97 protein-coding genes and 5 pseudogenes (2 of these 102 only partly in view) are annotated in these 115,343 nt (G+C 63.3%); 57 read left to right on the forward strand and 45 right to left on the reverse strand.

Going from position 1 to position 115,343, the window contains the following annotated elements; translation table 11 throughout:
- From X773_RS49385 to X773_RS49460, 16 genes are all read left to right on the forward strand, one after another.
- Window positions 1–6, forward strand: the 3' end of a protein-coding gene (locus X773_RS49385; protein WP_023675779.1) for a Gfo/Idh/MocA family oxidoreductase. Its footprint begins 1,083 nt before the window's first position; the window shows 6 of its 1,089 coding nt (coding positions 1,084–1,089); the start codon falls outside the window, past its left edge; its stop codon occupies window positions 4–6.
- Window positions 7–48: 42 nt separating this feature from the next.
- Entirely contained in the window at window positions 49–963 is a 915-nt protein-coding gene (locus X773_RS49390) for a sugar phosphate isomerase/epimerase (RefSeq protein ID WP_023675780.1), read from the forward strand.
- A gap of 37 nt (window positions 964–1,000) precedes the next feature.
- Entirely contained in the window at window positions 1,001–1,942 is a 942-nt protein-coding gene (locus X773_RS49395) for a substrate-binding domain-containing protein (RefSeq protein WP_023675781.1), read from the forward strand.
- 61 nt (window positions 1,943–2,003) lie between these two features.
- On the forward strand, window positions 2,004–3,008 hold the full coding sequence (locus X773_RS49400) for an ABC transporter permease (protein WP_245274659.1): 1,005 nt from the start codon (window positions 2,004–2,006) through the stop codon (window positions 3,006–3,008).
- Window positions 3,005–3,787 (forward strand): ATP-binding cassette domain-containing protein, encoded by a 783-nt coding sequence (locus X773_RS49405; RefSeq protein ID WP_023675783.1) that lies wholly within the window; start codon window positions 3,005–3,007, stop codon window positions 3,785–3,787. The genes X773_RS49400 and X773_RS49405 overlap by 4 nt, the downstream gene beginning before the upstream one ends.
- Before the next feature lie 34 nt (window positions 3,788–3,821).
- Window positions 3,822–5,003: an aldose 1-epimerase family protein gene (locus X773_RS49410; RefSeq protein WP_023675784.1), complete on the forward strand. Its 1,182-nt coding sequence runs from the start codon at window positions 3,822–3,824 to the stop codon at window positions 5,001–5,003.
- Between the two features lie 91 nt (window positions 5,004–5,094).
- Window positions 5,095–6,183, forward strand: a complete 1,089-nt coding sequence (locus X773_RS49415; protein WP_023675785.1) for a fatty acid desaturase family protein — start codon at window positions 5,095–5,097, stop codon at window positions 6,181–6,183.
- Window positions 6,184–6,227: 44 nt separating this feature from the next.
- A complete protein-coding gene (locus X773_RS49420; RefSeq protein WP_023675786.1) occupies window positions 6,228–6,542 on the forward strand; it encodes a MocE family 2Fe-2S type ferredoxin in 315 nt (104 codons plus the stop codon).
- Window positions 6,543–6,579: 37 nt separating this feature from the next.
- Entirely contained in the window at window positions 6,580–7,380 is an 801-nt protein-coding gene (locus tag X773_RS49425) for a 3-methyl-2-oxobutanoate hydroxymethyltransferase (protein ID WP_023675787.1), read from the forward strand.
- Window positions 7,381–7,606: 226 nt separating this feature from the next.
- Window positions 7,607–9,049 (forward strand): DHA2 family efflux MFS transporter permease subunit, encoded by a 1,443-nt coding sequence (locus X773_RS49430; RefSeq protein WP_023675788.1) that lies wholly within the window; start codon window positions 7,607–7,609, stop codon window positions 9,047–9,049.
- 280 nt (window positions 9,050–9,329) lie between these two features.
- Complete coding sequence (locus tag X773_RS49435) at window positions 9,330–10,316, forward strand: ABC transporter permease (RefSeq protein ID WP_023675789.1); 987 nt, start codon at window positions 9,330–9,332, stop codon at window positions 10,314–10,316.
- A gap of 57 nt (window positions 10,317–10,373) precedes the next feature.
- Window positions 10,374–11,399, forward strand: a complete 1,026-nt coding sequence (locus X773_RS49440; RefSeq protein WP_023675790.1) for a sugar ABC transporter substrate-binding protein — start codon at window positions 10,374–10,376, stop codon at window positions 11,397–11,399.
- Window positions 11,400–11,616: 217 nt separating this feature from the next.
- Window positions 11,617–13,740, forward strand: coding sequence for an SMP-30/gluconolactonase/LRE family protein (locus X773_RS49445; RefSeq protein WP_023675791.1), 2,124 nt, complete (start codon window positions 11,617–11,619; stop codon window positions 13,738–13,740).
- Window positions 13,737–14,795, forward strand: a complete 1,059-nt coding sequence (locus X773_RS49450; protein ID WP_023675792.1) for a hypothetical protein — start codon at window positions 13,737–13,739, stop codon at window positions 14,793–14,795. The genes X773_RS49445 and X773_RS49450 overlap by 4 nt, the downstream gene beginning before the upstream one ends.
- Window positions 14,795–16,291: a sugar ABC transporter ATP-binding protein gene (locus X773_RS49455; RefSeq protein ID WP_023675793.1), complete on the forward strand. Its 1,497-nt coding sequence runs from the start codon at window positions 14,795–14,797 to the stop codon at window positions 16,289–16,291. The genes X773_RS49450 and X773_RS49455 overlap by 1 nt, the downstream gene beginning before the upstream one ends.
- A 405-nt stretch (window positions 16,292–16,696) precedes the next feature.
- Window positions 16,697–17,104: a carboxymuconolactone decarboxylase family protein gene (locus X773_RS49460; RefSeq protein ID WP_023675794.1), complete on the forward strand. Its 408-nt coding sequence runs from the start codon at window positions 16,697–16,699 to the stop codon at window positions 17,102–17,104.
- Window positions 17,105–17,322: 218 nt separating this feature from the next.
- Here the strand turns inward: X773_RS49460 and X773_RS49465 are convergent, their stop codons facing one another.
- The 11 genes and pseudogenes from X773_RS49465 to X773_RS49515 form a co-directional block, all read right to left on the reverse strand.
- Complete coding sequence (locus X773_RS49465) at window positions 17,323–18,210, reverse strand: amidohydrolase (RefSeq protein ID WP_023675795.1); 888 nt, start codon at window positions 18,208–18,210, stop codon at window positions 17,323–17,325.
- Window positions 18,210–19,346 (reverse strand): VWA domain-containing protein, encoded by a 1,137-nt coding sequence (locus tag X773_RS49470; RefSeq protein ID WP_023675796.1) that lies wholly within the window; start codon window positions 19,344–19,346, stop codon window positions 18,210–18,212. Before X773_RS49470 ends, X773_RS49465 begins: the two co-directional genes overlap by 1 nt.
- A 286-nt stretch (window positions 19,347–19,632) precedes the next feature.
- Complete coding sequence (locus X773_RS49475) at window positions 19,633–20,529, reverse strand: MoxR family ATPase (protein WP_023675797.1); 897 nt, start codon at window positions 20,527–20,529, stop codon at window positions 19,633–19,635.
- Between the two features lie 9 nt (window positions 20,530–20,538).
- The gene (locus X773_RS78990) at window positions 20,539–21,543 is read right to left on the reverse strand and encodes a molybdopterin cofactor-binding domain-containing protein (protein ID WP_023675798.1); all 1,005 of its coding nucleotides are present in this window, start codon (window positions 21,541–21,543) and stop codon (window positions 20,539–20,541) included.
- A 1-nt stretch (window position 21,544) separates the two neighbouring features.
- Window positions 21,545–22,912, reverse strand: coding sequence for a xanthine dehydrogenase family protein molybdopterin-binding subunit (locus tag X773_RS78995; protein WP_023675799.1), 1,368 nt, complete (start codon window positions 22,910–22,912; stop codon window positions 21,545–21,547).
- A 14-nt stretch (window positions 22,913–22,926) separates the two neighbouring features.
- Window positions 22,927–23,409, reverse strand: coding sequence for a (2Fe-2S)-binding protein (locus X773_RS49490; RefSeq protein ID WP_023675800.1), 483 nt, complete (start codon window positions 23,407–23,409; stop codon window positions 22,927–22,929).
- Between the two features lie 48 nt (window positions 23,410–23,457).
- On the reverse strand, window positions 23,458–24,252 hold the full coding sequence (locus X773_RS49495; RefSeq protein WP_023675801.1) for an FAD binding domain-containing protein: 795 nt from the start codon (window positions 24,250–24,252) through the stop codon (window positions 23,458–23,460).
- Window positions 24,253–24,285: 33 nt separating this feature from the next.
- Entirely contained in the window at window positions 24,286–24,729 is a 444-nt protein-coding gene (locus X773_RS49500) for an SRPBCC family protein (protein WP_023675802.1), read from the reverse strand.
- Between the two features lie 108 nt (window positions 24,730–24,837).
- On the reverse strand, window positions 24,838–25,665 hold the full coding sequence (locus X773_RS49505) for an AraC family transcriptional regulator (protein WP_023675803.1): 828 nt from the start codon (window positions 25,663–25,665) through the stop codon (window positions 24,838–24,840).
- A 278-nt stretch (window positions 25,666–25,943) separates the two neighbouring features.
- Window positions 25,944–27,010: pseudogene (locus X773_RS49510) on the reverse strand (ABC transporter permease).
- 34 nt (window positions 27,011–27,044) lie between these two features.
- Window positions 27,045–27,836, reverse strand: a complete 792-nt coding sequence (locus tag X773_RS49515) for an ATP-binding cassette domain-containing protein (protein WP_245274660.1) — start codon at window positions 27,834–27,836, stop codon at window positions 27,045–27,047.
- Between the two features lie 375 nt (window positions 27,837–28,211).
- Here X773_RS49515 and X773_RS49520 point away from each other — a divergent pair, with 375 nt between their 5' ends.
- Window positions 28,212–29,201 carry a sugar-binding protein gene (locus X773_RS49520; protein ID WP_023675805.1) on the forward strand — a complete coding sequence of 330 codons (990 nt, stop codon included), beginning with the start codon at window positions 28,212–28,214 and terminating at the stop codon, window positions 29,199–29,201.
- Between the two features lie 147 nt (window positions 29,202–29,348).
- A complete protein-coding gene (locus X773_RS49525; RefSeq protein ID WP_023675806.1) occupies window positions 29,349–30,128 on the forward strand; it encodes a FadR/GntR family transcriptional regulator in 780 nt (259 codons plus the stop codon).
- Between the two features lie 747 nt (window positions 30,129–30,875).
- Here the strand turns inward: X773_RS49525 and X773_RS49530 are convergent.
- A complete protein-coding gene (locus X773_RS49530) occupies window positions 30,876–31,814 on the reverse strand; it encodes an NAD(P)-dependent oxidoreductase (protein WP_023675808.1) in 939 nt (312 codons plus the stop codon).
- A gap of 145 nt (window positions 31,815–31,959) precedes the next feature.
- Between X773_RS49530 and X773_RS49535 the strand changes: the two genes are divergently transcribed.
- On the forward strand, window positions 31,960–32,856 hold the full coding sequence (locus tag X773_RS49535; RefSeq protein ID WP_023675809.1) for an NAD(P)-dependent oxidoreductase: 897 nt from the start codon (window positions 31,960–31,962) through the stop codon (window positions 32,854–32,856).
- 94 nt (window positions 32,857–32,950) lie between these two features.
- Here X773_RS49535 and X773_RS49540 read toward each other — a convergent pair whose 3' ends face one another.
- The 3 genes from X773_RS49540 to X773_RS49550 form a co-directional block, all read right to left on the reverse strand.
- Window positions 32,951–33,439 carry a nucleoside deaminase gene (locus X773_RS49540; protein WP_023675810.1) on the reverse strand — a complete coding sequence of 163 codons (489 nt, stop codon included), beginning with the start codon at window positions 33,437–33,439 and terminating at the stop codon, window positions 32,951–32,953.
- A gap of 167 nt (window positions 33,440–33,606) precedes the next feature.
- Entirely contained in the window at window positions 33,607–34,464 is an 858-nt protein-coding gene (locus X773_RS49545; RefSeq protein ID WP_023675811.1) for an EamA family transporter, read from the reverse strand.
- Window positions 34,461–35,075, reverse strand: a complete 615-nt coding sequence (locus tag X773_RS49550) for a nitroreductase family protein (RefSeq protein ID WP_023675812.1) — start codon at window positions 35,073–35,075, stop codon at window positions 34,461–34,463. The genes X773_RS49545 and X773_RS49550 overlap by 4 nt, the downstream gene beginning before the upstream one ends.
- A 110-nt stretch (window positions 35,076–35,185) precedes the next feature.
- On the opposite strand from X773_RS49550, the gene X773_RS49555 reads away from it, so the two are divergent.
- Together X773_RS49555 and X773_RS49560 are read left to right on the forward strand one after the other, a co-directional pair.
- Entirely contained in the window at window positions 35,186–36,187 is a 1,002-nt protein-coding gene (locus tag X773_RS49555) for a LysR family transcriptional regulator (protein ID WP_023675813.1), read from the forward strand.
- A 30-nt stretch (window positions 36,188–36,217) separates the two neighbouring features.
- Window positions 36,218–37,064: pseudogene (locus X773_RS49560) on the forward strand (FadR/GntR family transcriptional regulator).
- Window positions 37,065–37,089: 25 nt separating this feature from the next.
- On the opposite strand, the gene X773_RS49565 reads toward X773_RS49560, so the two are convergent.
- The 5 genes from X773_RS49565 to X773_RS49585 all read right to left on the reverse strand — a co-directional run bounded on the left by X773_RS49565 (window position 37,090) and on the right by X773_RS49585 (window position 42,330).
- Window positions 37,090–38,196 (reverse strand): Gfo/Idh/MocA family oxidoreductase, encoded by a 1,107-nt coding sequence (locus X773_RS49565; protein ID WP_023675814.1) that lies wholly within the window; start codon window positions 38,194–38,196, stop codon window positions 37,090–37,092.
- 32 nt (window positions 38,197–38,228) lie between these two features.
- Entirely contained in the window at window positions 38,229–39,041 is an 813-nt protein-coding gene (locus tag X773_RS49570) for an ATP-binding cassette domain-containing protein (protein ID WP_023675815.1), read from the reverse strand.
- A 14-nt stretch (window positions 39,042–39,055) separates the two neighbouring features.
- On the reverse strand, window positions 39,056–40,171 hold the full coding sequence (locus X773_RS49575) for an ABC transporter permease (RefSeq protein WP_023675816.1): 1,116 nt from the start codon (window positions 40,169–40,171) through the stop codon (window positions 39,056–39,058).
- A gap of 148 nt (window positions 40,172–40,319) precedes the next feature.
- Window positions 40,320–41,288, reverse strand: coding sequence for a sugar ABC transporter substrate-binding protein (locus tag X773_RS49580; protein ID WP_023675817.1), 969 nt, complete (start codon window positions 41,286–41,288; stop codon window positions 40,320–40,322).
- A gap of 67 nt (window positions 41,289–41,355) precedes the next feature.
- Window positions 41,356–42,330, reverse strand: a complete 975-nt coding sequence (locus tag X773_RS49585) for a polysaccharide deacetylase family protein (protein WP_245274661.1) — start codon at window positions 42,328–42,330, stop codon at window positions 41,356–41,358.
- Window positions 42,331–42,676: 346 nt separating this feature from the next.
- Here X773_RS49585 and X773_RS49590 point away from each other — a divergent pair, with 346 nt between their 5' ends.
- Complete coding sequence (locus X773_RS49590; protein ID WP_023675819.1) at window positions 42,677–43,921, forward strand: aminotransferase class I/II-fold pyridoxal phosphate-dependent enzyme; 1,245 nt, start codon at window positions 42,677–42,679, stop codon at window positions 43,919–43,921.
- Between the two features lie 169 nt (window positions 43,922–44,090).
- The gene (locus X773_RS49595; protein ID WP_023675820.1) at window positions 44,091–44,534 is read left to right on the forward strand and encodes an SRPBCC family protein; all 444 of its coding nucleotides are present in this window, start codon (window positions 44,091–44,093) and stop codon (window positions 44,532–44,534) included.
- 31 nt (window positions 44,535–44,565) lie between these two features.
- Here X773_RS49595 and X773_RS49600 read toward each other — a convergent pair whose 3' ends face one another.
- The 5 genes from X773_RS49600 to X773_RS49620 form a co-directional block, all read right to left on the reverse strand.
- The gene (locus tag X773_RS49600) at window positions 44,566–44,931 is read right to left on the reverse strand and encodes a GFA family protein (protein WP_031211544.1); all 366 of its coding nucleotides are present in this window, start codon (window positions 44,929–44,931) and stop codon (window positions 44,566–44,568) included.
- A 191-nt stretch (window positions 44,932–45,122) separates the two neighbouring features.
- Window positions 45,123–46,589, reverse strand: coding sequence for a PLP-dependent aminotransferase family protein (locus X773_RS49605; RefSeq protein ID WP_245274662.1), 1,467 nt, complete (start codon window positions 46,587–46,589; stop codon window positions 45,123–45,125).
- A 4-nt stretch (window positions 46,590–46,593) separates the two neighbouring features.
- Window positions 46,594–46,800, reverse strand: coding sequence for a LacI family DNA-binding transcriptional regulator (locus tag X773_RS77310; RefSeq protein WP_023675823.1), 207 nt, complete (start codon window positions 46,798–46,800; stop codon window positions 46,594–46,596).
- 199 nt (window positions 46,801–46,999) lie between these two features.
- Window positions 47,000–47,911, reverse strand: a complete 912-nt coding sequence (iolE, locus tag X773_RS49615) for a myo-inosose-2 dehydratase (protein ID WP_023675824.1) — start codon at window positions 47,909–47,911, stop codon at window positions 47,000–47,002.
- Between the two features lie 119 nt (window positions 47,912–48,030).
- Complete coding sequence (locus X773_RS49620) at window positions 48,031–48,318, reverse strand: DUF3175 domain-containing protein (protein ID WP_023675825.1); 288 nt, start codon at window positions 48,316–48,318, stop codon at window positions 48,031–48,033.
- Window positions 48,319–48,491: 173 nt separating this feature from the next.
- On the opposite strand from X773_RS49620, the gene X773_RS49625 reads away from it, so the two are divergent.
- The 7 genes from X773_RS49625 to X773_RS49655 all read left to right on the forward strand — a co-directional run bounded on the left by X773_RS49625 (window position 48,492) and on the right by X773_RS49655 (window position 56,478).
- Window positions 48,492–49,724: an MFS transporter gene (locus X773_RS49625; protein WP_023675826.1), complete on the forward strand. Its 1,233-nt coding sequence runs from the start codon at window positions 48,492–48,494 to the stop codon at window positions 49,722–49,724.
- Between the two features lie 173 nt (window positions 49,725–49,897).
- Window positions 49,898–50,926 carry a LacI family DNA-binding transcriptional regulator gene (locus tag X773_RS49630; protein WP_023675827.1) on the forward strand — a complete coding sequence of 343 codons (1,029 nt, stop codon included), beginning with the start codon at window positions 49,898–49,900 and terminating at the stop codon, window positions 50,924–50,926.
- A gap of 295 nt (window positions 50,927–51,221) precedes the next feature.
- Window positions 51,222–52,346: a sugar ABC transporter substrate-binding protein gene (locus tag X773_RS49635; RefSeq protein ID WP_023675828.1), complete on the forward strand. Its 1,125-nt coding sequence runs from the start codon at window positions 51,222–51,224 to the stop codon at window positions 52,344–52,346.
- A gap of 79 nt (window positions 52,347–52,425) precedes the next feature.
- Entirely contained in the window at window positions 52,426–53,967 is a 1,542-nt protein-coding gene (locus X773_RS49640) for a sugar ABC transporter ATP-binding protein (RefSeq protein ID WP_023675829.1), read from the forward strand.
- Entirely contained in the window at window positions 53,964–54,944 is a 981-nt protein-coding gene (locus tag X773_RS49645) for an ABC transporter permease (RefSeq protein ID WP_023675830.1), read from the forward strand. The genes X773_RS49640 and X773_RS49645 overlap by 4 nt, the downstream gene beginning before the upstream one ends.
- On the forward strand, window positions 54,941–55,927 hold the full coding sequence (locus X773_RS49650; protein ID WP_023675831.1) for an ABC transporter permease: 987 nt from the start codon (window positions 54,941–54,943) through the stop codon (window positions 55,925–55,927). The genes X773_RS49645 and X773_RS49650 overlap by 4 nt, the downstream gene beginning before the upstream one ends.
- A gap of 71 nt (window positions 55,928–55,998) precedes the next feature.
- Window positions 55,999–56,478: a gluconokinase gene (locus X773_RS49655; RefSeq protein ID WP_031211547.1), complete on the forward strand. Its 480-nt coding sequence runs from the start codon at window positions 55,999–56,001 to the stop codon at window positions 56,476–56,478.
- On the opposite strand, the gene X773_RS49660 is transcribed toward X773_RS49655, so the two are convergent.
- Both X773_RS49660 and X773_RS49665 read right to left on the reverse strand, forming a co-directional pair.
- Window positions 56,475–56,924, reverse strand: coding sequence for an Rrf2 family transcriptional regulator (locus X773_RS49660; protein ID WP_023675833.1), 450 nt, complete (start codon window positions 56,922–56,924; stop codon window positions 56,475–56,477). The two genes, X773_RS49655 and X773_RS49660, sit on opposite strands and share 4 nt — an antisense overlap.
- Before the next feature lie 247 nt (window positions 56,925–57,171).
- On the reverse strand, window positions 57,172–58,158 hold the full coding sequence (locus X773_RS49665) for a sulfate ABC transporter substrate-binding protein (protein ID WP_023675835.1): 987 nt from the start codon (window positions 58,156–58,158) through the stop codon (window positions 57,172–57,174).
- Window positions 58,159–58,347: 189 nt separating this feature from the next.
- On the opposite strand from X773_RS49665, the pseudogene X773_RS49670 reads away from it, so the two are divergent.
- Window positions 58,348–58,608: pseudogene (locus X773_RS49670) on the forward strand (PIN domain-containing protein); the annotation flags it as partial.
- A gap of 14 nt (window positions 58,609–58,622) precedes the next feature.
- On the opposite strand, the gene X773_RS49675 reads toward X773_RS49670, so the two are convergent.
- From X773_RS49675 to X773_RS49705, 7 genes are all read right to left on the reverse strand, one after another.
- On the reverse strand, window positions 58,623–59,663 hold the full coding sequence (locus X773_RS49675; protein WP_023675837.1) for a sulfate/molybdate ABC transporter ATP-binding protein: 1,041 nt from the start codon (window positions 59,661–59,663) through the stop codon (window positions 58,623–58,625).
- A 131-nt stretch (window positions 59,664–59,794) separates the two neighbouring features.
- Window positions 59,795–60,679: a sulfate ABC transporter permease subunit CysW gene (gene cysW / locus X773_RS49680; protein ID WP_023675838.1), complete on the reverse strand. Its 885-nt coding sequence runs from the start codon at window positions 60,677–60,679 to the stop codon at window positions 59,795–59,797.
- Entirely contained in the window at window positions 60,672–61,523 is an 852-nt protein-coding gene (cysT, locus tag X773_RS49685; protein WP_023675839.1) for a sulfate ABC transporter permease subunit CysT, read from the reverse strand. The genes cysW and cysT overlap by 8 nt, the downstream gene beginning before the upstream one ends.
- Before the next feature lie 18 nt (window positions 61,524–61,541).
- Window positions 61,542–62,570: a sulfate ABC transporter substrate-binding protein gene (locus X773_RS49690; RefSeq protein WP_023675840.1), complete on the reverse strand. Its 1,029-nt coding sequence runs from the start codon at window positions 62,568–62,570 to the stop codon at window positions 61,542–61,544.
- Window positions 62,571–62,788: 218 nt separating this feature from the next.
- Entirely contained in the window at window positions 62,789–63,487 is a 699-nt protein-coding gene (locus X773_RS49695; protein WP_245274663.1) for a M15 family metallopeptidase, read from the reverse strand.
- A gap of 42 nt (window positions 63,488–63,529) precedes the next feature.
- The gene (gene pbpC / locus X773_RS49700) at window positions 63,530–65,620 is read right to left on the reverse strand and encodes a penicillin-binding protein 1C (protein ID WP_023675842.1); all 2,091 of its coding nucleotides are present in this window, start codon (window positions 65,618–65,620) and stop codon (window positions 63,530–63,532) included.
- A 214-nt stretch (window positions 65,621–65,834) separates the two neighbouring features.
- Entirely contained in the window at window positions 65,835–71,315 is a 5,481-nt protein-coding gene (locus X773_RS49705; RefSeq protein ID WP_023675843.1) for an alpha-2-macroglobulin family protein, read from the reverse strand.
- 273 nt (window positions 71,316–71,588) lie between these two features.
- Between X773_RS49705 and X773_RS49710 the strand changes: the two genes are divergently transcribed.
- From X773_RS49710 to X773_RS49735, 6 genes are all read left to right on the forward strand, one after another.
- Entirely contained in the window at window positions 71,589–73,514 is a 1,926-nt protein-coding gene (locus tag X773_RS49710) for an autotransporter assembly complex family protein (RefSeq protein ID WP_023675844.1), read from the forward strand.
- Entirely contained in the window at window positions 73,514–79,564 is a 6,051-nt protein-coding gene (locus tag X773_RS49715; RefSeq protein ID WP_023675845.1) for a translocation/assembly module TamB domain-containing protein, read from the forward strand. The genes X773_RS49710 and X773_RS49715 overlap by 1 nt, the downstream gene beginning before the upstream one ends.
- A 261-nt stretch (window positions 79,565–79,825) precedes the next feature.
- Window positions 79,826–81,478 (forward strand): ABC transporter substrate-binding protein, encoded by a 1,653-nt coding sequence (locus X773_RS49720; protein ID WP_023675846.1) that lies wholly within the window; start codon window positions 79,826–79,828, stop codon window positions 81,476–81,478.
- A gap of 221 nt (window positions 81,479–81,699) precedes the next feature.
- Window positions 81,700–82,734: an ABC transporter permease gene (locus X773_RS49725; protein WP_023675847.1), complete on the forward strand. Its 1,035-nt coding sequence runs from the start codon at window positions 81,700–81,702 to the stop codon at window positions 82,732–82,734.
- A gap of 11 nt (window positions 82,735–82,745) precedes the next feature.
- Entirely contained in the window at window positions 82,746–83,903 is a 1,158-nt protein-coding gene (locus X773_RS49730) for an ABC transporter permease (protein WP_023675848.1), read from the forward strand.
- A 63-nt stretch (window positions 83,904–83,966) separates the two neighbouring features.
- Window positions 83,967–86,387 (forward strand): ABC transporter ATP-binding protein, encoded by a 2,421-nt coding sequence (locus X773_RS49735; protein WP_023675849.1) that lies wholly within the window; start codon window positions 83,967–83,969, stop codon window positions 86,385–86,387.
- Between the two features lie 14 nt (window positions 86,388–86,401).
- Here X773_RS49735 and X773_RS49740 read toward each other — a convergent pair whose 3' ends face one another.
- The gene (locus X773_RS49740) at window positions 86,402–86,992 is read right to left on the reverse strand and encodes a transglycosylase SLT domain-containing protein (protein WP_023675850.1); all 591 of its coding nucleotides are present in this window, start codon (window positions 86,990–86,992) and stop codon (window positions 86,402–86,404) included.
- 218 nt (window positions 86,993–87,210) lie between these two features.
- On the opposite strand from X773_RS49740, the gene X773_RS49745 reads away from it, so the two are divergent.
- Both X773_RS49745 and X773_RS49750 read left to right on the forward strand, forming a co-directional pair.
- Window positions 87,211–88,749: a trimethylamine methyltransferase family protein gene (locus tag X773_RS49745; protein ID WP_023675851.1), complete on the forward strand. Its 1,539-nt coding sequence runs from the start codon at window positions 87,211–87,213 to the stop codon at window positions 88,747–88,749.
- Between the two features lie 79 nt (window positions 88,750–88,828).
- Window positions 88,829–91,270 carry an FAD-dependent oxidoreductase gene (locus tag X773_RS49750; RefSeq protein WP_023675852.1) on the forward strand — a complete coding sequence of 814 codons (2,442 nt, stop codon included), beginning with the start codon at window positions 88,829–88,831 and terminating at the stop codon, window positions 91,268–91,270.
- A 4-nt stretch (window positions 91,271–91,274) separates the two neighbouring features.
- On the opposite strand, the gene X773_RS49755 is transcribed toward X773_RS49750, so the two are convergent.
- The gene (locus tag X773_RS49755) at window positions 91,275–91,667 is read right to left on the reverse strand and encodes a DoxX family protein (RefSeq protein WP_023675853.1); all 393 of its coding nucleotides are present in this window, start codon (window positions 91,665–91,667) and stop codon (window positions 91,275–91,277) included.
- 155 nt (window positions 91,668–91,822) lie between these two features.
- A complete protein-coding gene (locus X773_RS49760) occupies window positions 91,823–92,599 on the reverse strand; it encodes a VOC family protein (protein ID WP_023675854.1) in 777 nt (258 codons plus the stop codon).
- 208 nt (window positions 92,600–92,807) lie between these two features.
- Here X773_RS49760 and X773_RS76295 point away from each other — a divergent pair.
- Window positions 92,808–92,927 (forward strand): annotated as a pseudogene (locus tag X773_RS76295) (gamma-glutamylcyclotransferase); the annotation flags it as partial.
- 103 nt (window positions 92,928–93,030) lie between these two features.
- Here X773_RS76295 and X773_RS49770 read toward each other — a convergent pair.
- Window positions 93,031–93,480, reverse strand: a complete 450-nt coding sequence (locus X773_RS49770) for a hypothetical protein (RefSeq protein ID WP_156937309.1) — start codon at window positions 93,478–93,480, stop codon at window positions 93,031–93,033.
- A 220-nt stretch (window positions 93,481–93,700) separates the two neighbouring features.
- On the opposite strand from X773_RS49770, the gene X773_RS49775 reads away from it, so the two are divergent.
- From X773_RS49775 to X773_RS49795, 5 genes are all read left to right on the forward strand, one after another.
- Window positions 93,701–95,065 (forward strand): NAD(P)-dependent oxidoreductase, encoded by a 1,365-nt coding sequence (locus X773_RS49775; RefSeq protein WP_023675857.1) that lies wholly within the window; start codon window positions 93,701–93,703, stop codon window positions 95,063–95,065.
- 2 nt (window positions 95,066–95,067) lie between these two features.
- Complete coding sequence (gene preA, locus X773_RS49780; RefSeq protein WP_023675858.1) at window positions 95,068–96,381, forward strand: NAD-dependent dihydropyrimidine dehydrogenase subunit PreA; 1,314 nt, start codon at window positions 95,068–95,070, stop codon at window positions 96,379–96,381.
- 101 nt (window positions 96,382–96,482) lie between these two features.
- Window positions 96,483–97,001 (forward strand): Rrf2 family transcriptional regulator, encoded by a 519-nt coding sequence (locus X773_RS49785; protein ID WP_023675859.1) that lies wholly within the window; start codon window positions 96,483–96,485, stop codon window positions 96,999–97,001.
- 11 nt (window positions 97,002–97,012) lie between these two features.
- Complete coding sequence (locus X773_RS49790; RefSeq protein WP_023675860.1) at window positions 97,013–97,471, forward strand: carboxymuconolactone decarboxylase family protein; 459 nt, start codon at window positions 97,013–97,015, stop codon at window positions 97,469–97,471.
- A 54-nt stretch (window positions 97,472–97,525) separates the two neighbouring features.
- Window positions 97,526–97,903, forward strand: coding sequence for a DoxX family protein (locus X773_RS49795; RefSeq protein ID WP_023675861.1), 378 nt, complete (start codon window positions 97,526–97,528; stop codon window positions 97,901–97,903).
- 35 nt (window positions 97,904–97,938) lie between these two features.
- On the opposite strand, the gene X773_RS49800 is transcribed toward X773_RS49795, so the two are convergent.
- On the reverse strand, window positions 97,939–98,661 hold the full coding sequence (locus X773_RS49800) for an SDR family oxidoreductase (RefSeq protein ID WP_023675862.1): 723 nt from the start codon (window positions 98,659–98,661) through the stop codon (window positions 97,939–97,941).
- Window positions 98,658–99,509 carry an SDR family NAD(P)-dependent oxidoreductase gene (locus tag X773_RS49805; protein WP_023675863.1) on the reverse strand — a complete coding sequence of 284 codons (852 nt, stop codon included), beginning with the start codon at window positions 99,507–99,509 and terminating at the stop codon, window positions 98,658–98,660. The genes X773_RS49800 and X773_RS49805 overlap by 4 nt, the downstream gene beginning before the upstream one ends.
- Window positions 99,510–99,614: 105 nt before the next feature.
- On the opposite strand from X773_RS49805, the gene X773_RS49810 reads away from it, so the two are divergent.
- A complete protein-coding gene (locus X773_RS49810) occupies window positions 99,615–100,487 on the forward strand; it encodes a helix-turn-helix transcriptional regulator (RefSeq protein WP_023675864.1) in 873 nt (290 codons plus the stop codon).
- 226 nt (window positions 100,488–100,713) lie between these two features.
- Here the strand turns inward: X773_RS49810 and X773_RS49815 are convergent, their stop codons facing one another.
- Window positions 100,714–101,355 (reverse strand): TetR family transcriptional regulator C-terminal domain-containing protein, encoded by a 642-nt coding sequence (locus X773_RS49815; protein ID WP_023675865.1) that lies wholly within the window; start codon window positions 101,353–101,355, stop codon window positions 100,714–100,716.
- 243 nt (window positions 101,356–101,598) lie between these two features.
- Here X773_RS49815 and X773_RS49820 point away from each other — a divergent pair, with 243 nt between their 5' ends.
- The 5 genes from X773_RS49820 (at window position 101,599) to X773_RS49840 (ending at window position 106,715) form a co-directional block, all read left to right on the forward strand.
- Entirely contained in the window at window positions 101,599–102,927 is a 1,329-nt protein-coding gene (locus X773_RS49820; RefSeq protein ID WP_023675866.1) for an aspartate aminotransferase family protein, read from the forward strand.
- Between the two features lie 109 nt (window positions 102,928–103,036).
- Window positions 103,037–103,483, forward strand: a complete 447-nt coding sequence (locus X773_RS49825) for an endonuclease domain-containing protein (RefSeq protein ID WP_023675867.1) — start codon at window positions 103,037–103,039, stop codon at window positions 103,481–103,483.
- Between the two features lie 100 nt (window positions 103,484–103,583).
- Window positions 103,584–104,834: a Zn-dependent hydrolase gene (locus X773_RS49830; protein ID WP_023675868.1), complete on the forward strand. Its 1,251-nt coding sequence runs from the start codon at window positions 103,584–103,586 to the stop codon at window positions 104,832–104,834.
- 58 nt (window positions 104,835–104,892) lie between these two features.
- A complete protein-coding gene (gene hydA, locus X773_RS49835; protein ID WP_023675869.1) occupies window positions 104,893–106,344 on the forward strand; it encodes a dihydropyrimidinase in 1,452 nt (483 codons plus the stop codon).
- A gap of 29 nt (window positions 106,345–106,373) precedes the next feature.
- Window positions 106,374–106,715: a hypothetical protein gene (locus X773_RS49840; protein WP_031211553.1), complete on the forward strand. Its 342-nt coding sequence runs from the start codon at window positions 106,374–106,376 to the stop codon at window positions 106,713–106,715.
- A gap of 35 nt (window positions 106,716–106,750) precedes the next feature.
- On the opposite strand, the gene X773_RS49845 is transcribed toward X773_RS49840, so the two are convergent.
- Window positions 106,751–107,155: a cupin domain-containing protein gene (locus X773_RS49845; protein WP_023675871.1), complete on the reverse strand. Its 405-nt coding sequence runs from the start codon at window positions 107,153–107,155 to the stop codon at window positions 106,751–106,753.
- Window positions 107,156–107,346: 191 nt separating this feature from the next.
- Between X773_RS49845 and X773_RS49850 the strand changes: the two genes are divergently transcribed.
- From X773_RS49850 to X773_RS49875, 6 genes and pseudogenes are all read left to right on the forward strand, one after another.
- The gene (locus X773_RS49850; RefSeq protein WP_023675872.1) at window positions 107,347–108,138 is read left to right on the forward strand and encodes an ABC transporter ATP-binding protein; all 792 of its coding nucleotides are present in this window, start codon (window positions 107,347–107,349) and stop codon (window positions 108,136–108,138) included.
- Window positions 108,139–108,250: 112 nt separating this feature from the next.
- A pseudogene (locus X773_RS49855) lies at window positions 108,251–108,661 on the forward strand (endonuclease domain-containing protein); the annotation flags it as partial.
- Complete coding sequence (locus X773_RS49860; RefSeq protein ID WP_023675874.1) at window positions 108,662–109,540, forward strand: ABC transporter permease; 879 nt, start codon at window positions 108,662–108,664, stop codon at window positions 109,538–109,540.
- The gene (locus X773_RS49865) at window positions 109,537–110,673 is read left to right on the forward strand and encodes an ABC transporter permease (protein ID WP_031211556.1); all 1,137 of its coding nucleotides are present in this window, start codon (window positions 109,537–109,539) and stop codon (window positions 110,671–110,673) included. Before X773_RS49860 ends, X773_RS49865 begins: the two co-directional genes overlap by 4 nt.
- 40 nt (window positions 110,674–110,713) lie before the next feature.
- Entirely contained in the window at window positions 110,714–111,685 is a 972-nt protein-coding gene (locus X773_RS49870; protein ID WP_023675876.1) for an ABC transporter substrate-binding protein, read from the forward strand.
- 146 nt (window positions 111,686–111,831) lie between these two features.
- On the forward strand, window positions 111,832–112,275 hold the full coding sequence (locus X773_RS49875) for a CHRD domain-containing protein (RefSeq protein ID WP_023675877.1): 444 nt from the start codon (window positions 111,832–111,834) through the stop codon (window positions 112,273–112,275).
- Window positions 112,276–112,315: 40 nt separating this feature from the next.
- Here the strand turns inward: X773_RS49875 and X773_RS49880 are convergent, their stop codons facing one another.
- The 3 genes from X773_RS49880 to X773_RS49890 all read right to left on the reverse strand — a co-directional run.
- The gene (locus X773_RS49880) at window positions 112,316–113,965 is read right to left on the reverse strand and encodes a thiamine pyrophosphate-binding protein (protein ID WP_023675878.1); all 1,650 of its coding nucleotides are present in this window, start codon (window positions 113,963–113,965) and stop codon (window positions 112,316–112,318) included.
- Window positions 113,962–115,137 carry a CaiB/BaiF CoA-transferase family protein gene (locus X773_RS49885; protein ID WP_023675879.1) on the reverse strand — a complete coding sequence of 392 codons (1,176 nt, stop codon included), beginning with the start codon at window positions 115,135–115,137 and terminating at the stop codon, window positions 113,962–113,964. Before X773_RS49885 ends, X773_RS49880 begins: the two co-directional genes overlap by 4 nt.
- Before the next feature lie 78 nt (window positions 115,138–115,215).
- Window positions 115,216–115,343: the final stretch of an alpha/beta hydrolase gene (locus tag X773_RS49890; RefSeq protein ID WP_023675880.1), read on the reverse strand. 808 nt of this gene lie beyond the right edge of the window; the window shows 128 of its 936 coding nt (coding positions 809–936); its start codon lies beyond the right edge, outside the window; its stop codon occupies window positions 115,216–115,218.

Consider the following 115,343-nt stretch of genomic DNA (forward strand, 5'->3'; position numbering starts at 1 on the left):
AACTGAAACACCGGACGACTGAATCACTTACAGGGAGGACTTCACACCATGATGCAGGCAGGTATTTTCACGGGTTATTTCCCGTATGGCCTCAAGGAAACCGCGCAGAAGATCCGTGCGCTCGATTTCAACACCGTGCAGCTCGACCTGCATTTCAGGGATATCGACCTTTCCGCCGGACAGATCACCAAGGACAAGGCCAAGACTGTCCGCGATACGTTCCGCGACCACAATCTGCCGATCTGCTGTGTGTCGGGCTACACCAACATCATCCATCCGGACCTGGGCGAGCGCGAGCGGCGCGTCGGCTATTTGAAGGAGATCATCCGCAACGCACGCCATTTCGGCACCCCTTACGTGATCTCGGAAACCGGTACCTACAACACCGAGTCCGACTGGGTGCATCACCCGAAGAACAAGACCGAGGAAGGTTTTGAGGAATGCCGCAAGGTCATCGCCGACCTTGCCCAGACCGCCTATGACCACGGCGCAGTCTTCCTGCTCGAAACCTATGTCAACAATGTCGTCGGTTCGGTCGAAGAGACGGTGAGGATGTTCGCGCAGATCGACCACCCAGGCCTCGGCCTGCTGATGGACCCGACCAACTATTTCGAAACGCACAACATCGACAGGATGGACCAGATCCTGAACCAGGTGTTCGACACATTGACCGACAAGATCAAGATTGCCCACGCCAAGGACGTCAAGCGTTCCGGCGGCGACAAGTCGGAAAAGCACGCAGACATCGGCGACGAGGACGCGCTGGAGAGCCACACCTTCCGCGGCGTCGGCGAGATCGAGCTGCCGGCGCCCGGCCTCGGTTCGCTGAATTACGACCTCTATCTCAAGCGGCTGGCCGAAAAGCATCCGAACATCCCGGTCATCATCGAGCATCTTTCGGAAGACGACGTGCCCCGTGCCAAGAAATTCCTCGACGGAAAATTCCGCGCCAACGGACTGTGATGGCGCGGTTCGGCTACGAAACAAGGGAGGAAGAGAAATGTTGAAATTCGCGTTGAAAATCGCTGCCGCGGCGACGGTTCTCGCCGGTGTTGCGCTGGGTACGCCGGCGCTGGCGCAGGACGCCCAGAAGACGTTCTACCTGCTGTCGCATGGCGGCCCGTCGGATGCCTTCTGGATCGACTGGAATGCCGGCGCCACCAAGGCCTGCGACCAGCTCAAGGTGACCTGCAAGATCTCGTTCAGCGGCGGCGACATGGCGGCGCAGAAGGAAGCCTTCAACTCGGCACTCGCCGCCAAACCGGACGGCATCGCCACGACCTCGGCGCAGCCCGGCCTGTGGACCGAGGAGGTCAAGGCAGCCAAGGCGGCCGGCATCCCGATCGTGTTCTTCAATACCGACGATCCGGCAACCGGCCGGCAGGCCTATGTCGGCGCCGACCTTAAGGAAGCCGGTGTCATCTGGGCGAAATATCTGGTCGACCACAAGATGGTGAAGCAGGGCGACAAAGTGTTCCTGCCGGTCGAAGTGCCGGGCGCCAGCTACCAGCAGCTCGAGACCGAAGGCATTGCCAGCGTCTTCGATCCGCTCGGCATCAAATATGACGTGGTCGATTGCGGCACCGATCCGGCCGGCATCATCGCCAAGATGACCGACTACATGGTTGCCAACAATCCGCCGGCAATCATCGCGCTCGGCGATTCCGTCGCGGCCAGCGTCAAGCGGGTGTTCGACGGCGCCGGCGTGCCGGCCGGCAAGATTCCGGTCGTCGGCTGGGGCAATTCGAAGGAAACCGCCGAGTCAGTCAAGTCCGGCTTCATCAACGCGGCTGCCTGGCAGTTCCCATCGGCGCAGGGCTTCATGCCGGTGGCGCTGCTCGGTCTCGCCGCCGCGGGCGAACCGATCGGCTACGACATTCACACGTTCAGCCTCTACGACGCCTCGAGCGTCGAACCGATCCTGAAACTCTACAACAAATGATTGAAACTGACGCTCGCCGCGCAGGCGGCGAGCGTCACCCTGGCGTATGGTTCGAACTGTCATGACAATTGCCGCAGAAGAGGAAATGCCGCGTGCCAAACGCAGGTCGAGCCTGATGCGCTCGCCGCAGTTCTCTTCGCTCGTCATCCTGATCGTCCTGCTGGCGGTGTTCGCGATCGCCGACGCGAATTTCCTGTCGCCGCTCAACATCTCCAACATGATGGCGTTCCTGCCCGAGCTCGGCATCATCGCGCTCGGCATGACGCTGCTTCTGACGGCGGGCGAGTTCGACCTTTCGGTCGGTGCCGTGTTCGGGCTGGCGCCGGTCGTCGTCATGCTGCTGGTGCAGAACGGCGGGTTTGATATTGGCGTCGCGCTGTTGGCCGGCCTGCTGCTCTGCATAGCGATCGGTGCGATCAACGGCCTGATCGTCACCAAGATCGGGATCTCGTCCTTCCTGGTGACACTGTCGATGTTGCTCGTCGTGCGTGGGGCAGCGCTTTACATCACCCAAGGCTTTCCGCTGAAATCCTGGAACCAGCCAGGCTTCTTCGTGACGCTGCTGGCCGGCAGCTTCAATATCGGAACGTTCCGTTTCTATACCTCGCTTTGGTGGTTCATCGGCCTGTCGCTACTGGCGATCTATGTGCTGCACTACGCCAAGCTCGGCAACTGGATCAGCGCTATCGGCTCGAACCGTAACGCTGCCGTGGCGCGCGGCGTGCCGGCCGATGCGGTCAAGATCTGGCTGTTCATCCTGACCTCGGTGCTGGCCGGTCTCGCCGGCATGATCAGCGCCTTCCGCATCTCTGCCGCCTCGCCGGTGGCCGGCACCGGCTACGAGCTCGAAGTGATCGCCATGGTGGTGGTCGGCGGCACTGCGCTGACCGGTGGGCGCGGCACCATCCTAGGCACCATCGTCGGCGCGCTGATGCTGCGCAGCATCCGCAACGGCATCGTGCTGATCGGCGTGCCCGGGCTCGCCTATAACATCTTCGTCGGCGTCATCATCCTTGCCATGCTCATCCTGCACGCTTTGCTGCAGAAGAACGCCGCCAGGAGCTGATCATGGAAGTGCTTCGGCTGCAGAATTTGCAAAAATCCTTCGGCAGCGTCCGCGCCCTGAAGAGCGCCTCCTTCACGCTCAACGAGGGCGAAGTGGTGGCCTTGCTCGGCGACAACGGCGCCGGCAAATCGACATTAATCAAGGCGATCTCCGGGGTCTTTCCCGTCGATCGCGGCGACATCTATGTGCGCGGCCAGAAGGTCTCCATCCGCTCGACGCGCGACGCGATGGATCTCGGCATCGAGACCATCCACCAGGACACCTCGCTGGCTCCCGATCTCAGCATCGCGCGCAATCTTTTCCTTGGCCGCGAGCCGGTCAATCTCAAATGGCTTGGCGTGTTCGCGCCGCTCGATCTCGCTCGATTGCGCGATGCTGCGTCGGCTCTATTGAAGCGCGTCGGCATCTCGAAGAAACTCGACGCCGATGCGCTGGTTAGCACGCTGTCAGGCGGCGAGCGTCAGTCGATCGCCATCTCCCGCGCCATGCAGTTCGCCGCCAAGGTCATCATCCTCGACGAGCCGACCAACAATCTCGGCGTCGAGGAAACGCACGGCGTGCTGCGCTTCGTCAAGGAAGTGCGCGACGCCGGCCACTCGGTGCTTTTGATCACCCACAACATCCATCACGTCTTCCAGGTCGCCGACCGCATCATCGTTATGCGCCGCGGCGAGATCGTCGCCGAGCAGACGGTCGCCGGCACCGATCTGCTGACCGTGGAAAGCATCATCACCGGCGCCGACATGTCGGCCCTGCTCAAGGAGACGAGAGCGAAGTGAAGGACGGGAGCAAAGTGAAAGAACTGGCCGTCACATGGTAGAGCTTTACGGCAAGACGCTGTCGCGCCGGCAGGTCTCGGAACGCTCGGGCATGCTGTCGCAGTTCGCCGGCGTGCGGCTGATGACGCTTGGCGACGGCGTCGAGCGCGGCATCCGCATGCTCGAATTCCGCACCGGCTCCGGCCTGCGCTTCACCGCGCTGGTCGACCGGGCGCTCGATATCGCCGATTGCGATTTCAGGGGCCAGGCGATCGGCTGGCACTCGCCGAGCGGTTTTCGCCATCCCGGCCTGCACGAATATGAAGGCGAGGAGGGATTGGCGTGGGCGCGGTCGTTTTCCGGCCTTCTGCTGACCTGCGGCCTCGACCATATATTGTTCATGAACGAAGTACCGGCCGATACCTACAACTACCCGCCGAAGACGATGGTGCGCCATTCGCTGCACGGCCGCATCAGCACCATCCCGGCGCGGCTGACCGGCTATGGCGAGACCTGGGACGGCGACCGCTGCGTGTTGTGGGCCGAAGGCATCGTTCAGCAATCGACTGTATTCGGCGAGGATCTGCACCTGCTGCGGCGGATCGAGGCCGATGTCGGCGGCAACGAGATCCGGCTTTCGGACCGTGTCGTCAATCACGGTTTCAACCGTACGCCGCATATGTATTTCTACCACATCAATATCAGCCATCCGGTGCTCGACGAAGGATCGCGCTACCTGGCGCCGATCCGCGACGTCGTCTGGGCGGGCCATGCCGGCGAGCGCTATGAAGTGCAGAAGGTCGGCTACCGCACGGTGCCGGCGCCGCAACCGGGATTCAAGGAACAGGTCTGGCAGCACGAGCTCGGCGCCGACAGCGCCGGCGAAGTGCCGGTCGCGGTGGTCAACGACAGGCTCGGCCTCGGCTTGCAGGTGGTCACGCGCAAGGACCAGTTGCCTTGCGCCTATCAATGGCAGAATTTCCAGGCCGGGCAGTACGCGCTTGGCATCGAGCCCTCGACGCATCATGTGCTGGGAAATCTGGCCGCGCGCGAACGCGGCGAGATGATCTGGCTGGAGCACGGCGAGAGCCGCTCCTACGATGCCGTGTTCCGGGTTCTCGACGGCGCCGGCGAGATCGCCGATGCGGAGAGCCGGATCGCGGCAATCGCCAGGCAGCCGCGAGAGGACTACCCGCAGCCGTCGGGCCGTTTTCCTGTTCTTGGAGGCAGGTCGTGATAATGGCGAACAAGATACGGGACACCAGTTGGGAGGCTGGCTCCGGCCGGAGCGGGGAGGGCTCGCGGCAGATCGGGAATCGGAGGTCACAATGGCTGGCACGGTAAAGCGCGATTACAGCCTGGTCGGCGAAAGCACGCGCAGGGCGATCGAGACGGGACTGGCCTCGGCGGAGTGGTACCACACGGATGTCCCTCGCAAGGCGATCAAGGAGCTAATGCAGCGCTCAGACGGCCCGGCGATCCGCGACACGATCATCTGGATCGTCGCCATCCTCGGCTCCGCCGCCGGCGCCATCTATTTCTGGGGCACCTGGTGGTGCGTGCCGTTCTTCTTCGTCTACGGCGTGCTCTACGGCTCCTCCAGCGACTCGCGCTGGCACGAATGCGGCCATGGCACTGCCTTCCGCACGCGCTGGATGAACGATGTCGTCTACCAGATCGCCAGCTTCATGCTGATGCGCAACCCGGTGACTTGGCGCTGGAGCCATGCCCGGCACCATACAGACACGATCATCGTCGGCCGCGACGCCGAGATCGCCGTGATGCGCCCGCCGGACCTTTTGCGTGCGGCGCTGGCTTTCACCGGCATCCTTGATTTTCGCTATTCGCTTCCGGCGCTGGTACGCCAGGCGCTCGGCAAGCTGACGCCCGACGAGAAAAGCTACGTTCCCGAGATGGAACAGCACAAGGCCGTCATCGCGGCGCGCTGGCATATTGCCATCTACATCGCCACGATAGCACTCGCCCTCTACATGCAGTCGTGGGTGCCGGTGGTGCTCATCGGCGTGCCGCGCCTCTACGGCACCTGGCACATGGTGATGACCGGCCTGCTGCAACACATCGGTCTGGCCGACAACGTCGTCGACCACCGGCTCAACACCCGTACCGTGTACATGAACCCGATCAGCCGGTTCATCTACTGGAACATGAACTACCACGTCGAGCACCACATGTTTCCGATGGTGCCCTATCACGCGCTGCCCAAGCTGCATGAATTGATCAAGCACGATCTGCCGGAGCCGAACCCGTCGATATGGCATGCCTATCGCGAGGTCTGGCCTGTCCTGCTCAGGCAGCTCAAATACGAGGATCATTTCCTCAAGCGCGAACTGCCGCCAACGGCCAGGCCCTATCGTGGCGAGTTCCACGAAGTGAACATGTCGGCGGCGGCTGAATAGGCACCGCACCGGCGCCATGCAGAAAATTTCAGGAGAGATATAGAATGGCCGATTGGGTCGAAGCGTGCGCCGTGGACGATGTCGAAGAGGAAGATGTCATCCGCTTCGACCATGGCGGCCGCACCTTCGCGATTTACCGTTCGCCGGACGATGAATTCTTCGCCACCGACGGGTTTTGTACGCATGAGAAGGCGCATCTGGCCGACGGGCTTGTCATGGACGACATCATCGAATGCCCCAAGCACAATGGCCGCTTCAATTATAAGACCGGCCAGGCGAAGGGCGCTCCCGTTTGCGTCAATCTCGCGACCTATCCAGTCAAGGTCGAAGCTGGCAAGGTGATGATCCAGATCGCCTGACCGGCCTTCTGTCACGTAGCAAAGGGGACCAAAATCCATGAGCCGGAAAAGACCGACCGTCGCAGACCTGCGGGCCATGAAGGGCAAGCGGCAGTTGACCATGCTGCGCGTGCTGACGATGGACGAGGCCGAGGCCGCCGAACGCGCCGGCGTCGATATCGTCTCGGTGCCGCCGGAGCTGGTGCTCAATCCGCAATACCGCGATGCGGCACCCAGCCTGTTCACCATGCCGGGCGAGAATTTCTTCGAGATCGGCACCGCCGACGATTTCGTCCGCTGGGCGTTCCGGCTCTACAAGGCCAGCGCCGATGCGGTCTACTGCAGCGCCGGGTACGCCACCATCAAGCGGATGGCCGACGATGCCATTCCGGTAATCGGCCATGTCGGCCTCATCCCGTCACGCGCCACCTGGACCGGCGGCTTCAAGGCCGTCGGCAAGACCGCCGACACCGCCATGCAGGTGTTCGAAGCGGTGAAGCAACTGGAGGCCGCCGGCGCGATCGGCGCCGAGATCGAAGTGGTGCCGGTCGAGGTGGCCAAGGCGATTTCGGAACGCACGTCGCTGATCATGCTGTCGATGGGAGCGGGCACCGGCTGTGACGCGCAGTATCTGTTCGCCGACGACATCCTCGGCCAGAACCGCGGCCACATGCCTCGGCATTCCAAGGTCTATCGCAATTTCGCCGCCGAATACGATCGCCTGCAGGCCGAACGCATCGCCGCCTTTTCCGAATATGTCGCCGATGTGAACAGCCTGGCCTATCCCGAAGACAGGCACGTCGTGCACATGGACCCGGACCAGCTCAGCCTGTTCCTGGAGAAGATCGAAGCCGCATAAGACGCCCCGGCAGCGGCACAAAGCGTCATCGCGGATCGTAAAAGGCCGGTTCGGCGCCAGGGCCAGGTCATCGCATGGCCGGCTGCGATGCCACACGAAAGTTTGTTGGACCAGGTCTGGACGGCACCGGCCAGATGCTGTTGAAACCGGTGCGTCATCGGTTTGCCGGACAATTGTGCGGTTGCCGATGGAGCGGGTGAAAATTCCCCTTCGGACAGTTCTGTGCATGACCGCCATTCCCGAAAACAAAGCCTTGCCCGAAACCGCGCCGGCGGCGCGGCAAGCCCGGCGGGTGGCGCTGATCGTCGCCGTCGCCTTCTTCATGCAGCTTCTGGATTCGACCATCATCTCGACCTCGCTGCCGCAGATGGGAGAATCCTTCGGCGTGCCGGCGGTGGCGATGAGCATCGGCATCACCGTCTATATGCTGACCATGGCGGTGTTCGTGCCGCTGTCCGGCTGGCTTGCCGACCGTTTTGGCGCGCGCAACATCTTCCTCGTGGCGATCGCCCTGTTCACGCTGGCCTCGCTCGTTTGCGGCATCTCACAGAACCTGGCCGAGTTCGTCGTCGCACGCGCGGTTCAGGGCCTGGGCAGCGCGCTGATGACGCCGGTCGGCCGCATCCTGGTGCTGCGCAACGCGCCGAAATCCGAGCTTCTCAACGCCACGGCGCTGATCACCTGGCCGGCGCTGTTTGCGCCGGTGGTCGGGCCGGTGCTTGGCGGCTTCATCACCACTTATCTCTCCTGGCACTGGAATTTCTTCATCAACATTCCGCTTGGGGTTGCCGGTTTGGCGCTGGTTGCCCGCTTCATTCCTGGGGACCGCGAAGCTGGGGCCAAGCCGCTCGACTGGCCGGGCTTCCTGCTGACCTCGGTGGGGCTCGCCGCGATGCTCTATGGCCTCGAGCGCATCGCGCATCCGCAGGAGGGTGTGTTGCCGACCGTGGCACTGCTCGGCACGGGCATTTTGGTCGGCTGGCTGGCGGTGCGGCATCTGCGACGCGCCAACCATCCGCTGCTCGATCTCACAGCTTTCAAGGTGCAGACCTTCGCCATCTCGACGCTGTCGGCCGGCACGATCTTCCGGATCGCCATCAACGCCACGCCATTCCTGCTGCCGCTTTTGTTCCAGGTCGGCTTCGGCCTGAGCCCGGTCGATGCGGGCATGATGATCCTGACCTATTTCCTCGGCAATCTCGGCATGAAGGCGGTGACGACGCCGACGCTGAGGCGCTTCGGCTTCCGTTCGGTGCTGATCGTCAACGGGGTGATCGCTTCCTTGTCGATCATGGCCTGCGCGGCGCTTTCGCCGCAGACGCCGCAAGCGTTGGTGGTGGTGCTGATGCTGATCGCCGGCCTTTCGCGCTCGATGCAGTTCACCGCGCTCAACACGCTGGCCTTCGCCGATGTGGCCTCACAGCAGCGCAGCTCGGCGGCGACATTGTCCAGCATGCTGCAGCAGGTGGCGATGCTGTTCGGCGTGGCGGTGGCGGCGGCGCTGCTCAACCTGTCACAGATCGCCAGGGGCGCGGCAGCGCTCGATCTCGTCGACTTCCGCCTTGCCTTCCTGGTGATCGGCGCAATCGGTCTCGTCGCCTCGTTCCGCTTTCTCGCATTGTCGAACGCTGCCGGCGCCGAGGTCTCGGGCCATGTTTCGCGGATTTGACGCGGGAATCCAGCGGCGATCGCGGACATAAATTCTGCCTGCTTCGCTCGTTGTGGAACAAACTTTTGCGAGCGCTCCGATCGGCACGGTTAATTGCAAAAGTGCTTGAGTTCCTGGCATTGCGCCAGCCTCGCCAATCGGCGCGTCCAACCGCAGAATTTCCTCGCAAGCCGGCCTGCAATGCGCGGATTCATTTGACGAATTGGTCTTGAGCCGATTAGCTTTCGTTCCGATGGCCGCAGAGGGAGCAGGGCGTAGCCATCGCGGGTGAAAGCGGGCAATGAACGCGACCGGCTGGCTAAACTGGAGAAGCCTGAACCAGGAGGGCATTGTCTTTGCCATCGCGGTTGTGCTGTTCATTGCCGCCGCCATCGGACTGCCCGGGTTTATCAACTCGAACAATCTCGTTGCCATCGTACGCTCGGTCTCGGTGCTGGGCATATTGGCGCTTGGCATGGCGGTCGTCATTATCGGCAGGGGCATCGACCTGTCGGCGGTGGCGATCATGGCGATGTCGGTCGCGTGGTATCTGCAACTGCTGAATTCGGGAACATCCGACGGGCTGGCCTTCGCCTATGTGCTCGCTGGCGTTCTCGCCATCGGGCTGTTGAACGGAATCCTGGTCGCCTACGCCGAGGTTCCGGCGATCTTCGTGACGCTGGCGACCGCATCCTTCGTCTTCGGCTATGTGCGTTCACAACTGATCACGCAGGACGCCGTGCCGGTGCCGCCCGGCCATTGGGTCGAGCTTCTGGGCGGGCTGCGTTTCCTCGACATCCCGGTCGAGGTGTTTGTCTTCGCCGGGCTGGCTTTCGCCTTCTTCCTGTTCCTGCGCTACACCAAATGGGGCCGCTACGTCTATTTCGCCGGTGACAACCCGGTCGCCGCGCGCAACATCGGCATTCCAGTGCGCCCGATGCTGGTGCTGCGCTACGTGCTGTCGGCCCTAGTCTCGCTGGTGGCCGGCCTGCTCACCGCCGCCAGCCTGCATTCGATCAACACCCGCATCGTCAATTCCACGCTGCTCTACGACATCGTGCTGGTGGCGGTGATCGGCGGCATCGGTCTGTCTGGCGGGCGGGGCGGGGTGCGCAACGTGCTGGTGGGTGCCGCGCTGATTGGCATCCTGCTCAACGCCATGACCATCATCGATATTCCGCTGCTCTATCAGAACCTGATCAAGGCCGCGATCCTGCTGGCGGCGATCATCGTTGATGGGTTCATCAATCCGCGCGATGAGCAGACCGCGCAGCAAGGCGACATTTAGATTGACGCGAACGGTTGGGGCCGGCCGCGAACGACATACCAAACCAGAGGATGTGACATGAAAATCATCAGGACATTTATGGCTGCCGCGGCAGCGCTTGCCGTCTCCGCCTTCCTGGCGCCAGGCTTCGCCGCCGAAGATCCGGGTCCGGCCGCCTATTCGCAAGCACTCAAGGGCAAGCGCGTGATGCTGGTACCGATGGCGATGGGCTTCGACCTGGCACAGGGCTGGGCGCATTACCTGAAGACGGAGGTCGAGGCCTGGGGCGGCGTGTTCGAGACGCGTGACCCGAACTGGGTGGTCGATGCCGGCGCGCAGGCGATAACCGACGCAATCTCGTCGGACGCGAGGCCGGACGTGCTGATCATCCACTCGCCGGACCTCAACTCCTATGCCAAGCTGATGAAGAAGGCGCAGGCGGCCGGCACCTATGTGCTTTTGGTTGACAATCCGGCGAACTTCCCGGCCGATGCCTTTGTCGGCAGCGACTGGGATCGCCTCGGCCAGCTGGAAGCCGAAGCGGCGATCAAGGGTTGTGGGCCGAACTCCTCCAAGAAGATCGGGCTGGTGCAGGGCGACCAGGCCAACTCATCGAGCCTCTACCAGTATGCCGGCATCATGAAGGTGCTGGACAAGAACCCCGACTTCAAGGTCGTGGCCAAGCCGGACTCCAACTGGGATGCGACGACCTCGCGCAACGTGACGACGACGATGCTGCAGCAGAACCCCGACATCTGCGCCATCATCGATTTCTGGGATGGTGACGCGACCGGCGCATCTGCTGCGATCCGCGATGCCAAGCTCGAAGGCAAAGTCTTTCTGGTCACCACCGGCGGTGGCGAAAAGACCGCCGACTGCGACAAGCTGCAGGACGGCACCTATGGCGCGGTGGTGATGACCGACCTTGCCCGCCAGTCGGGCGACATGAACGCCGTCATCAAGTTCCTGTTGCAGAGTGGCCAGCCGGCCGGCACCTCGCACACCTACATCTACACGCTGGAGAAGGCGACGACCAAGGCCGACCTCAAGCCGGACAGCTGCTGGGACTTGAAAGCACTGCAAGCCCAAGCTGCGGCCAAGTAGGCCGGCTTTCCTGAGCTTGGCGCTGCCCCTCATCCGCCTGCCGGCACCTTCTCCCCGTATAGTGACGGGGAGAAGGGATACGCTCCAACGCTGGCGACCCCCTCTCCCCGTCTCTATACGGGGAGAGGGTAAGGGTGAGGGGCAGCGCAAACCTGAGGCGATTGTTCTGCGGATAGCCCGGCCTCTTTTTCCCTTTTCTCTCGAATAGCAGCAACCGATGTCCTTTCGCGAACGCCTCCAGTCCTGGCGCTACAATCTCGTGCCCGACCATCTCGTCGGCGAGATATTGAGCAAACGCTGGACCGACAACGCCATTCCGTTCCTGGCGCTGGTGGCGACGCTCGGCGTGTTCGGTTCAATCATTCCCGGCTTCTTCAAGCCGATGTCGCTGCAGGAATCGACCCGCCAGCTCGGCGAGTTCTCGCTGGTCGTCACCGGCATGACGGTGGTCATGCTGGGCGGCGGCATCGACCTTTCGGTCGGCTCGATCTTCGCGCTGTCGTGCTTTTCCGCCGTGTTCGTCTTCTTCATCCTCGAACAGTCGGTGTGGCTGGCGCTGGCCGCCTCGATCGCCACCGGGCTGCTGTTCGGCGCGATCAACGGTTACCTGATCGGCTATTTCCGCCTGCGCGCTTTCCTGACGACGCTGGTCACCTTCATTTTCGGGCGGGCGCTGTTCGACATATTGGTCACCACCTATGCCGCCGACGTGCAGCTTTCCGATGCCACATCGGATGTGCTGGACTTCATCGGCGACGATACCTTTTGGGGCCTCTCGGTTGCGGTGTGGGCGGCGATTATCCTGGCCATCATTACCCACGTCGCGCTGACGCGCTCGCGGCCCGGCTGGCATGTGCAGGCGGTAGGCGGGTCGCGGCGCTCGGCCCACAATGCCGGCATCCGCGTGCGCCGCACCGTATTCATGACCTATGTGTTCTCCGGCTTCTGCGCCTCGCTCGGCGGCTTTCTCATCGCCTGCCGGCTGAGCGGGGCAGGGCCGGGAACCGGCCTCAACCTTGAGGTCATGGCGTTGACGGCGGCGGTCGTCGGCGGCGTCAGCCTGGGCGGCGGCCGCGGTTCGGTGATCAAGGGGCTGATGGGCGCGATCATCGTGCTGACCATGACCAACGGGCTGATCCGGCTGGGCTATGGCACCGGCACCAACCAGATGGTGCTGGGCATCATGCTGGCCGTCGCCGTCACCATCGACATTCGCTGGCTGAAGAACCGCCACAAGGTGCTGGACGAGGTCTATGTCGCACCGGTCTATCTGAAGATGGGGGCAACGCAGTCGGCTGCACCGGGCTCGGGCACGCCTTACGAACTCGACAACCGATTGTCGGAGGCCGACCATATCGGGCTCGGCGAGCTGGAAGGGCCGGAAGACGTCATCCTCGACCGCGACGACCATCTCTATTGCGGCACCAGGCATGGCGAGATCGTCCGCTTCTTCGCGCCGGACTACAAACGCTCGGAGGTCTTTGCCCATATTGGCGGCTTTCCGCTCGGCCTGGCCTTCGACAAGACAGGCGATCTGATCAGCTGCGTTGGCGCGATGGGCCTCTATTCGGTCTCGCCGCAGCGCGAGGTGAAGCGGCTTTCGGCAGAAACGTCGCGCTCCTGGACCTCGATTGTCGACGATGCGCGGCTGCGCGATCCCAATGATTGCGACATCGCGCCGGACGGCCGCATCTATTTCACCGATTCCACCAAGCGCTATGACGCGCACGACTGGGCGCTGGACTCGATCGAGAACCGCGCCACCGGGCGGCTGCTCGTCTATGACCCGAGGGACGGCTCGACGAGAACGCTGCTCGACGGCTACCGTTACACCAACGGCGTGTGCATGGCGCATGACGGCAAGTCGCTGTTCTTCGCCGAAAGCTGGGCCTGCCGCGTGCACCGCTACTGGCTGGAAGGGCCGAAGGCGGGCGTTGCCGAATGCGTCATCCGCGACATGCCGGGCTACCCCGACAACATCAACCGTGCCTCCGACGGCAATTACTGGATGGCCTGGCTCGGAATGCGCACGCCGAGCTTCGACCTGTCGCTGCGCCATCCCGACATGCGCAAGCGCATGACGCGCCGGTTGCCGCAAGACGAATGGCTTTTTCCCAACATCAACACCGGCGGTGTGGTGAAATTCAACGAGAAGGGCGGCATCGTCGAGGCGATGGGCGACCTGTCGGGCGCCGCGCATCCGATGGTGACTTCGATGCGCGAGCACAAGGGTTTTCTGTTCGTGGGCGGCATCCTCAACAACCGGATCGGCCGCTACCGGATTGCCGGCGCCGACCCGAACTGGACCAGCCCCGCTTCTAACTGGGGGGCGAAGGCATGATGCTGGACCCGATCCTCGACATCTTTCGCGGCAAGGCGGTGACCATCCCGCCGCTCGACGGTGCCTTCAGGCCGAACACGCTGCTGGACGATGTTGCGGCCTTTGCTGAACTGCCCGAGCCTGACAATCTGCTGATCGCTGACGGTCAGCTGCTGGCGTCCAGCGGCAATGCCGTCTACGCGCTCGCCGCCGGTGGCGCGCCTGTTCTGGTCGAGACATTTCCGGCCGCGGTCACAGCGCTCGCGCGCTCGCCCGCCGGCGAACTGACGGTCGGGCTCGAAAGCGGCAGGCTGCTGATTGCAGGCAAGGAGGCCGCCCTGCCGGCCGAGATCCGCTGCATCACAGCACTCGCCTATGCGGAAGATGGCACGCTTTGGCTGGCCAATGGCTCGGCCGAACACGGGCCGTCGGAATGGGCCGCCGATCTGATGAAGAAGGGGGCGTCGGGTTCGCTGTGGAAGCGCGATCCGCCAGGCAGCGAATTCCGCAAGCTCGCCGGTGACATCGCCTTTCCCTATGGGCTGCATCCAACCGGCAAGGATGTGTTGGTCAGCGAGAGTTGGCGGCACCAACTCGTCCGCTTCGACAGCGCGACAGGCAGCCGCTCGACGGTGCTGGCGCATCTGCCCGGCTATCCCGCGCGGCTATCGCCCGCCGCCGATGGCGGTGCCTGGCTGGCGCTGTTTGCGCCCCGGAACCGTCTGATCGAATTCGTGCTGCAGGAAACGCACTATCGGAACGACATGCTGGCGCAAGTGTCGCCGCAACACTGGATCGCGCCGGCACTCGCCTCCAACCGCAGCTTCCTCGAGCCGCTGCAATGCGGCGGCATCCGCACCATGGGCATCCACAAGCCATGGTCGCCGAGCCGCTCCTACGGGCTGGTGGTCAGGCTCGATCGGGACATGCGGCCGCAGTACAGCCTGCACAGCCGCGCCAACGGCACGCGCCACGGCATCTGCAGCGTGGCGGAGACAGACGGTCGCCTGTTCATTGCCTCGAAAGGCGGCGATTGCCTGCTGGCCATCGACCTGGCTTCAGGAGGGCATCGCTGATGGAACCGATCGTCCGCCTGGAGAACGTGACCAAGACCTATCGCGGCGTGCCTGCGGTGAAGAATGTCAGCTTCGAGCTGCGCAAGGGCGAGATCCACGCGCTGCTCGGCGAGAACGGTGCGGGAAAATCGACGCTGACCAAGGTCATCGCCGGCGTCGTCGACGCGACATCGGGAAAGATGTTCCACAAGGGGCAGGAGATCGCCTACGCCTCGCCGCATGCGGCACTTGAAGCCGGCATCGCCATGGTGTTCCAGGAGACCAGCCTGGTGCCGTCGATGACGGTGGCGCAGAACCTTTATCTCGGCACGGAAAGCTTTCTCAACCGGCTGCGCGGCACCTACATTTCGGCGCAGCAGTTTCTGCAATCGCTGAACTTTCCCGTCGACCCGAACGCCATGGTGGCGACGCTTGGCGCGGCCAAGCGGCAGATGGTCGAGATCGCGCGCGCCGTCCACCACAATGCCGAGATCATCATCTTCGACGAGCCGACGGCGACGCTGACGCCGGAGGAAAAGCGGCACTTCTTCGCGCTGATCCGCCGGCTCAAGGCAAGGGGCGTGTCGATCGTCTTCATCAGCCATGCGCTCGAAGAGGCGCTTGATATCGCCGACCGCATCACCATCCTGCGCGACGGCGAGCTGGTGATCACCGACGATACCGCCGCTTTCGATCGCGACAGGATCGTCGCGGCGATGGTCGGGCGGACGCTGTCGGGGCAGCTCTACAGCCAGCGCGACGAGACCAAGCTGCGCAAGGCCGGCAAGAAGGTGCTGTCGGTGCAGGACATCTCGATGAGCAATGTCGTGCGCAATAATTCCTTCTCGATCTTCGAGGGCCAGATCACCGGGGTGTTCGGGCTGATCGGCTCGGGCCGCACCGAGACGTTCAAGATCGTCTCCGGCATCTACAAGCGCGACTTCCTGCGCGGCGGCACTATCGAGCTGCACGACCGGCCGGTGCGCTATCTCGTGCCCAGCGAGGCGGTGGCGGACGGCATCGTCTATGTCACCGAAGACCGCAAGAGCGAGGGGATTTTCGAGACGATGGACGTCGCCGAGAACCTGTTCGGCGGCTTCCTGGCGGCAGGGCGAGAAAAGGGCTGGGTGATCAATGCACAGGAGATGCGGACGCTGTCGGCCGAATGGACCAAGACGCTGAACGTCAAGGCGATCAACGACAATGCCCGGGTGGTCGAGCTTTCCGGCGGCAACCAGCAGAAGGTGGTGATCGGCAAGGGGCTGGTGCAGAAGCCGCGCATCGTCATCTTCGACGAACCGACGCGCGGCGTCGATGTCGGCGCCATCGCCGAAATCCACCAGATCATCAACCGGCTGGCCGATGAAGGCCTCGCCGTCGTCGTCATCTCGTCCTACCTGCCGGAGATCATGAACCTGTCCGACCGCATCCTGGTCTGCCGGCAAGGCCGCATCGTCGAGGAGTTCTCGCCTGCGGAGGCCACGGAGGAGAAGATCATGTACGCGGCCGTGCATTAGGTTCCCGGGCGCGGAAGGTTGACATTTGGATGGTTTTTGCGCCGGCGGATCGTACACTTTGGAGATTGGCCGAGGCGGCCGTCGTTTCGTCATCCTGGGGCGAAGCAAGGAGCGAAGCGACGCGGCGCAGACCCCAGGATCCATGCCGCTACATCAGAGCGCTGCCGCGGTGCAGAATTCTGCTCCGCTGCACCCTTCGGCTAAGGTCACGGCATGGATCCCAGGGTCTCCGCGACGGAGCTTCGCTCCTGCTTCGCCCAGGGATGACGAAGGTGAGGGGCCTCGGCCAGCCTTACGGTCTTGCCTCAGCGCGTCAATTGCTGATTCATCCAAGGCGGTTAGCCGCCTTTTCTCCCGACCTGATTCAACGACCTCGCATAACGATCCAAACGAAAGGACCAAGCCATGGCCACGACGAAACTTCTGACCGATGCCGAGGTCCAGGCGATTCCCGCCGTGAAGGCTGTGTTCGACGACATCCGCGCGACGCGCAAATCCGATTTCGTCAACAATTTCTGGCGTGGGCTGGCCAATGATCCCGTCTCGCTGAAGCGGGTGTGGGAGCAGCTCAAGGCGGTGATGGTCGCTGACAGCGCCATCGATCCGCTGACCAAGGAGATGATCTACATCGCCGTCTCGACCGCCAATGGCTGCTCCTATTGCGTCCACTCGCACACCGCCGCAGCGCGGGCCAAGGGCATGACCGATGCACAGCATGGCGAGCTGGTCTCGATCGTCGGGCTGGCCGGGCAAACCAACCAGATGGTGACAGCGCTGCAGATCCCGGTCGATCCGGAGTTCGAGGTGAAGTGAGGCGAGGCGCGGCGCGGCGCCTTCCCTTCTCCCCTTGTGGGAGAAGGTGGCCGAGCGAAGCTCGGTCGGATGAGGGGTGCTGGACGGATCGCTGCCTTGGAGACGTAAGTGCTTCAAATCGCTGGGATTTTCTCCGCCGAGTTCCTTCCGGCACCCCTCATCCGTCTCGGCGCTACGCGCCGATCCACCTTCTCCCACAAGGGGAGAAGGGATGCGCGCTACACCGGCCGATAAACCTTCGCCGCAGTGTTCCAGAAAATATCAGCCTCTGCCGCCGTGCCGTGCTTGCCCACCGCCTCGCGGTGCGCCTTGATCAGCTCGGCATGGCTGGTCCACAGTTTCTCGATCGGGAAGTTCGAGCCGAACATCAGGTGGTCGCTGCCGAGAATGTCGATGGCGTTGTCGACGATATAGCCGATCAGCGCCGGGTCGTTGCGGTGGACGAAGGTGCCGAGGCCGGACAGCTTTGCATAGAGGTTGGGCGCCGCTGACAGCGTGCGCAGGCCGGACTTCCAGGCCTCGGTGGTCTCCGGCTCCATGTCGGTCAGCATGCCGGCGTGGGTGAGAATGAAATTGGTCTCCGGATTGTCGCCGACCAGCGTCAACCCGTCTCTCATCTGGGCGGGGAAAAGCTGCAGGTCGAAGGACAGGCCGTAATCCTTGAGCCGCGCGACATTGGCCCGCACCTTGGGGTCGATGACCTGATCGGCCGAGGCGGCGAAGCGGAAGGCCGGCGTTCCGTGCCAGTGCAGCTGCATGCGCACGCCGCGCAGCAGCGGATATTTTTTCAGCCGGTCGATCTGGTGACGCACGTCGTCCACCGTCATGTCGGCATAGCCCACGATGGCGTGCGGCCAGCCGGTTTCTTCCGCGGTCTTCTGCAGGAACGCCACCTCGTTCTCGAAATCCTCCTTCGCCCAGTTGGTCTGGACATAGACCGCCTTCTCGACGCCCGAACCTTGCTGGTCGGCGAGGAATTCCTCGATCGGATAGTCACGGCGGATCGGCTCGTATGGACCGAAGATGCGCGGCACCATCGGCCCGCGCAGCCAGGGCTGGTCCTCTCGGCGCCAGATGTGGAAATGCGCGTCGATCGCTTTCTGCATCACAAAACCCTTTTCCAGATTGCCGCGGCCGCCGGGGCTGGGCGGGCGAGCGACAGGATGAAATCGGTGAGGCCGGCGATCGAGGAGCCATCGACCAGATCGTCGAGCACCGGCAGGATGGTGCGAAGTGCTGCCGTTGCCGGCCGGAAGCGCGGGTCGCCGGCCAACGGCGTCGCCAGCGAAAGCCGAAAGGCGCGGGCGCTCAGCCGGCGCATCGCCGTCTCCAGCTCGGCATGATCGCCGCGCTCCAGCGCATCGGACAGGATGACGATTGCCGCCCCGCGTGCAAAGGCGGAGAAGCGCGGCACCGACAGGAAGGCGAGCAGCGTCGGTCCCATACGGGTGCCGCCGTCCCAGTCGTCGACCTGGGCAGCGGCGCGGGCCAGCGCCTGATTGCGGTCGCGAATGCGCAGCGCCGAGGTGATACGGGTCAGCCGTGTGCCGAAAGTGAAGACCTCCGCCCGGTCGGCGCCTTGCGCGGCCGCGTGTGCCAGCTTGAGATAGTCCGATGTGTAGAGCTTCATCGAGCCGGACACGTCGATCAGCATGAGAAGCTTGCGCGGCACTGTCTGCCGCCGGCGCAGCAGCGGCGAGGGGATATCGCCGTCGGCGCTGACGATCTCGCGCAGCGAACGGCGCAGATCGAGCTTGCCGCGCGCATGCGTGCGTACGGTGCGGAAGGAGCGGCGCGCGGGCAACGCGGTGGCGAGCTTGCGGCGGAAGGCGGCAAGCCCGTCGCTATCGCGATGGAACTCGCGGACGCTCAACTGTTCGCTGGCCGAAGACAGTTCGCCGCCTTGCTCCTGGCGGACCACCTCGATTTCTTCTTCGCCCGTTGCACCATCGTCCTTGATGCGGGTTTCCTCGTCGGCCTCGCCTTCGACCAGCGCCGCGGTGTCCCCATAGAAATGGCTCCGGAAATGCGCCTCGAATTCGTCGCGGCGGTCGGGCGGCGGCGCCAGCGTGGCAAGCGCCGCCTCGCGGATGTCGGCCATCGAGCGCGGCCCGAGCAGCGTCACCGCCTGCAGGAAGTCTGATACCTGCTCCGGCGCGACAGCAAAGCCATAGCGGCGCAGCAGCCGGCCGAAGCCGAGCATTGGGGTTGCGGCGCGCGGCAAGCTTTCTCCCCGCATCATTCCTTCGCGCCCCCCTCTGTCCTACCCTCTTTGCCACCACTTGGCATCTCCCCCTCAAGGGGGGAGATTGGCAGCTTTGACGCTCCGCTCATTTCTGTAACGTTGGAGATTAGCGAAAGCCGGAATGACAGCCGATCTCCCCCCTTGAGGGGGAGATGTCCGTCAGGACAGAGGGGGGTGCTGTCCGGGGTGCTGTCCCGCCAGCGTTGCGGAATGCGCCCGTGAGGTCGATCGATATTCGGTCGTCCCGCTGTGAACGGGGAGAAGGGATCATTGACGTCCTGCATCACGCCAGCGCCTCCTCGACAATCTTGCCGAGTTCGGGCGCGATGCAGGAAAGGTCCTCCTCGTCCTTGATCAGCACGCCAATGGCCCGGCGAAAGGCTTCCGGCCACGGGCTGCCGCCTTTTTCGAGGATGGTCGCGGCGTTGGCCCATTCGACCGCCTCGGCGATGCCGGGCGGCTTCGCCAGCGGACGCGCGCGGATGTCGCGCACGGCGGAAGCCACGGCGCGCGCCGTGGCCTCGGCAACATCGCCGGCGCGCAGCATGATGATCTCGGCCTCGCGCGNCTCGGCCTCGCGCGCGGCGTCGGGATAGGTGATCCAGTGATAAACGCAGCGTCGCCGCAGCGCTTCGGCCAGTTCGCGGGTGCGGTTCGAGGTCAGGATGACGATCGGCTGCGCCGTCGCGCGAATGGTGCCGCGCTCGGGAATGCTTATCTGGAAATCGGAGAGGAATTCCAGCAGCAACGCTTCGAACTCATGATCCGAACGGTCGATCTCGTCGACCAGCAGCACGCGCTTTTCCGGTGCCTTCAGCACCTGCAGCAGCGGCCGCGCGATGAGAAAGCGGTCGTCGTAGATGTCGACCTCGTGCTCGCCGGCATGGCGGATGGCGAGCAACTGGCGCTGGTAGTTCCACTCGTATAGCGCATGTGCGGCGTCGATGCCTTCATAGCATTGCAGCCGCACCAGATCGCGCTCGAGCAGTTCGGCTATCGCCTTCGCCGCTTCGGTCTTGCCGACGCCGGGCGCGCCTTCGAGCAGCAGCGGCTTACCCAGCCTGATCGCCAGGAAGATTGCGGTGGCCAGGCTTTCATCGGCGAGATAGCGCGAGGCGGCGAGGCGGGACGCCACCGCCTCCGGCGATGTCGCGACTGTCTCGGCACTTCTCTTGGGCATTTCCAGCACTCAGTTCGGGGCTTGCGCCTTCAGCGCCCGCAGGATGCGCTCCGGCGTGATCGGCAGCGTGTCGATGCGCACGCCGACGGCGTCGAAGACGGCATTGGCGACCGCCGGGATCTGCGGGTTGGCGCACATTTCGCCCGGCCCCTTGGCGCCATACGGCCCGTCCGCCGAGGGCCGTTCCAGCACGATGATCTCGGTTTCGGCAAGATCGCCAGGACCCGGCATCAGATATTGGTTGAAGTCGGTGCCGCCATGGTCGCGATTGGGATAATAGGGTTCGGTCGTTTCGTAGAGCGCATGGCTGATGCCCATCCACGAGCCTCCGACGAGCTGCTGCTCGACCATTTTCGGGTTCAGCGCGCGGCCGATCTCAAACACGTTCTTCACCGTCAGCACGGTGACCTCGCCGGTCTCGTCGTCGACCTCGACCTCGGCAACCGTGCAGGCGTGCGCATAGCAGGTCGAGGGCTTCATCGCGCCGGTCTCTTTCTCCGGATAGGAGCGCGGGATCAAAAACATGCCGCGGCCGGAAATCGAGCGGCCGCGCTTGAAATGCGCCGACAGCGCGACATCGAAGATCGAGATCGATTTCTGCGGCGCGCCCTTGACCAGGATGTTGCCCTGGCCGTCGGTCTCGAGATCCGACGCGTTCACTTCCAGCTCCTCGGCTGCCACTTCCAGCATCACCTGGCGGGCTTCCCTGGCCGCCTGGATGACTGCATTGCCGGCGCGGTGCGTGCCGCGCGAGGCGAAGGTGCCCATGCAATGCGGGCCGGTGTCGGTGTCGGCGGTGTCGACGACGACACGGTCGGTCGGCACGCCGATCGTCTCGGCGCAGATCTGCGCCATGATCTGCTTCATGCCCTGGCCGAGGTCGACGCTCGACAGCGTGACCATGAAATTGCCGGTCGGCGTCGAATGCACCAGCGCCTGCGTCGGATCGCCGCCGAGATTCATGCCGGTCGGATAATTGATCGCGGCGACTCCGCGTCCGCGCCTGATCGCCATCTCAAACTCCCTTCGCGTAAGACGACATCGCCATGAATTTTTCTGCCACGGGCCAGTTGGCGGCGCGCGAGGCTTCCTGCATGCACTCGATCAGCGCCGCGCCCTCGGTCGGCTGCCGGTGTGCCTTGATGTCGCCGTCACGATAGGCGTTGATGAAGCGGAATTCGAGCGGGTCCATGCCGATCAGCCGGGCGAGCTTGTCCATCTGTACCTCCAGCGCGAAATCGCCAATCGTCACGCCGAAGCCACGCATCGCAGAGGACGGGGTGCGGTTGGTGTAGACGCAGTAGGTGTCGATCCAGACATTCGGGATCGTATACGGGCCGGGATAATGCCCGGCGCCCTTCTGCGCGCCGTAGGGCGAATGGCGCGAATAGGCGCCGGCGTCGGTGTAGCCGGTCACTTTGCGCGCGACGATGCGGCCGTCGTTCATGACGCCGTCCTTGATGACGACTTTCTCGGCGGCGCGCGGCGAGGAAATCTGCATCTCTTCCTCGCGGCTGTAGATAAAACAGACCGGTCGTCCTGTTGTTTTGGCGCCAAGGATGGCGATCGGCTCGACGATGACGTCGACCTTGCCGCCAAAGCCGCCGCCGACAGTGCCGCCGACGAAATGCAGCTTGTTGCCGGGCATCTGCAGGATGATCGAGGCGTTATCGAGAGTGAAGAACATCGCCTGCGTGTTGGTGTAGCAGGTGAAGCGGCCGTTGCCCTCCGGCGCGACGATGCAGCCGGTCGTTTCGGTCGGCGCATGCTCGATCGGTGAAGACTGGTAGGTCTGTTCGAGCACGTGGTCGGCTCCTGTAAAGCCTGCCTCGACATCGCCGAAGCGCACCTTGCGGCATTCGCCGCTGTCGTAGAGGTAATAATTCCGGCCGTGATATTCGTTGACGATCGGCGCGCCGGGCTTCAGCGCTTCGTCCATGTCGAAGACGGCCGGCAGCACCTCGTAATCGACCTTGACCCTGGCGGCGGCTTCCTGCGCGGCGCGCTCGGTCTCGGCCAGCACCGCCACCACGGCCTCGCCCTTCCAGCGCACCTTGCCGTCGGCCAGCACCGTCTCGTCCTCCGGCCCGATCTGGATCAGGATCAGGATGGTGTAGACATTGTGCGGCACATCCTTGGCGGTCAGCACCTTGACGACGCCGGGGTGCTTTTCCGCCTCTGACGTATCGATGCTGCGGATGCGGGCGTGATGATGCGGGCTGCGCACCATCTTCAGGTGCAGCATGCCGGGAAAATTGCGGTCGGCGAAATAGGCGGTCTTGCCGGTGACATGGCCGGGCGAATCCGAACGCGGCCGCGGCTGGCCGATCTCGTGCAGATCGTCCTTGCGCTGGTCGGCGAAATAGCTCTTGCGGAGTTCCATTTTTCTAACTCCCCTCAAGCCGCGTTCTGCGAATTGGAGCGCGCAGCGCTCAGCACTGCCTGGATGATCGGTTCGTAGCCGGTGCAGCGGCAGATATTGCCGGACAGTGCCTCGACCACATCCTCGCGGCTGGGGTTCGGGGTTTGGTCGAGCAGCACCTTGGCGGCCATGATCATGCCCGGCGTGCAGAAACCGCATTGGGTGGCGAAGGCGTCGAGGAAAGCGCATTGCAGCGGATGCAACACGCCGCCTTCCGCCAGCCCCGTGGTCGTGGCAATAGTCGCGCCATTGCAGGTCTCGGCCAGCGTCAGGCAGGAGAGCCTGAGCTCGCCGTCGATGATGACCGAGCACGCGCCGCAAGTGCCCTGGTGGCAGCCGCCCTTCGGCGAGGTATCGCCGATCTTGTCGCGCAGCGCATGAAGCAGCGTTGTGCCGCTGTCGATGAATTCGGCCTTTTCGGCACCATTGAGCGTGAACTGAACCGGGACCTTTGCCATCTTTTTACTCCTTGCGCCGCAGCCAGGCGGACATACGCGCCACGGCTTTCAGGCGAGCAGCAGCCGGCCGAGATGGACCGGCAGGACTTCGTTGCGATACCAGGCACTGGCGATCGGATCGGTTCGCGGCGAAGTGCCGTCGCGGGCAACAGCCAGTGCCGGTGCGATGCCCTCGCTCGTGAGTTCCCGGCCAATCAGGGCCTTCTCCGCCGCCCTGGCACGGATCGGCCGGTCGGCCATGCAGCCGAGCGCGATCCGCGCGGACGACACAGTGCCGTCCGGTGCGTGCTCCAGCACGGTCGCGATGCTCAGCACCGAAATGCCCTTTGGCTTGACCCTCGACACTTTCAGGAAGCGAAAGCCGCCTTCCTTCGGAAGCGTGAAGCCGACCGCAGTGACGATGGCGTGGTTGCTCTCGCGTTTTGCGAGGAATGTCTCAATCGGCAGCTCGCCGTCATCGGTGCTGACAGTTGCATCCAAAGCCAGCAGCGCAACGGTGAAATCGCCGTAAGGCGTTGGCGCGAAGAGATTGCCGCCGACGCTCGCCATGTTGCGGATCGCCGGGCCGCCGACGGCGCGCGCGGCGTGGGCAAGAGTGGCCAGATCCGGGTGACGGGCGACCGCCGCCATGGTCACCGAAGCGCCGATGCGGACCTCGCCGCCGGAAATGCGGATAATTGACAGCGCCGGTTCGGTCGACCGGATGAAACCGGAGATCGACACGTCGCCTTCATTGGCGGCGCGCACGACCAGTGTGCCGCCACCGAGATAGCGGGCGCCGGCGGCTTTCAGCGCCGCGCCGGCGTCCTTCACCGTCGCGAAAGTCTGCAGTGCAAGCGCCATGGAACGCTCCCTTTTTCGGGCTTAGTCCGTCATTCAACTCTGGCCGGCAAAGTGGTTCTTCAGGGCGTTGAACCCGCCCTGGAAAACATTGGCGCCCATGCCTTCGGCCAATTTATCGGCTTCCTCGGGAGCGGCGTCGAAGCTGGCGGTCCATTCGGCATAGGTGCGGTCGCCGTCCGTCACCCGCCGCAACTGCAGCGTCGACTTGTGATTGGTCAGCGGCTGCGGCGTCTCCAGGATGGCGTAGCTGACGAGGAAGTTCTCGTCGGAGAAATCGAGCAGCTTTTCGCGGAGGCGGGCGCCGCTGGCGAGCTGGAAATTGCGCACGCAGCCGATCGTGCCGGCATCCTTGCCGTCTTCGATATGGCTTTCGACCATGCGCGGGTGCCAGGTCGGCAGACCGTTGAAGTCGCGTATGCGCGCCCAGACCTTTTCGACCGGTGCGTCGATGACACTGGAGATGGTGACTTTCGCCATATGATCGTTCCCTTGCAAATCAGCTGCTTGGGAGGGTAGAGCGGCAGGCTCGGCAGCGCTTATCAATGCGTCTTGAACGCCTATCAAATAGTCTGAAAAAACGGGCGCTCAGCTGATCGCCCGCGCCGCCTCGCGGTAAAGCGTCGGCGGGACGCCGACATGGTCGCGGAAGAAGCGCGAGAAATTGCCTTGCGTGGTGAAGCCGAGATTGCAGGCGACCGAGATCAGCGGCTCCTGCGACCACTGTAACTGCCGCACCGCTTCCTCCATGCGCAGCGTGTTCCAATAGACGTTGGGCGTCAGATTGGTCTGTTCCTTGAACAGGGCGAAGAAATGCGGCCGCGACAGGCCGACGCTGCGCGCCACGTCGTCGAAGCAGATGCGCTCGCAGACATTGGCTTTCATCAGCTGGATCGCCTTGCGGACGCGGAAGTCTTGCATGGTGTTGATGCGGGTGCGCACCGTCTGCGGTGCGGAGGCGTCGGCGGCATCGAGCACGCTGTCGATGAAGCGCTCGATCTCGTAATTGGCGATGTCGTCGATGCTCTCATTGTCGCTGAGATGGTCGAGAAGGTTGGCCGCTGCCTTGTGCAGCCAAGGCTCGAGCGTGATTGCCGGGGCGGAGAACAGCGGCGCGGCGGAAGGCAGCTCGCGGCGTTTTCGTGCCCAGTCCGGATCGATGTAAAAGGCGAGGAACAGGCCGGGCGTGCCGTCGCGGGACAGAGCGTGGCTGTGCGGCTGGAAGGAATTGATGCCGGCGGCGGTGCCCGGTCCAAGCCGTACCGTCTCGCGGCCGATGGTCATCTCGCCGGCGGTGCCTTCCAGCCAGATGATGATATGCGCCTCGACATGGGCATGGGTGACGAAGTCGCTGGCGACGTTCAGGACAGAAACATGTCCGAACCGGCCCCAGTAGAGCCTGATCGCTTCCGTCATGGGTATATCCTCCCGCAGGCGACTGGCCTCCCTTCGCCTGCTGCGAGCGATTGTGCGGCGCAGTTTGGGCTTGCGTCAAGACGCATGTGCACGTCCGGGCGCCGGCCATGCGCCGCAGCGGCGGATTTTCAGACCCGGCGATAGGAGGAAGGCGAGCGTTTCAAGGCCGCTATGGGAAGACAGATGCGGTCGGCCGGCGACCAGCGCCGGCGAGGCCTCGAGGCCGGCAATTCAACCGGCGAACGGTCTATGATTCAGCGTCGGGATGCGGCCGAGATTCAGTCGTTGCGCCTGAAATTGCGGATGCGGTCGAACAGCACGGCGAGCAGGATGGCGCCGCCGATGAACACGCCTTGCCAGAAGGCATTGATGCCGAGCAGGCCGAGGCTGTTGCGGATGACCTCGATCAGCGCCGCGCCGACGACCGCGCCGAAGGCTGTGCCCATGCCGCCGGCCAGGTTGGCGCCACCGATGACGGTGGCGGCGATCACCTGAAGCTCCATGCCGTTGCCGAGATTGGTGGTGACCGCGCCCAGCCAGCCGGTCTGGATGATGCCGGCAAGGCCAGCCGCCATTGCCGAGATCATGTAGACGACGACCTTGATCTGGCGCACCGGAACGCCGGTCAGCGTTGCCGCATGCTCGTTGCCGCCGATGGCGAAGATGTGCCGGCCGAATTTCGTCCAGCGCAGCACAAAGCCGGTGATCAACGCCAGCACGATCATGTAAAGCACCGGATTGGCGATGCCGAACACCCAGGCGCCGCCGCCCAGCGCCAGCAGCTTGTCGTGATCCGGCCCGAACTGGAAGACGACGGTGTTGTTGGAGGCGACCATGGCTAGGCTGCGTGCGATCGACAGCATGCCGAGCGTCACCACGAAGGGCGGGAAGCCGAGATAGGCGATCAGAACCCCGTTGAAGGCGCCGATGATCAGCGCTGTGGCGATCGCAGCGGCAATGCCGATCTCGATNTCAGAACCCCGTTGAAGGCGCCGATGATCAGCGCTGTGGCGATCGCAGCGGCAATGCCGATCTCGATGCCGTAGCCGGCATGCATGGTCACGGCCAGCACCATCGAGCACAGGCAAAGCACGGAGCCGACCGACAGGTCGATACCGCCGGTGATGATGACGAAGGTCATGCCGAGCGCGACGATGGCGACGAAGGTGACGTTGCGGGTGATGTTGTAGAGGTTCTTGGTCGTGGCGAAGGAATCCGTTGCCACCGACAGGAACAGGCAGGCGAGGATGACCGCGATCACCACCCAGAAGGTCTGGCTGGCAAACACCTTGCTCAGCAAGGTGTGCTGCTTGTGCGCGATCGTCTGATCAAGGGTGACTGCCATTATCGACCTTTTTTACTCATGGTTGAGGCGTCAATCATACCTGTTCGATGGCGCCGGTGATGAGTCCGGTGACTTCTTCCGGCGAACTCGATGCGATCGTCTTGTCGGCGACCTTGCGGCCGCGCCGCATGACGATGACGCGGTCGGCGACGTCAAAGACGTCGGGCATGCGGTGGCTGATCAGCACGACGGCGATGCCCTGGTCGCGCAAATGGCGGATCAGGTTCAGCACCTCGGCGACCTGGCGCACCGAGATCGCCGCCGTCGGCTCGTCCATCAGCACGATCTTGGCCTGCGAAAGCATGGTACGGGCGATCGCCACCGCCTGCCGCTGGCCGCCCGACATTTGCTTGACCAGGTCGCGCGGGCGGGTTTCGGATTTCAGCTCGGCGAAGATCTGGCCGGCACGCTTGTACATCGCGGCATAGTCGAGGATGCGAAGCGGCCCGAGGCCGCGGCGCAATTCACGGCCGAGATAGACGTTGGCGGCGGCCGTCAGATTGTTGCACAGTGCCAGGTCCTGATGGACGATTTCGATGCCGTGCTGGCGCGCCTCGACCGGCTTGTGCAGGATCAGCTCCTTGCCGTCCATCTGCATCGTGCCATGGCTCGGCGGGAAATTTCCGGCGATCATCTTGACCAGCGTCGACTTGCCGGCGCCGTTGTCGCCCATCAGGCCGACAACCTGTCCGGCCTCGATCGACAACGAAACGTCGTTGACCGCCTGGATGGCGCCAAAATGCTTCGAGATGTTGGTGAGTTCGAGAACCGCCACCAGCCTTCTTGCCTCCCCGTGCTTTGCGGCCTGCGGTTCTGCCGCGGCCATTCGCTCTCCCCAGTTCCTCCCGGAAGCAGCGATTTTGCCCATTTACGCATAAGCCTCCTTGGCGTCAACCACGGCTTCTTTCGAAAAATCAGTTTTGTAGGACAAATAGCATTGACGTCGGTGACAAGGCGATATTAGCTAAGTGTCGGAGGAGCTTGCGCCGAGCCCCCGGGTTGCCGGAAGGAATCGGTGAGGGTTTGTCGGTCAGGGATTTGGTAACCAGCGATATCTGTCGGTGCCGGTCTGAGACTGAATATGAAAATGCTTATCGACCTGGCTTGGCGACACGAGTGCGACGTCCTCTGTCATCTTGCTCCGGGTCGGTCTGTGTGTGGCGGGCACGCCGTGTCCGTTTGTTTCAAAGGGAGGACTGACATGAGGAAATCACTATTGCTCGCTGCCGCCGCCGTCATGGCGCTGGGTGCCGGGCCGGCTATGGCCAAGAAACAGCTCGTCATCGTGGTGAAGGGTCTGGACAATCCATTCTTCGAGGCCATCCACCAGGGTTGCGAGAAGTGGAACAAGGAAAACGCCAGCTCGGAATATGAGTGCTTCTACACCGGACCGGCATCGACCTCGGATGAGGCCGGTGAAGCCCAGATCGTCCAGGACATGCTGAGCAAGCCCGATACGGTGGCAATGGCGATTTCGCCATCGAACGCGCCGCTGATCGCGCAGACGATCAAAAGCGCCAATCCGTCGATCCCGATCATGACCCTCGACGCCGACCTCAGCAAGGAAGATGCGGCGCTGCGCAAGACCTATCTCGGCACCGACAATTACCTGATGGGTCACAAGATCGGCGAATACATCAAGAAGGCCAAGCCGAATGGCGGCAAGATCTGCACCATCGAAGGCAATCCGGCCGCCGACAACATCCTGCGCCGCGCGCAGGGCATGCGTGACGCGCTGTCGGGCAAGGACGGCCTCGCGGCGCTGGCGGGCGAAGGCGGCTGGACCGAAGTTGCCGGCTGCCCGGTGTTCACCAATGACGACGGCGCCAAGGGCGTGCAGGCGATGACCGACATCCTCGCCGCCAATCCCGATCTCGACGCCTTCGGCATCATGGGCGGCTGGCCGCTGTTCGGCGCTCCGCAGCCCTACCGCGACCTGTTCAAGCCGATGGCCGACAAGATCGCCAGCAACGCCTTTGTCATCGGCGCCGCCGACACGATCGGCGACGAGGTGGCGATTGCTCGTGACGGGCTGGTGACCGCACTGGTTGGCCAGCGGCCGTTCGAGATGGGCTACAAGGCGCCCTCGGTGATGATCGACCTGGTCGACGGCAAGCCGGTCGCCGATCCGGTGTTCACCGGCCTCGACGAATGCACCAAGGACACGGTCGACACCTGCATCCAAAAGTAGGTCGGCAATTTCGGGGCGCCCTTCGACGGGCGCCCCGTTCGCACTGTCCATACAAAACGCACGAGGCGACGCTGCTTTGGAGCGTAGGCCGCTGCTTTGCCGTGCCCTGAGTTCAGGCTTTCGACAAGCAGTTGCCGGGGAATACCAATGCCGGACGCGACATCAAAAAAGCGACCCGCCAAATTCAAGGCAGAGCCTGGGCGGCCGGCCGTCGTTCGGCGTGCCGATGCCGCACACTTTCCCGGCTCGAGTGTGCACGCCTCGCTCGCCAACGAAATCGGGCTGAGGATCGTGCGCGGCGACTATCCGCCGGGAACCATCCTGCCCAACGAAGCCAAATGGTCCGAGACCTTCGACGTCAGCCGCTCGGCGGTGCGCGAAGCCATAAAAATGCTGATGGCGAAGAGCCTATTGGCGTCACGCCCGAAAATCGGCAGCTGGGTCGAGCCGAAGGAGCGCTGGAACCTGCTCGATCGCGACGTGCTGGCCTGGTATGCGACCTCGCCGGACCGCGAGGTGTTCCTCAGGACCGTGCAGGAATTCCGCCACATCATCGAGCCGGAGGCCAGCGCCTTTGCCGCGATGCGACGCACCGACGAGCAGATGGCCGAGATCAGCCAGGCCTGCCGCGAGATGGGCGAGGCGACCAATCTGCAGGAGCGCACGCGCGCCGACACGCGGTTTCATCTCGCCATCCTGCGCGCCTCGGGCAACGATCTGCTGGTGCCGCTCGGCGTGCTGATCGAATCGGCGCTCGACCATTTGTTCCAGTTCGTCACCCGCGAGACCAGCGATCAGCGGCGGGCGCAGGCACTGCACGAGGCGATCGAGAAGAACATCCGCCTGCAGCGACCGGCTGCAGCCCGTGCCGCGGTGCACAGGCTTCTTGCCAACACCGACGACGTTATCGGCCGGTCGCGGCGGTGATTTATACCGCAAAGTCCGGCGCCGCCCCTCATCCGGCTGCCGCCACCTTCTCCCCGTATAGTGACGGGGAGAAGGGGCTGGCCGCGATCTTGGCACACTCTTTTGCAATGGAAATAGTTGGCGAAATCATCAGCGAAAGCGTCCTTCTCCCCGTCACTATATGGGGAGAAGTGCCCGGCAGGGCGATGAGGGGCGGCGCTGGCGTTGATTGAAAAATAGCGCGCCGTGCGCATTGCCCATGCGCTTAGATCGTCTGCATTTTTCGCATCCTTGGCCGGCATGACGTCGACACCGTTGAGCTTTGTGCGACCGGGGGGCATATTTTGTTCTTGCTTTGTGCCGGCAGCTATGCTACTAATTTCGGTATGGTGCTAATTGGCTCCAACGACCCGCCCACCGAGGCGGGTTTTTTGTTTCTGGCTTTCTCTTCGATCGGACGTTGCGTGTTGCAATGCACCGACTTTTCGACAACACCGACGACGTCATCTGCCCGGTTGCGCTATTGATTTGTCATATAGGTTGGTGCTGCCCCTCATCCGGCTGCCGCCACCTTCTCCCCGTATAGTGACGGGGAGAAGGGGCTGTTCTTGCAATGCAGGCAGTTGGCTTGCAGCGCAGGCAGTTGGCGAAATCATTGGCGAAGGCGTCCTTCTCCCCGTCACTATACGGGGAGAAGTACCCGGCAGGGTGATGAGGGGCAGCGCCGGCCTCGATTGAAGGCAGTGTACCGGGCGTATCGCACAAGCCTCAGATCGTCTGCTTTTTCCCATCTTTTGTCGGCATGAGGTCAATGCCGTTGACCTTGCCGATATGCGTCGCCAGCATCGGCACGTACTGATCGGCGGGGCCGGTGGCAAAGGCGCCGGCGAAGGCGTTCTTGGTGGCGTTGCCGAGCGGGTTGGCGATGCCGGCAGCACCCGCCATCGACTCGAGATAGGTGAGGTCCTTGAAGGCATTGGCGATGGTGAATTTGTGCGCGTCGCGGTCGCCTTCCAGCGTCCAGCGCATGAAGGTCTGGTAGAAGCCGCAATCCATGCGGCCGTTGCGGATGACGCTGTCGAAGCGCGGCGGGGAGATGCCGACCTTCTGCGCCAGCGCCAGCGCCTCGGAATAGATCGCGGCGTAGCCGAGCGAGATGAAATTGTTGAGCAGCTTCATGCGATGGCCGTCGCCGGTATCGCCGATATGGACGATGCGCCCGGCCCAGGTTTCGAGCACCGGCTTCAGCCGGGCAAAGACCGCATCGGGCGCGCCGACCATGGCGTCTAGCGTGCCTTCCCAAGCCTCCTTCGGCGTGCGGCTGAGCGGGGCATCGACATAATCGACGCCGAGCGCCTTGAGTTCGGCGGCCAGCGCCACCGTCGAAACGGGATCAGAGGTCGAGCAGTCGACGACGACCGATCCCTGCTTCAGGCCTTCCTTGAGGCCACCTGGGCCGCGGATGATGGCTTCGACCTCGCGCGAGCCGGTGACGCAGATGAAGACGATATCGGATGCCGCCGCGACGTCGCGCGAGGTTGCCGCTTCCCTGGCGCCGCGGCCGAGCAGGTCTTCCGCCGGCTTGCGGTTCTTGCGGCCGAGAAACGTCAGCGGATAACCCTTGTCGACGATGTTCTTCGCGATCCCGTGCCCCATCAGGCCAAGCCCGATGAAGCCGATCTTTTCGCTCGCGGCAGTCGTGTTCATGTCGTTTCGTCCTATTTGCAGTGATGGATGACGGCGCTGCACATTGCCGGTGAATTGTTGAAGCGGGTTTTTGCCGCATGCCATGGCAGGCGATTGCAGAGTTCGGTATTGTCTGACAATACACATGAATCTTAGGGAGAGCAAAATGACGAAGCGGATCATGTTCACCGGCGGCAGCGGCAAGGCCGGGCGCCACGTCGTGCAGTATCTGGTCGAGCAGGGCTGCCAGGTGCTCAACATCGACACCAAGCCGCTCGACAATCCCAAGGTGCGCACGCTGATCACCGACATCACCGACAGCGGGCAGGTGTTCAATGCGCTGTCGAGCTATATGGGCCTGCATGAATTCGACCCGTCGCTGCGCACGCAGCCGGTGGATGCCGTGGTGCATTTCGCGGCGATCCCGCGCATCATGATCACGCCCGACAATGAGGTGTTCCGCATCAACGCGCTCGGCACCTACAACGTGATCGAGGCTGCGGTGAAGCTCGGCATCCGCAAGGTGGTGATCGCCTCCAGCGAGACGACCTACGGCCTGGTCTTCGCCAACGAACCGCGCGATCCGACGTATTTCCCGCTCGACGAGGAGTACGACGTCGATCCGATGGACAGCTATGCGCTGTCCAAGGTCGTCAACGAGAAGACCGCGCGGGCGTTTGCACAACGCGATGGCTTCGACATCTACGCCTTGCGCATCGGCAACGTCATCGAGCCGCATGAATATTCGCTGTTTCCGAAATGGTTCGCCGATCCGGGTTTCCGCAAGCGCATCGCCTGGAGCTATATCGACGCGCGCGACCTCGGCCAGATCACGCTGCGCGCCATCGAGAAGGACGGGCTCGGTTACCAGGTGTTCAACGCCGCCAACGACGACACCTCGTCCGACCTGCCGACGGCCGAACTGCTGAAGCGGTTTTACCCCGATGTGCCAGTCAAGGGCGACCTTGGCGAATACGAGACGCTGCTCTCCAACCGCAAGGCACGGGATATGCTCGGCTTTCGGCCGGAGCACAGCTGGCGGAAATACGTCAAGACGACCTGACGGAGGCAGCTGACGCGGAACCGGCACTGGGCCAGCCCCGAATTGCTGGTCACGACTCCAGGCTCACGTGTTTGCCGCGCGCGGCAAACTCGAGCTACTTGTCCTTCCAGAATTCGGCCTGGAGTTGCGCCGCTTCATCGGCAAGCAGCGGGCCGACGACTTCAGTCGGACGCTGCCCGGCTTCGAAGACGATCCTGCAGGGCAGGTCGAGCGTGGGATTCTCGACATGTGCGCCCGTCAGCCGCTTGAGGTCGTGTTCGCTCTGCCCAAAGACGACCCGTCCGATGCCCGCCCAATAGATTGTGCCGGAGCACATCGCGCAAGGTTCGGCCGAAGTGTAGAGGGTGCAAGAGGCCAGCTTTTCGAGACTGACATTCATCGCCGCCCACGAGGCCAGCAGCCTTTCGGCATGAGCGGTGCGGTCGCCCCCGTGGGCTTTGTAAGCGTTGGGCTGCTCGCGCAACACATTGCCGTCTTTGTCAGCGAGCAGCGAACCAAAGGGATGTTCGCCAGCATCGCGGGCCTTGCGCGCGACTTCGAACGCCTGACGGAGCAGGCGCTCATCATAGGGGCGTTGTGGCATCGGCGGATCTCCGGCAGCGCCGCTAGATCATAGTGCGGAACAATCCGCCGACTCAAGTCGGTAAGCGCGTCGCGTTCGACGGGCCTCGTACGACGCGCTTCAGGTGCCTGTTGTATGCATGTCGTTATCGCAAAACCGCTGCACACTTTGCGCGACATGCATTAGGCTCAAGCCTCGTTCCGACTAGGGCGTTGAGCCAGCCAGATGCTGCCGATGACGAAAACGACGCCGGCGATTTGAGGCAAGGTCAGTGTCTGACCCAGGAATACCCATCCAAGCAGCACGGCGGTCACCGGGCTGAGGAAAAGCAGCGATGACACCACTGCGGATTCCAGTCGCGCAATGCCCCGGAACCAGAGGACATAAGTCAGCGCCGCACCGATCAGCCCGAGCCACACCAGTCCAAGCAGGTTGGCCGCGGTCGGGAACGGGATGGGTGGTTCGAAAAGCAGGACCACCGGAACGAGAAGGAGACCGCCGGCGGTCAGTTGCCATGCCGTAAAGGCGAGCAGCGATGCTGGCGGCTGCCACTTGCGGCTCAACACGCTTCCGAAGGCCATTGAGGCCGCCCCGGCGAGGCCGGCGGCAACGCCGACCGCATCGAGCGTCGCGTTCGGGGTCAGCACCAGCAATGCAACACCGGCGATCCCGACAAGGGCGGCGACAATCGCCAACCGGCGGACAGGGCTGGCAAGCAGGGCAGCAGCGAGGAAAATCACAATCAATGGCTGGACCGACAGCACGGTCGCCGCGACCCCGCCCGGAAGCCGGTAGGCGGCGACAAACAACATGCTCAGGAAGATCGAGAAGTTGAGGGCTCCGAGGACGAAACTGCGCAGCCACCAGATGCCCGTTGGCAGTTGCCGAACGATCGCCAGCAGCAGCAATCCGGCGGGCAAGGCACGCAGCATTGCGATCGTCATCGGCGAAAAGTTGGGCAGGAACTGGGTGGTGACGATATAGGTGCTGCCCCATATCGCGGGTGCAATGGCCGTAAGCAACAGATCGGAACGGTGCGTTTTCATAAGATTTCCAGTACTTCGGCAAGAGGGCGGCGCGGCTTTTGCGGCCAGTTGCCGGGCGCGGCGCGGCCGACCGCGATGAGCATCACCGGCACTTCATTGCGCCCAAGGCCAAACTCGCGGGCCACGCCTTCGGCGTCGAAGCCGGCCATCGGACCGGAGCCGAGGCCCAGCGCTTCGGCCGCGAAAATCAGCGTTGCGGCGCCAAGCGTTGCCGAGCGCACCGCTTCGTCGCGGGCCGCTAGAGGATCGGCATATTGTGCGCGGGCGCCTTCCTGCCAGCCCGAAGCCATATCCACCGGCATGAAGCCGGCTTCCACGAAAGGACGCAGCCTTGCATTGAGGGCAGCGTGGTCGGGGAGTACGCCGCAGATGATGAAGGTGACCGCTGCTTCCTGCACCTTGACCTGGCCGTGGGCCAGGCTGCGCAACCGCGCCTTTGCTTCCGGCGTCCGCACGGCGATGAAACGCCAATTCTGAAGGTTGTAGGCGCTTGGCGCGCGCGTTGCGAGGCGTGCCAGTTCCTCGACCGCGGCATCCGTCAATGCATGCGAGGCATCGAACCGATTGGCCGACATGCGTCGCTCGATAAGGGAGATTGCGGGGTTGGTCATCATGTCATTCCGAAATTGAGCAAGCCGTTCGGATAGCAGATAGAGAATTTACCAGTGAGCGATAATATGCGATAATTGAAAGACATTATTTACTAGAAGAGAATGGTGAGATGGATCGCCTGACTGCGCTGCAGGTTTTCCGCCAGGTGGCGGAACTGAACAGTTTTGCCGAAGCCGGACGGCGGCTCGGTCTCTCGCCTCCCGCGATCAGCAAGAATATCGCCGAGCTGGAGGCGGATCTGGGGGTGCGGCTCATCAACCGGACAACGCGGCGCATGGCGCTGACTGAAGAGGGCAGGATCTACCTGGAGCATGTCACGCAGGGGCTCGATGCGCTGGCCAGGGCCGACCAGGTGCTCGGCCCGATCAAGACGGCGCCGAGCGGCACGTTGCGGGTCAGCGCGCCGATGACTGTCACGTTGACGCGGCTTTCGGCTGCCATGCCCGCGTTTCTATCGCGCTATCCCGATTTGAAGCTCGATCTGCACCTTGACGACAGGCGCGTCGATATCGTGCGGGAGGGATTTGACCTTGCCATTCGCGGCAGCGACAATCTCGAGGATTCCAGCCTGGTCGCCCGAAAGCTTGCGATCATGCCGCATGTGATTTGCGCAGCTCCGTCCTATTTCGAGAAGCATGGCCGGCCCAAAACGCCCGCCGATTTGAAGGCGGCCAATTGCATCCGGTTCAGCCTCTCGGGGCATGCGGACATATGGGAGTTCCGCAAGGACGGCCGAGCCGAGCGGATCGCCATCGACGGACGATATTCGGTCTCGTCAAGCCTTGCCGTGCGCGATGCGCTGCGCGCCGGCTTCGGCGTCAGCCTGATCCCTTATCTCTATGTCGAAAGCGACCTGAAAGCAGGCCGGCTGCAATCGGCTCTGGATGACTGGGACAAGGTCGAAACCACGCTCTACGCGGTCTATCCGGCACGCCAGCATCTCGCCCCGAAAATCCGCGTCTTCCTTGATTTCCTGATCGAGGAATTCAGTCGGGACAAGGAGAAGCCGTTCGTGCCTCCCCGGCGTGAAGGCTCGGCAAAGCGCGGTGTCGGCGAGGCGACGGATGCGGAAAATCAAGCTGAGATATTGCCGGCGATTTCATCTCCTTGACACGCCTCCAAATCCGGACTTTGTGGAGCCATGCAGGACGCGAAGCCGAATAAGGGAAAGACAGCGGCCGAGGCGTTCGCCGAACGCACGAGCGGTATCCGCCGGGCCGATGCGGCGCGCATGCCGGGCTCGAGCGTGCATGCGTCGCTCGCCAACGAAATCGGGCTGAGGATCGTGCGCGGCGATTATCCGCCGGGAACCATCCTGCCCAACGAAGCCAAATGGTCCGAGACCTTCGACGTCAGCCGCTCGGCGNGATTATCCGCCGGGAACCATCCTGCCCAACGAAGCCAAATGGTCCGAGACCTTCGACGTCAGCCGCTCGGCGGTGCGCGAAGCCATAAAAATGCTGATGGCGAAGAGCTTGCTGTCGTCACGTCCCAAAATCGGCAGCTGGGTCGAGCCGAAGGAACGCTGGAACCTGCTCGATCGCGACGTGCTGGCCTGGTATGCGACCTCGCCGGACCGCGAGGTGTTCCTCCGGACGGTGCAGGAGTTCCGCCACATCATCGAGCCGGAGGCCAGCGCTTTTGCCGCCATGCGGCGCACCGACGAGCAGATGGCCGAGATCAGCCAGGCCTGCCGCGAGATGGGCGAGGCGACCAACCTGCAGGAGCGCACGCGCGCCGACACGCGTTTTCATCTCGCCATCCTGCGGGCCTCGGGCAACGACCTGCTGGTGCCGCTCGGCGTGCTGATCGAATCAGCATTCGATCATCTATTTGCTTATACCACGCGGGAACTCGACGATTTGCAGCATGCGCAGAGGCTGCATGAGGCAATCGAGAAGAGCATCCGTCTGCAGCGGCCGGACGCGGCGCGCAATGCGGTGCGCAAGCTGCTGGCCAATACCGACAGCGTCATCAAGTCCAGATAGCGCCGTTCGGCTACAGGTGGAGTGCTCAGTCGAAGGGTGCGGTCGCGAGATGCCGCCGGGTCAGCCCGATCAGCAGCGCCTGGTCGCGGGCGGCGTGTTCGGCTGGGTTGACGACCGCATCGCCATTGACGATCGCTGCCCAGAAGCCACGCATCTCTTCGACGAAGGCTTCGGCGTAACCGGCACGCAAATCTTTCTTCGACAGCGTGTGACCGTCCGAGGTCGTCACCGTCAGCCGGGTCGGATGATGGTTGAGCCAGGGCGAGGGGAATTCGAGCTCGAGGCTGGCATCGTCGAAGAACAGCGTGATCCGCTCCTTGTAGTCGGCGAGCTTGGGCACGGTGAGGTGGGTCATGGTCCACAGCGCCTGCCCATCCAGCAGCTTGACGGCGCCCTGGCCGCCGTCGCCATTGGCAAAGATCTGCGCGCCGACGACCTCGCCGTCCGGCACGCCGAGCGCGTCGAGCAGGCCGTGGACGGCATTGACGTCGTGAATCAAGGCCGAGCTGTAAGCACCGGTAAATCCACGGAAAGCGAGGTCGGTCCCGGGAACACCGATGGCGTCTTCGACCTGGCGCTTCTGCTTGGCCGCGACAGCGGCGATCATGTCTTTTGGGATATCGGTACCGCGCCTGTAGGGCTGATGGGCGATGAACGGCCAGGCGTCGGGATCGTTCACTTCCACCGAGACCGCGCGCAGCGTGCTTGATGTTCCAGGCAGCGAAGCGAGCGCCAGCCGGTAGCTCGGATCGAAGCGCTTCATATAGCCGACTTGCATGATTTTCCTGGCGGCATCGCGCGCGGCGACGATCTCGGCGATTTCCGCCAGCGAATAGCAGAGCGGCTTTTCGCAAAAGACATGCAGGCCCCGCGCCAGCGTCGCCAGCACCTGTTCGTGATGTAGCGGGTCCGGCGAGCCGATCACCACCGCGTCGAGGCGTTGGTCGAAGAGCTGGTCGATCGTTTCGAAATTGGCAATGCCATGGGTGTCGGTGACGAACTGCCGCGAAATCCTGGAGGGATCGGCGACGCCGACCAGCTCGAACAATTCACCGAGGCGCAGCAGATTGGGGATATGCTCGACCTGCGAGATCATGCCGGCGCCGACGACCCCGACGCGTATCCTGCTCATTGGATCATTCCCCGCAATGTCCGATTGTCAGCTCAAGGCGCCGCAGGCGGCCGGTTGCCGATCTGGGCGAGCAGGCCGGCAATCTCCGCCTCGACCGCCTTCAGATCCTCGCCGCCCGACATGATCGAGATGACCTCGTCGCGTGAGATCTCGGACTTGGCGTAGGTGCCGCGATTGCGGCCGCGGTTGAGCAGCGTGAAGGTGTCGCCGACCGGATAGGCATGGTGGATGTTGTGGCTGATGAAGATGACGGCCAGGCCCCGCATGCGCGCTTCGATGATGAATTTCAGCACCATCGCCGCCTGGTGGACGCCGAGTGCCGAGGTCGGCTCGTCGAGGATCAGCACGCGCGCGCCAAAATGCACGGCGCGGGCGATCGCCACCGACTGGCGCTCGCCGCCCGACAGCGTGCCGACGGCCTGCGTCGGATCGCGCACGTCGATGCCGATATCGGCCATCGCCTGCCTGGCGATGGTGTTGGCGCGCTCTTTGTCGATGCGCGAGAAGGGCAGGCTGCTTTTGGTCGGCTCGCGGCCGAGGAAGAAGTTACGGGTGATCGACATCAGCGAGATCATGCCGAGGTCCTGGAACACCGTTGCCACGCCGAGCTCCTGCGCGTCGCGCGGGCTGCGGAAGGTGACCGGCTTGCCGTCGACCAGGATTTCGCCCTTGCTCGGCCGATAGACGCCGGACAAAACCTTGATCAGCGTCGACTTGCCGGCGCCGTTATCGCCGAGCAGGCAGTGGACCTCGCCCGGATAGACCTTGATGTCGATGTCCTGGAGGGCGCGCACCGAGCCGAAATTGACGCTGACGCCGCGCAGTTCCATTGCCGGTTCGGTCATTTGGGCCGGTTCGGTCATTTGCCACCTCCGCGGCCGAGCGCCTTCAGCCTGATGTAGTTGTTGACCAGCACGGCCATCAGGATGACGATGCCGAGGAAGACCTTGAACCAGTCGGTGTCGATGCCGGTGTAGAAGATACCCATCTGCACCAGCCCGAAGATCAGCGCGCCGAACAGCACGCCATAGACGGTGCCGTAACCGCCTGTGAGCAGCACGCCGCCGATGACGGCGGCGATGATCGCCTCGAATTCCTTGAGCAGGCCGCGCGTGGTGTCGGCGGAGCCCGCCTCCATCACCTGGATGGTGGCAAGCAGTGTCGCCGCGCAAGCGGTGTAGACGAACAGGCTGATCTTTACGCGATCGACCGGCACGCCGACGTTGCGGGCTGCGATCAGGTCGCCGCCGGTGGCGAAGATCCAGTTGCCGTATTTCGTCTGGGTGAGCACGTAGCCGGCCAGCGCCGTCAGGCCGAGCCACCAGACGATCGACATCGGAATGCCGGCGACGAAGGGAATGCCGTCGCTGCGGGTGGCGATCCAGCCTTGCGCGCCCATCCAGCGGAACAGGCTGGTGAGCAGATGGCCGTTGAAAATGCCGGCCGTCGCCGGGTCCGGTGCGCCTTCGAGTATGTAGGGGATCTGGGTGCGGCCGGTGACGGCGCGGGTGATGCCGATCGACAGTCCGCGCAGGATATAGAGCGTGGCGAGCGTGACGATGAAGGAGGGCAGGCGCGTCTTCACCACGATCAGGCCGTTGAGATAGCCGGTGAGGATGGCAACGGCGAAGGCACAGGCGATGCCACCCCATAGCGGCAGGCCCCAGTACTTCACCGTCAGCCCGATGACGACACCGGCAAAGCCGACCATGGAGCCGACCGAAAGATCGAACTCGCCGGCGATGATGAGGAGTGCTGCCGCGGTGGCGACGATGCCGAGCTCCGCCGACAGCGTCAGGAATGTCATCGATCCCTGCAGCGAATAGAGGTTTGCCGCGCCCGGCAGCAGCGCAAAGATGATGATCGTCGCAAGCAGCCCACCGGCGGCACCGGCTTCCGGCCGGCGCAGCCACTGGGTCAGCTTGCCGGTGCTGGCCAGCCGCTCGTCGGCGCCGGCGGCCCGCTTCGACGTCATGCCGAAGCGGTCGGTCGCCTTCAGTTCGCCCGGAGGTATCGCCTTGTCTTCCACGACCGCCATTAGGCTCTCCAATCGCTCAATTCGCAATCTTCGAACGGATCGGGAGAGCGCTTGGCGCATTCTCCCGTTCCGTCGGAGCGCTTGCCTAGCGGATGCCCTCTTTGGCGAGCGCCAGGATCGCCTTGGCTTTTTCCGGTGAGTCTATGAACAGCGGTCCGGTATAGGCGTTGTTCTGCGGCCAGAAGCCGTGCGTTGCCTGCTCGACCAGATAGATCACCGGCAGATAGCCCATCAGATATTGCTGGGCGTCCATGCCGAAGCCCATTTCGCCGGCGACGACAGAGTCGAGAACCTCCGGGCTGATGTCGAATGTGTAGAGCTTGAGCTTGCCGAACAGTTCCTTGTCGCGGAACATCGGGATCAGCGGGTTGGCGGCGGTGGCGCCGAGCGCAAAGACGGCCTGCGTGTCGGGATGCGCCGACAGATAGGCTTCCGTGCGGCGCTGGATGTCTGCGGGATCGGGCGCCACGGCCAGAACCTCGGTGCCGCCGCCGGAGGGCTTCAGCCCGTCATTGAGGCCCTGGCAGCGCTGGTCGAGGCTGACATTGCCGACCTCGTGGTTGATGCAGACGACCTTGAGCGTGCCTTCCTTGGCCAGCCGCTCGCCGGCCTTCTTGCCGGAATCATATTCGGAAACGGTGCCGACATAGAGCGTAGTGCCGAGCTCGGCGCCTTCCTTTTCGCCGGAATCCAGAACCACCATGGGAATATTGGCGGCAAGCCCGGATTTGACCGATTTGCCGAGCGCATTGGCGTCGGCGATGGAGACGGCGATACCGTCCGGCTTGGTGGCGATGGCGGCGTCGAGAAGCCGGGCCTGCTCGACCACGTCGAAGACCTGCGGCGCGTAATATTCGACCTTGGCGCCGGTAAGGGCGGCCGCGTCATCGACGCCGCGCTTGACCACCGACCAATAGGGATCGGACGCCGACCCATGCACCACGAAGGTGATGCGCACGTCCTTCGGATCCTTGAGCCCCGCGGCATGCGCAATGCCTGTCATCAGGCCCGCCGAGACGAAGGCGCCCAATGCCACTTTCAGAAGAGTTTTCATCTTATTCTCCCATTTGTCGTTGCAGTTCCAATCCCTCTGGCGCCGTTTTCCGGCCGCGACGATCGGCTCACGTCGCGGATCGGGTGGCCGCTTTGCGGGCCTTTGCCGACGCCAATCGCTGTTCGCCCGCGGTGTTGCCGCGGGCTGTCGTTGATAATCGCCCGGCCGAGAGTGCGGCGCGAAGCTCCTCGCGCAACGGCTTCATGCCGATGACGTCGATCGGCTGTGCGGCGAGCCAGTCGCGAAAGCCCTGGTCGCGGAACAGCTCGTACTCTTCGGTGCGGATATAGGCGGAGCGCGGCTCGATCAGCTCGAGTTCACCGGGCGCGTTGCAATGCAGGCAAAAGAAGGTCAGGCCCTCGCGCACACCCTCGATGAGCGCTTTGTAAGCCGGCTCGATCGGCCTGGAACGCGGCCGGCCCCAGGTCGTCTGGATGGCGGCGTCGAAAATGGCAAAGCCGCCGGCACGGGCCAGCGCCACGCCGCGCTGGAACGCCTCCTCGGTGACGCCGACCAGATTGTCGTTGGGGGAATAGGCGGACAGGGTCTTGGTCAACAGCACGGGCAGCTGATATTCGAGCCCGAGCTTGATGTAGATGTCGCAAAATTCCGGCGACAATGCCGCGCCCATATGCGCGTCGAGATGGGTGACGTCGATGCCGGCGCGATAGGCGGTGTCGATCTGGGCGCGAAGCTCGGCCTCGACCGCCTGCGGCACCGCCTTGCGGCGCGTGGTCGCCACGTCGGGCCAGAAGAAGCCGAACTCGTCGGTCAGGCCGGCCGCCCGCGACGGCGCGGTCAACGGCCGCCATTTGTAATGCTGCTTCTCGCTGTTCAGCGTCAGGTGAACGCCAAGGTCAAGGGCAGGTTTGGCGACGGCGCTCTCGGCCATTTCGAGGAACCACGGGCATGGCACCATCACCGCGCCGGAACTGCAGACACCCAGCCCGCTCAATTCGAGGAAGGCGCTGTTGGCGCCGTGGCACATGCCGACATCGTCCTCGTGGAGCACGATCCGTTTGCTGGAGCCGGCGGCGTTCACGACCGGCCGCCTTCCCGCCGGCGCGCCGGTTTCGAGGGTCTTCCAAAGTGTGTCCCGTATTTCATGGAACCAACCGTTTGCCCAACTGGCCGGAATGGAACGCCGAAAGTTGGGTTTCCGACAGGGCCACTTTGGCGAATTCGGATGGGTACGATTTGCCTGCCGGCTGAGACACTTAGCTACCGATTTCCCCAATCACGGTTCAAAACCAGTCATAGGAACCGTCTTCCGGGCGCAGATGGCTTGGTCGAATAGCGGCGGAGTGGTTCTTTCAAACTGTGCCGACAAGCCTACAGCTGTCCACACCATCAAGCGACCACATTATCAAGAGCCTTGGAGGCCTGTCATGTACACCGCCGGCGAAGAGGAAATCGAAGCCATTGCCAGGGTGATCCGCTCGGGCGCGCTGTTTCGTTACGGCAAGGACAGCGAATGCGACCGCTTCGAGGCCCGCTATGCGCAGCATCTTGGCGTCGAGCATTTCGCACTGGCCGCCAGCGGCACCTATGGGCTCGCCGCCGGCCTGATCGGGCTCGGCATCGGCCCGGGGGACGAAGTGCTGGTTCCCGCGCACACCTATATGGCGACAGCGACCGCGGTGCTGTCGGTCGGGGCCATTCCCGTCATCGTCGATATCGACGAGAGCCTGACCATCGATCCCATCGCTTTGCGCGACGCCATCGGGCCGCGCACCAGGGCGATCATCCCGGTGCATATGTGGGGCGCGGCCTGCAACATGAATGCGATCATGGACATTGCTGCCAAGCGCGGCTTGCTGGTGCTGGAGGATGTCTGCCAAGGCATCGGCGGCGGCTATGAGGGCCGCAAGCTCGGCTCGATCGGCCATGCCGGCGCCTATTCCTTCAACTATTTCAAGAACATGACCTCGGGTGAGGGCGGCGGCATCGCCACCAGCGATCCGAAAGTGGCGGAGCGGGCGCGCTGCGCCATCGACCCTTGCCATTTCTATTGGCAGGGCAGAAGCGACAGCATCAAACCCTTCGCCGGCATCGGCGCGCGTGCTTCCGAACTGATGGGGGCGATGCTCAACGTCCAACTCGACCGGCTGGACGGCATCATCGAGGCGATGCGGGCCGAGAAAAAGAAGGTGCTGGCCGGCACCCGCCATCTCGACAATCTTGGGCTGACACCGTCGCCGATGAACAGCGCGGACGACGATTGTGCCGCACAGGTGATGTACCTGCTGCCGAGCGAGCAGGCGGCGCAGACTTTTTCGAAGACCATTCCGAGCGTCGTTGCCGGCAAGACCGGCCGTCACAATTTCACCCAGTGGGACCAGGTGCTGATGCATGAAGGCGCGCATCATCCGGCGCTCAATCCTTACGCACTGCCCGAGAACCAGGGCCTGCGGCTGGATTATCCCGACGACCTCGGCAAGCGCTCGCTCGACATCCTCAACCGTACCGTGATGGTCGCCATGAACCCGGCGCACAGCGATGCCGACATTCAGGACATGATCCACAACATCGACGCGGCGGTGCGGGTGGCGCTGGAGAATGCTTCGCTCGATGATATCGAATTGCGCAAGGCGGCACCGGTTGATCTGCGGAAGTTCGACAGTGTGAACTAGACCAGATCCGGCGCGGTTTGCTACCCTGCGGTCGAGTTCCTTGTCCGGCGGCCGGGCGAGGATTCCGGCCGGCATTACCGGTCGCCAAAAAATCCGCAGGCCCGTGTCGGATAGGCCGGGCTCCGCTCGTCCTAGGGGGCATCGATCACCAACACGGAGGATTAACGATATGCCCGGCACCGTACGGCTGCACCGCGTTCTGACAACAAGCCCGGAGAAAGTCTACCGCGCGTTCCTCGAAGCAGATGCACTTGCGAAATGGCTTCCGCCGAACGGCTTCACCTGCACGGTTCATCACTTCGAGGCGAAAGTCGGCGGTACGTTCAAAATGTCCTTCCGCAACTTCACCACCGGCGACAGCCACTCGTTCGGCGGCGAATATGTCGAGCTCGTCCCCAATGAGCAGCTGCGCTACACCGACCGCTTCGACGACCCCAACCTGGCCGGCGAGATCGAGGTGACCGTGACATTGAAGAAAGTGTCGGTCGGAACCGAAGTGAATATCACGCAGGCAGGTATTCCAGACGCCATCCCGGTTGAGGCCTGCTATCTCGGCTGGCAGGAGTCGCTGCGAAATCTGGCGAAGCTCGTTGAACCCGAGATCAACCAGTAAGATAAAGCGCTGCCCTGGCGGGTTGGCGTCGCTAACCGGAAACCCAGGGATGACGCCGTTCTTCCCACCCAACATGCGCCGGGGCCGGAAAGGCGGGATCGGCGAAGCAGCCGACCGCGACGGCGATCCATTCAGGCTTTCGCTCGGGCTCCCAGAAGACGCTCGAGCCGCAGCCCGGGCAGAAATGGAAAATGACGTGATGGCCGCTCCGAGCCGATCGCCTGTAGGTACTGGCGTCGCCTTCGGCTTCTACCTTGTCGCGCGCAAAGAAGGCGGCGACGCCGTATGTGCTGCCGGTCCGTTTCTGGCAGTCGAGGCAGTGGCACTGTGCGACCAGCTGCGGCTCTCCGTTACAGGAGATCCTCAGTTGCCCACAGGCACAGGATGCGGTTCTCATGGCAATCCTCATGGTTCAGATGAATGCGTGCCCGCCGTACCGGCGGTGGGCATGCTTCTGGTTTTCGGGGTGGTTCGGCCTTGGGAAGCGCGCTTTGCGCGAACGCCGAAAAACAAGGACCGACGCCCCATCTTCCTAATCACTGCGGGCGATTGACTCAACCCCGCGGTGAACGAGATGGAGAGCCGGCTCTAGCTTCTGTCCAATCTTAGAAACGCGGCGCGCAGCGCCAGCACGGCGCGCAGGATCTGGCGTTCGTCCATCGCTGCATAGCCGAGCAACAGGCCGTGCTCGGGTTCTGTGGAATGGTAGTTGATCGAGATGCCCTGGACGTCGAGCCCTTCCTTGACGGCCGCGGCAACCACGTCGCTGTCCTTATAGGGCCTGACGAAGCTCGCCAGCAGCTGCATGCCGGAATCGTTTTCCGTGACGGTCAGCCATTCGGCCAGATGCTCCTGGCATAGCTTGACGAAGTTCGCCTGCCGGCGCGCATAGAGCCGGCGCATGCGTTTGAGATGCGTGGCGAAATAGCCCTGGGTGATGAAGTCGTTGACCGTTGCCTGCAGGATCAGCGGCGCGAACTGACCGGTGATGCTCACCGCCCGGTCGAAGGGCACCGACAATTCGCGCGGCACGATCAGATAACCGATGCGCAGCGCCGGGATCAGCGTCTTGCCGAAGCTGCCGATATAGACGACGCGGTCGGCATGATCGAGCCCGCGCAGCGCCGGCACCGGCCGGCCGCGGAACCGGTATTCGCCGTCATAGTCATCCTCGACGATCCAGGCGCCGTTGCGTTCGGCGATGTCGAGCAACTGCAATCGCTCCTCGATGCGCATGATGGTGCCGAACGGCCACTGGCAGGATGGCGTCACATAGATCAGCCGCGGCGGCGGCAGCTCCGGATCGGCAAGATGCCAGCCGCGCCGGTCGACCTTCAACGGTGCCAGCCTGGCGCCGCTGGCGAGAAAGGCGCTCTTGGCGCCGAGATAGCCGGGCTCCTCCATCCAGACATGGTCGCCTTCGTCCATCAGCACGCGCGAGACGAGATCGAGTGCTGCTTGCGCACCGGTGACGATGATCACCTGGTCGGCGGTGCAGCTGATGCCGCGCGACAGGCCGATGGTCGAGGCAATGGCCTGACGCAGGCCGGGGTGGCCGGCAAAGGAGAGATAACCAAGCAGGCTCTCGTCGCGGCTGCGTGCATTGCGCACCAGAAGGCTTGACCAGATGGTGAACGGAAACGATGCCGTTTCAGGCACGCCCGGATGGAAATTGATGACGCCGGCATTACGCGGCGGTTGCGGGCCGTTGACGATGGTCTGACCGCGCCGCGACAGCTTTTGCGGCGCTGCCAGTCCGGCGCGCAGGGATGCCAAGGGGCGGTTCTGCTGGATCGGCGCCACCCAGGTGCCCGATCCGGCACGCGCCTCGATAAAACCTTCGGCAAGGAGCTGGTCATAGGCGGCGATGACCGTGTTGCGCCCGACCTTCAGATCTTCGGCCAGCGAGCGCGTCGACGGCAGCAGCGTGTTCTGCGGGATCTGGCCGTCAAGGATGAAGCGTCGCAAGGCGCCGTAGATCTGACGATGCATCGGTTCTTCCGAAGCACGGTCGACCGACATGATGTCGAGGGAAAGGCGCATGTGGTCGGCCACGGCACTATCCCCCGACGGACCGGGCGGCGCGGGCGATCTTTTCCTCGTTGAGCCGGCAGACAGTGTCGAGCACCAGTCGCCTGGTTTCGGGGCGGATCTCGCGGCTGTTCTTCAGCGCGCGATGCACGGTGGCGGCGCCAAGTTCCGCCTTCTCGGCAATCTCCCGGATGGTGCAAAGCCGTTCCATGCCAAGCGCAGCTTCGAAAGCCATGTCGCTCCTCCTCGGTTGCATCAAGGCACGGCTTCCGGCCGGCCTCAAGCTTGAAAGTCGGGGTTTTAATCCAGAGCCGGGATTCTGCGATCCGCGCCGCGCAGGGAGCAAGGCGGCGCGGATCGCCGGGCGCTTTCGCGTCGCTAACCCCATCGAGGCGCGCGCCCATTATGTTCCTCCGGCTCGCAATGCGGGCCGGTCAGCCTGCCTTCCGAGTCGCCACTTCGAAGCCGGCCTCGCGGGCGGTGGCGAGCAGCGAGAAATAGCCTTTGCTGGCATAGGTCAGCGGATGCGCCTTGGCCGGATCCTGCTCGGCTTCGACAACGAGCCAGCCTTCATAGCCGCGCGCAGCGAGGGGTTTCAGCAATGACAGGAAATCGACCGAGCCGTCGCCGGGCACGGTAAAAATGCCGTCCATTACCGCCGCCATGAAGCTCATGTCCTCGCGGCGTGCCCGTTCCAGCACCGCCCTGCGAACGTCCTTGCAATGGAAATGCACGATACGGTCGAGATGCCGTTGCAGCAGCGATTGCGGGTCGCCGCCCGAAAACAGGCAGTGGCCGGTATCGAACAAAAGGCCGACGCTTCGGCCCGTCGCCGCCATCAGCCTGTCGACTTCATCGTCCGTCTCGACGATGGTGCCCATGTGGTGGTGGAAGGCCATGCCGACCCCGAATGCAGCCATGCGGTCGGCGAGGGCGGTCAGTTTCTTGCCATAGGACGGCCAGTCCCTGTCGGCGAGGCGCGGACGCTCGGAGATCGGTGCGAAAATGCCGTCATGGCGACCGCGCGAGGTGTCGGCGTAGACGACGATCCTGGCGCCAAGGTCGCGCAACAGCTGAAGATGCGGGGTGATCGCCGCGAATTCCTCGCCGACCGTGCGGTCGAGAATGCGGCCATCATACCAGCCGGAGACGAGTTCCAGGTCATAGGAAGACAGGAGCGGCCCAAGCACTTCAGCCTGGCGCGGAAATTTGCCGCCGAGTTCGGTGCCGCGGTAGCCGGCCAGCGCCGTTTCCGACAGGCAGGTCTCCAAGGACGTATCCCCGCCAAGCGCCGGAACGTCGTCATTGCTCCAGGTGATGGGATTGATGCCGATCTTGACCGTCATGACGCTAGGCTTTTGCGGGCTTGGGAAGACAAGCCGAGCCTGCAAACTGGCGACAAAGAGGCCCTGTCACTAGGTCCAGTTCAGCCGAATTTGGCAGAACCAATTAATGGAGACCGACCCTAATCTTCCTTTGGGCGGCCAAAAAGGGCGCGCAGCTCGTCTTTGGCGTCCTCCAGCACTTTCTTCTGCGCCGCCGGCAGGTTCTTGCCGGCGCGGTTGATGTAGAAATTCAGCATCGACATGGCGGATTGAAACGGCCCTGCCTTGCGTCGGTCGCTGTGCTCGGCCGATCGCTTCAACGAGGCGGCGATCTTCTTGGGATCGTGGGATTCGAAGATGTGTTCCTCGAGGTCCAGCGCGTCACTGTGCTCGGTGACGTCGGCGGACCATTTCCGTTGCGCGGTCATGGCAAACTCCTTCCACTAGGTCGTTGCCGGAAAACGCCTTATGGCGCACCCCTGTTCCACTTCGGCCCGAATCGCTGGAGCCACGGATTTGCCTGTCGTGGCGCTGCTCGGCGATGCGAATGCGCCGATAGTGGTCAGAACCGCCGATTAAGAACCGCGGACAGGAAACGCTCTTGACCCCAATCGTCTCAAGCCAGGCAGGAAGTTCCGGCATCGACAGTGCCTATGCCTGGATACGGCTCGGCGTCTCGATGCTGCTGGCAACGATCGGCGGGGTCGGCATGTGGGCGGTGGTCGTGGTGCTGCCTGCCGTGCAGGCAGAATTCGGCGTCGATCGCGCCGCTGCCTCGATGCCCTACACCGCGACCATGGTCGGCTTTGCCGCCGGCAATGTGCTGTTCGGCCGCGCCATCGACCGCATGGGGTATTGGATCCCGGCGCTGATTGCCGCGATTACACTTGGCGCCGGCTTCATGCTGGCGTCGTTGACCAGTTCGATCCTGCAGTTCACCCTCGTCCAGGGCCTGTTGATCGGCGTCGGCTCGTCGGCGATCTTCGGCCCTTTGATCGCCGATATCTCGCATTGGTTTAACCGTCGCCGCGGCGTCGCGGTGACGGCTGCCGCGTCCGGCAACTATCTCGCCGGAGCGATCTGGCCGACGGCGATGCCCTATGTCATGCAGACCGAAGGCTGGCGCTTCACCTATGCCGCGATCGGCGTCGTCTGCCTGGTCACCATGGTGCCCTTGATCCTGCTGCTCCGGCGCGGCGCACCGCCCCAGGCGGCTCCGGGATCGCCGGGCAGCCGCGTGGTCCAGCCGATCTCCCTGTCGCCGGCGGCCTTGCAGGCGCTGCTCATCGTGGCCGGGCTCGGCTGCTGCGTGGCGATGTCGATGCCGCAAGTCCATATCGTCGCCTATTGCATGGATCTCGGCTACGGCGTGGCGCATGGCGCCGATATGCTGTCGATCATGCTGGCGGCAGGCGTCGTCAGCCGGCTTGGCTCGGGTTTCCTTGCCGATCGCATCGGCGGCGTGAAAACCCTGCTGATCGGCTCGGTGCTGCAATGCCTGTCGCTGTTGTTCTATATCCCGTTCGACGGGCTTGCCTCGCTTTATGTCGTCTCGCTGGTCTTCGGCCTGTCGCAAGGCGGCATCGTGCCCTGTTATGCGATCATCGTGCGCGAATATATGCCAGCCAAGGAGGCTGGCCAGCGCGTCGGCATCGTCATGATGGCGACCATCTTCGGCATGGCGATCGGCGGCTGGATGTCGGGCTGGATCTACGATCTGACCGGCTCCTATGCCGCCGCGTTCCTCAACGGCATTGCCTGGAACCTGCTGAATATTTTGGCCATGGTGCTGCTGCTGTGGAAGGCCCGGCGCAGCGCTGCTGTGGCGGCCTGAGGCACAGCAGTACGGATACAGTCTCTCCGGCCGTCGCTTGACAACAGCCGAAGGCTGCGCGACGCCAGACAAGGTGTGGCAACGGGCCAGTTTGGCATGGCAGCAGTTTCAAAAACGCTGAACATCGTTTCACGGTCGCGTGTGGGCGGTTGCCCGGCGTCCGGACGAGTACGGTGATCAAGCCGCGCTCGCGCCGCGGCGGCGGCCGCCCGACCATCGCCGATGTCGCCCGCAAGGCCGGCGTCGGCGCCATTACCGTATCGCGCGCCCTGCGTGAGCCGGGGCGTGTCTCGGAAGATCTGCGCCGCCAGATCGAGTCGGCCGTGAACGAGCTCGGCTATATGCCCGACCCGAATGCGCGGGCGCTGGCTTCGGCGCGCGCCGAGGTCTTTGGCGTTCTGGTGCCGTCGCTTACCAACAACGTCTTTGCCGAAGTGGTGCGCGGCATCTACGACAGCCTGTCGGACGGCCCTTTCCGGATTCAGCTAGGCAACACCCACTATTCCGGCCTCGAGGAAGAGCGGCTGCTGCAGGTGTTTGGCCCGCAACGCCCGGCGGCGCTGATCGTGGCCGGCATCGACCAGACGCCGGCCTCGCGAAAACTGCTGGAAACGGCAGGCTGTCCGGTGGTGCAGGTGATGGAGACCGGGCCCGATCCGGTCGACATGATGGTCGGCTTCTCGCATTTCGAGGGCGGCAAGGCGGCGGCCGAACATCTGATCGAGGCAGGCTATCGCCGGATCGGCTTCATCGGTGCGCGCATGGATCCGCGTTCTCAGCGGCGGCTTGCCGGCTATCGCGCGGCGATGGAGGCGGCCGGCCTGTTCGATCCGAGGCTCACCACCACGACGCCGGTGCCCTCCAGCGTCACCCTCGGCCGCGAATTGTTCCGCGACGCGCTGGCCAAGGTGCCGAGCCTCGATGGGGTGTTCTGTAACAATGACGATATCGCCCTTGGCGTGCTGTTCGAATGCCACCGCGCTTCGATCGCCGTGCCGAAGACGATCGGCATCGTTGGCTTCAACGATCTCGACATGATGGAGGTGGCCTTTCCGTCGGTCACCAGCGTTCGGACCTACCGTTACGAGATCGGCCGGCGGGCGGTCGCCATGGCGCTTGCGGCGATCGAAGGCAACAGGCCAGAGCAGCGGGTCGTCGACCTAGGCTTCGAACTCAAGCGACGTGAGAGCACGGCGCGCTGAAACGAGCTTCGACGCAATGGCGCTTTACACTACGTCATGGTAGCGCTACCAGTTATCGCCGGGCGGTACTTCGCCCCGACGATGGGAGGCTGTTTATTATACATAAGCGACAGCTCATGCTTGTTTATTATGTATAATATGATAGTTTTTGCGGGACTAGCCGGGCAGCAAAGGAGGGGATCGGGTCGGCATTCGGCCACCTGAACGCGCGACGGATACGGCGGGAGGTGCCGGGCCGGAAACGCGCAAATTCATCGGCGTAACAACAAACAAACTGCAACTGGGAGGAATATCGATGATCAAGTCACTCGTTGGCGGAATCGTTGCCGCCACTGCTTTCGTCATGCTGAGCTCGTCGGCGATCGCCGATCCTGAAATCGTCAAGGGGCCATCGGCCGAGCCTGACTGCTTCGCGCCCTGGTCGGCCGATACGCAGTTCTTCAAGTTCCCCAAGAAAGACGGCCCGTACCGCATCGCTCTGGCCAACGGCTATATCGCCAACACATGGCGCATCCAGATGGTGCAGACGGCAAAGGCCTATGCAGCGCAGCCGGAGGTCGCGGCCAAGCTCAAGGAATTCAAGGTGGTCTCGACCGGCGAGGACGTGCCGGCCCAGATTTCGGCAATCAACAATTTCATCGATTCCGGCTATGACGCGATTGTCGTCAACGCCCAGAACCCGACCGCATTCGGTCCTGTCATCAAGCGGGCCAAGGAAGCCGGCGTGGTGCTGGTCGCCTTCGACAACATCCTCGACACCAAGGATGCCATCAACGTCAATGTCGACCAGAAAGGCCTTGGCGAATTGTGGGCCAACTGGCTGGTCAAGCACGTGCCGAACGGCGGCAAGGTGCTGGAAGTGCGCGGCGTCGCCGGCACGTCCGTCGACACCGATCGCCATAACGGCATCCACGAGGTTCTCGACGCTTCCGGCAAGAAATGGGATGTCACCGAGGTCGTCGGCAAGTGGGATGACGGCGTTGCTCAAAAGGCTACGGCCGATGCCATTGCCACCAACGGCCCCTTCGACGGCATTACCGGACAGGGCGGCGATACCGGCATCGTGCAGGCGATGATCGATGCCAAGCATCCGTTCGTGCCGTTCGGCGGCGAGACGGAGAACGGCTTCCGCAAATTCTGCGCCAAGTTCGCCGCTGACGGCCTGAAATGCTCGTCGGCCGGCACCGGCCCGGCTCAGGTCGCGGTTGCCATCAAGACGGCGATTGCAGCACTTGAAGGCCAGGTCGTGCCGCAAGCGGTCAAGCTGCCGCTGGCGATCGTCGAGGATCCGAACTTCAAGGCAGGCCAGGATTTCTTCCCCGATCAGTCCGACAATTTCTTCGTCGGCAATTCCTTCCCGACCTGCGGCATCAATTTCACGGCGCAGGAAATCATGGGCCAGAGCAAGGAAAACCAGTAAACTCCGACAGCCCGACGCCGCGGGAATCCCGCGGCGTCGGCGCTCGACATCCTGATTGCCAAGCGCCTGGGGAGGGCCGATGGACGGTGCGGTTCCGCTCTTCCGCATGGAAGGCATATCCAAGCGCTATGGCGGCGTGCGGGCGCTGGAGAAGGCCGAACTGTCGGTCACTCCAGGCAGCATCCACGCCATTCTCGGCGAGAACGGCGCCGGCAAATCGACGCTGATCAAGGTCATGGCGGGGGTCGTTGCGCCCGACGAGGGCCGCATGATGCTGGACGGAAGCGAAGTTACCTTCGCTTCGCCGGCCGCTGCCAACCAGGCCGGCATCGTCTGCATCTTCCAGGAACTGTCGCTCGTCCCCGAACTCAGCGTCGCCGACAACATCGTCATTTCCGATCCGCCGAAGCGTTTCGGCATGATCGACCGCAAGGCGCAGCGCCGCATCGCCGAAGAAGCCCTGGCTCGCGCCGGCGCTTCCGATATCCATCCGCTGGCGCTGGTCAAGGATCTTCCTCTTTCAAGAAGGCAGATGGTCGAGATCGCCAAGGCACTGGCGCGCAAGCCGCGCATCCTGATCCTCGACGAGGCGACCTCGGCGCTGACCGCGGCTGACGTCGCCAGGGTTTTTGCCGTGTTGAAGCGGTTGCGTTCGGAAGGGCTGGCGCTGCTCTACATCTCGCACCGCATGAACGAGATCGCCGAGCTGGCCGACCAGTGCACGGTGTTCCGCAATGGCCGCAATGTCGCCAGCTACGCGGCCGGCACCAAGAGCGACAATGAAGTCGTCGAACTGATGATCGGGCGCGAATACAGCCACATCTTTCCGCCCAAGCCCGCGCGGGCGGCTGCCGCAGCAACGCCGGCTCTCGAGGCGCGCAGCCTGTCCTGGACGGATCGGCTGCACGATGTCTCGCTGTCGGTCGGGGCGGGCGAGGTGGTCGGGCTTGGCGGCCTCGACGGCCAGGGCCAGCGCGAATTGCTGCTCGCCTTCTTCGGTGTGCTGCGCGGCCTGTCAGGCCAGATACTGATCGACGGCAGGCCGGTGGCGATCGCCAGTCCGGCCGCGGCGCGCGATGACCGGATCGGCATGGCGTTGATCCCGGAGGACCGCAAGACGGAAGGGTTGATGCTGCCGATGACGGTGCGCGAAAACCTCTCCTTTGCCGCCCTCGACCGGCTGTCCAGGGCCGGCATCATCGATCGCGCCGCCGAGCAGCGGCTGATCGACGATATGGTCGGTCTCCTGGCGATCAAGACCGCCGGCCTCGACATTCCGGTCGGCGCACTGTCCGGCGGCAACCAGCAGAAGGTGGTCATCGCCAAATGGCTGATGCGGCAGCCGCGCATCATCCTGCTCAACGATCCGACGCGCGGCATCGATGTCGGCACCAAGCAGGAGCTTTACCAGTTGATGCGCAAGCTTGCCGACCAGGGCGCGGCGATCCTGTTTTATTCGACCGACTATGACGAGCTGATCGGCTGCTGCGACCGCGTGCTGGTGCTCTATGACGGCGCGGTCAAGCGCGAACTGGTCGGCGCCGAAATCACCGAGCGGGCGCTGATCGCCAGCGCGCTCAACATTCACGAAGAGATGCCAAAGCAAGGAGCGGACGCGTGAAGGATTGGCGCTACTGGCTTGCCGAACAGCGCGGAACGCTGCTGGCGTTCGGCATCTTCGTTGTCATGTTCGTCATCTACACCTCGAACCATCCGGCGGGCTTCACCGCCAACGTCGTACAAACGGCCTCGAACAAGGGCGTGCTGCTCGCCTTCGTCGCCATGGCGCAAACGCTGGTGGTGATCACCGCCGGCATCGACCTTTCGGTCGGTATGATCTTCACGCTGACCAACTGCCTGGCCTCGTGGCTGGTCGTCGGCACCGGCATCGAGACCGCCTTCGGCGTCCTCGCCGTGCTCGGCACCGGGCTGCTGTGCGGGGCAATCAACGGTGCGATCGTCATCTATGGACGCCTGCAGCCGATCGTCGCCACCATCGCCACCGGCGCGGTCTATTTCGGCATCGCGCTGCTGCTTCGGCCGTTTCCCGGCGGCTCGGTCAATGAAGGGCTCGCCGATGCGCTGACCGGGCGCCTGTTTGGTTTTGTGCCGGCGAGTCTGGTGACGCTGCTGGCGGTCGTGCTTGTCGTCTGGGTGCCGTTCAGCCGTTCGGTGCTAGGCCGCGCCGCTTATGCAGCCGGCTCCTCGGAGATGGCGGCCTACATGTCCGGCGTGCCGATCCGGCGTGGAAAGTTCGCCGCCTATGCGCTTGCCGGTCTGCTTGCCGCGATCGGCGGGCTGTTCCTGACGTTCTTCACCTATACCGGTGATGCGGCCTATGCCAGCGGCAACGCCTATACGCTGTTTTCGATTGCCGCGGTCGTGCTTGGCGGCGTGTCGCTGTTCGGGGGCAAGGGCAGCGCCATCGGCGCGATCTTCGGCGCGCTTGCCTTCCGCACCATCGGCGACCTGCTGTTCGTCTTCGATTTCGATCCGCTCTGGCAGCCCCTGTTCCAGGGCGTCATTCTGCTGATCGCGGTCAGCCTCGGCGCGTTCGCTCTGTTTCGGGTCCGCAACCGGCTGGAGTGGTTCCTGTGAGCGAAACGACTGTGAGTGGTCTCGCAGGCCGCATGCCGAAATTCCTCCGCCGCGCCGACCCGGCGGTGCTGACGGCGTTCGCCTGTATCGTGCTGCTGCTGTTCCTCGGCAGCCTCTATTCGCGCAGCTTCCTGTCGCCTGAATACCTTTTGCAGCAGCTCAAGGTGGCGTCGTTTCTCGGCGTCATCGCGACCGGCATGATGCTGGTCATCCTGCTCGGCCAGATCGACCTGTCGGTGCCCTGGTCGGTGGCGGCCGGCGCCATGATGGCCTGCGCCGCGGCCGCATACGGTACCGTCGGCGTGGCGCTTGCCATTCCGTTCGGCATCTTCTGCGGTGTTCTGATCGGCATCGTCAACGGCATCGGCGTCGCCTATCTGCGCATTCCCTCGATGATCATCACGCTTGCCACCAACGCCGTCGCGCAGGGGCTGATGGTGGTCTACACGGGCGGTTTCTCGCCGCAGGATTCGGCGACCGGTGCGATGCGCTATCTGGCGACCGGCTTTGCCGTTCCTGGCGTGCCCAACGCCGTCCTCATCTGGGCGCTGATCGGCGCCGCAATGGTGTTCGTGCTGACCCGCACCGGCTTCGGCCGCACCGTCTACGGCATCGGCAATCGCGAGCGTGCCGCCTATCTTTCCGGCATCGATACAAGGCGCGTGGTGATGATCGCCTTTGCGGTTTCGGGCGGGCTCTCCGCCTTCGGCGGCGTGCTGTTGGCCGGCTATGCCTCCAAGGCGGCACAGTCGATGGGCGATGCCTATCTGCTGCCGTCGATCGCCGCGGTGGTGCTCGGCGGCACCTCGATCCTCGGCGGGCGCGGCTCCTATCTCGGCACCGTCGCCGGGGTAATCCTGATCACCCTCTTGCAGTCCATTCTCTCTGTCATGCAGATGCCGGAGGCGGGACGGCAGATCATCTACGGCGTCGTCATCGTAGCCATGCTGCTGCTCTATGGCCGCGCGCCGGCAAGCCGCTGACCTGCATGACCGGTCAAGACGTGGCATATAAGCCGGCGAGCACTGTTCGGACGACACCCGCCATCGTGGTGATGGGCGTCGCCGGCTGCGGCAAGTCGGTCGTCGGCGAAGCGCTTGCAGCGGCATTGGGCGCCGTCTTTATCGAAGGTGACAGGCTGCATCCGCCCGAAAACGTCGCGCGCATGGCGAGCGGCCAGCCGCTTACCGACGCGCTGCGCGAGGGCTGGCTCGACGCGATCGGCCAGCGGATGGCCGCGTCGGTCGCAAGCGGGCAAGGTGTGGTCGCCGCCTGCTCGGCGCTGAAGCGCAGCTACCGCGATCGCCTGCGCGGCTTTTGCCCGGATATCGTTTTCGTTTACCTGGAGATCGACCCGGCAACAGCAAAACAGCGCGTCGGCAATCGCAAGGGTCATTTCATGCCGGCAAGCCTGGTCGACAGCCAGTTCGCCACGCTCGAGGCGCCAGCGGCGGACGAGGCGGCGATAACCCTGGATGGCACGCGTCCGGCCGCCGACACCGTCGCGACTGCCTTGAGCCTGCTCGCGCGCTAGATTTGCGACGTCAGTTCGACCGGGAAATCGTCATTGTCGGCGTCGCGCATGGCCGCGAGGCTGCGGTTGTCCAGCACCTCGGCGATCGCCTGCCGGACCTCCAGCATCATGTGCCGAACCTGGCAGGTCGCCTCGTCGCAATCCTCGCAGCGCTGGTATTGCGTGCGGCTGGCGCAGGGGATCGGCGCCAGCGGCCCGTCGAGGACACGCACGACATGGCCGATCTTGATGTCGGAAGCCGGCCGGGCAAGGCGGTAACCGCCTTCCTTGCCCTTGCGGCTCTGGACGAAGCCGGCGTTACGCAACTCGCCCAGGATGGCATCCAGGAATTTCTTGGGGATGTTATTGGCGACCGCAATGTCGTTGACGAATGCGAGCTGGCCGACCGGCAGGCCCGACAGATGCACGAGGGCCTTGAGGCCGTATTTGCCTTTTTTGGTAAGCATGCCCCGAGTCAACCCATGAAGCCCCAACCACCCGCGTCTGGCGGCTGTTTGTGTGCAAATCATGACGGTTTGATCACGCGAAGCCGTTCGCGAAAACAAGCCGTCCGTTCTCACGGTAGGCACAAACGCGTTGATTCTTTGTAACGTTTTGGACGGAATGCGCCCGGAAAGTGCCAGAAATCACCTTTCGCGGCGCGAAAGCAAAGAAGCCGGCAAAGCCGGCCTCTGTCAAAGTTGGAAGATCGCCTCAGCGGCTGCCATAAGTCTGGTCGAGCAGGCCGCCCGCTGCAAAGTGGTCGGCCTGGACCTTGGCCCAGCCGCCGAAGACGTCCTCCACCGTCAGCAGGCGGACGTCGGGAAACTCAGCCTTGTATTTGGCGGCGACCGCCGCGTCCCGGGCCCGCAGGCCGTTGCGGGCGGCGATGTCCTGGCCCTCCGGCGTATAGAGGAAGTCGAGATAGGTCTTGGCGAGATCGCGCGTGCCATGCTCGTCTGCAACGGTGTCGACGATCGCCACCGGAAATTCCGCCAACAGGCTGACCGAAGGCGTTACCTGCTCGAACTTGTCCTCGCCATACTCCTTGCGGACGCCGCGCGTTTCCGACTCGAAGGTGATGAGTACGTCGCCGATTTCGCGCTGCACGAAAGTGGTGGTCGCGGCGCGCCCGCCGCTGTCGAACACCGGCACGTTGTTGAACAGCTTGGTGACGAACTCCTTCACCTTGGCGTCGTCGTCCTTGAAGGCTTCCTTGGCGTAGGCGGTGGCCGCGAGATAGGTGTAGCGTGCATTGCCGGAGGTTTTCGGATTGGGGAAGATCACCTGGACGTCGTCGCGGACGAGGTCGTTCCAATCCTTGATGTGCTTCGGATTGCCGGCGCGCACCAAGAAGGAGGGCAGCGAATAGAAAGGCGAGGCGTTGTCGGGAAAGTCCTTCTGCCAGTCGGCGGAGATGAGGCCCTTGTTGACCAGGAAGTCGATGTCGATGACCTGGTTGAAGGTGACGACGTCGGCGCCGAGGCCTTCGGCGATGGCACGCGCCTGCGCCGAAGTTCCGGCATGCGACTGATCGATGGTCACACCGGGGTGCCCGGCGACGAACGCTTTGTTGACCTGCGCAAACAGTTCGCGGCCGACATCGTAAGAGGCGTTCAGCAATCTGTGGGCCGACCAGGCTTGGGAGGATGCGAGGACCAGGCCGGCCAATGTGGCGACGCCAAGCAAAAATCGCTTCATGAAAACAGGCTCCAATGCCATGAGCTTAATGCCGGACCATAGCGGCAAGGCATCGTGCGCGACGAGGCACGCAGAGCGGCCGCTCCACGTTGTCGATAGAAGAAATATTCCCGCTGTGGGCGATTTCTAGTTTTTTCTTTCAAGCAGAGTCTCAGGACAGCTTGGCAGCGGCGCCGATGCCGTCGGCGTTGCGTCAAGAAAAGATCAGCCAAGTTGCACAAGAAGGTCGAGGAATTGCTGGCTGAGATTCCCGTCTTGCCGCTCGATGTGCCGGTGGATGCCGAGTACGGCGCGATTCGCGCAGAACTGGAAGGCAGGGGCCAGACCATCGGCCAAAATGACCTTTTTATTGCTGCCCACGCCCGTGCGCTTGGAACTACCCTGGTGACCGCCGACACCGGGGATTTCAACCGGATCAAAGGCCTGAAGGTCGAGAACTGGCTGGTGTAGCGCCTGATAGAGGATCAAGCAGCCGGAAAAAGCTTCCAGCGCCGCGGCCGAAAAGCCACTCGAGTTTTCTGCGCCGCCGGATGGTCGACCGGCAATTCGATCTCGACCCGTTGACGTTCGCCGCCGATTTCGAGCTCGACCCGCCTGGTGCCGGCGACGCGGCGGCTGGCGGCGACCGTGCCGGCGATGCAGCCGTTGCATTCTTCCACCAGATCGACGTCGTGCGGGCGAAAGAACAGCGTCGCTTCGCCTTGCGGTGCGTGCGGCGCGGAAAGCCCGATCGGCCGGTCCGCGATCCAGACCTGGCCGTCCTCGACCTTGACCGGAAGCGAACTCGATTCGCCGATGAAGCCGTAGACGAAGGGCGAGTTCGGAGTGTCGTAGATTTCGTCGGCGGTGCCGACCTGCTCGATGCGGCCCTGGCTCATCACCACGACGCGGTCGGCAAGCTCCAGCGCCTCTTCCTGGTCATGGGTGACGAAGACCGTGGTGTGGCCGGTGGCGTCGTGGATGTCGCGCAGCCAGCGGCGCAGTTCGCGGCGCACCTGCGCATCGAGCGCGCCGAACGGCTCGTCGAGCAAAAGCACGGCCGGTTCGATCGCCATGGCGCGGGCCAGCGCCACGCGCTGGCGCTGGCCGCCCGAAAGCTGTGCCGGATAGCGTTTTTCCAGACCGGAAAGCTGAACGAGGTTGAGGAGTTCCGAGGCGCGGCGGCGGATTTCCTTCGCCGACGGGCGTGACGGCCCGTGCCGGACCTTGAGTCCGAAGCCGATATTGTCGGCGACCGTCATATGGCGAAACAGCGCGTAGTGCTGGAAGACGAAGCCGACATTGCGCTCCTGAATCGACTTTTGGGACGCATCCTCTTCGCCGAAGAAGATCTTTCCGCGGGTCGGCCGCTCCAAGCCGGCAATCAGCCTGAGCAGCGTCGTCTTGCCGGAACCGGAAGGTCCCAGCAGGGCGATCAGTTCTCCCGACTTGATGTCGAGCGAAACGTCGCGGAGGGCCGGAAACCGCTCAAACTCCTTGCGCACGTTGGCAACGCGAACTTCCATGCAAATCCCTTTTGTAGTTGATGCATGCCGTTATCCCAAAACCGGTTCCCACTTTTGGGCGACATTAAATCTTTGTTTTATGCATGTCGTTGTCCAAAAACCGCTACACACTTTTGGGCGACATGCATTTGTCAGTGTCCGCGCGTCGCGGCGATCTCGGCGCCGTAGCGCATCTCGAGAAGTGTCTTCAAGACCAGCGTGACGAGCGCCAGGCCGGCAAGCAGCGAAGCGACGGCAAAGGCGGCGGCGGCATTGTACTCGTTATAAAGGATTTCGACATGCAGCGGCATGGTGTTGGTCAGCCCGCGTATGTGGCCCGACACGACCGAGACGGCGCCGAACTCACCCATCGCGCGGGCATTGCACAGCAGCACGCCGTAGAGCAATCCCCATTTGACGTTGGGCAACGTCACGTACCAGAACGCCTGCCAGCCATTGGCCCCGAGCGACAGGGCAGCCTCCTCGTCGCCATTGCCCTGTTCCTGCATCAGCGGGATCAATTCGCGGGCGACGAAGGGGAAGGTGACGAAGACGGTGGCCAGCACGATGCCCGGCACGGCAAACAGGATGACGATGCCATGCGCCTTGAGCCAGGCGCCGAGCAGGCCTTGCGCGCCGAACAGAAGTACATAGACCAGGCCGGAAATGACCGGCGAGACCGAAAAGGGCAGGTCGATGAGTGTGGTCAGGAACGCCTTGCCCTTGAACTCGAACTTGGCGATCGCCCATGCGGCGGAGATGCCGAAAGTCACATTGAGCGGCACCGAGATCGCCGCGACCAGAAGCGTCAGGCGGATCGCCGAGCGCGTGTCCGGTTCGCTCAGCGCCTGTGTGTAGGCCTCGATACCTTTGGCGAAAGCTTCCTTGAAGACGATGATCAGCGGCAGGAGCAGGAAAATGCCGAGGAAGGCAAAGGTCACGATCATCAGCACGGTTCTCGCCGTGCGGCTCTCGGTCACCGCCGGCGACTGGCTTTCATGGTGCGGCGCGTAGGATTTGATCTCCGGGTCAGCCATAGCGCTTGCGGCTCCAGGTCTGCACCAGGTTGATGACCAGCAGCATGACGAAGGACAGCGCCAGCATGATCGCCGCTATCGCGGTCGCCGCGGCGTAATTATATTCCTCCAGCCGGATGACGATCAGAAGCGGCGCGATCTCGGATTTGAACGGCAGGTTGCCGGCGATAAAGATGACGGAACCGTACTCGCCGACGCCGCGCGCGAAGGCCAGCGCGAAACCGGTGACGATGGCAGGCGCCAGTCCGGGTAGTAGAACGCGGCTGATGATCTGGAAGCGATTGGCGCCGAGCGTGGCGGCCACTTCTTCTACCTCCTTGTCGATCTCCTCCATGATCGGCTGCACGGTGCGCACGACGAAGGGCAGACCGATGAAGACCAGCGCGATGACGATGCCGAGCGGCGTATACGCGACCTTGATGCCGAGCGGCGTCAGCAGGCTTCCGATCCAGCCATTCGGTGCGTAAAGCGTGGTCAGCGCGATGCCGGCAACCGCCGTCGGCAGCGCGAAGGGCAGGTCGACCATGGCATCGGCGATGCGGCGGCCTGGAAAGCTGTAGCGCACCAGCACCCACGCGACGATCGTGCCGAAGACGACGTTGACGGCGGCGGCAATGAAGGCGGTGCCGAAGCTGATTTCAAGCGCGTTGATGGTGCGGCGGTCGGTGACGATCGCCCAGAAGTCGGTCCAGCCGAGCGCCGCCGAGCGCCAGATCAGCCCGGACAGGGGAATGAGGATGATGAGGGTGAGGTAGGCAAGCGAGAAGCCGAGCGTCAATCCGAAACCCGGAATGACGCTCGGCTGCCTGAATCGCCACCCCGCCTTGGCGGGTGCTGTGGTCATGTCGTCCTGATCTAAATGCTACTGGGCCGGTTTGTAGATCTGGTCGAATATACCACCATCGCCGAAATGATAAGGCTGTGCCTTCTTCCAGCCGCCAAAAAGCGGGTCGTCGATGGTGATCAGCTTGATCTCAGGCAGCTTGGCCAAGTCCTCCGCCGGCACCAACTCGGGCTTCGAAGGGCGATAATGGTTTTTGGCGATGAGCGTCTGGCCTTCCTTGGAATAGAGATAGCTCAGATAAGCTTCGGCAACTTTCCGCGTGCCTTTGGCGTCGACATTAGCGTCGACCACGGCGACCGGCGGCTCGGCCAGGATCGAGGTCGGCGGGTAGACGATGTCGAAATTGTCGGCGCCGAACTCGTCGAGCGCCAGATAGGCCTCGTTTTCCCAGGCGAGCAGCACGTCGCCCAGCCCTTTTTGCGCGAAGGTCACGGTTGCGCCGCGCGCACCGGTGTCGAGAACCGGGACATGCGCATAGAGATTGCCGACGAATTCCTTGGTCTTGGCCTCGTCGCCGCCATCCTTGGCGCTGGCGTAGGCCCAGGCGGCGAGATAGTTCCAGCGCGCACCACCGGAGGTCTTGGGATTCGGCGTGATCACCTGGACGTCGTCCTTGACCAGATCGCCCCAGTCATGGATGCCCTTGGGGTTTCCCTTGCGGACGAGAAAGATGATGGTCGAGGTGTAGGGCGCCGAATTGTTTTCGAATTTCGTCCGCCAGTCGGGATTGATCCTCTTCGCTTTCGAGACAATGGCGTTGATATCGCCTTCGAGCGCCAGCGTCACCACGTCGGCGTCGAGGCCGTCGATCACGGCGCGAGCCTGCGCGCCCGACCCGCCATGCGACTGCTGGACGGTGACCGTCTCGCCTGTCTCGGCCTTCCAGTGGGCGGTGAAGGCCTCGTCGAATTGCTTGTAGAGCTCACGCGTCGGATCATAGGACACGTTGAGAATGGTGGTGTCGGCAAACGCGAAACCGAGCGTGCCGAACTGGACAGACGTGGCGACCAGTGCGCCGAGCAGTTTCCTGAAATGAGGTTTGGTCATTTCCGCCTCCGTTGAACTCGCGCCAAATCTACCGAATTGATAGAATTTAGATGCATTCAATGTTGCCTTTTTTGGCCTATTGAAGCAATTTTTCGCCTAGTTTCGGCGATGCGAGAAACTATTTTCCCGCATGGACCATGATCGCGCTCCCGACGCAATTATCTAGAGACGGCTAGCTCTTCGGCAATGGCTGCGTCGCGCCCGAAGGTTTCGGCCGGCTATTCGGCGGTAACGGGAAAGTTGAAGCGCTCTTTTGGAAACGGCTCGTTCTCCAGCGTGAAGTGCCACCATTCGCGGGCGTAATTCTTGAAGCCGCGGGCACGCATCGCCTCGACAAGCCTTTTGCGGTTAGCCGCCGCTTCACTGGCTATCGGTCGGTGAGCCGTTTCGCTCGCTGGATCGAAACAGTCGAAACCCGTGCCGAAATCGAGCGTGTCGGCATCGGTCGCGCCGCAGGCCGGTTTCGGAGCGCTCTTGCGGTCGGCTCGCGCGATCGCGACATCGACCGTCGATCCGCGCGAATGGGTGGACAGTTCGCCGATATAGCCCTTGGGGATGAGATCCTTGCGCTTGACCTTTGGGTACCATTGCGGGTCCGGTGGTCCACTCGTTTTTGTCCAGTCACCCATGTCGGAGACAGCCCGCGCAGGGCGATAGCAGTCGAACACGACCAGCGTCAGCCCTTCGGCGGCAATCGCTTTCTGCACTGCCGAAAGCGCTTGCGCCGCTTGCCTGGTGAGGACGCATACCGGCGCATCGTAGCCGCTTACCTTGCGATGCAGGAAATTTTCGAGGCCGGCATAGCGGATATCCTGCCGGATATTGGGATCGATGTCGGCTAGCCGAACAAAGCTGGCGGGCAGCGCGTCAGCACACGCCGAGAAAGTACCGGCGGCCGAAAGCAAGACGTAAAACACAATCCCCTGAATCACCTGCCGGAAATTATTCAAGGGAAACTTTCACTCGACGAAAACCTTCACACTGGCCGCGCGTCCCGCCGCGTCGATCACGGTTAGGGTCGAATAGCCGGCGCCGTCCGGCTGCCAGGTCGCGGTGCGCCGCCGGTCGATGCCGACCAGCGGCTTGCCGTTGGCCAGCCAGCGGAATGGTGCGCGGCCGCCTTGCAGCTTGAGCACCAGCGGCGAGGGGTCGGCCGAGGAAGTGCCGAGATCGACGCGAGCGCCGTCGGGCGGAAAGATGATGGTTGGCGCAGGTTCGGTCGGCGTCGCCTGTACCAGCCCATCGGCGCCGGCGCCGAAGCGCGTCAGCGTCACCGGCAGCTCCTCGCGCTTCGGACGCCGGACGCCGGACGGCTGGCTCGGCAGCGGTACGGCGGCCAGGCTGGAACGGACAAAACCTTCGAACAGGATGGGCGCAGCCGAGACATAGCCGGACAGGCCGGGCACAGCGCCGGCGTCGGGGCGGCCGACCCAGACGCCGAGCACGTAGCGGCCGTCGAAGCCGACCGACCAGGCGTCGCGATAGCCGTAGGAGGTGCCGGTCTTGTAGGCGATGCCGCGTTGGGCGGCACCCTGGGGAGGCTTGACGCCTGACAGGATGTCGGTGATCTGCCAGGTCGCCTGCCCGTCGAGGATGGTGGTGGTCGAGCGTTCGGCATTCGCCGGCTCGGTGCCGTCATGCAGCGTGTGTGCCTTGCCGCCATTGGCAAGGCCGGCATAGAGTTGGACCAGGTCGCGCAGGGTCACCCCGACGCCGCCGAGGCCGATCGCCAGGCCGGGCGCTTCGTTGACGGGCAGGATAGGGGTCACATCGGCCTGGCGAAAGCGTGCCATCAGCCGGGCCGGGCCGACCGCGTCGAGCACGCGGATCGCCGGCACGTTGAGCGACAATTGCAGCGCCTGCCTGATGCTGACATCGCCCTGATAGCCCATGTCGAAGTTCTTCGGCCGATACCCGGAGAAATCGGCTGGGCTGTCCTCGATCAGCATCTCCTGCGCCACCAGGCCTTGTTCGAAGGCGAGGCCGTAGATGAACGGCTTCAGCGTCGAGCCAGGCGAGCGAACGACCTTGGTCATGTCGATCCAGCCCGAACGGCTGGCATCGAAGAAATCGGCAGAGCCGACCTCACCAAGAATATCGCCGGTACGGGCATCGGCCAGTACCATGGCCACCGAGAGGCGAGGGCCGAGCCTGGCGGCCGCATCCTTGGCCACCTGCTCCAGCCCTTCCTGGACACTCTTGCGGATGGTCAGTTGCAGCTTCTGGCCGGGAATGGCCTTGGACAGCATCGTATAGGCCGCATGGGCAGCGAGCGCCGGCAAGGTCCGCCGCAGCCCCGACACATCGTCGAGCGCGGCACGCGCGGCCTCACGTTCGCCGAGCAGGCCTGCCGAGACCATGCGGGTCAGCACGCGGTCGCGGGCGGCATGGGCGACGTCGAGGTTGCGGTCAGGGCGCCGCTTTTCCGGCAATTGCGGCAAAGCGACGAGCAGGGCCGCCTCCGAGACCGTCAGCCGTTTCGGCTCCTTGCCGAAATAGGCAAGCGAAGCGGCGCGCACACCTTCGAGATTGCCGCCATAGGGCGCCAGCGTCAGATAGCGTTCGAGGATCTCGCGCTTGGAAAGCCGCCGTTCGATCTGGAGGGCGCGCAGCATCTGCTTGATCTTCGAGCCGAGGCTGCGGCTGTCGCGCGGTTCGATCAGCCGGGCGAGTTGCATCGGCAGCGTCGAACCACCGGAGACGATATGGCCGCTGGTCGCGAACTGGCCGGCGGCACGCGCCAGAGCCAGCACGTCGACGCCTTGATGATCCCAGAAACGCTTGTCCTCATAGGTGACCAGCATGTCGACGAACTGCTTGTCGACCTGGTCCAGGCTGGTAGCGAGCCGCCAGTAGCCATCCGGCGTAGCGAAGGCGCGCAGCAGCTGGCCGTCTCGGTCCTGCACCTCGGTCGAGACCGCCAAAGCAGCCGGCAGCGGCGGCGGAAAAGCGCGGTCGAGCTGCCAGAGGGCGGCGGCGGTGATTGCAGCGAGACCGACCAAGGAAATGCCCGTGATGGCCGCTCGGCGCAGGAATTTTCTGGAGAGCATGGCGCCGCCCCTCATCCGCCTGCCGGCACCTTCTCCCCGTTTAGTGACGGGGAGAAGGGGGCTGTCGCGACCCTTGGCGCCTTTTCTGCGACGTTAAAGTTCGGCGAAAACTTCGGCGCATGGCTCTTTCTCCCCGTCTCTATACGGGGAGAAATGCCCGGCAGGGCAATGAGGGGCAGCGCCATCGCCATATTCCTATCCGCTATTTTTTGCCTTACGGCGCCTTGACCTCCATCATGCCGGTGGCGGTGCGAGCCGAATATTGCGGCCGGTACATGTCCTCGATCGTTGCCGCCGGGTGGGCGTAGGTGCCCGGCGTCACCGCGCGCACGAGGTAGGCGAGTGTGATGTTGCGGTCGCCATCGCCGTCGTTGGGATTGAAAGCCGCGACGAAACGGTCGTCGCGGAATTCGAGATGGGCGGCATCAGTCTGCGCCAGCCAGGAGAAGTTCGTCAATTGGGCGCTGGAGACCAGGCCCGGATTGTCGATCTCGAAGCCGGCCGGCAACAGGTCGGTGATCAGCAGTCGCGAAGGCCAGGTGTTCTGCTCGTAAACCTTGAGCACGACGACATAGCGTTCGTTCTGCTTGACCTCCGTCACGTTGGCCTCTGTGCCGTCTAGCTTGTAGTAGGTACGGCTGATGGTAAAGCCGTTGCCGCCGGCTGGCAGAGGCTGGATCGGCGAGGCCACGGTGGTGACGACCGCCTGCAGCGGATTTCTGCCGGTGTTGACGATGGTCAGCGGACTGTCGGCCAGGTCGCCACCGGCGATCTGGTCCGAATAGCCGCCGGCATGCGGTGCGCCGTTGACGGTCAGCGCGATCGAATCATTGCCGGCCTTCAGCGCGCGGGCGGCCAGCAGCATCCAGGACTCGTCCTGTGTGCTGGTCCACCTGGCGTCGGCGCGTTCCCTGGTCACCAGCTGGATCAGCGCCGGCACGATGGTCGGCACCGGCTTGCTTTCCGCGGCAAGCGCCAGGATCGCCGCGCCGTCGCGCAGTGGCGAGCCATAGTCGGACCGGTAATAGTCATATTCGGGCGTCGACTTGGCCAGTTGCAGCGCGGCCTGGAAGGTTGCCTCCGAGCGCTGGGTGTCACCGTAGAGCGCGAGAGACGCCGCCAGTTGGGCGACGGCCATCGGGCTGGTAAAGGCTTCGAGCTGGGTGTCGGCATAATAACGCAGATCGCCGACCGAGGCCTTTTTGTTGCGGGCAAGCACATAGAGCGCATAGGCGATCTCGCTGCCGCGATCCTGGACGTCCTGATCGTAGCCGATCGCGTTCTGCAGATTGCTCAGCGCCTGGTTCATCGCCAGGGCCGGTACGTCGTATTTCTGCTCGCGCGCCCGGGTGAGGAAATCGGTGACATAGGCGTCGAGCCACAGATCGCCGGAACCCGGACCCCACAGGCCGAAGCTGCCGGCCGATGCCTGGTAGCTCAGCACCTTGTAGATGGCGTCCTGGACGCGGCCATGCAGATCGGGGACGCTGGCCATGCCGATGCCGGAAGCCATCTCGTTGACGTAGAGAAGCGGCATGGCGCGGCTGGTGGTCTGTTCGGCGCAACCATAGGGATAGCGGTCGAGCGTCATCAGCAGCGACGGTACATCGAAGGCAGCCGCCTGCGAAACGCCGACGCTGACCGAAGCGCCATCGAGCAGGCTTGCCGCCAGCAGTTCCTTGTCGACGCGCAGCGCGCCGCCATTGCCCTTGAGGTCGACGACCATGCGGGTGGTCACCGGCAGTTGCGCTGGGCGCACCGGCACATAGAGCGTCTGCTCGACGGCGGTGCCGTCGGCATGCGCAAGCTTGATGGTGATCGAGGCGTTGCCCGCGGTCTGCGCAATCAACGGCACGGTCAGCGTCTGCCGCTTGCCTTTGGCCAGCGTCAGCTTTTCAGGCAAGGCGGCACTGCCGGTAGACAGGTCGCCCGTCGTGTCGATGGTCAGCTTGTAGTCGCCAGCGGGGCCGTCGGTGTCGGCGACGTCGAGCCGCATGACGGCGGAATCGCCGGGCGCCAGGAATCGCGGCAGGCCGGCGGTGATCACCACCGGATCGCGAACGATGACGTCGGACTGGGCATGGCCGACTGCTTCCTTTGTCCAGGCGACGGCCATGACGCGCACGGTGCCGTTGAACTGCGGTATGTCGAAGTCGATCCGCGCCTTGCCGTCGGAGTCGAGCTGGACCGGGCCGGAGAAGAAGGCGACCAGCTTTTCGGTCGGCGGACTGCCTTGCGATTGCATGTTGGCGCCGTCGCCGCCGGTGCGCAGCTTACCGGTTGTGCCCAGCGAGCCGTCGATCAGCCGGCCATAGATGTCGCGAACCTCGAGACCGAGCATACGCTGGCCGAAGAACCAGTTCTCCGGATCCGGAACCTTGTAGTTGGTCAGGTTGAGGATGCCGACGTCGACGGCCGCGACCATGACATAGGCGTTGGTGCCGGGCTGCACGCCGGCTACGGCCACCGGGATCGACAGCTGCTGGCGCGGCATGGTCTTGTCCGGCGGCGCCAAGCTGACGGCAAGCTTCCGCGCGCCGGGATCGAGCTTCAGCCATTTGACGCCGATGGCGCGCGCCGGCATGCGTGTCTCTTGCGCATCGCCCGGCCTGAAGAGCGTTGCCGTGACGTAGGCGCCGGCACCCCAGTCGTCGCCGACCGGGATGTCGACAGTGCTGCCGCCGGCCGGCACGCTGGCGGTGACGGTCTTCAGGAGCTTGTCGGCGCCGATGGTGACGAGCAGCTCGCCGGCAAAGTGCGACGACACTTTGAGCTTGGCCACTTCACCCGCCGCATAGGTATCCTTGTCGAGGGCGATCTCGAGGCCGTCGGGCGTTTCGGTGGTGGTGGAACTGACATACCAGCCGGCGTCGAACTCGTAGCTGGTGGCCGGGCCTTCCGGATCCGCTGTCTCGATCTCGAGCCGGTAGCGGCCCCAGTCGACCGGCAGCGACACCGTAGCCTCGCCATCGGCGCTCAGGTCGACCTGGCCGTTGGCCACCGCCTTGGTGAAGGTGACCGGCTCATAGTTCCAGGAGTTGCTCGAGCGGTACCACTGGTAGCTGCGCTCGACCTTGACCAGCGACCACTGTGCGCCCTTCAGCGCCTCACGCTTGCCGTCTGGGTCGACGGCGATCAGGCTGAACTTGGCCGTGCCGCCTTGCGGCACCTCGTCGTCGTCGAAATCCGGGCGGATGCCGATCATGTGGCCCTGCGGGCGGATGCCGATATTCAGCGAGCGCTCGACGGCACGGCCGCCGGTTTCACGCATCCTGACAGTGACCTTTGCATCGACCAGCTTGGTGGTGGATGGCAATTGATCGACGGAGACCGGGAAGATCGCCTTGCCGTCCTCGCTGACCACCGGCAGGCCGGTGAAGGGCGTCACCGTCGGTTCCGCCGACTGTTCGTCGGCCAGACCGAAGGAATAGCCTTTGAAGCGGTCCCAGTCACGGGCGGTCGACAGCGTCAATTCGCCTTCGAGCGCGAGGCCCGCGGCCGGCGCGCCGTAGAGAAAGCGGCCGTCGACGGTAATGTTGGCGGTCTCGCCCTGCGCGATCTCCTGCTTGTCGGAGGACAGGTCGAACTCGATGCGGTCCGGTACGAAGTCCTCGACCAGGAACATCTGGCTGGCGACCGCCGCCTGCTTGGGATCGGTATGGATCGCCACCGTCCAGGTGCCGCGCATGGCGTTGGGTTCCAGCGGCAGGTCGACCGCGTGACCACCGGCCGATGCGCCATCGCTGACGATGCGGCGGTCCTCGACCCCGTCGGGCCGCGAGAAGATGAAGGTCAGCGGCAGGTTCTCGACCGCCTTGGCGGCACTGTCGCGGGCAAGGGCCGCGACATGGACATCTTCGCCGGCGCGGTAGATGCCGCGCTCGGTCCAGGCATAGACGTCGAGCGCGCCAGGTGCCGGCCGTCCGGCGACGCCACGGTCGGACAGGTCGAAGCCGGCGCGGCCCATATCGAGGAAGACGAAATCGTGGTCGTCCTGTTTGGCCATCAGCACGGCCGGGGCCATGCCGCTGTCGCCGCGCGTCAGGCCGGGATTGAACACCGCCCGCCCTTGCGCGTCGGTGGTCGCGGTGCCGAGGATTTCATTGTTCCTGGCCAGCAGCGTCAGCTCGGCGCCGGCGATCGGCTTGGCGGTTGCGAGCGAACGGGCAAAGACGTTCAGCCCATCCTGTCCGGTATAGGTCGACAGGCCGATATCGGAGACGACGAACCATTGCGTGGCGTGCGAATCATAGTCGTCGCTGCGATCGTTGACGGCTTGTGCGGTCAGCACATAGACGCCGGGCTTGCGCTTCGGCAAAGCCTCGTCGATTGGGAAGGAGGTGGTGACTTCCTTGTTGAGGTCGTTGGCGATGTCGAGCTGGCCTTGCCAGACCGGCTCGCCCATCTGTTCGGAGATGTTCGAAATGTCGTAGCCGTCAAGCTGGCGCAGGAACTGATATCCCGACAGAAGCTGGGCCAGCGAGCGGTCGCCGATGCGGAAGAGCTTCATTTCGGCGGCATTCATGTTGACGGTAACGACCGGTATGCCGCGGCGTGCGCCTGCGGGCAGCACGAAGCTGTCGCCGGTGAAGCGGGCCGAAGGCGCGCGGTCCTGCACGTAGATCGACAGAACCACCGGTGCCGCGGTGACTTCGCCAATGGCGGCCGGCAAGCCGGCGCGGAAGGTCACGTCATAATGTTGGCCGTGCTCGAGTCCTTCGACGCAGATCTGCTTGTCCTTGGCTTCGACGCCCTTGGGAGCGGCGTTGTCGACAGTAACGAACTGCGAGTAGTCGACGCCGGTCTTGACCAGTTCCTCGGAGAACTGCGCGCAGATGCGTGGCGCGCTGGTGTCGGCATCGACGGTATGATCGATGACGCGGAAGCCCTTGCGGGCCTTGAGATCCTGATAGGCGGCCCTGACTGCCGGCGAATTGACGAGAGCGAGGCTCGCCTCGTAGGCCTGCAGGGCCGGCCTGTAGAGATCGCGGCGATCAAGGCCGTCCCCGAGCAGCGCCAGCACGTCGGCGCGCGTCTTGGTGGTGCGCAGCAATTTGTAGGCGTTGAAGGCGGCGGAAGTGGCGTTCGCGGGTAGGGTCGACGGCTCCGAGCTGTTGGCGGTCGGATGGACGGCAAGCGTTTCGCGCGCCAGCTCGAGCCAGAGCTGGCCATCATCAGGCAACACCGAAACCGCCGCTTCGTATTTGTGCATGGCCGAGCGATGATCGCCCGTCAGCGCCGACTGTTCGGCGGCGGCCCTCAGCGCCGTCAGCCCTTCTGTCGGCTTGGTGTAGGTCGGGCCAGTGAGCTTGTTGCGGTATTGCTGGGCCTGGTCGGCCATCCAGTTGGGGAAGAAGGCGAGTTCGGGTGGCGCGCCGATGTCGGGATCGCCATCGATGTTGACGATCTTGCCGGCGACGGCGCCGCCGAAGGGTTTCAACGAATTGTAATCGGATTTAAGGAAGCACCATTTGGCCTTGAGGTTGTAGGTGAAGGCGCGGCAGGCCGGGTCGCCGAGGCAGGTGGTCTTGCACTGGTCGAGGCTGACATTCTGGTCGGATCTGAGATCGAAACCGAAATAGTCGGAATTGTCCGATGTCACCACCCGCCGGGCTTCGGCCGCTTGCGCGACACCGCTCCAGGCAAAAAAGAGAAGGAAAAGAATCGATAGACCACGAGCCGCGCGCATTGCCATAAACCCCTCCAGACAAGTGCTTACGTCCAGAAATCTTCAAGCTTCAGTCGCGCTTGTCAACATCGGGACGCGGCAGGATCCGCCTGCCAACGGTTTGCTTTCCGGCCGGTGACCGGTAGTAGCTCCATAGGACAGGGGATCACGCTTTCTTGCGGCGACGCAGAAGGTGTGAGTTCCAAGCCCTGTCTATTTCAGCAATTGGATTGTGGCCCCTTTACGAGTGCTTCAGAACTTCATTCCAATTTTAGGTTTGCGAGCTAGGCTAGGAGCGTAATGCCGGCGTATGAAAGGCAGATGTCGGGAGGAACCGCGCCACGGCGCGCGCTTTCGCGCGCCCTGCTTTTCGCATTGTTGTGCTCTACGGCACTTGTTGCCGAAACCGGAAGTGCGGCAGCCTTCGAGATTTTCGGCATCAAGCTGTGGGGATCCAAAGACGAAGATGCCGATATCGTCGACCCGCTGCGCTATGCGGTGACGATCGAGGCGCCGGACGCCGACAAGGATCTCGCCGAGAAGCTCGAAAACGCCTCGGCGCTGAAGGCCGACGAGGAACACCCGGTATCCGGTTCTCTCGGCCTGCTGGCCAAGGCGCGCAGTGACCGTGAGCAACTTGTTGCCGCACTCTACACTGACGCCCGCTACGAGGGTGTCGTCACCATCACTATTCAGGGCAAGCCGCTCGACGATCTGCCGCCCGATGCCGAGTTTTCGGGTCCGCAGCCGATACCGGTGGGGATAAGCATAGCAGCCGGGCCGAAATTCACGCTTGGCAACATCAAACTGGAAGGCGATGCGGCGGGGCTGGCAAGTGCCGATTTCGGCCTGATCGCCGGCGGTGACGCCAGTTCGGGCGCCGTGCTCAAGGCCGAGGCGGCGATCGTGCGGGCACTCAAGCAAGAAGGCAGGCCGCTGGCCAAGGTGACGGGCCGCGAGATCGTCGCCGAGCACGCCGGTTCGACGCTCGACGTGACGCTTGCCGTCGCCGCCGGCCCGGTCGCCGGCTATGGCGACACCACTGTCGAGGGCACCGAAAAGGTCGACCGCGACTTCACCGAATATATGACCGGCCTGAAGCGCGGCCGCCAGTATTCGCCCGATGAGATCGACGACGCGCGCGACCGGCTGCTCGGGCTCGAGGTCTTCAACAGCGTGACGGTGAAGGAAGCCGACGCGCTCGACGCCGAGGGCAACATCCCGATCGGTGTCGAGGTCAGCGAGCGCAAGCCGCGCTATTTCGGCATTGGCGGCAGCTTCTCAAACACCGAGGGGCTGGGCCTCGAAGGCTATTGGGGGCATCGCAATCTGTTTGGCCGCGCCGAAAAGCTGCGCATCGACGGCAAGATCAGCGGCATCGGCAGCAACGACTTGACCCAGCTCAATTACAATGCCGGCGTCATGTTCGAAAAGCCGGGCGTGGTCGGGCCGGCGTCGAAATTCATTGCCAGCGTCAATACCGTGCTGGAGCACCCCGACGCCTACGACCATTTCTCGGTCAAGGGCAGCACCGGCCTATCCTACGAACTCGACAAGAAGCAGACGGTTTCCGCGCAAGTCGCGCTGGATTATTCGAGGATCCACGACGCTTTCGGCAAGCACACCTATCTGATCGCCAGCATTCCACTGCAATATGTCTACGACAATCGCGACAGCAAGCTCAATCCGACCCGGGGCTTCAGGGTGCTGGCCTATGGCGAGCCGAGCTACGACATTTTGAGCGGGGCTGCGTTTGTCAAGCTGAAGGGCGAGGGGTCGGCCTACCAGTCACTCGATTCGGCCTCGAAATTCGTTTTCGCCGAACGTGTCGCCATCGGCTCTATCATCGGCGCCAGTCTTCAAGATGTTCCGGCAGATCGACGCTTCTACTCAGGCGGCGGCGGTTCGGTGCGCGGCTATGCCTATCAAGGCATCGGCCCGAAGGACAGCAATGGAGAGCCGATCGGCGGGCTTTCCTTCTTCGAGACCTCGGTCGAGATGCGCATCGCCGTCACCGACAAGATCGGCGTCGTGCCGTTCGTCGATGCCGGCACGGTGTCGACCAGGCAGGTCCCCGATTTTTCGGACATGAAGGTCGGCGCGGGTGTAGGCTTGCGCTATCTGACGGCGTTCGGGCCGCTGCGCGTCGACGCGGCGGTGCCGCTCAACCGCGGCCCCGACGATCCTCATTTCGGCATTTATGCCGGCATCGGCCAGGCATTCTGATGGCAATATTCAGGCGCATCCTCCGTATCCTTTTCTACACGCTGCTCATCGTCGTGGCAGCGGCGGTGGGGGCGCTCGTCGTGCTGACCAAAACCGAGCGCGGCCGCGAAAACCTTGCCGGCATCATCTCGACCATGGCCTCGACCGGTGATCGCAAGGTCACTGTCGTCGGCATCGACGGCATCTGGTCGGGCGCGCTGAGGGTCGATCATGTCGTTCTGGAGGATCGCGAAGGCGCCTGGATGGTGGCGCGCAACGTGGCCGTCGATTGGTCGCCGCTGGCACTCCTGTCGAAGAGCTTCAGCGCCGATCGCATTGGGGCCGAGCGTATCGAGTTGGCAAGGCTGCCGGTGGCCAATACACAGTCGAGCCAAAGCGGAGCGACGACGCTGCCGGTTTCCATCGACGTCAGGCAACTCGACCTTCCCGAAATCGCGCTCGGGCAGGCTCTGGCCGGCAGCGGTGTCGCCGAACTTGCAGCCAAGGGAGCGCTCAAGGCGGACGCCTCACCATTGGCGATCGAGACCAACCTCAACATCGTTCGCCACGACGGCAAGCAAGGCACGGTCGACGCCAAAGCCCATTTCGCGCCGGCCGACAACAAGCTCGACCTCGACCTTAAGGCATCCGAGCCGGCCGGCGGCATCATCGCCAACCTGCTCAACCTGCCGGGCGCGCCGCCGGTCAACATTGTCGTTTCCGGCACCGGACCGCTCGCCAACTGGAATGGCATAGGGACCTTCGTTGTCGACGGCCGGATCGTCACCCAGCTTACCGGTCGCCATCAGCTCACCGACAAGGGTCATTATGTCGAGGCCAACGGCGATGGCGAATTCGAGCGCTTCCTGCCCGAAACCCTGAAACCGCTGTTTGCCGGCAAGACCACCTTCGACCTCGCCGGCACAGCGACCGCGGCCGGCGGCGTCGATGTCGAGCGCGCCAATATCGACAGCGGCGCCGTGCACGCGACCGCCACAGGCATTGTCGATCCGAACGGCGCCAGCGACCTTTCGGTGAAGCTCGCCGCAAAGGGGCCGCCGATCGTGCTCAGCCTCGGCAGCGAGGCGCAGCCGATAACCGTGGCGATCAAGGATGCCACGGCCCGCGCTTTCGGCGGTGGCAAGGCGCCGATGGTCGATATCGGCGCGTCGCTGGTCTCGGTGGTGGCGGGCGGCACGCGGGTGGACGACCTGATCGGGCAAGTGCATTCCGATGGTTTCGACATCCAGAACCGTAGCGGGCCGGTCACCATCAAGCTGACGGCGGCCGACCTGAACACCGACGTCGCGACTTTGGCGCCGCTGATAACGGGCAGGGTCAGCGCCGGTCTCGCCGGCTCCGTCAGCAAGGAACAGATTGTCGTCGACGACGGCACGCTACGCAGCGACGCGCTCAATGCGTCCGTAACAGCCACAGTGGCGCTTGCCGATCTGTCGATGACGCTCAAGATGAATGCCGACGCGGCTTCGACGGCGCTGCCGCCGCAAATCAGCTCGGTTCTCGGCGAGCGCGTGCAGTTTTCCGCAACCGCGACACGCGACCCGGACGGTGCGTTCGCCGCCAACGCATTGCAACTCACCTCCGGCACGCTTAGCGCCAGCGGCACCGCCAGTGCGCAAGGCACCGATATCCGGGCCGACATCAAGGGTACGCTGGGCGACGTATCGGTGCTGTCGCCGCTGGTCGGCGCCAAGGTCGGCGGCGCCGTCGGTTTCGCGCTGACCGCAAGCGGCGCGCGCAGCGCTCCGGATTTCTCGGTTTCGGCCAACAGCGACAGCCTGACGGCGTCCGGTCATATGGTGAAACAGATCAAGCTGAGCGCGAGCGGCAAGGCCGATATCGCCAGTCCAGCCGCCGATGTCTCGCTGACCGGCTCGGTCGACGACCAGCCGCTCGACCTCAAGGCATCGCTGGTCACAACCGACGGCAAGCGCTCCATCAATGGACTTGCCGTCTCGTTAGCCGACAACAAGGTCTCCGGCGACCTCGGGCTCGACGACAACCTGCTGCCGCTCGGCACGTTGACCCTCGATGCCGCCGATATTGCTCCGCTGGCCGCACTCGCGGGCCAGTCGGTAGCCGGCGACGTGCGCGGCACCATCCGCTTTGCGAACGACAACGGAGCGCCGACGGTCGCGATCGATGCGACGAGCGCCGTGATTTCGCGCGGCGAACTGGCGGCGAAGACAATCGCCGTCAACGCGCTGGTCGCCAATTATCTCAAAGCACCGGCAATCGCCGGCAAGATCAAGGCCGACACGATCACCTCCGGAACCACGGTGATCAGCGGCATCGATGTCGACCTGAAGCGCGATGGCGACTGGACCGGCTTTAGCGGCGGCGCCACGGTCGCCGGCATTCCGGCCAGCGCGTCCGGGCGGGTCAGGGTTGCGAACGGCACCACCAGCATCGAGCTTGCCTCGGGCGAGGCGACCATCCGCGGCATCAAGGCAGCTGTCGCGCAGCCATCAGCGCTGACAATCGCCAATGGCAGGGTGAGCATAGAGAAATTGGCGCTCGGTGTCGGCGGTGGTTCGGTTGCCGTGTCGGGTACGGCCGGCCAGACGCTCGATCTCGCTGCCACCTTGTCGGCGGTGCCGGCAGCGCTTGCCAATGATTTTTCACCGGGTCTCGATGCCGTCGGCGCGCTCAGCGGCACCGCGCAGGTCACCGGATCGTCGGCTGCCCCAGATATTCGCTTCACCGCCCGCCTCAGCGGCGCCGAAACCAGCCAGACCCGGCAGGCTGGCCTCGGGCCGCTGGATCTCGACGCGGCAGGCCGTTTCTCGTCGGCCAGCGGCCTGGCCATCGAGCAGGCGACGCTTGCCGGCGAGAAAATCTCCGGCAAGGCAGCCGGCACCATCAATCCGAACGGTGCCAGCGATTTTTCGCTCGACCTGGCCTCTACCGGTCCGAGCCTGCCGTTGTCACTTGGCAGCAAGGAGAGCCCGATCAAGCTCGAGCTACAGGCGATATCGCTAACGGCGGCCGGGCAGGGCGCCCAGCCGAAGCTCGACATTTCCGCGACGCTGCCATCGGCCGCCACCAATCTGGCTAAGATCGAGGGCATCACGCTTGCGCTGCACTCCGATCGCTTTGACGTGAAAGCCCGGAGCGGGCCGATCTCCGGCACCGTGACTGCCGAAAAAATCGGCCTCGACAATCCGACTATCGCGCCGCTGATCGCCGGCAAGGTCACCGCCAAACTCGCCGGCAGCCTTGCCGCCGATGCCATCGTCATCGATAGCGGCACGGTGACCAGCGACGCGTTGAACAGCGGCTTCAACGGGCGGGTCTCGCTGGCCGACGGCCCCATCGCCCTCAATGTCAAGGCGGACGCCGCCTCGGCGGCACTGCCGGGGTCGGTACGTGGCGTGCTCGCCGAGCGAACGCAATTCAGTGCCGCGCTGAAGCGGGACGCCAATGGCAATGTCACCGCCAATACCGTCAGGCTGTCGTCCGGTTCGCTGACGGCAGACGGCCAGGCGAGCCTTGCCGACAACAAGCTCAGCGCCGACGTCAAAGGCGCGCTAGGCGACGTCTCGCTGCTATCCAAGGACGCCAAAGGCGCCATCTCTTTCGCGCTGAATGCGCAAGGCGCCAGCACCGCGCCGGATCTGTCGCTGAGTATCAACAGCGACAGGCTTTCGGTCGCGGCGCGCGAGATCACCGGTCTGAAGCTCACTGCCACCGGCAAGGCTGATGCCGCCAACCCGGCTGCGAATGTGCAACTCACCGGAAATGTCGGCGGCCAACCGCTGCAGGGCAGCGCCGTGCTGGCGACATCGGACGGCAAACGCGCCATCAATGGACTTTTGCTGTCGCTCGGCAAGAACCGTATCTCCGGCGACCTGGCGCTCGACGATGCCTTCCTGCCGGCCGGCACCGTGGCGCTCGACCTGCCCGATATCGGTCCGCTTGCGGCCCTGGCACTGGAAAAGGCCGATGGCGATGTGCGCGGCACGATCGCCTTCTCCAAGGCGGGTACCGTGCCGCAAGTCGCCGTCAAGGCGACGACGGCCTCGATCTCGCGCGGCGATGTCTCGGCCAAGGCCGTGAGCATCGACGCGCTGATCGCCAACTATCTGGCGGCACCGGTGATCTCGGGCAAAATCCGTGCCGACAGCGTAACTTCCGGCGGCACGGCTATTCGGGGCGTCAACGTCGATCTCAAGCGCGACGGCGAATGGACCGGCTTTTCCGGTGGCGCTACCGTCAAGGATATTCCGCTGAGGGCGGCCGGCCGGGTCAAGGCGGTCAAGGGCACGACGACGGTCGAACTTGCCTCCGGCGAGGCGACCATCCGCGGCATCAAGGCGGCCATCGCCCAGGCCTCGACCATCAACATCGCCAATGGAGTGACCAGCCTCGACAGGCTGGTGCTCAACCTCGGCGGCGGCACGGCGACGGTCACGGGCAAGGCTGGGCAGGCGTTCGACCTCAACGCGACGCTGGCCCGCATCCCGATCTCGATAGCCAACAGTTTTTCGCCGGGCCTCGATGCCGCCGGTTCCATCTCAGGCACGGTGAAGGTGACGGGCGCGCCGGCCAATCCGGCCGTTGCCTTCAAGATCGACGCCGCAGGCGTTCAGACGTCGCAGACCCGTGGTGCAGGTTTCGGCGGCATGGGCGTTTCATCCTCAGGTACGTATTCGGGCAACAGACTGACGTTCGACGCCAACATGAGCGATGCCGCCGGCCTCGGCCTCAAGGGCGGCGGCACGATGACGACATCAGGCGGGCCCACCCTTGATCTCAACTTTTCCGGCAAGGTGCCGTTCGCCTTCCTCACCAGGACACTCGCCGCGCAAGGCCTGTCCCTGAGCGGCACGGCCGACGTCGATGTGCAGGTGCGCGGCCCGGCGACGTCGCCGGTGATCTCAGGCACGGTCCGCACGTCAGGCGCCCGCCTGCTCGACGCGCGCTCGGGGCTTGCGATCAACGACATCACTGCCGATGTCGCTATCGGCAATGGCGTGGCCAGGATCAATCGCCTGACCGGCACGCTGTCGACACGCGGCAGCCTTTCGGCCAGCGGCACCGTCGGCATCGATCCGGCTAAGGGTTTTCCAGCCGATCTGTCGATCAAGCTCGTCGACGGCCGCTATACCGACGGCAAGGTGGTCACTGCCAATCTTGGCGGCGACCTGACCGTCAAGGGACCGCTCATCTCCGCGCCGGTGATTTCCGGTACCGTCAACTTGGCCAAGACCGTCATCACCGTACCCGAAAAGCTGCCCGGCTCGCTGGCCGAGCTCAACGTCAAGCACAAGAATGCGCCGGCCGCCGTACGTGCGCAGGACAAGGCGTTGCGCCCGGCCGCTGCAAGCAGCGGTGGCGGCGGCAGCGGCCTCAATCTCGACGTCACAGTCAATGCGCCGAGCCAGATCTTCATCCAGGGCAGGGGTGTCGACGCCGAGCTCGGCGGTTCGCTGCGGCTGACCGGCCCGGCATCGTCACCCCAGGCGGTCGGCACCTTCACCTTGCGGCGCGGGCGGTTGACGATCCTTGCCAAGCGGCTGACCTTCACCGAAGGCACCGTCGGCTTTTCCGGCTCTCTGGTGCCCTACCTCAATCTCACGGCGCAATCGAAGACGACCAGCGCCACCGTGACCATCGTGGTGTCGGGCGAGGCGAACAACCCGAAATTCACCTTCTCCTCGGTACCCGCGTTGCCGGAGGATGAGGTGCTGGCGCAGCTGATCTTCGGCCGTTCGATGTCGAACCTGTCGCCGCTGCAGATCGCGCAGCTTGCCGAGGCTGCCGGACAACTGGCCGGCGTCGGCGGCTCGACCTCCCTGCTGCAGAACCTGCGCAGCGCAATCGGCGTCGACGATCTCGACGTAATCACCGATGAACAGGGTGGCACCGCCGTCTCGGCGGGCAAGTATCTCAACGACCGTACCTATGTGACGATCCAGAAGGGCGACAGGCCGGGCTCGGGTAAGGCAACCGTCGATCTCGACGTTGGGCGCGGCGTCAAGCTGCGTGGCGAGGCAACCGACGCCGGCGAAGCCAAAGGCGGTGTTTTCTACGAACGGGAATATTGAAACCGGCCGTTCGCGCAGAACAACTGGTTGCCTGAAGAACGAGCGGCGCAGCGGCGAATGTCCCAGTTTAATTGCCCGTTGAGATTTCAGACGAAATCCCTGGCGCAGTAGCAAATTTGCGCCAAGACTGTCGTTATCGCGCGAACCGCCCTGCTTTCAAAGTTGCACATTCCTTGGCATGTTCCCAATCCGTGCCGTCTTTGACATCATGGCGCGGATGCGGAATGTTAAAAGGCAGAAAGCCAACAATGGGAGTTAGTCATGACGATCTACAAGAGTAACGGCGACCGCGTTCCCGATCACATCCTGGCCATGGCCGAAGATGCCAAGGCAGGCAAGATGGATCGTCGCGAATTTCTGGCTCTCGCCAGCGTCTTCGGCGCCTCGACGGCGATGGCCTATGGCATGCTTGGCCTTGCAGACCCGACGCCGGCCAAGGCGGAAGAGGTGAAGGGCAAGAAAGGCGGGATACTGAAGGTCGCGCAATGGATTAAGGATCCGAAGGATCCGCGCAAGTCCGACTGGTCGGAAATCGCCAATGCCGAGCGCCAGGCGCTCGAGCCGCTGGTCAAATACACCACCGAATACACGTTCCGCCCCTATCTGCTGGAGAGCTGGGACGTGAATGACGACGCCACCGAATACACGCTGCATGTGCGCAAAGGCGTCACCTGGAACAACGGCGATCCGTTCACCGCAGACGACGTCATCTTCAACCTCAAGCGTTGGGCCGACAAGAAGGCCGAAGGCAATTCCATGCCGGGTCGCCTCGGTTCGCTGGTCAAGGACGACAAGCTGGATGAGAGCGCGGTGACCAAGGTCGATGACCACACGATCAAGCTGACGCTCAGCAAGCCGGATATCGCCCTCATTCCCAACGTGTGCGACTATCCCGGCCTCATCGTCCACAAGACGTTCGACGAAAAAGGCGGCGACTTCAAGTCCTGCCCGATCGGCACTGGGCCGTTCGAGCTGGTCTCCTACGATGTCGGCCAGAAAGTGGTCTACAAGCGCCGCGAAGACAACAAATGGTGGGATGGTGACGTCTTCCTCGACGGCATCGAGTTCATCGACTACGGCACCGATCCGGCGGCGATGGTCAGCGCTTTCGAAGCAGGCGAAGTGCACACCAATTTCGAAACCTCGGCCGACTATGTGTCGATCCTCGACGGCATGGACTTGGCGAAGTCCGAGGTCGTCACCGCCTCGACGATCGTCTGCCGCACCAATGTGGCCAACAAGCCTTACGGCGACCAGAAGGTTCGCAACGCCCTGCAGCTCGCGGTCGACAACGCTGTCGTCCTCCAGCTCGGCTACGGCAATGCCGGCACGGTTGCCGAGAACCACCATGTCGCCCCGATCCATCCGGAATACTACGAATTGCCGAAGGTTGCTCGCGACCCGGCGAAGGCAAAGGCGCTGATGGCGGAAGCCGGCCAGGCCGATTTCGAGCACGAGCTGATCACGGTCGACGAGGACTGGCACAAGAACACAGGCGATGCGATCGCCGCGCAGATGCGCGACGCCGGCATCAAGGTCAAACGTACGGTGCTGCCGGGTTCGACCTTCTGGAACGACTGGACGAAGTATCCGCTGTCGATGACCAACTGGAACATGCGGCCGCTCGGCGTCCAGGTTCTGGCGATCGGGTATCGTACCGGTGAAGCCTGGAATGAGACGGCTTGGTCGAATCCGGAGTGGGATGCCAAGCTCAACGCTGCGCTCGCGGTTGCCGACGCAGCCAAGCGCAAGGAAATGATGAAGGACATCGAGCAGATCCTGCAGGATTCCGGCATTATCATCCAGCCTTATTGGCGCAAGCTCTACAGCCATTCGGTCAAGGCGGTGCAGAACTACAAGATGCACCCGACCTTCGAGCGCGACTACGGCAAGGTCTGGCTCGAGCAGGCCTGACCGGACGATCCGGAAAGGGGCGTCTCGCCCCTTTCCCTCGCTCTTTGCATGGTCCTTGGACCGGAAGTCGGCGCAGCAAAAAGTTGCGGACTCTTCGGCCTGGGTCTGCAATAAAAAGGGTATTGCATCTGGGACTGGTCTGAAGGCTTGTTCTGCCGCTGGCGGCAGCGCACGGCTTGCAAACCGGTTCCACCCCCCAACCCGACCGGCAGGGGACCGCCATGCTTTCTTTCGTTATCAGGCGTCTCGGCACCATGGCATTGACGATGCTGTGCCTGACGATGATCGTCTTCTTCCTGGTCAATCTCGGGCCTAATCTGAAGAAGCTCGCGATCAGCCAGACCGAAATGCACACATCCGCCGAGCAGCTTGAGGCTTGGCTGGTCAACCATGGCTATCGGCAGAATTTCTTTATCCGCTACGGCCAATGGCTGGGCATCATGCCCAAGCAGCCGGTGACCGACCCGGCGACCGGCAAGCCCGCACAGCGTTTCTCCTTCTGCAACGATCCGGTCGTGCCGACATTCTCCGGCATCCTGCAAGGCGATTTCGGTTGCTCGACCAAGTTCAAGACGACGGTCGCTTCGAAACTCTTTCCGGCGCTCAGCGCCACCGGCATCCTGATGCTCTGCGTGCTGGCCGTAATGGTGCCGATCTCGCTTTTGATCGGTATTCTCGCCGGCATGCGCGAGGGTTCACGCACCGACCGCACATTGTCGGTGGCTTCGATCGCCTCGACGGCGACGCCCGAATATGTTTCGGGCGTTATCTTCACCGTGATCTTTGCCTCCTGGCTTGGCGTGCTGAACGGTTCGGCGGCCTCGGCCAGCCAGGGCATCACCTTCTATAATTTCACCTTACCGGTGATGACGCTGGCGATATACGGCATCGGCTACATCGCTCGCATGACCCGCGCCTCGATGGTGGAGGTGATGACACAGCAATATATCCGAACCGCCCGGCTGAAGGGCCTCTCCTTCGGCAGCGTGGTGATAAAGCACGCTCTGCGCAACGCGCTGATCGCGCCATTCACGGTCATCATGCTGCAGTTCCCCTGGCTGCTCACCGGCGTCGTCATCGTCGAGGTGATGTTCCGCTACCAGGGGTTCGGCTACACGCTGGTCGAGGCCGCCGGCAACAACGACATCGATCTTCTGCTCGGCTGCTCGCTGGTCTCGGTGTTTATCGTCCTGATCACACAGCTCATCTCCGATGTCGGCTACGCGTTCCTCAATCCGCGCATCAGAGTTCAATAGGAGACCGGCGGATGCAGGTCGAATATCTCAGCGCCTTCAACGTCGTACTCGGCGTGCTTACCCGCTTCTGGCCGGTCTGGATCGCTCTCGCCCTGGTGATGGGGGCGAGCTTCGGCTACAAGAAGAAGCTAGGCCTTTACGGCCAGCTTTTCGACAGCGGCGTCGGCATCGTCGGCGTCGGCATCTGCCTGTTCTGGCTGTTTACGGCGATCTTCGCGTCGACCATCTCGCCCTTCGATCCGCTCGCCCAAGTGCCGATCATGAAGGACGCGCTGCCGGGCGCAATCGAGCCGGCGTCGAAACTTGTATACTATTTCGGCGGCGACAAGCTCGCCCGCGACGTGTTCTCCCGCATGGTCTATGGCAGCCAGATCGTGCTGATCATCGCGCCGGCGGCGACCGGTTTTGCGCTGATGGTCGGCATTACGCTCGGCCTGCCGGCCGGCTATTATGGCGGCAAGATCGATACGGTGCTGTCCTTCCTCGCCAACCTTGTGCTGGCCTTCCCGGTGATCCTCCTGTTCTACCTGCTGGTGACGCCGGGCATCATGGACACGCCGATCCCCTACGCGATGGCAGGGCTGTTCTTCCTGTTTCCGATCATCTTCTTCAGTGTGCTGTTCTGGACGCGCTACAAGAACCGCCCCGACCGCCTCTATATCCTGCTTGGCCTGACGTTGGTACTTGGCGGCTGGATCTATGCAGGCCTTGTCTTCGATGCCGATCCGTTCAAGATCATCCACATCGATCCCAACCAGCTCAACATCTTCGTGGCGGTGGTGTTCGCCTCCAGCCCCGGCGTGTTCCGCATCGTGCGCGGCCTGGTCATGGATATCAAAACGCGCGACTATGTTGCGGCGGCACAAACGCGCGGTGAATCGCCCTGGTACATCATGCTGTGGGAGATATTGCCCAATGCGCGCGGGCCGCTGATCGTCGACGCCTGCCTGCGCATCGGCTACACCACGATCCTGCTCGGCACGCTCGGCTATTTCGGGCTGGGACTGGCGCCGGAAAGCCCGGACTGGGGCACGGCGATCAAGGATGCCAGCCGGCTGCTGCGCTCCTTCATCCACCCGGCGCTGCCGCCGACGATCGCATTGATGTCGTTCGTGCTCGGCCTCAACCTCCTGGCGGATTCGTTGCGCGAACAGTCTATGAAAGATTGATGCCGGGAAGATCGATGCCGGGTTCGGCCCGACATGCCTGAAGAACAAGGATTGGAGCGACCCATGAATGAGGCAGTTCGAAATCCCGCCAAGCCGACCAATGGGCCGACCAATGGGCCGATCATCGAGATCGAGAACCTGTCGATCTCCTTCTTCACCCGCAAGGGCGAAATCCCGGCGGTCATGGATTTTTCCTGCACGGTCATGCCTGGCGAGGCGATGGGTATTGTCGGCGAATCCGGCTGCGGCAAGTCGACCGTGTCGCTGGGCATCATGCGCGACCTCTCCAACATCGGAAAGATCGTCGGCGGAAAGATCAAATTCCAGGGCAAGGACATGGGAGAACTGTCCGACGAAGAACTGCGAGCTATCCGCGGCAACAAGATCGCGATGATCTACCAGGAGCCGATGGCCAGTCTTAACCCGGCGATGAAGGTCGGCCAGCAGCTGATGGAAGTGCCACTGATCCACGACAAGGTGTCGAAGGACGAAGCTTACAAACGCGCCTTGGAAATGGTGCGCGCGGTGAAGCTGCCGGATCCCGAGCGCATGATGCGTTCCTACCCGCACCAGCTTTCCGGCGGCCAGCAGCAGCGCATCGTCATTGCCATGGCGCTGCTGTCGAAGCCTGCGCTGCTTCTGCTCGACGAGCCGACCACAGCGCTCGACGTGACGGTTGAGGCCGGCATCGTCGACCTGGTCAAGGGGCTGGGCGAGAAGTTCGGCACCTCGATGATCTTCGTGTCGCACAATCTCGGCCTGATCCTGGAGACCTGCGACCGCATCACGGTGATGTATTCGGGCGAAGCGGTGGAGACCGGCAAGATCAAGGACGTCTTCGACCGGATGCGCCATCCCTACACGCAAGGCCTGTTCCGCTCGATCCCGCTGCCGGGCGCCGACAAAAATTCGCGGCCGCTGATCTCCATCCCGGGGCAGTTGCCGCTACCGCACGAGCGGCCGAAGGGCTGCAATTTCGGCCCGCGCTGCCACCATTTCGTCGAGGGCGTCTGCAACGCCGCCGAAATTCCGATGATCGCGGTCGAAGGCCATGACGGGCATTTCTCGCGCTGTGTGCGCTTCAACGAGATCGACTGGGAGGCGCTGCCACCCGGCGCCAAGAAGGTCAACGAGCGGGTGGTGCCCGGTGCGCCGGTGCTCCAGATCGAAGACCTCCGGAAGTACTACAAGGTCGGCGGCAGCGAAGTGTTCGGCTCGAGCGAGGGCCGTGTCGTCAAGGCCAATGAGACGATCTCGTTCATGGCGCGCGAATCCGAGACCGTCGCTATCGTCGGCGAATCCGGCTGCGGAAAATCGACCCTGGCCAAGGTGCTGCTCGGCCTCGAAACGGCAAGCTCCGGCCGCGTCAAGCTCGGCAACAAGGAGATCCAGTCGACCGGGATCGAGAAGCGCAGCGTCGACACGGTGTCATCGATCCAGATGGTGTTCCAAAATCCGTTCGACACGCTCAATCCCAGCCATTCGGTCGGTTCGCAGATCATCCGTACGCTGGAAAAGTTCAATGTCGGCGACTCGGTGGCCGACCGCCGCAAGCGGATGCTGGAATTGCTCGACCTGGTGAAGCTGCCGAGGGCATTCGAGACACGCAAGCCGCGCCAGCTTTCAGGCGGCCAGAAACAGCGCATCGGCGTTGCGCGTGCCTTTGCCGGCGACGCCAAGGTGGTGGTGGCCGACGAGCCGGTCTCGGCACTGGATGTGTCGGTCCAGGCCGCGGTGACCGAGCTCTTGATGGACATCCAGCGCAAGAACAAGACGACGATGCTGTTCATCAGCCACGATCTGTCGGTTGTGCGCTACATCGCCGACCGCGTCGTCGTCATGTATCTCGGCTATATCGTTGAGCAAGGCACGACCGACCAGATATTCGCGCCGCCCTATCACCCCTATACCGAGGCATTGCTGTCGGCGATCCCGATCGCCGACACAAGCGTGGTCAAGAAGCACGTCGTGCTGGAGGGCGACATCCCTTCGGCGATGAACCCGCCGTCCGGCTGTCCGTTCCAGACGCGCTGCGGCTACAAGAAACTGGTGCCGGACAACCTTTGCGAAACCAAGGTGCCGCCAGTCAAAAATCTCGGCGACGGCCATATGAGCTTGTGCTGGCTGTCCGACGACGTGCTGGCGAAAATGGAGCCGGTGATCAAATTCGACAAGGAGCACGCCGCAAATGAGGGCGTGCCGGATGATGCAAACCACGGTGTTGGCCCGGGCTTTGCCGGAGATCCGCCCAAGCGCCCGCATGGCAAGACTGGCAGCGTTGAAGCCGATGCCGAGGGTCAGGCAGTGGAGAATGCCGAAGCGGTCGCCAAAGCCCGCCGTCACGAGGTTCGCGACGAGGTTTCAGAGACCGGCACCTCAAGCTCTGCCGACAGCCAGGTGGCACCAATCATGCCGCCGACTGTCGGCGACGGCCGACAGGCCGAGGACGCCACGCGCAAGCCGCGCAAACCCAAGGGCGGCTGAGAGCCGTTAATAGGCTAGGGCGCGCATTGCCGTAGCTGCGCGGCGTAGTCCTGCGCCATCTGTTCGGTGGCATGCGCATAGCGCTGCACGTCGGCGTCGCCGCGATTGCCGCGCTTATAGGCATTCCAGCCGAGATAGTAGGCGAGATACAGATTGTAGGTGTCGTTGCGGGCGACGCCGAGGGTCTCGGCGGTCTTGGAATGATACCAGCCGACGAAATCGACGGCATCGGCAAACCTGGTGCGGCGCGCCGCCCAGCTGCCGGTCTCGTTCTGGTATTGCGCCCAGGTGCCGTCGAGCGCCTGCGAGAAGCCGGTGGCGCTGGAGATATGTTTCCAGGGAATGAAGCCCAGCAGCTTGGTGCGCGGCGGCCTGGCGTTGCTCTTGAAGCCGGATTCCTTGCGCACCGTCGCCATCAGCACGGGAACCGGCACGCCGTATTTCTGCTCGGTGCGTTGTGCCGCCGCCTGCCAATTGTCGAACCAGCCGTCATTCTGGTCGAAAACGGCGCAGACATCGTTGATGTGGTTCGGCGGCGTCGCGCAGGCCGAAAGCGCCAGCGGCACGGCAATCGCTACAATTTTACTAAAACTCAACCTACGCATTGCAAGAGCATTAGGCCGAAAACATAAAAGGAATCTTGCTGCGTTCCTTAACGGCTCATCGGCCGCTTTGCCTGACGCGGAACAAGTATAACCATTCCGACGTTTGTTGTCGCTTTTACCGATGTGAAATTCCCGGAATGCCGCCTTGGCTAAAATCACGCCCGCAGGTGGCGGATTCTTGACAGCTCGATCCTCGTGCCGGCGCTTTGATGCGCGGCATGAGCGAACCAAGACGCAAGCGCGGCGCCGAGCGAACCAGCAACAGGGGACCGACCGCCATCCCGCAACTGCCGTTGCGCCGCGTCACCAATCCCTATCCGCCAATGGCGATGCTCTCGGCCGACCAGATCGAGGCGATCCACCAGGCGTCGATGCATATCTTGGAGAATTTCGGCATCGAGGTGATGAGCCCGCGGGCGCTGTCGCTGTTCGAGAAGGCCGGGGCCAAGGTCGATCATGCAACGATGAACGTCCGCATCGATCGCGGCATGATCGAGGAAGCGCTGAAGACGACGCAGTCCAGCTATACGCTGACGCCGCGCAATCCCGCCCATGCCGTCCACCTCGGCGGCAATACCATCAACTTCACGCTCGTCGCCGGGCCGCCGAATGTGCACGACATGGAGCGCGGCCGCCGTGCCGGCAATTTGCGCGATTATTCCGATCTCGTCCGGCTGGCGCAGCATTTCAACTGCATCCACATGCTAGGCAACCAGGTCTGCGCGCCGGTAGAATTGCCGGCGAATTCCCGTCATCTCGACACCTATTTCGCCAATCTGACACTGACCGACAAAAGCTTTCACGTCTCGGCCATCGGCCGCGGCAGGGCGCTCGACGGCATCGAAATGATGGCAATCGCGCGCGGACTGACGCTTGACGAGATGCGCGACGATCCCGGCGTCACCACGATCATTTCGGTCAATTCGCCGCGCCGCTTCGACGAGATGATGGCCGAGGGGCTGATGACGATGGCCGAGTTCGGCCAGTCGGTGGCGGTAACGCCATTCACGCTGATGGGGGCGATGAGCCCGGTGACGCTTGCCGGCGCGCTCGCCCAGCAGAATGCCGAGGCGCTGTTCGGCGTGGTGCTGACGCAGCTCGTCCGCCCCGGAGCGCCGGTGATGTATGGCGCCTTCACCTCCAATGTCGATATGAAATCGGGAGCGCCGGCGTTCGGCACGCCTGAAAACACCAAGGCGAATATCGCGTCCGGACAGTTGGCGCGGCGTTACAACCTGCCTTATCGCACAACGCCGGGCTCGGCTTCCAATGCCGCCGACGCGCAAGGCGCCTATGAGACGCTGATGGCGCTGTGGGGCGCGGTGCTCGGCCATGGCAACCTCGTCTACCATGCCGCCGGCTGGCAAGAGGGCGGACTGACAGCGTCGTTCGAAAAGTTCATCATCGACGTCGAGATGATCCAGCACATGATGGAGTTTTTGCGCCCGATCGAGGTCAACGAGGCCGAGCTTGCTGTCGAGGCTCTGGGTGCGGTTCCGACCGGCGGCCATTTCTTCGGCGAGCCGCACACTCTGGAGCGCTACGCCACAGCCTTCTACCAGCCGATGCTGTCCAACTGGCAAAATTTCGAGGCCTGGCAGGAGGCTGGCGGGCTCGATGCCACGGCGCGGGCGACGAGGCTTTGGAAGAAGGCGCTGGAGGACTATGTCGAGCCGGTGATGGAAGTCTCCAGGCGCGAGGCGCTTGAGACGTACGTGGCCAAGCGCAAGGAAGCGATCGGGCAAAGCGAGCCGTGATGATCGAAGGCTCGCGCTCGTGGGGCTCCTCCCCGAATTCATCGTTCCCATCCAACTCGTTGACGTCAGAGAGAATCCCATGAAATCGCATGCAAAGGTCGTGGTTATCGGCGGTGGCGTCGTCGGGTGCTCCGTGCTGTTCCATCTGGCCCGGCACGGCTGGACAGACATCGTGCTTCTGGAGCGCGATGAATTGACCTCCGGCTCGACCTGGCACGCCGCCGGCGGCATGCACACGATCAATGGCGATCCCAATGTCGCCAAGCTGCAGAAATACACAATCTCGCTCTACAAGGAGATCGAGGAACTGTCCGGCCAGGCGACCGGCGTGCATTTGACAGGCGGCGTCTTGCTGGCAGCGACGGAGGCGCGGCTCGACTGGCTGCGCGGCGTCGTCGCCAAGGGCCGCTATCTCGGCATCGAGCTCGAGGAGATATCGCCTGATGAGGCGGCCGAGCTGATGCCGTTGCTCGATCCCAAGCAGTTCGTCGGTGCCGTGCGCAACAAGGAGGACGGTCATCTCGATCCGTCCGGCGTTACCCATGCCTACGCCAAGGCGGCGAGGAAGCTTGGTGCCGAGGTCGAGCGTTTCACCAAGGTCGAGGACATTGTGCGGCGCGCCGACGGGTTGTGGCGTGTCATCACCAACAAGGGTGAGGTGGTGGCCGAGCATGTCGTCAACGCCGGCGGCCTGTGGGCGCGTGAGGTCGGCCGCATGGTCGGGCTGGAGCTGCCGGTGCTGGCGATGGAGCACATGTACCTGATCACCGAGGACATGCCGGAAGTCGCCGCCTGGAACCAGAAGACTGGTTCCGAAATCATCCATGCCGTGGATTTCGATGGCGAGCTGTATTTGCGCCAGGAGCGCGGCGGCATGCTGATGGGCACTTATGAAAAGGCCAACAAGCCTTGGTCCGAGTTCCAGACGCCATGGAATTTCGGCCACGAGCTGCTCGAAGCCGACATCGACCGCATCGCGCCGTCGCTGGAGGTCGGCTTCCGGCATTTCCCGGCCTTCCAGAACACCGGCATCAAGCAGATCATCAACGGGCCCTTCACCTTCGCACCGGACGGCAATCCGCTGGTCGGGCCGGTGCGCGGCCTGCCGGGGTTCTGGGTGGCCTGTGGTGTCATGGCCGGGTTCTCGCAGGGCGGCGGCGTCGGGCTGGCGCTGTCGAACTGGATGATCGAAGGCGATCCCGGCGCCGATATCTGGGCGATGGATGTGTCGCGCTACGGTGACTGGGCGACGATGGCCTACACCAATGCCAAGGTGCGCGAAAACTATTCGCGGCGGTTTTCGATCCGCTTCCCGAACGAGGAACTACCGGCCGGCCGGCCGCTCAAGACGACACCGGTTTACGACCTGTTGTCGGCCAAAGGGGCGCAATGGGGGGGCGCCTATGGGCTGGAGGTGCCGCTGTGGTACGCGCCCGAAGGCGTCAAGGACGAATTCTCCTGGCGGCGCTCGAGCGATTTCGAGCATGTCGCAAATGAGGTCAAGACCGTTCGTGAAGGCGTTGGTCTCTCGGAAATCTCGTCATTCGCCAAATACAGGGTAACCGGCGAGGGCGCCGCAGCCTGGCTCGACCGCCTGCTTGCCTGCAAGTTGCCAAGGCCCGGCCGCATGACGCTGGCGCCGATGCTGAAGGAAGACGGCAGGCTGATTGGCGATTTCACGCTGGCCAATCTCGGCGGTCCAAATTCGGAAAGTGACGATTGGTTCCTGGCCGGCTCTGGCGTCGCCGAGCAGTACCATATGCGCTGGTTCGAGGCGCATCTGCCGCAGGACGGCTCGGTCAGTATCGAAGCGTCGGGAGCAAAACTCACCGGCCTGTCGATCGCTGGCCCCAAGGCGCGCGACGTGTTGGCAAAAGTTACGCGGGCGGACGTATCGAATGCCGCGTTTCCGTTCATGGCCATCAGCAAGATGGATATCGGCATGGCGCCATGCCTGGTCGGGCGCGTCAGCTACACCGGCGATCTCGGCTACGAAATCTGGGTCGCGCCGGAATATCAGCGCGCCGCCTATCAGGCGCTGATGGCCGCGGGGGAGGAATTCGGCATCGGCCTGTTCGGCTCGCGCGCGCTCAACGCATTGCGGCTTGAGAAGAATTACGGCTCATGGGCGCGCGAATACCGGCCGATCTATGGACCGTTGGAAGCCGGGCTCGACCGCTTCGTCGCCTACGGCAAGCAAGCCGATTTCATCGGCAAGCAGGCGGCGTTGGCCGAGCGCAAGCAAGGCGGCAGACTGCGGCTGCGGGCCTTTGTCGTCGATACTGTCGATGCCGACGTCATCGGCGACGAGCCAATCTGGTACGGCGGTGCGGTGCGTGGCTGGGTCACGTCAGGCGGCTACGCACATCATTCCAAAAAATCCGTCGCCATCGGTTATGTGCCGAAAGAGATCGCCGATGAGGCCGATGGTTTCGAGATCGAGCTGCTAGGCAAGCGTCACGCCGCGCGCATGCAGCCGATCCCGCTGTTCGACGCGAATTTCGAGCGGATGCGTGGGTGACGTTTCAGGCACCGCGGCGGTTGTCCAGCGCTAGGGCGCCGGCGCCGGCGAACACCAGATACAGGAAGATGAAACAGAACGATATTGCCGCATCGCCGCCGTTGTTGACCGGGAAGAAGTCACGCGGCATGTGCGCCATGAAATAGGCGATCGCCATCTCGCCGCTGAGAAGGAATGCCACCGGTCTGGTGAAAAGCCCCAATACCAGCAGGATGCCGCCTCCGAATTCCAGGATGGCCGCGGTCAGCGATAGCCCGCTCATGGTGCCGGCATGGTCGCCGACGGGGAAATTGAACAGTTTCTGGGTGCCGTGCTCAATGAACTGCAGCGCCGTCATGATGCGCAAGGCGGCAAGGGCGAACGGTTGATATCCGGCGAGGCCTTCGAAAAGCTTCATCTACGACTCCATTTTCACCTAGCCCGGCCATAGGTCATCGCCAAAGGCCGGACCATTCACATAGTCCGGCCTGCATTCAACTGTCGGTGAGTGAGTCGTGAGGCGTGCCGCAGCCTTGGGGCCGCACGATGGCGGCCCCGCGATCAGCGCGGCCGTTAATGCCCCGGCGCTGTCAGAGCAAAGTGCGCGCCTTGCGGGTCTGTGCACTGTACGATCCAGCTGCCGCCGGGGACCTCCATCGGACCCATCAGGATCTTGCCGCCATTGTCGGTGACGCGCTTGGCTGCCGCGTCGATGCCGGGCACGTTGAAATAGAACTGCCAGACCGGCGCCGGGATCTGCTCGGGCTTGTTCATCAAGCCGCCAACGGGCTCGCCGCCGAAGGCGAAAAGCTGGTAGACGCCCATCGGACCCATATCCATGGCGTCGCCCTTCTCCCAGCCGAACTGGCTGGAATAGAAATCGAACGCCGCCTTCCAGTCTGACGTGTAGAGCTCATGCCAGCCGATGTTGCCGGGGGTCGCCAACGGTAGCGGCGGCTGGTCGGGGCCGCTGGGCTGCAGGAAGTTGAACATCGCGCCTTGCGGGTCTGCAACGACGGCGAAGCGGCCGACGCCAGGAATGTCGTCGGGCTCGCGGTGAACCGCGCCACCAGCCTTCTTGAGGGAGGCCGTTGCGGCATCGACGTCCCTGGTGAGGATATAACCGACCCAGGCCGGCGGCATGCCCATCTTGCGCGCGTCCTCGGGCAGCGTCATCAGCCCGCCGACGCCGCGCTCGCCGACATTCATGACGACATAGCGCGGCATGCCCGGGGCCCCTTCGAAAGGCTGCCCCCTCCACCCCACCACGGAGGTGTAAAACGCCTCGGCGGCGTCGAGATCGGTGGTCATCAGCTCGTACCAGAAGAAGGGCATCGGGGACTGTGGCATTGTCGTGCTCCTTGCGGTTTGTACATCGATCATGCGCGATCCATTCTAGGACGATCTTCACGACGAAAATCCGACAGCCAACCAAAAAAGATGACGGCAAATTGGAAATGTTACCGGGTTGCGCGCCCTGCGGTTTTCGACTTTGCTCGCAGTCAACGAGGGGTTGTTGATCCATGCGCCGGATGTCGCTCACTTCCGAACTTGTCGCGAATATCTCTTCAGCACCGTCCATCATCTGGAAGAGTTCGGCATTCGCGACCGCAATCTGTGGCGGCTGCAGGAAATCGTCGCGGACGAGATCAGGTCGATGCATGGCCGCAAGCCCTGAAGCCGGCTCCCAGACGGCGCCCTGACCAGAGCGGACCATCACCAGTCTAAGGGCTATCCCGCTGCCCGGAATGGTTGTGGAAGGCGTGGTGTGAAGCGAGGGGTCAGATCCAAGCAGCTATGGCTTCACGAGCAATCACCTCTACCGTGCATTCGAGACTGAGCAATAGAAAATGCGAACAGTCGTTTGTCGGCCCGGGTATTGATCGCAACCAGTGCGAGTTCTCGACTCGGAGGAGGGGCCATCTATAGGAGGCTTGCCTGCCAGAGCCAATCAACGGGATTGAGCTGCTAGCGCTGACATGGGTCACTCCCAACATGTCGTCATGAGCCGAAAGTGCTAGCACTCCGTGGAAGTTGATCTTGAGGGTTCGTTCGGATGCCCCGACGAAGAAGTCGCCTTCGACGGCCAATTCAAAGTAGTTGTCGGATTTCAGACGCCACACCTGACAGGCAGCCAGCGGTAAATCTTCCACAGGCTCCCACCGCTGAACCGCCTCCTGAACAATGTCCATTACCTTCTCCAATGTTTGAAAATCGCGCACGATGCTCAAGCGCCTACCGCCTGGTAACGCTTTCGAACAGCTTGTCGCCACTTGGTAGCCAATTCTGGGCGCCGCATCCATTGAGGCGCAACGGACAGTGCTCAAAAACATGAGTGCGTTTATCATGTTTTTATCGAGCGGTTTCAGCGGTTTGCGCCGAAAATTGACCAATTGATAAAAAAATAAAACGTGCTAGCCTTCCCCAAAACAAGAACATGGGGAACTGACGATGCCAGAAGGCCAGTTCAAGCAAGGCATTGCCGGCGGGCGGCTTTCGCCGGAACAATATGCCGATAATTTTGCCGACCTGCACCCGCCGCTCGATCATCACGAGGCGCTGGTCGAGTCCGACCGCTGCTATTTCTGCTATGACGCGCCGTGCATGAATGCGTGTCCGACCTCGATCGACATCCCGCTGTTCATCCGCCAGATTTCGACGGGCAATCCGATTGGCTCAGCCAGGACTATTTTTGACCAGAACATTTTGGGCGGCATGTGCGCCCGCGTCTGCCCGACCGAGACGCTGTGCGAAGAAGTCTGCGTGCGCGAGGTGGCCGAAGGCAAGCCGGTGCAGATCGGTCGCCTTCAGCGCTACGCCACCGATGTCGCCATGGCCGAAAACAAGCAGTTCTACAAGCGCTCCGAACCGACCGGCAAGACGGTCGCCGTGGTCGGCGCCGGACCGGCCGGGCTTGCCGCCGCGCATCGGCTCGCCCGCTACGGCCACGACGTGACCATCCTGGAAGCCCGCCCGAAGCCCGGCGGCCTCAATGAGTACGGTATCGCCGCCTATAAAAGCGTCGACAATTTTGCCCAGGCCGAAGTCGACTATGTCACGTCGATCGGCGGCATCGACATCCAGAACGGCAAGGCGCTCGGCCGTGATTACCAGCTGTCGGACCTGACCAGGAATTACGATGCGGTGTTCCTCGGCATGGGGCTTGCCGGCGTCAATGCCTTGCGAGCGGATGGCGAGGAAGCGCAAGGCGTCACCAATGCCGTCGAGTTCATTGCCGAGCTTCGCCAAGCCAGCGATCTGGCCAGCCTGCCGGTCGGCCGGCGCGTCGTCGTCATCGGCGGCGGCATGACGGCGATCGATGCGGCGGTGCAGTCGAAGCTGCTCGGAGCCGAAGAGGTGACGATCTGCTATCGGCGCGGCCCGGAGCACATGAACGCCTCCGAATTCGAGCAGGACCTGGCCGCTGCCAACGGCGTCATCATCCGGCACTGGTTGCAGCCGAAGCGGGTCATTGCCGACGGCGGCAAGGTGTCGGCGATCGAGCTCGAATACACCGCGATGGACGGCGACCGGCTCGTCGGCACCGGCGAGCGGCTGACGCTCGTCGCCGACCAGGTGTTCAAGGCGATCGGCCAGAGTTTTGTCCCGGCTGCGCTCAACGGCAGCGGGGCTTTGCTTGACCTGGAAGCCGGCCGCATCAAGGTCGACGCCGAAGGCCGCACCTCGCTGCCAAACGTCTGGGCCGGCGGCGACTGCATCTTTGGCGGCGACGACCTGACAGTCTCGGCCGTCGCACAAGGCCGCGACGCGGCGGAAAGCATTCATCGGGCACTGACCTCGAACGGGAGGGCATGAGCATGGCAGACATCCGCAACAATTTCGTCGGCATCAAGTCGCCGAACCCGTTCTGGCTTGCCTCGGCGCCGCCGACCGACAAGGCCTACAACGTCATCCGCGCCTTCAAGGCTGGCTGGGGCGGCGTTGTCTGGAAGACGCTCGGCGAAGAAGGGCCGCCGGTGGTCAACGTCAACGGTCCGCGCTACGGCGCGATCTGGGGCGCCGACCGTCGTCTGCTCGGCCTCAACAACATCGAGCTGATCACCGACCGCGACCTGCAGGTCAATCTGCGCGAGATCAAGCAGGTCAAGATGGACTGGCCCGACCGGGCGATCGTCGTCTCGCTGATGGTGCCTTGCGAGGAGCATGCCTGGAAGGCGATCCTGCCGGTAGTCGAGGAGACCGGCGCCGACGGCATCGAACTCAATTTCGGCTGCCCGCATGGCATGTCGGAACGCGGCATGGGTGCGGCAGTCGGCCAGGTGCCGGAATACATCGAAATGGTGGTGCGCTGGTGCAAGGCCAACACCCGCATGCCTGTCATCACCAAGCTGACGCCCAACATCACCGACATACGCAAGCCGGCACGCGCTGCCCTTGCCGGCGGCACCGACGCGGTGTCGCTGATCAACACCATCAATTCGATCACCGGCGTCAATCTCGATAGTTTCGCACCGGAGCCGACGATCGACGGCAAGGGTTCGCATGGCGGCTATTGCGGCCCGGCGGTGAAGCCGATCGCCATGAACATGGTGGCCGAGATCGCGCGCGACCCGGAAACGAAGGGCCTGCCGATCTCCGGTATCGGCGGCATTACCACCTGGCGTGACGCCGCCGAATTCATGGCGCTTGGCGCCGGCAATGTGCAGGTGTGCACGGCGGCGATGACCTTTGGCTTCAAGATCGTGCAGGAGATGATCGCCGGCCTGGAAAACTGGATGGACGAGAAGGGCCATGCCACGCTCGACGACATCGTCGGCCGTGCCACGCCCAACGTCACCGACTGGCAGTATCTCAACCTCAACTACGTCGCCAAGGCGCATATCGACCAGGATGCCTGCATCAAATGCGGCCGCTGCCACATTGCCTGCGAGGACACTTCGCACCAGGCGATCACCGCAATCGTCGATGGCGTCAGGCATTTCGAGGTGATCGAGGCCGAATGCGTCGGCTGCAATCTCTGCGTCAATGTCTGTCCGGTCGAGAACTGCATCACCATGGAGCCACTGGCGGTTGGCGCGATCGACGAGCGCACTGGTAGGCCAGTGTCGCCGATCTATGCCAACTGGACGACGCATCCGAACAATCCGATGGCCAAGGTGGCGGCGGAATAGCATTGCGAAAAAAAAGCGGCGTTCATGGCGCCGCTTTTTGACCTTCCTATTGCGGATAAAAGTTATCCACGATAATCTATATCCATGAACAGGAGAGCGAAATGAAGCTGGGCGAAGGCGTCGAAGCGGCCATCCACTGCGCCGCGATGCTCGCCGGCGTTGATGGCGCCGCGACCTTGCCAGGTGCTGCCATGGCCGAGGCGTTCGGGCTGTCGCCGAGCTATCTGCTTAAGCATCTCAACGCGCTGACTGCGTCCGGCATTCTGGAATCAGTGCCGGGGCCGTCCGGCGGCTATCGGCTAGCACGGCCGGCCGAGCGCATTACGCTGCTCGATATCGTGCTCGCTGTCGAAGGGCGCGAACCTGCCTTTCGCTGCGGCGAGATCCGCCGCAACGGTCCCGTCAAGCTCGATGCATCGGCCTACGTCAAACTATGCGGCATCAATGCCGCGATGCTGAAGGCCGAGCGCGCCTATCGTGCCGCACTTGCCGAAACCAAGCTGTCCGACATCGTGGCCACTTACGCGGCAGAAGGCGATCCGAGATCGATTGCTGCCAGTTGCGCCTTTGTGGCGCGCCATCAGCGGCCGCAGAAATCCAGTTCAACCAAGCAAGCATGAAAGGAAAGACGATGAAACAGCGGATGCAATTTTTCGCCAAGGCGCCGGAGATCATGAAGGCGGTGTCGGCACTCAACAAGGCGGTCGACGAATGCGGGCTCGAGGCGAGCCTGCTGCATCTGATCAAGCTCAGGGCATCGCAGATCAATGGTTGCTCCTATTGCGTCGAGATGCACAGCCGTGAGGCTAGGCGCGATGGCGAGACTGAGCAGAGGCTTTATCTCGTCTCGGCCTGGAAGGAATCGCCGCTATTTTCGGCACGCGAACGCGCCGCCTTTGCCTGGACGGATGCGGTGACGAAGATCGCCGAAAGCGGTGTTTCGGACGAACTCTATGTGCAGACGCTCGAGCATTTCTCGGAAGAGGAACTGGTCAAGCTGTCGGTCGCGCTCGGCATGATCAACACCTGGAACCGGCTTTGCATCCCGTTCCACGCCCTTCATCCGATGCCGGCAGCCAAGGCCGCCTGATCGACGAGACGGGCGCGCGAGCTGCGCGCCCGTTTTCAGTTGGAGATCAAGAACATGTTTGCAAACTTTGAGAACGAGATTCTATTTGCCGCCCGTCTGCTGCTTGGTGGCGCCTTCGTCTTTGCCGGCCTGCGCAACATCCAGAACCGGGCTTTCGTGACCCAATTGATGGCGACGCGCGGCGTGCCGCAGGCGCGGCTGGCGCTGTGGGCCGGCATCGTCCTGCAGATCGGCGCCGGCGCGTTGGTGTTGACGGGTTTGTGGACTGCTGTCGCGGCGGCGGCGCTAATCCTGTTCCTCATTGCCGCGACGCCGATGTTCCACAATTTCTGGGACCATCAGGGGCCGGAACGCGCAGCCCGAATCAATGGGTTTGTCGCCAATGTCGCGCTGACCGGCGGGTTTCTCTCGCTGATGGGGCAGGCGGCATAGCAGCGACCGTCCCGAAACGGTGGACGCATCACCGCTTACGCCGCAAAGCGCAGGCCGCCGTCGCAGGTCAGCACCTGGCCGGTCATGAACCCGTTGGAGACGAGGAATGCGATCGCGCTGGCGACGTCCTCGGCGCGGCCGATGCGGCCGACCGGCGTCTTGCCGGCATACTCGGCAAACACCGTATGGCGCTGTTCATCGGGCAGGAAATCCCACCACGGCGTGTCGATGACGCCCGGCGCCACGACATTGACGCGTAACGGCTTCAGCTCCATCGCCAGGATCGGCACCACGGTCAGCAGCATGCCGTTGACGGCGGCGATGCCGGCGATACCGGGCGCTGACAATTGCGCCGACACCGCCGAGATGAAAGTCACCGAGCCGCTCTTGTTCAGCGTCGGCAAGGCGGCCTGCAGGCAGGAGAGCTGTGGCCGGACCTTCTCGTCGACGCCACCGCCGATGTCGGTCAGGTCAAGTGTTTCGAACGGGCCGAGCCCCTTGCCGCCGCTGGCGGCCAGCACCAGGTGATCGAAAGGGCCGAGATCGCTGAAGAACCGGCGAACCTCGTCCGGCTTCACGGCATCGAAGGCAGCTTTTTCGACGGCGCCGCCAAGGCTTTGCCATGCATTGTCGAGCCTTTCCCTGCTGCGCCCGGTGATCGTCACCTTCATGCCCGGGCCGAGCAGCTTTTTCGCGGTGGCGAGGCCGATGCCGGAGGAGCCGCCGACGATCACGGCGTGCTGCGTTTTCTCGATCATGAATTTTCTTTCTTCGATGTAGCGGAAGCGGGTGCGAGCCCGACAAGACCGAGGCTCAATTCACGCAACTGCTGCCTCGCCTTCGCGTCATAGGCTTGCGCATCGGCGCGGGATTCCCTTTGGCCGTCGAAATAGAGGCCGCTTCGCCCTTCCAGCGTGGGCGATGTGGCGAGATTGATGATGGCTTCGGCGCCGGTTTCGACCGAACTCCAGGGTGTGACGCCCGCCTGCCGCACCATCGTGGTGTTCATGTAGCTTGCCGGATGCAGGCTGTTGACCGTGACGCCGGTGCCGTTCAGCTGCTCCGCCAGATCGATGGTGAACATGATCTGCGCCAGCTTGCTCTGGCAGTAGGCACGAACGCCGTCGTAGGAGCGGGTCAGCATGACATCCCTGAAGTCGATCGCCCGTTGCCCGGCCGAGGCGACATTGATGATGCGCGCCGGCGCACTGGCCTTGAGCAGCGGCAGCAGCTCCGTGGTGAGCAGGAAGCCGGCGAGATAATTGACGGCAAAGCGCAGCTCGTAGCCGTCGGCGCTGACCTGCCGTTTCGCGTTGGGGCCGGCTGTGCCGACGCCGGCATTGTTGATGAGGATATCGAGCCGGTCAGTCCTGGCGCGCACGGCTTCGGCGAGGCGGCGGACCTCGGCCAGGGAGGAGAGGTCGGCGACAAGCAGCTCGGCCTTGCCGCCGGCGGCTTCGATCTCGGCCACGGTCGCCTTGCCCCTTGTCGCGTCGCGGCCATGCACCAGGATGCGGGCGCCGCCGGCGCCGAGCCTTTGCGCCACGACTCTGCCGACGCCGTCGGTCGAGCCGGTAATCAGGATCGTCTTGTCTTTCAGTTCCATGTTCAGAGCCTCCATGTCATCGCTCTGAGCAGAAAGATGGGGCACCAGACGCATGCCAAACAGTTCAAACTTTATCCTGGTATCGGTACTGCTATAATAGCGCCGATGGATTCCACCACGCATTCTGCCGAAGGCAGCCGTCGCCGCGAGCTTGGCGCCTTTCTGCGTTCGCGGCGCGAAAGGCTGACGCCATCGGCCACGGGCATCTCGACCGGCCTGCGCCGGCGCACACCCGGGCTGCGGCGCGAGGAGGTGGCGATGATCGCCGGCGTCGGCACGACCTGGTACACATGGCTGGAGCAAGGGCGCGACGTGCGGCCGTCCGTCGAGGTGCTGACGGCGCTCAGTCAGGCATTGCGCCTGGACGCGGCCGAGCAACGGCATCTGTTCATCCTTGCCGGCCGTCCGCAGCCGGAGCATCGCGTCGATGCGCCTGAAAAAGTCGACGGACCCTTGCTGCACATGCTGCAAAGCCTGGTCCTGCAGCCGGCCTATGTCGTCGGGCGGCGCTGGGATGTGCTGGCCTGGAACTCTGCCGCGGCAGCCGTGTTCGGCGACTATGGCCTGCTGGAGGGCGATGCCCGCAACATCGTCCATATGGTTTTCACCAGCCCGCAGCATCGGCGCCTGCTCGTCGACTGGGAGGAACTGGCGCGTGCCGTGCTGGCGTCATTCCGGGCAGAAAGCGCCAGATATGTCGGCGACCCGGATTTCGAGCGGCTGATCGCGCTGATGACACGCTCGAGCCCGGAGTTTCGGGCATGGTGGCCGCTGCGCGATGTGGCCCGCAACCTGTCGGGTGTGAAGCATGTCAGGCATCCGACGGCAGGCGCCATGGCGTTCGAGCATATGAGCCTGTCGATCGACGACGGCTCGGACATGAAGCTGATCGTCTACACGCCGCTCGCCGAGCAGAACTCGATCGCCAAGCTCGAACAACTGCTGGAGACGCTTCCGGCCGAGCGGCGCAGCGCCTGAACCCAGCTTCGTCATCCTGGGGCGTAGCAGCCGCGAAGCGGCGTCGCGGAGACCCTGGGATCCATGCCGTGACATCTGCCGAAGAATGCAGCGGAGCAGAATACTGCACCGCAGCAACGCTCTGAGGTCACGGCATGGATCCTGGGGTCTGCGCTGCGTCGCTCCGCTCCTTGCTGCGCCCCGGGATGACGAAGCAATGGGGGAGGTTTGCGACAGCCGAGCTGCCTCAGCCCTTCGGCTTCAGCCCGTCGATGAACAGCTGCTCGAGAAACCTTGCGGCGTCCTCGAAGCGGCCGTCGCCGCCGCGGTCGGGGCCGAGCACGGCGCGGACCTGGACGTCGAAATCGGCGTAATGCTGCGTTGTCGCCCAGATCGAAAAGATCAGGTGCCAGGGGTCGGTGCGGGCAATCTTGCCGGCGCGCATCCAGCCCTTGATGACGTTGGCTTTCTCGTCGACCAGCGTCTTCAACTCCCCTTCCAGCATCGGCATGATGCGCGGCGCGCCCTGCAGGATCTCATTGGCGAACAGGCGGCTCTCGCGCGGGAAATCGCGCGCCATTTCCAGCTTGCGCCTGATGTAGCTGCGCAGTTCGGTTAGCGGATCGCCGATGTCGTCGAGTTCGCGCAGCGGCGCCAGCCAGGTGTCGAGAAGCCGCTGCATCAGCGTCTCGTGGATGTCCTCCTTACGGCGGAAATAATAGAGCAGGTTCGGCTTCGACATGCCGGCGGCTTCGGCGATCTGGTCGATGGTCGAGCCGCGAAAACCGTTGGTGGAGAAGACTTCTAGCGCCGCCTCCAGGATGAGCTCGCGCTTTTCCAGCTGAATGCGGGTGCGGCGAGGAGGGGAGCTTTCGACCGCCCCCGTCACCCCGCAAAACCTTCGCCGTGAGGAGTGTCTGGACCAATTCTCTGGACCAGTTTTTCCTCGCCCTGTGGAGCGCACTTCGAAAGCCGCATTTCCGCTAGTAATCCCTTGACCGCTGATAAGGCGGTGCTAACGTTTGTCCAACCGGTCAAAAATTTGCGTAGCACGAAAACGTCGCGAAGACCAAGCGTTGGAAAGACCAAGCGTTAGCCGCACCGAAACAGGTTACAAGGGGAAGTCTTGGTCATGTCCAACCGGCTGAAAGTCACGCCGAACGATCTCAGCGCATTCTGGATGCCGTTCACGGCAAACCGGCAGTTCAAGCAGGCGCCGCGCATGATGGTGTCGGCCAAGGACATGCACTACACGACCAGCGACGGGCGCAAGGTGCTCGACGGCACCGCCGGCCTGTGGTGCGTCAATGCCGGCCACTGCCGCCCGAAGATCACCGAGGCGATCCAGAGCCAGGCGGCAGAGCTCGACTACGCACCCGCGTTCCAGATGGGCCATCCGATCGTGTTCGAGCTGGCGAACCGGCTGGTCGACATCGCGCCGAAGGGCATGGACCATGTGTTCTTCACCAATTCCGGCTCGGAATCGGTCGAGACGGCGCTGAAGATGGCAATCGCTTATCACCGCGTAAAAGGCGAGGGCTCGCGCACCCGTCTGATCGGCCGCGAGCGCGGCTATCACGGCGTCAATTTCGGCGGCATCTCCGTCGGCGGCATTGTCACCAACCGCAAGATGTTCGGCACGCTGCTCGGCGGCGTCGATCACATGCCACACACGCATCTGCCGGAAAAGAACTCTTTCACCAAGGGCGTGCCGGAGCATGGCGCGGAACTGGCGAACGAGCTGGAGCGCATCGTCGCACTGCACGACGCCTCGACCATTGCCGCCGTCATCGTCGAGCCGGTGGCCGGTTCCACCGGCGTCATCCTGCCGCCGAAGGGCTATCTCGAGAGGCTGCGCGAGATCTGCACCAAGCACGGCATCTTGCTGATCTTCGACGAAGTCATCACCGGTTTCGGCCGTCTCGGCACGCCGTTTGCCGCCGACTATTTCGGTGTCACGCCGGATATCATGACCACCGCCAAAGGCGTCTCCAACGGCGTCATCCCGATGGGCGCGGTGTTCGTCAAGAAGGAAATCCACGATGCCTTCATGACCGGCCCCGAGCATATGATCGAGTTCTTCCACGGCTATACCTATTCGGGCAATCCGATCGCCTGTGCGGCTGCGCTCGGCACGCTCGATACCTACAAGGAAGAGGGGCTGCTGACGCGCGGCGAGGAACTGGCGCCGTACTGGGAGGACGCGCTGCACTCGCTGAAGGGCGAGCCGAACGTCATCGATATCAGAAACATCGGCCTGATCGGCGCGATCGAGCTGGCGCCGATCGCCGGGCAGCCGACGAAGCGGGCCTTCTCGGCTTTCGTCAAGGCATTCGAGCGCGGTGCATTGATCCGCACCACCGGCGACATCATCGCGCTGTCGCCGCCGCTGATCATCAGCAAGGGCCAGATCAACGAATTGATCGACCATGTGCGCGAAGTGCTGAGGGCTGTGGATTGAACCAGGTGCAGCTTTCCCTCCCCCTCGAGGGGAGGGTGGCCGCGAAGCGGCCGGGTGGGGTCGGTGCGGCAGTGCGCCAGCCTGACCTTCGGCCGCATAGGTGCCTGTGATGCCCCGGACCCGCGTGAGTTTCGAAATGCGCCAAAAGGCGCGCGCGCTTCGAGTTCATGCGACCAAAGGCGAATCCCTGCTGTGGTATGAACTGCGCGAATTGAAATCGGCCGGCATCAAGTTCCGCCGCCAGTGTCCGATCGGGCCTTATATCGTCGACTTTGCTTGCCTTGCGGTAAAGCTGGTCGTTGAAGTCGATGGTGATCTGCACGAACAGGAGAAGGGCAAACGGCACGACGCCGTCCGTGATGCCTATCTGCGATCGCTCGGGTTCGATATCTTTCGCGTCGATGAGCCCGATGTCATAAACAGCGCCTGGCATGTCGCACAGGTGGTCAAGGAGAAGGTCGCGCGCATGTCAGCCGACCCCACCCGACCGCTTCGCGGCCACCCTCCCCTCGAGGGGGAGGGGGACGCTGGCGTGCCACAACCAATGAGGTTTTAGAATATGGCCGCCCCCGGCNTGGATTGAACCAGGTGCAGCTTTCCCTCCCCTCGAGGGGGAGGGGGACGCTGGCGTGCCACAACCAATGAGGTTTTAGAATATGGCCGCCCCCGGCGAGAATTTGCGAATCAATTCAGACCGTTTGTGGGATTCGATAATGGAGATGGCGAAGATCGGCCCCGGCATTGCCGGCGGCAACAATCGCCAGACCGTTACCGACGAGGACGGCGAAGGGCGGCATCTGTTCAAGCGCTGGTGCGATGAGGCGGGGCTCGAAATGGGCGTCGACGAGATGGGTACGATGTTTGCCCGTCGCGAAGGCACCGACCCCAGCCTGCCGCCGGTCTATGTCGGCAGCCATCTGGACACCCAGCCGACCGGCGGCAAGTATGACGGCGTGCTCGGCGTGCTCGGCGGCCTGGAGGTCGTGCGCTCGCTCAACGATCTCGGCATCAAGACAAAGCATCCGATCGTGGTCACCAACTGGACCAACGAGGAAGGCGCCCGCTTTGCGCCGGCGATGATGGCGTCCGGGGTATTCGCAGGCGTGCTCGACCAGGCCGACGTCTATTCACATGTCGACAAGGACGGCAAGAAATTCGGCGAGGAGCTCGAACGGATCGGCTGGAAGGGCACCGAAAAGGTCGGTGAGCGCAAGATCCACGCCTTCTTCGAATTGCACATCGAGCAGGGCCCGATCCTCGAGGACGAGGGCATCGACATCGGTGTCGTCACCCATGGGCAAGGGTTGAAATGGCTGCAGGTGACGCTGACCGGCAAGGAGGCGCACACCGGCTCGACGCCGATGCCGAAGCGGCGCAATGCCGGGCTCGGCATGGCGCGGGTGATCGAATTGGTGCACGAGATCGCGATGGACTACCAACCCGACGCCGTCGGCGCGGTCGGCCATATGGAGGTCTATCCGAACTCGCGTAACATCATTGCCGGGCGCACCGTCTTCACCATCGACATCCGCTCGCCGGAAAAGGAGGTGCTGGACGCCATGGACGGCCGCATCCGCGAAGGCATCGACACAATCTGCGACGCGCTCGACATCAAATATCAAATCGATCAGGTCGGCCATTTCGATCCGGTCACTTTCGACGCGGGCTGCGTCAAGGCTGTGCGGGATGCGGCGGAGCGCCTGGGATATACGCATCGCAACATCGTCTCCGGCGCCGGCCATGACGCCTGCTGGATCAACCGCGTCGCACCCACCGCAATGGTGATGTGCCCCTGCGTCGACGGTCTCAGCCACAACGAGGCCGAGGAAATCACCAAGGAATGGGCAGCGGCCGGCGCCGACGTGCTGTTCCATGCGGTCGTCGACACGGCGGTGATTGTCGAATGATGGGATAGCCTCGCAACGCCGCTCACAAGAAGCGCGAAGAGAATAAGGGAACAAGAAAATGTCCAAAGTCATCAAGAATGGCACCATCGTCACCGCCGACCGGACGTGGAAGGCCGATGTGCTGTTCAAGCACGGCAAGATCATCGGCATCGGGCCGGATCTGCATGGCGACCATGAGTTCGACGCCAGCGGCTGCTATGTGATGCCGGGCGGCATCGACCCGCATACCCATCTCGAAATGCCGTTCATGGGCACCTATTCGGCCGACGATTTCGAATCCGGCACGCGAGCGGCCCTTGCCGGCGGCACGACCATGGTCGTCGATTTCTGCCTGCCGGCGCCGCAGCAATCGCTGCTCGAGGCCCTGCAGATGTGGGACAACAAGACCTCGAAGGCGTCCTGCGACTATTCCTTCCACATGGCGATCACCTGGTGGGGCAAGCAGGTGTTCGACGAGATGGCCACTGTCGTCGACAGGGGCATTACCTCGTTCAAGCATTTCATGGCCTACAAGGGCGCGCTGATGGTCGATGACGACGAGCTCTATTCGTCGTTCCAGCGCTGTGCCGATCTCGGCGCGCTGCCGCTGGTCCATGCCGAGAATGGCGACGTGGTGGCGGCGCTGTCGCAGAAGCTGCTGGCGGCGGGCAACAGCGGCCCGGAGGGACACGCCTATTCGCGCCCGCCTGAAGTCGAAGGCGAGGCGACCAACCGCGCCATCATGATCGCCGACATGGCCGGTGTGCCGCTCTATGTCGTGCATGTCTCCTGCGAGCAGGCGCACGAAGCCATCCGCCGGGCGCGCCAGAAAGGCATGCGGGTATTCGGCGAGCCGCTGATCCAGCACCTGACGCTGGACGAGAGCGAATATTTCAACAAGGACTGGGACCACGCGGCGCGGCGCGTCATGAGCCCGCCCTTCCGCAACAAACTGCACCAGGATTCGCTGTGGGCCGGCCTGCAGGCCGGGTCGCTGCAAGTGGTGGCGACCGACCATTGTGCCTTCACCACCAAACAAAAGCGCAACGGCGTCGGCGACTTCACCAAGATCCCGAACGGCACGGGCGGGCTCGAGGATCGTTTGCCGGTGCTGTGGACGACCGGCGTTAAGACCGGCCGGCTGACGATGAACGAGTTCGTCGCGGTGACCTCGACCAACATCGCCAAGATCCTTAACATGTACCCGAAGAAGGGCGCCATCGTCGAAGGCGCGGACGCCGACATCATCGTCTGGGACCCGAAGCGCAAGAAGAAGATCACGGCCAAGAAGCAGCAGTCGGTGATCGACTACAATGTCTTCGAAGGTTTTGAGGTAACCGGCCTGCCGCGCTTCGTCTTCTCGCGCGGCGAACTGTCGATCGAGGAAAACGAGGTCAAGGCGAAGCCCGGCCATGGCGAGTTCGTCGCTCGCGAGCCGAACGCGGCGGTCAACCGGGCGCTGTCGACGTGGAAGGAAATTTCCGCGCCGCGCAAGGTGGAACGGACGGGCATCCCGGCGACGGGCGTTTGAGCTTGGCGAGCCACGGAGCGATTATCTCAATGGCCGCGGTGATCCTTGCCGCCGGGCCGGCGGCGGCTGACGTCCTTGCCGGCTCCTTTGGCAATGAGGTCGGTTGCGCTGGTGTACGGCTCGGTTATCAGGACAGCGACGATTATGTCGTGCTGACCGCCGACGGCGTCGAAACCTATGGCAGCGGCTGCCAGTTCGCACAGCGACTGACGACAGCGCCGGGCACCTTGTTGTTGAGCTCCACCTGTTTCGCCGAGGGCGAGGAGGGCACGACCACGGATGTCGTCAAGGTCATCAACAGAGGAGGGGACGGTTTCTTCGTGACCATTCCCGGCCTTGAGGAGATAGGGCCGCTGAAATCATGTTCGTGACGGTGCCGATGACGACCGCTGCCTCGATGCCGGCGTCAGGCGACCAACCCGTCCAGTTCCGGCAGCAGGACGACGCTTTCCTGTTCGTTGGGATCGGTTCGGGCAATGACCGCCGAGGCGGGGCCGTCGCTCAGATTGGCCGGCAGATGCGGCACGCCGGGGGGAATATAGAAAAGATCGCCGGCCTTGACCACGATATGCTGTTCGAGCCGGTCGCCATACCAGGTATGGACTTCGCCGGAGAGCACATAGATCGCGGTTTCATGGTTTTCGTGCATATGCGCCTTGGCGCGGGCACCCGGCGGCATGGTCAGCAGATGCATGCAGATGCCGGACGAGCCGACTGTTTCGGCGGCGATGCCGGCGAAATAACTCAGGCCCTGCTTGCCTTCATAAGAGCTTTCAGGGCGGATAAGATGGCAAGTCGGTTTGGGCGACATCGGGGCAACTCCGGGCGTCTATCTGATGGGACAAGGGCGCGTAGAACTGGGGCGCGTAGAACTGGGGCGCGTAAAACTGGGGCGAGTAAAACTGGGGCGAGTAGGACTGGGCGAGTGGAAAGCAACATCAGGGTAAAATCAATGGGATTCCGGCCGGCGCCGCAGTGGCCGGAAGCGACAGGCTACGGCCGATGACGGGAGTATCGCCAGCCGTTGTTTCGGCAAGCAAGCTTGGCCTGACCTTCCAGACCAATGATGGTCCGGTGCAGGCGCTGTCGAATGTCGACCTGACGATCGGCAAGGGGGAATTCGTTTCCTTCATCGGGCCGTCCGGCTGCGGCAAGACGACCTTGCTGCGCGTCATCGCCGATCTGGAGAAGCCGACATCGGGAAGCATTTCCGTCAACGGCATGACGCCCGAGCAGGCGCGCCAGAGCCGCGCCTATGGCTATGTCTTCCAGGCGGCCGCACTTTATCCGTGGCGCACGATCGAGCGCAATGTAGCACTGCCGCTGGAGATCATGGGCCTGTCCAGGGCGGAGCAGGCGGCGCGCATCAAGCGAACCCTCGACCTTGTCAACCTCAGCGGCTTCGAGAAGAAATACCCCTGGCAGCTTTCGGGCGGCATGCAGCAGCGCGCCTCGATCGCGCGGGCGCTCGCCTTCGACGCCGACCTTTTGTTGATGGACGAGCCGTTCGGCGCGCTGGACGAGATCGTGCGCGATCACCTCAACGAACAGCTGCTGGAGCTTTGGGAGCGGACCAACAAGACTATCTGCTTCGTCACCCATTCGATCCCTGAGGCGGTCTATCTGTCGACGCGCATCGTCGTCATGTCGCCGCGCCCGGGGCGTGTCAGCGACGTCATAGAATCGACGCTGCCGAAAAAGCGGCCGCTCGATATCCGCGAGACGCCGGAGTTCCTGGCGATCGCGGCACGCGTGCGGGACGGGCTGAGGGCAGGGCACAGCTATGATGATTGAGGCGGCGGAAGATGAGCTCCCTCCTCTCCCCAACGGGGAGAGGGTGGCCGGAGCGAAGCGGAGGTCGGGTGAGGGGGCCTTGGCGGATCCGACCAAAAGAAAGATCGGGGCGACCGCTCGCGCTCGAAAGCTGCGGTTTGACGAGACCGAGGCTGAATACAGGCTTTGGGGGGAACTAAGAGGGCGCCATCTCAACGGCTACAAATTTGTGAGGCAAGTGCCGCTTGGGCCGTTCTTTGCAGATTTCGTCTGTCGTGAGAGCGCGCTGATCGTGGAAATCGACGGCAGCCAGCACGCGGAATCTCCAACCGATGCCGCGAGAACTGCTTGGCTGAATGGTCACGGGTATTCCGTTCTTCGGTTCTGGAACCATGAAGTCTTGGCCGAACGCCGAGCGGTCCTTGATACGATCTTGGCTTGCCTCGACGGAAAGATTTCTACCCCCTCACCCGGCCTCCGCTTCGCTCCGGCCACCCTCTCCCCGTTGGGGAGAGGAGGGCACCCATCCTGCGAGGACCACTAGATGGACTCGTTTCGCGACAAGATCGTTCCGGTGACCTCGATCCTTCTGGGCGTCGTCGTTGTCTGGTACGTCATGGCTGTCATCCTCAACGCGCCGTTCCAGCGCGATCTCGACCGCCGCGCCAATCAGACACCGGGTATTGTGGAATTCATCGGCAAGACGCTGGCGCAGCCGAAGCCGACGCTGCCGGCGCCGCATCAGGTGGCGGTGAATTTTTTCGAAAACACCTTTCTGCGCAGCATCACCTCGAACCGCAGCCTTGTCTACAATGCCTGGGTGACGCTGTCGTCGACGCTGCTCGGCTTTGCTTTCGGCACGGCGCTCGGCATCGTCATCGCCGTCGGCATCGTGCATGTGGCGACGCTCGACCGCAGTCTGATGCCGTGGATCATCGCCTCGCAGACCATTCCGATCCTGGCGGTGGCGCCGATGATCATCGTCGTGCTGGCGGCGATCGGCATCACCGGGCTTATCCCGAAGGCGCTGATCTCGACCTATCTGTCGTTCTTCCCGGTGGCGGTCGGCATGGTGAAGGGACTGCGCTCGCCCGAGCTCACCCATCTCGACCTGATGCACACCTATAATGCCAGTGCCTCGCAGACCTTCTGCAAATTGCGTGTGCCGGCTTCGGTGCCGTTCCTGTTCACCTCGATGAAGGTGGCGGTGGCCGCCAGCCTGGTCGGCGCCATCGTCGGCGAGTTGCCGACCGGCGCCGTCGCCGGCATCGGCGCCAAATTGCTCGCCGGCGCCTATTACAGCCAGACCATCGACATCTGGTCGGCTCTGGTTGCCGGGTCGGTGGTCGCGGCGCTGCTGGTGATGGTCGTCGGCATCGCCGGGCGCCTTGTCGACCGCGCCATGGGCGGGAGGCCGGCATGAGCTCCATCCTGAGCCTTTCCTCAATCACGCCTCGATCCTGGCAGGGGTATGCCGCGCTTGTCCTGCTTGCCGGCGCGCTGCTTCTTTGGCCGCTCGTCAGTGCTACGCCCGGTTACGGCATGGCAACTACGGTTTTGATTTTCATTTTGCTGCTCGTGGCAATCGAGGCCGACAACTTTCCACCGATGATCGGGGTGGTGTTGCTGTTCCTTGGCGCGCACGGCGCAGCGTGGATGCTGCTCGCCGGCATAACCGGCAATGAGGGCAGCGCTCGCGCATCCTTCTATCTGCTGCTCGTCGCGGCGTGGTTTTTGGCCTGGCGCTGCGTAACGGTCCTGTCGTCGTTTCGCCCGACATCGCGCTGGGCGTCAACCGCCCTGCGCCTGATCATTCCGGCCATCTTCGGCGCCTGGATCCTGATCATCTGGGAGGCGGTGACGCGTGGTGCCGGCATTCCCTTCATCCTGTTGCCGCCGCCAAGCGCCATCGGTGCACGCATCGTCGGCTCGCTGCCGGTGCTGGGGGCCGATGTCAGGCAGACCATCTTCAAGGCGGTTATCTTCGGCTATGTGGCGGGGAGCAGCGCCGGCTTCCTCGTTGCCATCGCCGCCGACCGCGTGCCGTTCCTGCGGCGCGGGCTTTTGCCGATCGGCAATATGGTGTCGGCGCTGCCGATCATCGGCGTCGCGCCGATCATGGTCATGTGGTTCGGCTTCGACTGGCAGTCGAAGGCAGCGGTGGTCATCATCATGACCTTCTTCCCGATGCTGGTGAACACCGTCGCCGGGCTTGCCGCCTCCGGCCATATGGAGCGCGACCTGATGCGCACCTATGCCTCGAGCTACTGGCAGACGCTGTTCAAGCTGCGGCTGCCGGCGGCGGCACCCTTCATCTTCAATGCGTTGAAGATCAATTCGACGCTGGCGCTGATCGGCGCCATCGTCGCCGAGTTCTTCGGCACGCCGGTGGTCGGCATGGGATTCCGCATTTCGACGGAAGTCGGGCGGATGAACATCGACATGGTGTGGGCGGAAATCGCAGTTGCAGCACTTGCGGGTTCGGTCTTTTATGGCGTGGTCGCTCTTTTCGAGAGAGCAGTCACGTTTTGGCATCCCTCTGTCCGTGGTGGATAGGGGCGGTGGGTTTAGGGCGCTAACTTCAGAGGGTAAAAACATGAAAAGACTTGTTGTTTCGATGCTGGCCGGCGCGATGTCGCTTGCCGCGTTCCAGGCGATGGCCGCGGACAAGGTGACGCTGCAGCTGAAATGGGTCACCCAGGCACAGTTCGCCGGCTATTATGTCGCCAAGGCCAAGGGCTTCTATGACGCCGAGGGCCTCGACGTCGATATCAAGCCCGGCGGACCGGACATTGCACCGGAGCAGGTTATTGCCGGCGGCGGCGCCGACGTCATCGTCGACTGGATGGGCGGTGCGCTGGCTGCGCGCGAGAAGGGCGTGCCGCTGGTCAACATCGCCCAGCCGTTCAAGAAGGCCGGCATGGAGCTGGTCTGCCCGAAGGACGGTCCGATCAAGACGGAAGCCGACTTCAAGGGCCACACGCTCGGCGTCTGGTTCTTCGGCAACGAGTATCCGTTCTATGCCTGGATGAACAAGCTTGGCCTCAAGACCGATGGCGGGCCGGACGGCGTCACCGTGCTCAAGCAGAGCTTTGACGTGCAGCCGCTGATCCAGAAGCAGGCGGATTGCATTTCGGTCATGACCTATAACGAGTACTGGCAGCTCATCGACGCCGGCTACAAGCCGGAAGAGCTGACCGTCTTCAACTATTCCGCCATGGGCAATGATCTGCTCGAAGACGGGCTCTATGCCCTGGAGGACAAGCTCAAGGATCCGGCCTTCGAGGATAAGATGGTGCGTTTCGTGCGCGCTTCGATGAAGGGTTGGAAATACGCCGTCGACAATTCCGACGAAGCGGCCGGCATCGTCATGGACAATGGCGGCCAGGACGAGAATCACCAGAAGCGCATGATGGGCGAAGTCGCCAAGCTGATCGACAATGCCGATGGCAAGCTCGATCCGGCGACCTACGAGCGCACCGCCAAGGCGCTGCTCGACCAGAAGATCATCAGCAAGGAGCCTACCGGCGCCTACACGACGGCGATCACCGACAAGGCCATCAAATAGGGCTGTCAAACTGGCTTGTAGCGGAAAAGGGGCGGGCGACCGCCCCTTTTTAGTGGGAGGTAAAATGAACGTTACCGGCGGAAACATCCGCTCGCAAAATCGTTGTGCCGGTGCACCCGCCCAAGGGTGTCACAACGGAGGTTTCCATGCGCATCCAGTCCTTCACGCCGATGCTTTCGGCGCTGGCCATTTCTGCAGCCATCTTCTCTGCTTCACCGGCCTTGGCCGAAACCATAAAGATGACGGCGACGCTCGATGGTGCTCAGCAGAACCCGCCCGTCACCGCGAAGGGCAAGGGCACCGCCACGCTCAGGTTCAACACCGCCACCAAGAAACTCAGCTGGACCGTGAGATATTCCGGCCTCAGCGGGCCGGCGAAGGCCGCACACATTCACGGCCCAGCGGAAAAGGGTCAAAACGCCGATCCAGTGGTGCCGTTCGAAGGCAAGCTGAAGAGCCCGATCAAGGGTTCGGCGACATTGACTGATGCCCAGGCCACCGATCTTGAGGCTGGCAAATATTACGTCAACATCCACACCGCGGCCCACGCGGACGGCGAGATCCGCGGCCAGATCGAGAAGGCCAAATAGGCAGATCACGACGACAAAACAGGGCAATCATCCTGTTTTGTCAGGCCTTGTCGCGAATCTGGGTCATCGTGCGGGTCGGCGTGATGGCTTCAGGGTCGAGCCTGATCTCTACGATCGACGGCTTGCCGCTGGCCCGCGCTCGCTCGAAGGCCGCGGCGAAGTCGGCGGTCTTTTCCACCGTCTCGCCATGGCCGCCATAGGCACGGGCCAAAGCAGCAAAGTCGGGATTCTTCAAGTCCGTGGCGACGACACGGCCGGGATATTCGCGCTCCTGATGCATGCGGATGGTGCCGTAGATGCCATTGTTGACGACGATGACGATGATCGGCAGCCCGTATTGCACGGCGGTGGCGAATTCCTGGCCGTTCATCAGGAAACAGCCGTCGCCGGCGAAGGCGATCACGTCGCGGTCGGGGAAAAGCTGCTTGGCGGCGACCGCCGCCGGCGTGCCGTAGCCCATCGAGCCGGATGTGGGTGCTGCCTGCGTGCCGAAACGCCGGAAGCGATGGTAGCGATGCACCCAGGTGGCGTAGTTGCCGGCGCCGTTGGTGAGGATGGCGTCGTCCGGCAGCATCGTTTCGAGATAATTCATGATCGGCCCCATCTGGACGGCGCCGGGGCCGCTCTCCGGAGGCGTCGACCAGTCGAGATAGGCGGCGTGCAGCTTCGCTGCCTCAGCCGCCCACACCGGCGTTGCGGCCGGCTTGCGTCTGGCAAAGGCTTCGACGAAAGCGGCAGGCGAGGCATTGATCGCCAGCGCCGGCCGGTAGACGCGGCCGAGTTCGCCGGCGTCGGCATGGATATGGACCAGCGTCTGGTCGGGGTAGGGACTCTTCAGCAGCGTGTAGTCGGATGACGGCATCTCGCCCATGCGGCCGCCGATCAGCAGCACAAGGTCGGCCTGCTTGATGGCGGTTGCTACCTTGGGATTGATGCCGATGCCGACATCGCCGGCATAGTTCGGGTGGAGATGGTCGAACAGCATCTGGCGGCGGAAGGAGCAGCCGACCGGCAGCGACCAGGCTTCGGCTATCGTCCGCATCCGTGCAACGGCCTCCGCGTCCCAGCGCGTACCGCCGAGGATGACGAAGGGCCGCTTTGCCTTGTTGAGCAACACTTCCAGTGCGTCGAGCTCGACTTCGCCAGGCCGCGTCTCGACAGGGGTATAATGCCGGGCGTCCGGTGCCTCGGCGAGGCTGGTCAGCATGTCCTCGGGCAGCGAGATGACGACCGGGCCCGGGCGACCGGACGTCGCCACCGCAAAGGCGCGTGTGACGAATTCGGGTATGCGTGCGGCGTCGTCGATCTCGACCACCCATTTGGCGATATCGCCGAAGAACCTGACGTAGTCGACCTCCTGGAAGGCCTCGCGCCCCTTGGCGTGGCTGGCGACCTGGCCGATGAACAGGATGAGGGGGACTGAATCCTGCATCGCGATGTGGATGCCGGCCGAGGCATTGGTGGCGCCTGGGCCGCGGGTGACAAAGCAGATGCCGGGCCTGCCGGTCAGGCGGCCGTGGCAGTCGGCCATCATTGCGGCACCGCCCTCCTGGCGGCAGACGATTGTGCGGATCGGTGAATCATGCAGCGCGTCGAGCACCGCCAGATAGGATTCGCCAGGTACGCAATAGATACGGTCCGTTCCGTTGGCTTCGAGCGCATCGACGATGAGTTGTCCGCCGGTCTTCATTTTCCTGACCTCTCCAGTTCGGCAAGGATTTCTTGGGTGTGTTCGCCGAGACGCGGCGACGGGCGCTCATAGACCAGCGGCGTGCCGGACATGACCATCGGCGCCCGCACCGAGGGCAAGAGATTGCCATGGCCGTCATCGAGGTCGAGCCGCATGCCGCGCGCTATGGTCTGCGGGTCGGCAAACATCTGGCCGATGTTGTTGATCGGGCTGGCCGGCACTCCGGCAGTCTCAAGTCTGGCCAGCAACGGGTCGCGATCGAAGGCTTTCAGCGCCTCGATCATATGCTCGCGCAGCTTCGCCCGGTTGGCGACGCGGGCGGGATTGGTGGCGAAGTCAGGGTTCGACGCCAGCTCATCGAGGCCGACGGCAGCGCAGAACTTTGCGAACTGGCCGTCATTGCCGACCGCCAGGATGATGTGGCCATTTTTCACCGGCACCACTTCGTAGGGCGCGATGTTCATATGCGCATTGCCCATCTGCACCGGCGACTGTCCGGAGACGAGATAGTTGAGGTTCTGGTTGCCGAGCGTCGAGATCTGGGTGTCGTAGAGCGCCATGTCGATATGCTGGCCTTCGCCGGTCTTCTCGGCATGGCGAAGCGCCGCCTGGATGGCGATGACCGAATAAAGCCCGGTGAAAACATCTGAAATAGCGACGCCCGCCTTTTGCGGTTCGCGGCCGGCTTCGCCGGTGATCGACATCATGCCGGCCATGCCCTGGATGATGAAATCATAGCCGGCACGCGGCGCATACGGTCCCGACTGGCCAAAACCGGTGATCGAGCAATAGATCAGCCGCGAGTTGATTTTCCTCAGGCTGTCATAGTCGAGGCCGTATTTCTTCAGTCCGCCGACTTTGAAGTTTTCGATCAGCACATCCGATGTCGCGACCAGCCGGCGCACCGTCTCGGCACCCTCGTGCGTCGAGAAGTCGATGGCGATGGAGCGCTTGCCGCGGTTGCAGGAATGGTAATAAGCGGCCGAAAGGTTCTCGCCGTCATGGCCGATGACGAAGGGCGGTCCCCATTTGCGGGTGTCGTCGCCGCCGTCCGGGCTCTCGACCTTGATCACGTCGGCGCCGAGGTCGGCAAGCAGCTGTCCGGCCCATGGCCCGGCGAGGATGCGTGCGAGTTCGATGACGCGGATGCCTTTGAGCGGAGGCTCAGTCATGGATCACCGTGGATGATCGAAAGCGCAGCCTCTATCAATCCCGCGCGCCGCTGTCACGGCCCTTGCAATGGGCCAGTATCACTGTGCCCTCAGCACGCGGTCGGCCCAGGCGGCAAAATCCTCCATGATGATGTCTCGGTTGATCTCGTTCAGGCTTTCGTGGCGGGTTTTGGCGTAAACCTTTGAAACGAGATTCGAAAAACCCA

The sequence above is a fragment of the Mesorhizobium sp. LSJC280B00 genome, assembly GCF_000502835.1.
Classification (GTDB): domain Bacteria; phylum Pseudomonadota; class Alphaproteobacteria; order Rhizobiales; family Rhizobiaceae; genus Mesorhizobium.

What these genes read in the sequence shown, in the direction of transcription:
- X773_RS49505 (WP_023675803.1), bottom strand. Translation starts at nt 25,665, where the DNA reads ATGACGGAAGCGATCAGGCTCTACTGGGGCCGGTTCGGACATGTTTCT.
- X773_RS49555 (WP_023675813.1), top strand. Translation starts at nt 35,186, where the DNA reads ATGGATCGCCTGACTGCGCTGCAGGTTTTCCGCCAGGTGGCGGAACTG.
- X773_RS49460 (WP_023675794.1), top strand. Translation starts at nt 16,697, where the DNA reads ATGGCCACGACGAAACTTCTGACCGATGCCGAGGTCCAGGCGATTCCC.
- X773_RS49500 (WP_023675802.1), bottom strand. Translation starts at nt 24,729, where the DNA reads ATGGCGAAAGTCACCATCTCCAGTGTCATCGACGCACCGGTCGAAAAG.
- X773_RS77310 (WP_023675823.1), bottom strand. Translation starts at nt 46,800, where the DNA reads ATGGCTTTCGAAGCTGCGCTTGGCATGGAACGGCTTTGCACCATCCGG.
- X773_RS49415 (WP_023675785.1), top strand. Translation starts at nt 5,095, where the DNA reads ATGGCTGGCACGGTAAAGCGCGATTACAGCCTGGTCGGCGAAAGCACG.
- X773_RS49425 (WP_023675787.1), top strand. Translation starts at nt 6,580, where the DNA reads ATGAGCCGGAAAAGACCGACCGTCGCAGACCTGCGGGCCATGAAGGGC.
- X773_RS49740 (WP_023675850.1), bottom strand. Translation starts at nt 86,992, where the DNA reads ATGCGTAGGTTGAGTTTTAGTAAAATTGTAGCGATTGCCGTGCCGCTG.
- X773_RS49690 (WP_023675840.1), bottom strand. Translation starts at nt 62,570, where the DNA reads ATGACCAAACCTCATTTCAGGAAACTGCTCGGCGCACTGGTCGCCACG.
- X773_RS49420 (WP_023675786.1), top strand. Translation starts at nt 6,228, where the DNA reads ATGGCCGATTGGGTCGAAGCGTGCGCCGTGGACGATGTCGAAGAGGAA.
- X773_RS49515 (WP_245274660.1), bottom strand. Translation starts at nt 27,836, where the DNA reads ATGGCCGCGGCAGAACCGCAGGCCGCAAAGCACGGGGAGGCAAGAAGG.
- X773_RS49400 (WP_245274659.1), top strand. Translation starts at nt 2,004, where the DNA reads ATGACAATTGCCGCAGAAGAGGAAATGCCGCGTGCCAAACGCAGGTCG.
- X773_RS49805 (WP_023675863.1), bottom strand. Translation starts at nt 99,509, where the DNA reads ATGGAACTGAAAGACAAGACGATCCTGATTACCGGCTCGACCGACGGC.
- X773_RS49800 (WP_023675862.1), bottom strand. Translation starts at nt 98,661, where the DNA reads ATGATCGAGAAAACGCAGCACGCCGTGATCGTCGGCGGCTCCTCCGGC.
- X773_RS49735 (WP_023675849.1), top strand. Translation starts at nt 83,967, where the DNA reads ATGAATGAGGCAGTTCGAAATCCCGCCAAGCCGACCAATGGGCCGACC.
- X773_RS49390 (WP_023675780.1), top strand. Translation starts at nt 49, where the DNA reads ATGATGCAGGCAGGTATTTTCACGGGTTATTTCCCGTATGGCCTCAAG.
- X773_RS49880 (WP_023675878.1), bottom strand. Translation starts at nt 113,965, where the DNA reads ATGAAGACCGGCGGACAACTCATCGTCGATGCGCTCGAAGCCAACGGA.
- iolE (WP_023675824.1), bottom strand. Translation starts at nt 47,911, where the DNA reads ATGACGGTCAAGATCGGCATCAATCCCATCACCTGGAGCAATGACGAC.
- X773_RS49720 (WP_023675846.1), top strand. Translation starts at nt 79,826, where the DNA reads ATGACGATCTACAAGAGTAACGGCGACCGCGTTCCCGATCACATCCTG.
- X773_RS49430 (WP_023675788.1), top strand. Translation starts at nt 7,607, where the DNA reads ATGACCGCCATTCCCGAAAACAAAGCCTTGCCCGAAACCGCGCCGGCG.
- cysW (WP_023675838.1), bottom strand. Translation starts at nt 60,679, where the DNA reads ATGGCTGACCCGGAGATCAAATCCTACGCGCCGCACCATGAAAGCCAG.
- X773_RS49450 (WP_023675792.1), top strand. Translation starts at nt 13,737, where the DNA reads ATGATGCTGGACCCGATCCTCGACATCTTTCGCGGCAAGGCGGTGACC.
- X773_RS49550 (WP_023675812.1), bottom strand. Translation starts at nt 35,075, where the DNA reads ATGACCAACCCCGCAATCTCCCTTATCGAGCGACGCATGTCGGCCAAT.
- X773_RS49710 (WP_023675844.1), top strand. Translation starts at nt 71,589, where the DNA reads ATGCCGGCGTATGAAAGGCAGATGTCGGGAGGAACCGCGCCACGGCGC.
- X773_RS49490 (WP_023675800.1), bottom strand. Translation starts at nt 23,409, where the DNA reads ATGGCAAAGGTCCCGGTTCAGTTCACGCTCAATGGTGCCGAAAAGGCC.
- X773_RS49540 (WP_023675810.1), bottom strand. Translation starts at nt 33,439, where the DNA reads ATGCCACAACGCCCCTATGATGAGCGCCTGCTCCGTCAGGCGTTCGAA.
- X773_RS49785 (WP_023675859.1), top strand. Translation starts at nt 96,483, where the DNA reads ATGAAGCTGGGCGAAGGCGTCGAAGCGGCCATCCACTGCGCCGCGATG.
- X773_RS49570 (WP_023675815.1), bottom strand. Translation starts at nt 39,041, where the DNA reads ATGACCGAACCGGCAATGGAACTGCGCGGCGTCAGCGTCAATTTCGGC.
- X773_RS49545 (WP_023675811.1), bottom strand. Translation starts at nt 34,464, where the DNA reads ATGAAAACGCACCGTTCCGATCTGTTGCTTACGGCCATTGCACCCGCG.
- X773_RS49565 (WP_023675814.1), bottom strand. Translation starts at nt 38,196, where the DNA reads ATGAGCAGGATACGCGTCGGGGTCGTCGGCGCCGGCATGATCTCGCAG.
- X773_RS49595 (WP_023675820.1), top strand. Translation starts at nt 44,091, where the DNA reads ATGCCCGGCACCGTACGGCTGCACCGCGTTCTGACAACAAGCCCGGAG.
- X773_RS49820 (WP_023675866.1), top strand. Translation starts at nt 101,599, where the DNA reads ATGTCCAACCGGCTGAAAGTCACGCCGAACGATCTCAGCGCATTCTGG.
- X773_RS49435 (WP_023675789.1), top strand. Translation starts at nt 9,330, where the DNA reads ATGAACGCGACCGGCTGGCTAAACTGGAGAAGCCTGAACCAGGAGGGC.
- X773_RS49725 (WP_023675847.1), top strand. Translation starts at nt 81,700, where the DNA reads ATGCTTTCTTTCGTTATCAGGCGTCTCGGCACCATGGCATTGACGATG.
- X773_RS49495 (WP_023675801.1), bottom strand. Translation starts at nt 24,252, where the DNA reads ATGGCGCTTGCACTGCAGACTTTCGCGACGGTGAAGGACGCCGGCGCG.
- X773_RS49875 (WP_023675877.1), top strand. Translation starts at nt 111,832, where the DNA reads ATGCGCATCCAGTCCTTCACGCCGATGCTTTCGGCGCTGGCCATTTCT.
- X773_RS49575 (WP_023675816.1), bottom strand. Translation starts at nt 40,171, where the DNA reads ATGACGTCGAAGCGGGCCGCCGGCGCCGACGAGCGGCTGGCCAGCACC.
- pbpC (WP_023675842.1), bottom strand. Translation starts at nt 65,620, where the DNA reads ATGCTCTCCAGAAAATTCCTGCGCCGAGCGGCCATCACGGGCATTTCC.
- X773_RS49825 (WP_023675867.1), top strand. Translation starts at nt 103,037, where the DNA reads ATGCCCCGGACCCGCGTGAGTTTCGAAATGCGCCAAAAGGCGCGCGCG.
- X773_RS49440 (WP_023675790.1), top strand. Translation starts at nt 10,374, where the DNA reads ATGAAAATCATCAGGACATTTATGGCTGCCGCGGCAGCGCTTGCCGTC.
- X773_RS49660 (WP_023675833.1), bottom strand. Translation starts at nt 56,924, where the DNA reads ATGCTTACCAAAAAAGGCAAATACGGCCTCAAGGCCCTCGTGCATCTG.
- X773_RS49790 (WP_023675860.1), top strand. Translation starts at nt 97,013, where the DNA reads ATGAAACAGCGGATGCAATTTTTCGCCAAGGCGCCGGAGATCATGAAG.
- X773_RS49715 (WP_023675845.1), top strand. Translation starts at nt 73,514, where the DNA reads ATGGCAATATTCAGGCGCATCCTCCGTATCCTTTTCTACACGCTGCTC.
- X773_RS49885 (WP_023675879.1), bottom strand. Translation starts at nt 115,137, where the DNA reads ATGACTGAGCCTCCGCTCAAAGGCATCCGCGTCATCGAACTCGCACGC.
- X773_RS49455 (WP_023675793.1), top strand. Translation starts at nt 14,795, where the DNA reads ATGGAACCGATCGTCCGCCTGGAGAACGTGACCAAGACCTATCGCGGC.
- X773_RS49775 (WP_023675857.1), top strand. Translation starts at nt 93,701, where the DNA reads ATGCCAGAAGGCCAGTTCAAGCAAGGCATTGCCGGCGGGCGGCTTTCG.
- X773_RS49525 (WP_023675806.1), top strand. Translation starts at nt 29,349, where the DNA reads ATGCCGGACGCGACATCAAAAAAGCGACCCGCCAAATTCAAGGCAGAG.
- X773_RS49795 (WP_023675861.1), top strand. Translation starts at nt 97,526, where the DNA reads ATGTTTGCAAACTTTGAGAACGAGATTCTATTTGCCGCCCGTCTGCTG.
- X773_RS78995 (WP_023675799.1), bottom strand. Translation starts at nt 22,912, where the DNA reads ATGGAACTCCGCAAGAGCTATTTCGCCGACCAGCGCAAGGACGATCTG.
- hydA (WP_023675869.1), top strand. Translation starts at nt 104,893, where the DNA reads ATGTCCAAAGTCATCAAGAATGGCACCATCGTCACCGCCGACCGGACG.
- X773_RS49535 (WP_023675809.1), top strand. Translation starts at nt 31,960, where the DNA reads ATGACGAAGCGGATCATGTTCACCGGCGGCAGCGGCAAGGCCGGGCGC.
- X773_RS49840 (WP_031211553.1), top strand. Translation starts at nt 106,374, where the DNA reads ATGGCCGCGGTGATCCTTGCCGCCGGGCCGGCGGCGGCTGACGTCCTT.
- X773_RS49830 (WP_023675868.1), top strand. Translation starts at nt 103,584, where the DNA reads ATGGCCGCCCCCGGCGAGAATTTGCGAATCAATTCAGACCGTTTGTGG.
- X773_RS49865 (WP_031211556.1), top strand. Translation starts at nt 109,537, where the DNA reads ATGAGCTCCATCCTGAGCCTTTCCTCAATCACGCCTCGATCCTGGCAG.
- X773_RS49755 (WP_023675853.1), bottom strand. Translation starts at nt 91,667, where the DNA reads ATGAAGCTTTTCGAAGGCCTCGCCGGATATCAACCGTTCGCCCTTGCC.
- X773_RS49760 (WP_023675854.1), bottom strand. Translation starts at nt 92,599, where the DNA reads ATGCCACAGTCCCCGATGCCCTTCTTCTGGTACGAGCTGATGACCACC.
- X773_RS49465 (WP_023675795.1), bottom strand. Translation starts at nt 18,210, where the DNA reads ATGCAGAAAGCGATCGACGCGCATTTCCACATCTGGCGCCGAGAGGAC.
- X773_RS78990 (WP_023675798.1), bottom strand. Translation starts at nt 21,543, where the DNA reads ATGGCGATCAGGCGCGGACGCGGAGTCGCCGCGATCAATTATCCGACC.
- X773_RS49810 (WP_023675864.1), top strand. Translation starts at nt 99,615, where the DNA reads ATGGATTCCACCACGCATTCTGCCGAAGGCAGCCGTCGCCGCGAGCTT.
- X773_RS49750 (WP_023675852.1), top strand. Translation starts at nt 88,829, where the DNA reads ATGAAATCGCATGCAAAGGTCGTGGTTATCGGCGGTGGCGTCGTCGGG.
- X773_RS49520 (WP_023675805.1), top strand. Translation starts at nt 28,212, where the DNA reads ATGAGGAAATCACTATTGCTCGCTGCCGCCGCCGTCATGGCGCTGGGT.
- X773_RS49730 (WP_023675848.1), top strand. Translation starts at nt 82,746, where the DNA reads ATGCAGGTCGAATATCTCAGCGCCTTCAACGTCGTACTCGGCGTGCTT.
- X773_RS49655 (WP_031211547.1), top strand. Translation starts at nt 55,999, where the DNA reads ATGGGCGTCGCCGGCTGCGGCAAGTCGGTCGTCGGCGAAGCGCTTGCA.
- X773_RS49620 (WP_023675825.1), bottom strand. Translation starts at nt 48,318, where the DNA reads ATGACCGCGCAACGGAAATGGTCCGCCGACGTCACCGAGCACAGTGAC.
- X773_RS49745 (WP_023675851.1), top strand. Translation starts at nt 87,211, where the DNA reads ATGAGCGAACCAAGACGCAAGCGCGGCGCCGAGCGAACCAGCAACAGG.
- X773_RS49530 (WP_023675808.1), bottom strand. Translation starts at nt 31,814, where the DNA reads ATGAACACGACTGCCGCGAGCGAAAAGATCGGCTTCATCGGGCTTGGC.
- X773_RS49580 (WP_023675817.1), bottom strand. Translation starts at nt 41,288, where the DNA reads ATGAAAACTCTTCTGAAAGTGGCATTGGGCGCCTTCGTCTCGGCGGGC.
- X773_RS49675 (WP_023675837.1), bottom strand. Translation starts at nt 59,663, where the DNA reads ATGGAAGTTCGCGTTGCCAACGTGCGCAAGGAGTTTGAGCGGTTTCCG.
- X773_RS49395 (WP_023675781.1), top strand. Translation starts at nt 1,001, where the DNA reads ATGTTGAAATTCGCGTTGAAAATCGCTGCCGCGGCGACGGTTCTCGCC.
- X773_RS49470 (WP_023675796.1), bottom strand. Translation starts at nt 19,346, where the DNA reads ATGATGCGGGGAGAAAGCTTGCCGCGCGCCGCAACCCCAATGCTCGGC.
- X773_RS49600 (WP_031211544.1), bottom strand. Translation starts at nt 44,931, where the DNA reads ATGAGAACCGCATCCTGTGCCTGTGGGCAACTGAGGATCTCCTGTAAC.
- X773_RS49845 (WP_023675871.1), bottom strand. Translation starts at nt 107,155, where the DNA reads ATGTCGCCCAAACCGACTTGCCATCTTATCCGCCCTGAAAGCTCTTAT.
- X773_RS49705 (WP_023675843.1), bottom strand. Translation starts at nt 71,315, where the DNA reads ATGGCAATGCGCGCGGCTCGTGGTCTATCGATTCTTTTCCTTCTCTTT.
- cysT (WP_023675839.1), bottom strand. Translation starts at nt 61,523, where the DNA reads ATGACCACAGCACCCGCCAAGGCGGGGTGGCGATTCAGGCAGCCGAGC.
- X773_RS49590 (WP_023675819.1), top strand. Translation starts at nt 42,677, where the DNA reads ATGTACACCGCCGGCGAAGAGGAAATCGAAGCCATTGCCAGGGTGATC.
- X773_RS49870 (WP_023675876.1), top strand. Translation starts at nt 110,714, where the DNA reads ATGAAAAGACTTGTTGTTTCGATGCTGGCCGGCGCGATGTCGCTTGCC.
- X773_RS49635 (WP_023675828.1), top strand. Translation starts at nt 51,222, where the DNA reads ATGATCAAGTCACTCGTTGGCGGAATCGTTGCCGCCACTGCTTTCGTC.
- X773_RS49410 (WP_023675784.1), top strand. Translation starts at nt 3,822, where the DNA reads ATGGTAGAGCTTTACGGCAAGACGCTGTCGCGCCGGCAGGTCTCGGAA.
- X773_RS49850 (WP_023675872.1), top strand. Translation starts at nt 107,347, where the DNA reads ATGACGGGAGTATCGCCAGCCGTTGTTTCGGCAAGCAAGCTTGGCCTG.
- X773_RS49640 (WP_023675829.1), top strand. Translation starts at nt 52,426, where the DNA reads ATGGACGGTGCGGTTCCGCTCTTCCGCATGGAAGGCATATCCAAGCGC.
- preA (WP_023675858.1), top strand. Translation starts at nt 95,068, where the DNA reads ATGGCAGACATCCGCAACAATTTCGTCGGCATCAAGTCGCCGAACCCG.
- X773_RS49665 (WP_023675835.1), bottom strand. Translation starts at nt 58,158, where the DNA reads ATGAAGCGATTTTTGCTTGGCGTCGCCACATTGGCCGGCCTGGTCCTC.
- X773_RS49445 (WP_023675791.1), top strand. Translation starts at nt 11,617, where the DNA reads ATGTCCTTTCGCGAACGCCTCCAGTCCTGGCGCTACAATCTCGTGCCC.
- X773_RS49860 (WP_023675874.1), top strand. Translation starts at nt 108,662, where the DNA reads ATGGACTCGTTTCGCGACAAGATCGTTCCGGTGACCTCGATCCTTCTG.